Annotated in this window: 99 protein-coding genes, 1 tRNA gene and 2 pseudogenes (2 of these 102 running past the window's edge); 43 read left to right on the forward strand and 59 right to left on the reverse strand. The window is 64.7% G+C overall.

Going from position 1 to position 113,175, the window contains the following annotated elements:
• The 3 genes from CHB99_RS17435 to CHB99_RS17445 all read left to right on the forward strand — a co-directional run.
• Positions 1–548, forward strand: the 3' end of a protein-coding gene (locus CHB99_RS17435; protein ID WP_042124047.1) for a putative bifunctional diguanylate cyclase/phosphodiesterase. 2,143 nt of this gene lie to the left of the window's left edge; only the last 548 of its 2,691 coding nucleotides appear in the window; its start codon lies off the left edge, out of view; its stop codon occupies positions 546–548.
• A 93-nt stretch (positions 549–641) separates the two neighbouring features.
• Positions 642–1,310: a peptide-methionine (S)-S-oxide reductase MsrA gene (gene msrA / locus CHB99_RS17440; RefSeq protein WP_042124045.1), complete on the forward strand. Its 669-nt coding sequence runs from the start codon at positions 642–644 to the stop codon at positions 1,308–1,310.
• A 9-nt stretch (positions 1,311–1,319) separates the two neighbouring features.
• Positions 1,320–1,949 (forward strand): glutathione S-transferase, encoded by a 630-nt coding sequence (locus CHB99_RS17445; protein ID WP_042124043.1) that lies wholly within the window; start codon positions 1,320–1,322, stop codon positions 1,947–1,949.
• 214 nt (positions 1,950–2,163) lie between these two features.
• Here the strand turns inward: CHB99_RS17445 and creD are convergent, their stop codons facing one another.
• The 4 genes from creD to rloA2 form a co-directional block, all read right to left on the reverse strand.
• Positions 2,164–3,495, reverse strand: coding sequence for a cell envelope integrity protein CreD (creD, locus tag CHB99_RS17450; protein ID WP_042124041.1), 1,332 nt, complete (start codon positions 3,493–3,495; stop codon positions 2,164–2,166).
• Between the two features lie 86 nt (positions 3,496–3,581).
• Positions 3,582–5,015: a two-component system sensor histidine kinase CreC gene (creC, locus tag CHB99_RS17455; RefSeq protein WP_042124039.1), complete on the reverse strand. Its 1,434-nt coding sequence runs from the start codon at positions 5,013–5,015 to the stop codon at positions 3,582–3,584.
• On the reverse strand, positions 5,015–5,698 hold the full coding sequence (gene creB, locus CHB99_RS17460; protein ID WP_042124037.1) for a two-component system response regulator CreB: 684 nt from the start codon (positions 5,696–5,698) through the stop codon (positions 5,015–5,017). Before creB ends, creC begins: the two co-directional genes overlap by 1 nt.
• Positions 5,699–5,765: 67 nt before the next feature.
• Entirely contained in the window at positions 5,766–6,263 is a 498-nt protein-coding gene (rloA2, locus tag CHB99_RS17465) for a retropepsin-like aspartic peptidase RloA2 (protein WP_042124035.1), read from the reverse strand.
• Positions 6,264–6,441: 178 nt separating this feature from the next.
• Between rloA2 and yihG the strand changes: the two genes are divergently transcribed.
• Positions 6,442–7,329, forward strand: coding sequence for a 1-acylglycerol-3-phosphate O-acyltransferase, YihG family (gene yihG, locus CHB99_RS17470; RefSeq protein ID WP_042124033.1), 888 nt, complete (start codon positions 6,442–6,444; stop codon positions 7,327–7,329).
• On the opposite strand, the gene CHB99_RS17475 is transcribed toward yihG, so the two are convergent.
• The 8 genes from CHB99_RS17475 to CHB99_RS17505 form a co-directional block, all read right to left on the reverse strand.
• Entirely contained in the window at positions 7,321–7,914 is a 594-nt protein-coding gene (locus tag CHB99_RS17475) for a DUF2780 domain-containing protein (RefSeq protein WP_042124032.1), read from the reverse strand. The genes yihG and CHB99_RS17475 overlap by 9 nt on opposite strands.
• A 272-nt stretch (positions 7,915–8,186) precedes the next feature.
• Positions 8,187–8,342, reverse strand: coding sequence for a hypothetical protein (locus CHB99_RS29810; protein WP_167335852.1), 156 nt, complete (start codon positions 8,340–8,342; stop codon positions 8,187–8,189).
• Complete coding sequence (locus tag CHB99_RS17480) at positions 8,339–9,445, reverse strand: PepSY-associated TM helix domain-containing protein (RefSeq protein WP_042124031.1); 1,107 nt, start codon at positions 9,443–9,445, stop codon at positions 8,339–8,341. The genes CHB99_RS29810 and CHB99_RS17480 overlap by 4 nt, the downstream gene beginning before the upstream one ends.
• Positions 9,446–9,451: 6 nt before the next feature.
• Complete coding sequence (locus CHB99_RS17485) at positions 9,452–11,878, reverse strand: TonB-dependent siderophore receptor (protein ID WP_042124029.1); 2,427 nt, start codon at positions 11,876–11,878, stop codon at positions 9,452–9,454.
• A gap of 230 nt (positions 11,879–12,108) precedes the next feature.
• On the reverse strand, positions 12,109–13,089 hold the full coding sequence (locus CHB99_RS17490) for a FecR domain-containing protein (protein ID WP_042124028.1): 981 nt from the start codon (positions 13,087–13,089) through the stop codon (positions 12,109–12,111).
• Complete coding sequence (locus tag CHB99_RS17495) at positions 13,086–13,604, reverse strand: RNA polymerase sigma factor (protein WP_042124026.1); 519 nt, start codon at positions 13,602–13,604, stop codon at positions 13,086–13,088. Before CHB99_RS17495 ends, CHB99_RS17490 begins: the two co-directional genes overlap by 4 nt.
• Before the next feature lie 118 nt (positions 13,605–13,722).
• Positions 13,723–14,433 (reverse strand): 3'-5' exonuclease, encoded by a 711-nt coding sequence (locus CHB99_RS17500; RefSeq protein WP_042124023.1) that lies wholly within the window; start codon positions 14,431–14,433, stop codon positions 13,723–13,725.
• On the reverse strand, positions 14,430–16,367 hold the full coding sequence (locus CHB99_RS17505; RefSeq protein WP_042124021.1) for a putative nucleotidyltransferase substrate binding domain-containing protein: 1,938 nt from the start codon (positions 16,365–16,367) through the stop codon (positions 14,430–14,432). The genes CHB99_RS17500 and CHB99_RS17505 overlap by 4 nt, the downstream gene beginning before the upstream one ends.
• 211 nt (positions 16,368–16,578) lie before the next feature.
• On the opposite strand from CHB99_RS17505, the gene CHB99_RS17510 reads away from it, so the two are divergent.
• Entirely contained in the window at positions 16,579–17,019 is a 441-nt protein-coding gene (locus CHB99_RS17510) for a response regulator (protein ID WP_042124019.1), read from the forward strand.
• Between the two features lie 133 nt (positions 17,020–17,152).
• Here CHB99_RS17510 and CHB99_RS17515 read toward each other — a convergent pair whose 3' ends face one another.
• A complete protein-coding gene (locus CHB99_RS17515) occupies positions 17,153–19,330 on the reverse strand; it encodes a malate synthase G (protein ID WP_042124017.1) in 2,178 nt (725 codons plus the stop codon).
• 440 nt (positions 19,331–19,770) lie between these two features.
• Here CHB99_RS17515 and CHB99_RS17520 point away from each other — a divergent pair, with 440 nt between their 5' ends.
• Positions 19,771–20,289 carry a glycine cleavage system transcriptional repressor gene (locus CHB99_RS17520; RefSeq protein WP_042124015.1) on the forward strand — a complete coding sequence of 173 codons (519 nt, stop codon included), beginning with the start codon at positions 19,771–19,773 and terminating at the stop codon, positions 20,287–20,289.
• Positions 20,290–20,515: 226 nt separating this feature from the next.
• Here CHB99_RS17520 and rarD read toward each other — a convergent pair whose 3' ends face one another.
• From rarD to CHB99_RS17545, 5 genes are all read right to left on the reverse strand, one after another.
• Positions 20,516–21,403, reverse strand: a complete 888-nt coding sequence (gene rarD / locus CHB99_RS17525) for an EamA family transporter RarD (protein WP_042124013.1) — start codon at positions 21,401–21,403, stop codon at positions 20,516–20,518.
• A 60-nt stretch (positions 21,404–21,463) separates the two neighbouring features.
• Positions 21,464–22,438: a serine/threonine protein kinase gene (locus CHB99_RS17530; RefSeq protein WP_042124011.1), complete on the reverse strand. Its 975-nt coding sequence runs from the start codon at positions 22,436–22,438 to the stop codon at positions 21,464–21,466.
• A 183-nt stretch (positions 22,439–22,621) separates the two neighbouring features.
• Positions 22,622–24,523 (reverse strand): PhoX family protein, encoded by a 1,902-nt coding sequence (locus tag CHB99_RS17535; RefSeq protein WP_042124009.1) that lies wholly within the window; start codon positions 24,521–24,523, stop codon positions 22,622–22,624.
• A gap of 64 nt (positions 24,524–24,587) precedes the next feature.
• Positions 24,588–25,352 carry a TOBE domain-containing protein gene (locus CHB99_RS17540; RefSeq protein ID WP_042124007.1) on the reverse strand — a complete coding sequence of 255 codons (765 nt, stop codon included), beginning with the start codon at positions 25,350–25,352 and terminating at the stop codon, positions 24,588–24,590.
• Between the two features lie 57 nt (positions 25,353–25,409).
• Positions 25,410–26,147 (reverse strand): ComFC family protein, encoded by a 738-nt coding sequence (locus tag CHB99_RS17545; RefSeq protein ID WP_042124005.1) that lies wholly within the window; start codon positions 26,145–26,147, stop codon positions 25,410–25,412.
• 89 nt (positions 26,148–26,236) lie between these two features.
• On the opposite strand from CHB99_RS17545, the gene bioB reads away from it, so the two are divergent.
• From bioB to CHB99_RS17590, 9 genes are all read left to right on the forward strand, one after another.
• Entirely contained in the window at positions 26,237–27,295 is a 1,059-nt protein-coding gene (gene bioB, locus CHB99_RS17550) for a biotin synthase BioB (RefSeq protein ID WP_042124003.1), read from the forward strand.
• Positions 27,292–28,464 carry an 8-amino-7-oxononanoate synthase gene (gene bioF, locus CHB99_RS17555; RefSeq protein WP_042124002.1) on the forward strand — a complete coding sequence of 391 codons (1,173 nt, stop codon included), beginning with the start codon at positions 27,292–27,294 and terminating at the stop codon, positions 28,462–28,464. The genes bioB and bioF overlap by 4 nt, the downstream gene beginning before the upstream one ends.
• Positions 28,457–29,188 carry an alpha/beta fold hydrolase gene (locus CHB99_RS17560; protein ID WP_042124000.1) on the forward strand — a complete coding sequence of 244 codons (732 nt, stop codon included), beginning with the start codon at positions 28,457–28,459 and terminating at the stop codon, positions 29,186–29,188. Before bioF ends, CHB99_RS17560 begins: the two co-directional genes overlap by 8 nt.
• A complete protein-coding gene (gene bioC / locus CHB99_RS17565) occupies positions 29,181–30,005 on the forward strand; it encodes a malonyl-ACP O-methyltransferase BioC (RefSeq protein ID WP_042123998.1) in 825 nt (274 codons plus the stop codon). The genes CHB99_RS17560 and bioC overlap by 8 nt, the downstream gene beginning before the upstream one ends.
• A gap of 2 nt (positions 30,006–30,007) precedes the next feature.
• Positions 30,008–30,688, forward strand: a complete 681-nt coding sequence (bioD, locus tag CHB99_RS17570) for a dethiobiotin synthase (RefSeq protein WP_042123996.1) — start codon at positions 30,008–30,010, stop codon at positions 30,686–30,688.
• A gap of 155 nt (positions 30,689–30,843) precedes the next feature.
• Positions 30,844–31,140, forward strand: a complete 297-nt coding sequence (locus CHB99_RS17575; RefSeq protein ID WP_042123995.1) for a hypothetical protein — start codon at positions 30,844–30,846, stop codon at positions 31,138–31,140.
• A 268-nt stretch (positions 31,141–31,408) separates the two neighbouring features.
• Positions 31,409–33,214: a phenylacyl-CoA dehydrogenase gene (locus tag CHB99_RS17580; protein WP_042123992.1), complete on the forward strand. Its 1,806-nt coding sequence runs from the start codon at positions 31,409–31,411 to the stop codon at positions 33,212–33,214.
• 249 nt (positions 33,215–33,463) lie between these two features.
• Positions 33,464–34,747 (forward strand): GGDEF domain-containing protein, encoded by a 1,284-nt coding sequence (locus CHB99_RS17585; protein WP_042123990.1) that lies wholly within the window; start codon positions 33,464–33,466, stop codon positions 34,745–34,747.
• Positions 34,748–34,870: 123 nt separating this feature from the next.
• Positions 34,871–36,649 carry an acyl-CoA dehydrogenase C-terminal domain-containing protein gene (locus tag CHB99_RS17590; protein ID WP_042123988.1) on the forward strand — a complete coding sequence of 593 codons (1,779 nt, stop codon included), beginning with the start codon at positions 34,871–34,873 and terminating at the stop codon, positions 36,647–36,649.
• A 232-nt stretch (positions 36,650–36,881) separates the two neighbouring features.
• Here the strand turns inward: CHB99_RS17590 and CHB99_RS17595 are convergent, their stop codons facing one another.
• Complete coding sequence (locus CHB99_RS17595; RefSeq protein ID WP_042123986.1) at positions 36,882–37,802, reverse strand: LysR family transcriptional regulator; 921 nt, start codon at positions 37,800–37,802, stop codon at positions 36,882–36,884.
• A 103-nt stretch (positions 37,803–37,905) separates the two neighbouring features.
• Between CHB99_RS17595 and CHB99_RS17600 the strand changes: the two genes are divergently transcribed.
• The 3 genes from CHB99_RS17600 (at position 37,906) to CHB99_RS17610 (ending at position 40,177) form a co-directional block, all read left to right on the forward strand.
• The gene (locus CHB99_RS17600; RefSeq protein WP_042123984.1) at positions 37,906–38,604 is read left to right on the forward strand and encodes an MOSC domain-containing protein; all 699 of its coding nucleotides are present in this window, start codon (positions 37,906–37,908) and stop codon (positions 38,602–38,604) included.
• Positions 38,601–39,869, forward strand: a complete 1,269-nt coding sequence (locus CHB99_RS17605) for an aspartate aminotransferase family protein (RefSeq protein WP_042123982.1) — start codon at positions 38,601–38,603, stop codon at positions 39,867–39,869. Before CHB99_RS17600 ends, CHB99_RS17605 begins: the two co-directional genes overlap by 4 nt.
• Before the next feature lie 149 nt (positions 39,870–40,018).
• Entirely contained in the window at positions 40,019–40,177 is a 159-nt protein-coding gene (locus tag CHB99_RS17610; RefSeq protein ID WP_042123980.1) for a YqaE/Pmp3 family membrane protein, read from the forward strand.
• 49 nt (positions 40,178–40,226) lie between these two features.
• Here CHB99_RS17610 and CHB99_RS17615 read toward each other — a convergent pair whose 3' ends face one another.
• The 11 genes from CHB99_RS17615 to panB all read right to left on the reverse strand — a co-directional run bounded on the left by CHB99_RS17615 (position 40,227) and on the right by panB (position 51,786).
• On the reverse strand, positions 40,227–42,035 hold the full coding sequence (locus CHB99_RS17615; RefSeq protein WP_042123979.1) for a S9 family peptidase: 1,809 nt from the start codon (positions 42,033–42,035) through the stop codon (positions 40,227–40,229).
• Entirely contained in the window at positions 42,001–43,161 is a 1,161-nt protein-coding gene (pqqE, locus tag CHB99_RS17620; protein ID WP_042123977.1) for a pyrroloquinoline quinone biosynthesis protein PqqE, read from the reverse strand. The genes CHB99_RS17615 and pqqE overlap by 35 nt, the downstream gene beginning before the upstream one ends.
• Positions 43,133–43,408, reverse strand: coding sequence for a pyrroloquinoline quinone biosynthesis peptide chaperone PqqD (gene pqqD / locus CHB99_RS17625; RefSeq protein ID WP_042123975.1), 276 nt, complete (start codon positions 43,406–43,408; stop codon positions 43,133–43,135). Before pqqD ends, pqqE begins: the two co-directional genes overlap by 29 nt.
• Positions 43,405–44,160 carry a pyrroloquinoline-quinone synthase PqqC gene (gene pqqC / locus CHB99_RS17630; protein WP_042123973.1) on the reverse strand — a complete coding sequence of 252 codons (756 nt, stop codon included), beginning with the start codon at positions 44,158–44,160 and terminating at the stop codon, positions 43,405–43,407. Before pqqC ends, pqqD begins: the two co-directional genes overlap by 4 nt.
• A gap of 8 nt (positions 44,161–44,168) precedes the next feature.
• Complete coding sequence (gene pqqB / locus CHB99_RS17635; RefSeq protein WP_042123970.1) at positions 44,169–45,080, reverse strand: pyrroloquinoline quinone biosynthesis protein PqqB; 912 nt, start codon at positions 45,078–45,080, stop codon at positions 44,169–44,171.
• A 68-nt stretch (positions 45,081–45,148) separates the two neighbouring features.
• A complete protein-coding gene (gene pqqA / locus CHB99_RS17640) occupies positions 45,149–45,220 on the reverse strand; it encodes a pyrroloquinoline quinone precursor peptide PqqA (RefSeq protein WP_003243383.1) in 72 nt (23 codons plus the stop codon).
• 163 nt (positions 45,221–45,383) lie between these two features.
• Positions 45,384–47,708, reverse strand: coding sequence for a pyrroloquinoline quinone biosynthesis protein PqqF (gene pqqF, locus CHB99_RS17645; RefSeq protein WP_042123968.1), 2,325 nt, complete (start codon positions 47,706–47,708; stop codon positions 45,384–45,386).
• Between the two features lie 41 nt (positions 47,709–47,749).
• Positions 47,750–48,547 carry a carbon-nitrogen hydrolase family protein gene (locus CHB99_RS17650; RefSeq protein ID WP_042123966.1) on the reverse strand — a complete coding sequence of 266 codons (798 nt, stop codon included), beginning with the start codon at positions 48,545–48,547 and terminating at the stop codon, positions 47,750–47,752.
• 13 nt (positions 48,548–48,560) lie between these two features.
• Positions 48,561–50,243, reverse strand: coding sequence for a flavin monoamine oxidase family protein (locus CHB99_RS17655; protein WP_042123964.1), 1,683 nt, complete (start codon positions 50,241–50,243; stop codon positions 48,561–48,563).
• Between the two features lie 217 nt (positions 50,244–50,460).
• Entirely contained in the window at positions 50,461–50,922 is a 462-nt protein-coding gene (locus CHB99_RS17660; protein WP_042123962.1) for an Lrp/AsnC family transcriptional regulator, read from the reverse strand.
• 42 nt (positions 50,923–50,964) lie between these two features.
• Positions 50,965–51,786, reverse strand: coding sequence for a 3-methyl-2-oxobutanoate hydroxymethyltransferase (panB, locus tag CHB99_RS17665; protein WP_042123960.1), 822 nt, complete (start codon positions 51,784–51,786; stop codon positions 50,965–50,967).
• An 81-nt stretch (positions 51,787–51,867) separates the two neighbouring features.
• Between panB and CHB99_RS17670 the strand changes: the two genes are divergently transcribed.
• On the forward strand, positions 51,868–52,653 hold the full coding sequence (locus CHB99_RS17670; RefSeq protein ID WP_042123957.1) for an AraC family transcriptional regulator: 786 nt from the start codon (positions 51,868–51,870) through the stop codon (positions 52,651–52,653).
• Here CHB99_RS17670 and CHB99_RS17675 read toward each other — a convergent pair.
• From CHB99_RS17675 to CHB99_RS30660, 4 genes and pseudogenes are all read right to left on the reverse strand, one after another.
• Positions 52,650–53,627, reverse strand: a complete 978-nt coding sequence (locus CHB99_RS17675) for a cyclase family protein (RefSeq protein WP_042123955.1) — start codon at positions 53,625–53,627, stop codon at positions 52,650–52,652. The two genes, CHB99_RS17670 and CHB99_RS17675, sit on opposite strands and share 4 nt — an antisense overlap.
• A gap of 173 nt (positions 53,628–53,800) precedes the next feature.
• Positions 53,801–54,682 carry a LysR family transcriptional regulator gene (locus tag CHB99_RS17680; RefSeq protein ID WP_042123953.1) on the reverse strand — a complete coding sequence of 294 codons (882 nt, stop codon included), beginning with the start codon at positions 54,680–54,682 and terminating at the stop codon, positions 53,801–53,803.
• A gap of 35 nt (positions 54,683–54,717) precedes the next feature.
• Positions 54,718–55,581: a methyl-accepting chemotaxis protein gene (locus CHB99_RS30655; RefSeq protein ID WP_428977847.1), complete on the reverse strand. Its 864-nt coding sequence runs from the start codon at positions 55,579–55,581 to the stop codon at positions 54,718–54,720.
• A pseudogene (locus CHB99_RS30660) lies at positions 55,576–56,343 on the reverse strand (MCP four helix bundle domain-containing protein); the annotation flags it as partial. The pseudogene CHB99_RS30660 and the gene CHB99_RS30655, both read right to left, overlap by 6 nt.
• A 263-nt stretch (positions 56,344–56,606) precedes the next feature.
• Here CHB99_RS30660 and kdgD point away from each other — a divergent pair.
• From kdgD to CHB99_RS17705, 4 genes are all read left to right on the forward strand, one after another.
• Complete coding sequence (gene kdgD, locus CHB99_RS17690; RefSeq protein WP_042123950.1) at positions 56,607–57,518, forward strand: 5-dehydro-4-deoxyglucarate dehydratase; 912 nt, start codon at positions 56,607–56,609, stop codon at positions 57,516–57,518.
• Between the two features lie 105 nt (positions 57,519–57,623).
• Positions 57,624–58,991: an MFS transporter gene (locus CHB99_RS17695; protein ID WP_042123948.1), complete on the forward strand. Its 1,368-nt coding sequence runs from the start codon at positions 57,624–57,626 to the stop codon at positions 58,989–58,991.
• Between the two features lie 78 nt (positions 58,992–59,069).
• Positions 59,070–60,623: a galactarate dehydratase gene (garD, locus tag CHB99_RS17700; protein WP_042123946.1), complete on the forward strand. Its 1,554-nt coding sequence runs from the start codon at positions 59,070–59,072 to the stop codon at positions 60,621–60,623.
• Positions 60,624–60,728: 105 nt separating this feature from the next.
• A complete protein-coding gene (locus CHB99_RS17705; RefSeq protein ID WP_042123944.1) occupies positions 60,729–62,312 on the forward strand; it encodes an aldehyde dehydrogenase (NADP(+)) in 1,584 nt (527 codons plus the stop codon).
• A 45-nt stretch (positions 62,313–62,357) separates the two neighbouring features.
• Here the strand turns inward: CHB99_RS17705 and CHB99_RS17710 are convergent, their stop codons facing one another.
• From CHB99_RS17710 to rpsU, 6 genes are all read right to left on the reverse strand, one after another.
• Positions 62,358–63,116, reverse strand: coding sequence for a FadR/GntR family transcriptional regulator (locus tag CHB99_RS17710; RefSeq protein WP_042123941.1), 759 nt, complete (start codon positions 63,114–63,116; stop codon positions 62,358–62,360).
• Between the two features lie 125 nt (positions 63,117–63,241).
• Positions 63,242–63,318, reverse strand: a tRNA-Ile gene (locus tag CHB99_RS17715).
• 13 nt (positions 63,319–63,331) lie between these two features.
• Positions 63,332–67,075 carry a bifunctional diguanylate cyclase/phosphodiesterase gene (locus CHB99_RS17720; protein WP_042123939.1) on the reverse strand — a complete coding sequence of 1,248 codons (3,744 nt, stop codon included), beginning with the start codon at positions 67,073–67,075 and terminating at the stop codon, positions 63,332–63,334.
• Positions 67,076–67,199: 124 nt separating this feature from the next.
• On the reverse strand, positions 67,200–69,050 hold the full coding sequence (rpoD, locus tag CHB99_RS17725) for an RNA polymerase sigma factor RpoD (protein WP_042123937.1): 1,851 nt from the start codon (positions 69,048–69,050) through the stop codon (positions 67,200–67,202).
• Positions 69,051–69,117: 67 nt separating this feature from the next.
• On the reverse strand, positions 69,118–71,103 hold the full coding sequence (dnaG, locus tag CHB99_RS17730) for a DNA primase (RefSeq protein WP_042123935.1): 1,986 nt from the start codon (positions 71,101–71,103) through the stop codon (positions 69,118–69,120).
• A 324-nt stretch (positions 71,104–71,427) separates the two neighbouring features.
• Positions 71,428–71,643, reverse strand: coding sequence for a 30S ribosomal protein S21 (gene rpsU / locus CHB99_RS17735; RefSeq protein WP_002551877.1), 216 nt, complete (start codon positions 71,641–71,643; stop codon positions 71,428–71,430).
• A gap of 201 nt (positions 71,644–71,844) precedes the next feature.
• On the opposite strand from rpsU, the gene tsaD reads away from it, so the two are divergent.
• Positions 71,845–72,870, forward strand: a complete 1,026-nt coding sequence (gene tsaD, locus CHB99_RS17740) for a tRNA (adenosine(37)-N6)-threonylcarbamoyltransferase complex transferase subunit TsaD (RefSeq protein ID WP_042123933.1) — start codon at positions 71,845–71,847, stop codon at positions 72,868–72,870.
• A gap of 26 nt (positions 72,871–72,896) precedes the next feature.
• Here tsaD and plsY read toward each other — a convergent pair whose 3' ends face one another.
• Positions 72,897–73,466 carry a glycerol-3-phosphate 1-O-acyltransferase PlsY gene (gene plsY / locus CHB99_RS17745; protein WP_042123930.1) on the reverse strand — a complete coding sequence of 190 codons (570 nt, stop codon included), beginning with the start codon at positions 73,464–73,466 and terminating at the stop codon, positions 72,897–72,899.
• 75 nt (positions 73,467–73,541) lie between these two features.
• Between plsY and folB the strand changes: the two genes are divergently transcribed.
• Entirely contained in the window at positions 73,542–73,898 is a 357-nt protein-coding gene (gene folB / locus CHB99_RS17750; protein WP_042123928.1) for a dihydroneopterin aldolase, read from the forward strand.
• Positions 73,889–74,401 (forward strand): 2-amino-4-hydroxy-6-hydroxymethyldihydropteridine diphosphokinase, encoded by a 513-nt coding sequence (gene folK, locus CHB99_RS17755; protein WP_042123926.1) that lies wholly within the window; start codon positions 73,889–73,891, stop codon positions 74,399–74,401. Before folB ends, folK begins: the two co-directional genes overlap by 10 nt.
• Before the next feature lie 13 nt (positions 74,402–74,414).
• Here folK and CHB99_RS17760 read toward each other — a convergent pair whose 3' ends face one another.
• The 11 genes from CHB99_RS17760 to CHB99_RS17810 all read right to left on the reverse strand — a co-directional run bounded on the left by CHB99_RS17760 (position 74,415) and on the right by CHB99_RS17810 (position 88,515).
• Positions 74,415–75,644: a multifunctional CCA addition/repair protein gene (locus CHB99_RS17760; protein WP_042123924.1), complete on the reverse strand. Its 1,230-nt coding sequence runs from the start codon at positions 75,642–75,644 to the stop codon at positions 74,415–74,417.
• A 59-nt stretch (positions 75,645–75,703) separates the two neighbouring features.
• On the reverse strand, positions 75,704–77,266 hold the full coding sequence (locus CHB99_RS17765; RefSeq protein WP_042123922.1) for a SpoVR family protein: 1,563 nt from the start codon (positions 77,264–77,266) through the stop codon (positions 75,704–75,706).
• The gene (locus tag CHB99_RS17770; RefSeq protein ID WP_042123920.1) at positions 77,263–78,534 is read right to left on the reverse strand and encodes a YeaH/YhbH family protein; all 1,272 of its coding nucleotides are present in this window, start codon (positions 78,532–78,534) and stop codon (positions 77,263–77,265) included. The genes CHB99_RS17765 and CHB99_RS17770 overlap by 4 nt, the downstream gene beginning before the upstream one ends.
• Before the next feature lie 141 nt (positions 78,535–78,675).
• Positions 78,676–80,598: a PrkA family serine protein kinase gene (locus CHB99_RS17775; protein WP_042123918.1), complete on the reverse strand. Its 1,923-nt coding sequence runs from the start codon at positions 80,596–80,598 to the stop codon at positions 78,676–78,678.
• A 282-nt stretch (positions 80,599–80,880) separates the two neighbouring features.
• Complete coding sequence (gene glpE / locus CHB99_RS17780) at positions 80,881–81,210, reverse strand: thiosulfate sulfurtransferase GlpE (RefSeq protein ID WP_042123916.1); 330 nt, start codon at positions 81,208–81,210, stop codon at positions 80,881–80,883.
• Positions 81,211–81,242: 32 nt separating this feature from the next.
• On the reverse strand, positions 81,243–82,088 hold the full coding sequence (locus tag CHB99_RS17785; RefSeq protein ID WP_042123914.1) for a symmetrical bis(5'-nucleosyl)-tetraphosphatase: 846 nt from the start codon (positions 82,086–82,088) through the stop codon (positions 81,243–81,245).
• A complete protein-coding gene (apaG, locus tag CHB99_RS17790; RefSeq protein WP_042123912.1) occupies positions 82,088–82,468 on the reverse strand; it encodes a Co2+/Mg2+ efflux protein ApaG in 381 nt (126 codons plus the stop codon). Before apaG ends, CHB99_RS17785 begins: the two co-directional genes overlap by 1 nt.
• A 105-nt stretch (positions 82,469–82,573) precedes the next feature.
• Entirely contained in the window at positions 82,574–83,380 is an 807-nt protein-coding gene (rsmA, locus tag CHB99_RS17795) for a 16S rRNA (adenine(1518)-N(6)/adenine(1519)-N(6))-dimethyltransferase RsmA (protein WP_042123911.1), read from the reverse strand.
• Positions 83,377–84,366, reverse strand: a complete 990-nt coding sequence (gene pdxA / locus CHB99_RS17800; RefSeq protein WP_042123908.1) for a 4-hydroxythreonine-4-phosphate dehydrogenase PdxA — start codon at positions 84,364–84,366, stop codon at positions 83,377–83,379. The genes rsmA and pdxA overlap by 4 nt, the downstream gene beginning before the upstream one ends.
• Positions 84,363–85,679: a peptidylprolyl isomerase SurA gene (gene surA / locus CHB99_RS17805; RefSeq protein WP_042123907.1), complete on the reverse strand. Its 1,317-nt coding sequence runs from the start codon at positions 85,677–85,679 to the stop codon at positions 84,363–84,365. Before surA ends, pdxA begins: the two co-directional genes overlap by 4 nt.
• Positions 85,660–88,515, reverse strand: coding sequence for an LPS-assembly protein LptD (locus CHB99_RS17810; protein ID WP_042123905.1), 2,856 nt, complete (start codon positions 88,513–88,515; stop codon positions 85,660–85,662). Before CHB99_RS17810 ends, surA begins: the two co-directional genes overlap by 20 nt.
• Positions 88,516–88,787: 272 nt before the next feature.
• On the opposite strand from CHB99_RS17810, the gene CHB99_RS17815 reads away from it, so the two are divergent.
• Genes CHB99_RS17815 through CHB99_RS17825 form a run of 3 tightly spaced genes read left to right on the forward strand, consistent with a single transcriptional unit; the run spans position 88,788 to position 91,244 of the window.
• Positions 88,788–89,813, forward strand: coding sequence for an aminoglycoside phosphotransferase family protein (locus tag CHB99_RS17815; RefSeq protein ID WP_042123903.1), 1,026 nt, complete (start codon positions 88,788–88,790; stop codon positions 89,811–89,813).
• Positions 89,810–90,481, forward strand: a complete 672-nt coding sequence (murU, locus tag CHB99_RS17820) for an N-acetylmuramate alpha-1-phosphate uridylyltransferase MurU (protein ID WP_042123901.1) — start codon at positions 89,810–89,812, stop codon at positions 90,479–90,481. The genes CHB99_RS17815 and murU overlap by 4 nt, the downstream gene beginning before the upstream one ends.
• Position 90,482: 1 nt before the next feature.
• Positions 90,483–91,244: a TerB family tellurite resistance protein gene (locus CHB99_RS17825; RefSeq protein ID WP_042124050.1), complete on the forward strand. Its 762-nt coding sequence runs from the start codon at positions 90,483–90,485 to the stop codon at positions 91,242–91,244.
• Here the strand turns inward: CHB99_RS17825 and CHB99_RS17830 are convergent.
• The gene (locus CHB99_RS17830; protein WP_042123899.1) at positions 91,241–92,233 is read right to left on the reverse strand and encodes an alpha/beta hydrolase family protein; all 993 of its coding nucleotides are present in this window, start codon (positions 92,231–92,233) and stop codon (positions 91,241–91,243) included. The genes CHB99_RS17825 and CHB99_RS17830 overlap by 4 nt on opposite strands.
• Positions 92,234–92,327: 94 nt before the next feature.
• Between CHB99_RS17830 and CHB99_RS17835 the strand changes: the two genes are divergently transcribed.
• From CHB99_RS17835 to trpE, 9 genes and pseudogenes are all read left to right on the forward strand, one after another.
• The gene (locus tag CHB99_RS17835) at positions 92,328–94,718 is read left to right on the forward strand and encodes a PAS domain-containing sensor histidine kinase (RefSeq protein ID WP_042123897.1); all 2,391 of its coding nucleotides are present in this window, start codon (positions 92,328–92,330) and stop codon (positions 94,716–94,718) included.
• Between the two features lie 15 nt (positions 94,719–94,733).
• Positions 94,734–95,363, forward strand: coding sequence for a response regulator (locus tag CHB99_RS17840; protein ID WP_042123895.1), 630 nt, complete (start codon positions 94,734–94,736; stop codon positions 95,361–95,363).
• 308 nt (positions 95,364–95,671) lie between these two features.
• A complete protein-coding gene (locus tag CHB99_RS17845) occupies positions 95,672–96,796 on the forward strand; it encodes an ABC transporter ATP-binding protein (protein ID WP_042123893.1) in 1,125 nt (374 codons plus the stop codon).
• A gap of 40 nt (positions 96,797–96,836) precedes the next feature.
• Entirely contained in the window at positions 96,837–97,871 is a 1,035-nt protein-coding gene (locus CHB99_RS17850) for an ABC transporter substrate-binding protein (RefSeq protein ID WP_042123892.1), read from the forward strand.
• Positions 97,872–97,937: 66 nt separating this feature from the next.
• Positions 97,938–99,185, forward strand: a complete 1,248-nt coding sequence (locus tag CHB99_RS17855; protein WP_042123890.1) for an ABC transporter permease — start codon at positions 97,938–97,940, stop codon at positions 99,183–99,185.
• 11 nt (positions 99,186–99,196) lie between these two features.
• Complete coding sequence (locus CHB99_RS17860) at positions 99,197–100,024, forward strand: ABC transporter permease (protein WP_042123888.1); 828 nt, start codon at positions 99,197–99,199, stop codon at positions 100,022–100,024.
• A gap of 218 nt (positions 100,025–100,242) precedes the next feature.
• Positions 100,243–100,917 carry a ribulose-phosphate 3-epimerase gene (rpe, locus tag CHB99_RS17865; RefSeq protein ID WP_042123887.1) on the forward strand — a complete coding sequence of 225 codons (675 nt, stop codon included), beginning with the start codon at positions 100,243–100,245 and terminating at the stop codon, positions 100,915–100,917.
• Positions 100,914–101,730: pseudogene (locus CHB99_RS17870) on the forward strand (phosphoglycolate phosphatase). Before rpe ends, CHB99_RS17870 begins: the two are co-directional and overlap by 4 nt.
• 72 nt (positions 101,731–101,802) lie before the next feature.
• Positions 101,803–103,281 carry an anthranilate synthase component I gene (trpE, locus tag CHB99_RS17875; protein ID WP_042123883.1) on the forward strand — a complete coding sequence of 493 codons (1,479 nt, stop codon included), beginning with the start codon at positions 101,803–101,805 and terminating at the stop codon, positions 103,279–103,281.
• Between the two features lie 127 nt (positions 103,282–103,408).
• On the opposite strand, the gene estP is transcribed toward trpE, so the two are convergent.
• Positions 103,409–105,316, reverse strand: coding sequence for an esterase EstP (gene estP / locus CHB99_RS17880; protein ID WP_042123881.1), 1,908 nt, complete (start codon positions 105,314–105,316; stop codon positions 103,409–103,411).
• A 366-nt stretch (positions 105,317–105,682) separates the two neighbouring features.
• On the opposite strand from estP, the gene CHB99_RS17885 reads away from it, so the two are divergent.
• The 4 genes from CHB99_RS17885 to CHB99_RS17900 all read left to right on the forward strand — a co-directional run bounded on the left by CHB99_RS17885 (position 105,683) and on the right by CHB99_RS17900 (position 108,980).
• The gene (locus CHB99_RS17885) at positions 105,683–106,276 is read left to right on the forward strand and encodes an aminodeoxychorismate/anthranilate synthase component II (RefSeq protein WP_042123880.1); all 594 of its coding nucleotides are present in this window, start codon (positions 105,683–105,685) and stop codon (positions 106,274–106,276) included.
• 9 nt (positions 106,277–106,285) lie between these two features.
• The gene (gene trpD / locus CHB99_RS17890; protein WP_042123879.1) at positions 106,286–107,335 is read left to right on the forward strand and encodes an anthranilate phosphoribosyltransferase; all 1,050 of its coding nucleotides are present in this window, start codon (positions 106,286–106,288) and stop codon (positions 107,333–107,335) included.
• Positions 107,332–108,165 carry an indole-3-glycerol phosphate synthase TrpC gene (gene trpC / locus CHB99_RS17895; RefSeq protein WP_042123878.1) on the forward strand — a complete coding sequence of 278 codons (834 nt, stop codon included), beginning with the start codon at positions 107,332–107,334 and terminating at the stop codon, positions 108,163–108,165. Before trpD ends, trpC begins: the two co-directional genes overlap by 4 nt.
• Before the next feature lie 110 nt (positions 108,166–108,275).
• Positions 108,276–108,980, forward strand: coding sequence for a lipoate--protein ligase family protein (locus CHB99_RS17900; protein WP_042123876.1), 705 nt, complete (start codon positions 108,276–108,278; stop codon positions 108,978–108,980).
• Here the strand turns inward: CHB99_RS17900 and crp are convergent.
• The gene (gene crp / locus CHB99_RS17905; protein WP_042123871.1) at positions 108,977–109,621 is read right to left on the reverse strand and encodes a cAMP-activated global transcriptional regulator CRP; all 645 of its coding nucleotides are present in this window, start codon (positions 109,619–109,621) and stop codon (positions 108,977–108,979) included. The genes CHB99_RS17900 and crp overlap by 4 nt on opposite strands.
• Before the next feature lie 192 nt (positions 109,622–109,813).
• On the opposite strand from crp, the gene CHB99_RS17910 reads away from it, so the two are divergent.
• Positions 109,814–110,236 carry an OsmC family protein gene (locus CHB99_RS17910; RefSeq protein WP_042123869.1) on the forward strand — a complete coding sequence of 141 codons (423 nt, stop codon included), beginning with the start codon at positions 109,814–109,816 and terminating at the stop codon, positions 110,234–110,236.
• A gap of 4 nt (positions 110,237–110,240) precedes the next feature.
• Here CHB99_RS17910 and CHB99_RS17915 read toward each other — a convergent pair whose 3' ends face one another.
• From CHB99_RS17915 to CHB99_RS17930, 4 genes are all read right to left on the reverse strand, one after another.
• Positions 110,241–111,281 (reverse strand): DUF2157 domain-containing protein, encoded by a 1,041-nt coding sequence (locus tag CHB99_RS17915; RefSeq protein ID WP_042123867.1) that lies wholly within the window; start codon positions 111,279–111,281, stop codon positions 110,241–110,243.
• 6 nt (positions 111,282–111,287) lie between these two features.
• Positions 111,288–111,935, reverse strand: a complete 648-nt coding sequence (gene coq7, locus CHB99_RS17920; RefSeq protein WP_042123866.1) for a 2-polyprenyl-3-methyl-6-methoxy-1,4-benzoquinone monooxygenase — start codon at positions 111,933–111,935, stop codon at positions 111,288–111,290.
• 65 nt (positions 111,936–112,000) lie between these two features.
• Complete coding sequence (locus tag CHB99_RS17925) at positions 112,001–112,339, reverse strand: histidine triad nucleotide-binding protein (RefSeq protein ID WP_042123865.1); 339 nt, start codon at positions 112,337–112,339, stop codon at positions 112,001–112,003.
• Positions 112,340–112,412: 73 nt separating this feature from the next.
• Positions 112,413–113,175: the 3' portion of an SDR family NAD(P)-dependent oxidoreductase gene (locus tag CHB99_RS17930; RefSeq protein ID WP_042123864.1), read on the reverse strand. 11 nt of this gene lie beyond the right edge of the window; 763 of the gene's 774 nt are visible here — the last part of the coding sequence; its start codon lies beyond the right edge, outside the window — the gene reads right to left on this strand; it ends in the stop codon at positions 112,413–112,415.

The following is a 113,175-nucleotide window of genomic DNA, read 5'->3' on the forward strand; positions in this document are numbered from 1 at the left end:
GCCAGCAACTGGCCGCGGAAGGCATGGGCAGCCTGCAGGTGGCGATCAACCTGTCGCCCAAGCAGTTCTCCGATCCGGACCTGGTCGCGTCGATCGCCAACATCCTCCAGGAAGAGGCGCTGCCGCCGCACCTGCTGGAGCTGGAACTGACCGAAGGCCTGCTGCTGGAAGCCACCGAGGACACCCGGCGCCAGCTCGACCAGCTCAAGCAACTGGGCCTGACCCTGGCCATGGACGACTTCGGCACCGGCTATTCGTCGCTGAGCTACCTGAAGAAGTTTCCCATCGACATCATCAAGATCGATCGCAGCTTCATCAACGAGATCCCGGCCAACCAGGACGACATGGAAATCACCTCGGCGGTGGTGGCCATGGCCCACAACCTCAAGCTCAAGGTGGTCGCCGAGGGTATCGAGACCGCCGAGCAGCTGGCGTTCCTGCGTCGGCATCGCTGCGACGTCGGCCAGGGCTACCTGTTCGACAAGCCGATTCCCGGCGACGAACTGGTTGACAAGCTCAAGCGCTACCCGCGTGGCCCCAGCGCCTGACAGCCAGGCAACACTCGGGCACACTACCGGTCTATCCCGTTGACGGTATCGCTCGCGATACTGCCCGCCCTTACTGACAAGAGGAATGGGTTCATGGTCCTGCGTTCGGAAATCCTCGTGAATAAAAACGTCCTGCCTACCGCGGAACAGGCCCTGCCTGGCCGCGAAACCCCGATGGCCCTGCCGGAAAAGCATTTCGTCTTCACTGAAACGCCGCTGCTCGGTCCCTTCTTCGAAAACGCCGTCGACTTCGCCATCTTTGGCCTGGGTTGCTTCTGGGGCGCCGAGCGGCGTTTCTGGCAACGTGAAGGCGTGATCAGCACCGTGGTCGGTTATGCCGGCGGCTTCACCCCGAACCCGACCTACGAAGAAGTCTGCTCGGGCCTGACCGGCCATACCGAAGTGGTACTGGTGGTGTTCGACAAGGACAAGCTCAGCTACCGCGAACTGCTGGCGATGTTCTGGGAACTGCACAACCCGACCCAGGGCATGCGCCAGGGCAACGACATCGGCACCCAGTACCGCTCGGTGATCTACTGCACCTCGCCGCAGCAACTCAAGGAAGCCGAGGCCAGCCGCGAGCAGTACCAGGCCGAGCTGAGCAAGTCCGGTTTCGGCGAGATCACCACCGAGATCGACCAGGCGCCGACCGTGTACTTCGCCGAGGCCTACCACCAGCAGTACCTGGCGAAGAACCCCGATGGCTACTGCGGCATCGGCGGTACCGGCGTGTGTCTGCCACCGAGCCTGCAAGGCAACTGAGGAGCGGCCATGAGCACAGCGAGCATGACCCTGTTTCACTCGCCGATGTCGCCCTTCGTGCGCAAGGTGAGAGTGGTGCTGCACGAGACCGGCCAGACCGACCGGGTCGCGCTGCAGGCGGTCAATGTCAGCCCGGTCAGCCCTGACGCGGACCTCAACCAGGGCAACCCGGCGGGCAAGCTGCCGGCGCTGCGTCTGGAGGATGGCACCGTGTTGCACGACAGCCGGGTGATCGTCGATTTCCTCGATCAGCAGCATGTCGGCAATCCGCTGATTCCCCGCGAGGGCTCGGCGCGCTGGCGGCGCCTGACGCTGGCCTCGCAGGCCGACGCGATCATGGATGCGGCGGTGCTGACCCGCTACGAAACCTTCCTGCGGCCGGCGGAGAAGCGCTGGGATGCGTGGGTCGAGGCGCAGTCGGAGAAGATCCGTCGGGCGCTGGCGGATCTCGAAGACAACCACATGGCCGAGATTGCCTCGGCCTTTGACGTCGCCGCGATCGGCGTGGCCTGTGCCCTGGGCTATATCGACCTGCGCATGCCGGACTTCGGCTGGCGCGAACGGCAGCCGAAGCTGGCGGCGTGGTATGCCGAGGTCAGTCAGCGGGAGTCGATGCGCCTGACCGCGCCTCCGGTGTGATGGTTTTTGGGCCCGCTTGGCGGGCCTTCGCAGGCAAGCCAGCTCCTACAGTTTGGAGCGCGGTGTGTGCCTTGTAGGAGCGTGGCTTGCCCGCGAACGACCGCGGAGCGGTCGCAATCCAGCCGACGCCAGACGATATGACACTCCGCCATCCAGACATCCCCGATCCCTCGTGCCAGAACCCAGCCCAGGGTTCTTTCCTCCCTGAGCCCGCTCATGCCCGCACCTGCCCGGCGCGATACCAGTCCAGCCGCCGTGTCAGCACCATGAACACCCCGAGCAGGGCGAACAGCAGCAAGGCGCCCATCAGCAACGCGTAGTCCTCGGCACTCAGCAGCCCGTACAACAGCGCATACAGCACCGCCAGCCCCATGGCAAAACCGAGCCCGCGCACGGCGCTGTGCAGCACATGGCACAGGTAGAAACCGATCAGCCCGACACAGCCGCTCGCAGACACCAGGTACGCCATGCCGAAGCCGATGTGCTCCGACAACGACAGCAGCAACAGATAGAACAGCGCCAGCGCCGCGCCCACCAGGGCGTACTGGATCGGGTGCACGCTCAGGTCGCGCAGCACCTCGAAGAGGAAGAAGCCGGCGAAGGTCAGGGCGATGAACAGCAGCGCGTACTTGATCGCCCGCTCGCTCTTCAGGTACTGGTCCACCGGGTCGATGAAGCTGACGCCGAAGGCACGGCCCTGGAAGTCCGCACAGTTTTCACTGGCCACGCAGCGGGTGACGGCTTCCTCGAGGTTGGTGGAGAAGAACGAGGTCTGCCAATGGGCCTTGAAGCCCTTGTCGTCGACTTCCCGGCTGTTCGGCAGGTAGTTGCCGATGAAGCTCGGGTGCGGCCAGTTGGCGGCGAGGGTCACCGTGCTGCTGCGCCCCACCGGCAATACGTGCAACTGGCCGGTGCCTTGCAGACTGAGGTCGTAGGCATAGTCCAGACGCAGTTCCGCGCTGCGGTCGAGCTCGCCGAGCATGGCGTGCACGCCGCCGCCGAGCCAGTCCAGCCGGCTGCCGGCGGCGAAGTCCAGGGGGCGGCCGTTGAGCTGCAGTTGCAGGCCGTTCTGGATACCGCGGATGTCGCTGATGCCAACGGCGATGAACGGCGTGTCGAAGCGGTAGTCGTCGAGGTCGCGGGTGACGCCCCAGTTGGCCGGCACCTTGAACTGCCCGCTGACGTGGCTGCGGGCGTGGAACAGCCGGGCCTGGTAGATGCCGCGAGCGCGCAGCTCGGTGTCGACCGTGCCATCGAGCACGAAGGTGTCCGGAAGGAAGGTCAGGTAACCCTTGTTGACCCGGGTTTCCTGGAAGCTCTTGCCATCCTGCACCTTCCACACGCGCTCGTACTTGCTGTAGGGCACCACCAGGATCGGCCCGCTGATCTGCTGGGCATGGCTGGAGCTCTGGGCGATGTCCTCGAGCACGCTGTCGCGCAGGGATTGTCGCTCGTCGATCAGGCCGCCGATCATCAGCAGCGGTATCAGCAAGGCCACCACCAGCAGGGCGATGGTGCCGAGTTTCAGACTCAGGTTCTTGTTCATGGAAAGGGCTCCGCTTGAGAAGGAGCCCAGTCTGCCGACCGCGTGTGGAGCGTCGCGGGAGCCAGTGTGGAGTTTGTGTGGAGAAATCAGCTCAGGCGGCTGGCCGGCAACCACAGGCGCACGCGCACGCCGTCCTCGACATTGGCGATTTCCAGCGTGCCACCGTGCAGTTGCACCACTTCCTCGACGAAATTCAGGCCCAGCCCGGTGCTCTTGCGCCCGGTGCCGGGGCGCGGCAGCGAGTAGAAGCGCTCGCTGAGGCGGCCCAGGGCATAGTCGGGAATCGCTTCGCCCTGGTTGTACAGGCTCAGGGCCACGCGCTGCGCCTCGTGCTCCAGTTCGAAGGCCAGCAGGCCACCAGGTGGGGTGAAGTCCAGGGCGTTTTCCAGCAGGTTGCCGATGGCCTGGCGCATCAGGAATGGCTCGCAGTACAGCCGGATCATCGCTGGAACACGCTGGCGCACCTGCAACCTGGCGCTTTCGATGCGCGCACCGCGGGCCACCAGCAATTCATCGACCATGGCCGCCAGGGCGACCTGCTGCTGGTCCTCCAGGCCCTGGCGCTGCTCGACCTGGGCCAGGCCCAGCAAGCGCTCGATCAACTGCTGCATGCGTGCGCTTTCGCTTTCGATATTGCCGGCGAAGCGCTGGCGCTGTTCTTCGCTCATCGGTCCCTGCAACAGCTCGCCGGCGCCGCGGATCGCCGCCAGCGGGCTCTTCAGTTCGTGGGTCAGGGTGTGCACATAGCGCTCGACGTAATCCTTGCCCTCCAGGCGGCTGCGCATACGCTCCACCGCCGCCGCCAACTGGCCCAGCTCGCCGCCGCGGTAGTGCGGCAGGGCCACCCGCTCGCCGGCGCTGACGGCCTGGGCATAGCGGGTCAGGCGGCGCAGCGAGCGCGCCAGCCACCAGGACAGCGCCGCGCCCACCAGCAGGCCCAGGACGATCAGGCCGATGCCGAGGTTGATCAGGCGCCGTTCCGAGCGATCGACATACGGCTGCAGCGAGCTGTTGGGCTTGGCCACGGTGACCACGCCGATCACCTGGCCGCCCTCGAGAATCGGCGCCGCCACGTGCATCACCGAAGAGTCCGGGTCGTTCGGCTCGCTGCGGGTGGAGCGCGCGCCGTACTGGCCGCGCAGGGTCAGGTAGACGTCGTTCCAGCGCGAGTAGTCCTGGCCCACGGCGGTGCCCGTGGAGTCGAGCAGGACGATGCCCTTGGCATCGGTGACGTAGATGCGGTGGTTCACCTCGGTCTTGGCCAGGCCCCAGATATCCGCGTTGGGTCGGCGCTGGCCATAGGCCTTGAGCAACTGCGGCAGGTCGCTCTGGGCCAGGGTGCCGGCGCGGACCTGGTCGCGGAGGATCTCGGCGAGCAGGTTGGCGGTGTCCACCAGGGTTTCCTCGGTGGACTGGCGCACCGCCGGACGGACCTGCTCGCGCACCGTGTTGAGGACGAAATACGCGGTGAGCCCGACGAACAGGAAGTACACCAGGAAAATGCGGATGCCCAGGCGCATCAGCTGTGCGCCGGGTTGTAGCTGTAGCCCAGGCCGCGGTGGGTCTGGATCGGCTCGGCATCGGCGGCGACCCCGCGCAGTTTGGCGCGCAGGCTCTTGATATGGCTGTCGATGCTGCGTTCGTAGCCGGCGTCGGCGGCCACACCCACGGCGTCCAGCAACTGCTCGCGGCTGAACACCCGCTGCGGTTGCTCCAGCAGGCATTGCAGCAGGCGGAATTCATGGCGGGTGAGGTTGAGCAACTGCTCACGGTAGTGGATCTGCATGCGCAGGGTATCGAGGCTGAACGGCGTGCTGCTGCCGGGTGTTGCGACCGGTGCTGGCGCCATGCGCTTGAGGATCGCGCGCACCCGCGCCGTCACTTCCCGCGGGCTGAACGGCTTGACCACATAGTCGTCGGCACCGATTTCCAGGCCTACCACCCGGTCGATCTCGCCGTCGCGGGCACTGAGGAACATCACCGGCACCTCGCTGAAGCGGCGCAGTTGGCGGCAGGTCTCGAAGCCGCTGATGTCCGGCAGGCCGATATCGAGGATAACCAGGTCCGCCGGCTGCTGGCGCTGGCGCTCCAGCGCGGCCTGGCCGAGGGTCACCCACTCGGTGCTGTGGCCTTCGCCCTGCAGGGCGAAGATCAGGGTGTCGGCGATGGCGGCTTCGTCTTCAACGATGAGGATATGGGGCATGGGAGCTGCGGCAAGCGGCAAGGGGAAAGTTGCAAGTGTAAGCGATCCGCCCCGACTTGCCGCGCTGTCAGCAGCCCGGCTTGCCGGCGGTGAAGCGCCGCGCCGGGTTCACCGCGGCGTCGAACTTGCGCAGGGCCTTGGCGCCGATCAGCAGCGGGTAGTTGAAGTTGCTGCGGTCGGTGAGGTTGACCTCGACGGTGCGCTTGACCTCGCCCAGGCACAGTTCCAGCTCCACCACCGGACGATGGGCCAGTTCGGCGCCTTCCTCGTCCTCCTCGTCGGCGCGGTTCTTGATCTTGCTGATGCGCGCCAGCTTGTGTTCGTAGACCTTGCCATCGGCATCCTTGGTCGCCAGGCGGAAGCGCACCCAGTCCTCGCCGTCGCGGGTGAACTGTTCGATGTCTTTCGCCGACAGCGAGGCGGTGTAGGCGCCGGTGTCCATCTTGGCCTTGAAGGTTTCGCCGATATCGGACACGGCAATGTATTCGTAACGACCGTAAAGGGTGGGTTCGGCGGCCATCACCGGCAGTGACAGCAGGCCGAGCAGGGCGATCAGTGATTTCAAGGGAAGGACTTCCGTGGACAGGACAGGCTTTAGACTGTCGTTGTGCTATTGGTTCGGCAAGAGAGGGTAGTTCACATAATGTGAAACATTTGTCTGTGACAGTCGCCGGGCGGCATTTGGTGTTCCCGACACGGCTGCTTATCATGACCGACTGATTTCCCACGATAAGAGTGGATTTATGCGTCGCCTGCTCACCGGCAGTTTCGTCACCCTTCTGCTGTTGCTCAACACCCTGGTCCTGATCGGGCCGCTGATGGTTTTCGCCCTGCTCAAGCTGGTCCTGCCCGGCCGTTACCGCGACCATGCCTCGCGGGCAGTGATGTGGATCGCCGAGACCTGGGCCGAGGTCGACAAGCTGATCTTCGCCCTGTGCATCCCCACGCGCTGGGATGTGCGCGGCAATGCCAACCTGCGCCTGGATACCTCGTACCTGTGTGTCAGCAACCACCAGACCTGGGTCGATATTCCGGCGCTGATCCAGGTGCTGAACCGCAAGATCCCGTTCTTCAAGTTCTTCCTGAAGAAGGAACTGATCTGGGTGCCGCTGCTGGGCCTGGCCTGGTGGGCACTGGATTACCCGTTCATGAAGCGCTACAGCAAGGCTTTCCTGGAGCGCAACCCGCACCTCAAGGGCCAGGACCTGGCCATCACCAAGGCCGCCTGCGAGCTGTTCAAGCGCCAGCCGGTGACCGTGGTCAACTACCTGGAAGGCACCCGTTTCAGCGAGGCCAAGCGCCAGGCCCAGGCCTCGCCGTTCCGGCATCTGCTCAAGCCCAAGGCCGGTGGCGTGGCCTTCGTCCTCGCCGCGCTGGGCGAACAGCTCGATGCCCTGCTGGATGTGACCATCGTCTATCCGGGCAACAAGGCTCCGGGTTTCTGGGACCTGGTCAGCGGCGCGATTCCACGGGTGATCGTCGATATCGAAGTCCGCGAGCTGGACCCGGCGCTGTGGGCCGGTGACTACGAAAGCGACCCGCTGCTGCGCCAGGCCGTGCAGGCCTGGGTCAACCAGTTGTGGCAGGACAAGGACGCACGCATCGAGCGCCTGCGCGCCGAATTAAACTGACGGAGCCGGCGCCAGCGCCGGGGTGAGCGGCGCGGTCACGCCATTGCCCCAGATGCCGGCGAGGTTCTGCAGCAGCGAACTGGCCACGCCCTGCTGGCCGAGGTACTGCAGGATCAGCGGGGCGAAGCGGGCGATCATGCCGTCCTGCATGCCCAGCGCGCTGAAGGCGTTGTTCAGGTCTTCACCATTCTTCACATTGCCGCCCAGGGCGTTGCTCAGCGCCGATGCCTGGCCGCTCTTGCCGAGCAGTTCGCCCAGCCCCGCCAGCCCGCCCAGGGCGTTCTCGCCGGAGAGCATGTCCAGCCCCGGTACCGCCTTGCTCAGTTGTTCGTAGTCACCGCTGCTCAGCTGGTTGCGCGCCAGGCCGAGCAGGGCGCCGGTACCGCCGATGGCCTGTTCCGGGGTGATGTCCAGATCCTTGCCCAGGGTGTTGAGCAGATTGGCCGATGCCGCCGGCGCCTGCACCGCCGCGCCGTTCTGCGAGCCTTGCATGGCCGAGACCGCGCTGGCCGCGTCGCTGAGGTTGAAGGCGAAGGCCGAGCTGGCGGCGAGGGTCACCAGGGTGACCAGGGCGAAACGTTTCATGGGGAGGGACCTCGTCAACCGTAAAGGCAGGGAAACGAGGTGTTGGAGTTGATTTCGGGGGGAATGTTCCCGGAGGTACGCGCTGGACCTGTAGGAGCGGATTTATCCGCGATGGCGGACCACGCGATCGGCGGCGAAGCCGTCGTAAAACCTGAGTCCCGGGTTTTCCTGACACACCCCGGATACAGGTTTTATGGCCGCTATGCGGCCAATCGCGGATGAATCCGCTCCCACAGGTCCAGCGCTGTTCTTAAGGGTAGTGGCGGGCCGATCTACCTGAAGAAACCGCGGAGTCCATACCACGCCGGCAACCCCAGCCCGACCCAGGACAGCGCATCCCACCAGCCATCTCCCAGCAGCGCGGCGAACAAGCCCGCCGCGCCAAGCACCCCGATCAGCAGCGGCATGCCGAACACTTTCCAGTTCATCGGCTGGCCTCCGTGCGACGGCGCACCCACCACAGGTACAGGCCACTGCCGAGCACGACGATGGTCAGCACATCCAGCGCCGCCCAGAGGATCTGCATCGGTCGTCCGCCGTAGTCGCCGAAATGCAGCGGCTGCGACAGGCCCATGGCATCCATGTACCAGGGCCGTTCGCCGACCGCGGTGACCTGCAGCGTGCTGGCGTCGATCAGCACCGGGGTCAGCAGGTGCGCGGTCAGGTGCGTGCCGCCTTTCATGAACACCGCGTAGTGGTGCTCGCTGGAGAAGCGCGTGCCGGGGAAGGCGATGAAATCCGGGCGCATGCCCGGCGCCGCCTCGGCCGCGATATCCAGCACCCGGCTGACCGGCGCCAGCTGGGTCAATGGCGCTGCATCACGGTACGGCGCGACCATCGCCGCCAGGCTCTCGTTGCGCCAGGCGGCGATGACCAGGTCGGACAGCGCGCTGATCACCCCGGTTACGCCCACCACCAGCGCCCAGGTCAGGGTGACGATGCCGATCAGGTTGTGCAGGTCGAGCCAGCGCAGGCGCCGCGATTTGTCATGGCGCACCGTGGCGAAATCCAGACGGCGCGTGAACGGCGCATACAGCACCACGCCGGAGACGATCGCCGCCACGAACAACACGCCCATGAAGGCCAGCAGCAGCTTGCCCGGAAGGCCGGCGAACATGTCCACGTGCAGGCGCAGCATGGTCATCATGAAGCCGCCGTTGGCCGAGGGCATTTCCACCGGTTCGCCGGTACGGGCGTCGAGCATGAAGGTGTGCGACGAGTTGGGTTCGGTGCCTGCAGTGGCGGCCATGATCGCGACCACGCCGTTGGCGTCGTCCTCGTCCCAGCCGAAGTACTGCATCACCTCGCCCGGGCGGTGGGCCTGGGCCTTCACCACCAGTTGCTGGAGATCCAGCTGTGGCGTGTCGGGGGGCATCACCTTCAGCTCGGGCGCGTCGCCCAGCAGGTGGTCGATCTCGTGATGGAAGATCAGCGGCAACCCTGTCACCGCCAGGAGCAGCAGGAACAGGGTGCAGATGAGGCTGGTCCAGGTGTGTACCCCGGACCAGGCGCGGATGGTCTGGCTCTTCATCCCGGCTTAGAACTTGTAGTTCACGCTGGCAACCACGTTGCGCTCGTCGCCGTAGTAGCAGTAGTAGCCGTCGCAGGTGGACAGGTAGTCCTTGTTGAACAGGTTCTTCGCGTCCACGGCGACGGTCACGCCCTTGAGGCTGCTGTTGACGCGGCCCAGGTCGTAGTGCACCGAGGCATCGTAGATGGTGTACGAGCCGACATGACCCCAATCGGTGTTGGCGGTGTTGCCGTAGGTGTCGCCCACGTAGCGCACGCCGGCACCGATACCGAAGCCGTCCAGCAGGCCGCTGCGCCAGGTGTAGTCAGCCCAGGCGGTGGCCTGGTTGCGCGGCACCTGTTTGAGGCGGTTGCCTTTCTCGCCGTCGTTGCCCTTGATGATTTCGCTGTCGTTGTAGGTGTAGGACGCGACCAGCTTGAGGTTTTCGTTGACGTCGGAGGTGGCTTCCAGCTCCAGGCCGCGGTTGCGCACCTCGCCCACCTGGCGGGTGATGTTGGCTTCGCTCACCGAGAGGTTTTTCTGGGTCAGGTCGAACACCGCCGCGGTCAGCAGGGTGTTGCTGCCCGGAGGCTGGTACTTGATGCCCAGTTCGTACTGCTTGCCCTCGGTCGGCTTGAAGGCGTTGGTGCTGCCGACTTCGGTACCGATGGCCGGCTGGAAGGACTCGGCATAGGAGAGGTACGGGGTGATGCCGTTGTCGAACACGTAGCTCAGCGCGGCGTTGCCGCTGAACTTCTTGTCGCGCTGGGTGGTGGTGGCATCGCCCTGGTTGTGGAAGGTGGTGCCGTTGTGGACCCAGTCCTCGCGACCGCCGAGGGTCAGGCGCCAGTTGTCCAGGGCCATCTGGTCCTGCACGTAGAGGCCGGTCTGCTGGATCTTCTGGTTGTAGTCGTACATGTCGAAGTACTGGACGTTGGAGAAGTCCTGTCCGTAGATCGGCCGGTGGATGTTGCTCGACGGCACGCCGGCCGAGCCCCAGCGCCAGCGCGCGTCGGCGGTGGAACGCTGGTGGTCGAGGCCGAGCAGCAGGGTGTGGCTGATCACGCCGGTCTGGAAGTCGGCCTGGAAGTTGTTGTCCACGGCGAACTGGCTGATGTCTTCCTCGACGATGCCAGCGGTACGGCTGACGGTGCCGTCGGGCTGGACCGCCTGGTCAGGGCCGGCCGGCCAGATCATGCCGCCGGCGGTGATGCCCTTGAAGTCCAGCTCGTTGCGGGTGTAGCGCAGGTTCTGCCGGAACTGCCACATGTCGTTGAGGCGGGTTTCGAAGGCATAGCCGAGGGCGTAGTAGGTGCGGTCGTAGGATTCCCAGTCCGGATCACCGAGGTTCTTGTGGTGGGAAATCTTGCCCGCCGCGCTGTCCAGCTTGGTCCCCTGCAGCGGCAGGAACTGGCCGGTGATGCCGGTATCGTCGCGGGTGAACTGCGAGATGAAGGTCAGCTTGGTGTCGTCGTTGATGTTCCAGGTCACGCTCGGCGCCAGGTTGTAGCGCTTGTCCGGAACGTGGTCGATCGGCGAGCCACTGTCGCGCACGGTGCCGCTCAGGCGATAGAGGAACTGGCCCTGGTCGTCGATCTTGCCGGTGCTGTCGAAGTTGATCTGCTTGTGTTCGTTGCTGCCGACCTGGACTTCGATCTCGTTGCTGTTCTCGGCCTGCGGGCGGCGGGTGACCATGTCCACCAGGCCGCCGGGCGGGGTCTGGCCATACACCGAGGAGGCCGGACCGCGCAGCACGGCGACGCGCTCCAGGTTCCAGGTTTCGATCTTCGGCGTGGCGTAGTTGCCGCGTGGCAGGGGCAGGCCGTCGAGGAACTGGGTCGGCTCGAAGCCGCGCACCAGCAGCCAGTCGCTGCGCGAGTCGGAGCCGTAGCCGCTGCTCTGCACGCCGGCGGCGTAGCGCAGGGCATCGTTGAGGTTCAGCACCGGGCGGTCTTCCATCTGCTGGCGGGTGACCACGGTCAGCGAGCGCGGCAGTTCGGCGATGGCGGTATCGGTCTTGGTTCCGGCGGCGGTGCGGGTGGCAGTGTAGCCATCCACCGCGCCCCAGGCGCTTTCATAGCTGCTGGCAGCGTTGATGTTGGTTTCCGGCAGGGCGAGGCTGCCTTCCGGGGCGACGATCAGGCTGTAGGTCCCGGCACTGCTTTGCTGCAGTTGCAGGCCGGTACCGCGCAGGGCCTGCTGCAGTGCGGTGATTCCGTCGAACTGACCGTTGACCGGCGCCGAGGTGCGACCGTTGGCCAGGGCCGGGTCGAGGGCCAGGGCGATGCCGGCCTGGCTGGCGATCTGGTTCAGGGTGGTGGCCAGCGGCGCGGCGGGCAGGTTGTAGCTGCGCGCTTCGGCGGCGATCAGCGGGGTGCTGGCCAAGGGGGCGGCGATGGCAATGGCCATGGCCAGCAGGCTTGGACGCAGGAAGCTTTCGATTGAGCGGGTCATGCGGGTCCTCGACGGGAATTTTGTACTGACTAGCCTCCATGCCGAGCGAGAATTGAAAAGTGATAGGGCTGAGTGAAAATATTTTTGATTTAGATTTCTGCGGGCCTGCTTTGCAGGCCTTCGCGGGCAAGCCACGCTCCTACAAGAGCAGCGTGCACGCATAATCGGTAGGAGCGTGGCTCGTCGTGTGACGAACCACCGCGAAGGACCGCGGAGCGGTCCCCGATGACTCAAGGTTTCTCGGTACGCGCCACCACGGTCACCCACCACGGCGTGCGCTGCTGCACCTGCACCGGCAGGGTCGGCAGCAGCGACTGCAGGGCCAGGTCGGTGTCGTGCAGCGGGAAGCTCCCGGTGATCCGCAGGTCGGCCACTTCCGGCGCCACCCCCAGATAACCGCTGCGATAGCGGCCCAGCTCATTCACCAGGTCGCCCAGGCGCACGTTGTCCACCACCAGCATGCCGCGGGTCCAGGCATCGGCACCGAGGCCCAGCGTGTCGACACGGCCAAGGCGGTCATGGCTCATCAGCACCTGCTGGCCTTCGTGCAGCACCTGCTCCACGCCGCTGTCCTGCGGCTTGGCCGCGACCGCCGACTGCAGCACGCTCAGGCGCGTGCCTTGATCTTCCAGGCGCACCAGGAAGCGCGTACCCAGCGCGCGCATGCGGCCATCGCCGGTGGTGACGACGAACGGTCGGACATCATTGCCCTTGTGTCCGGTTTCGATGGAGATCTCGCCTTCGTGCAGGACGATCAGGCGTTCCTTGGCGCTGTAGCGGATATCCACGGCGGAATGGGTGTTCAGGCTGATCAGCGTGCCGTCGTCCAGGCGCAGGCTGCGCTGTTCGCCGGTGCCGGTGCGCTGGTCGGCCAGCCAGTAGCCGACGCTCTGGTGCGCGTTGAGCCAGCCGAGCAGGCCCGCGACCAGCGCCAGGCTGGCGAGCCCGCCACCCAGCTTGCGCGCGCGCTGGCGCAGGCCGACGCGCGATTGCTGCAGGGCCTTGCGCGCCGGGCCGGCGGCCGCGGCGAAGCGCTGGTCGAGCATGCCCAGTTGCGACCAGGCACGGGCGTGTTCCTCACTGGCGGCGTGCCAGCGTTCGAAATCGGCGCGCTGCTGGGCGCTGCCGCTGTCGCAATCGAGGCACAGCTGCCAGTTGATCGCGGCATCGAGCACCCGGGCGGAGACGGGTGTGGTGTTGAAATGGCTCATGTCGGCTCGCCATACAGGGCGATGTAGCACTGACGCATGCCCTGGGCCAGGTACTGGCGCACCCTGGGCACGGAGACCGCAAGCTTCTCGGCGATTTCGGCGTGGGTCATGCCGTCCAGGCGGTTGTGCAGGAAGGCCGCGCGGGCCTTGCTCGACAGCTTGCCGAGCAGGCGGTCGATGGCCTTGAGGTCTTCGAGGATCAGGTGCAGGGTTTCCGGCGAAGGGTGCTCGGCCTCCGGGACCAGCAGCAGTTCCTCCAGCCAGGCCTGTTCCAGCGCGGCACGGCGAAAGTGGTCGAACAGCAGGCCCTTGGCCACGGCCATGAGGAACGCCCGCGGCTGGCGCGGCGCCGGCAGCTCGTCGCGACCGAGCAGGCGGACGAAGGTGTCCTGGCTCAGGTCTTCGGCGCGTTCGGTGCTGGCGAGGTTGCGGCGCAACCAGCCGAGCAGCCAGACGCGATGATCGCGATAGAGTGCGCCAACCAGCTCGCTGTGAGGGCTAGGTACCGACGACAAGACGTTCCCCGGAGAAGAGTGTGTTAACTAACGAGAATTATTCGCGATTGTGTCAGAGCACGTGGCACTGTGCAATTAACGCTCATCGGATTGCTCGTCGGTCTTTCCGGGAAAGGTATTACAAGCCGTGGCTGTGTTGGCGCTTGCGCCGCCAGCTCTGCAGACGCTGTTCCAGCCGTTTCGGACTGTCCAGTTGCTGGCGTCGGGCCTGGCTGAAGAGGATCAGGCTCAGTTCGGCGGTGACCTGGGCATCGGCGCTGGCGTTGTGGCGTTCTTCCACCAGCAGGCCGAAATGCGCGACCCAGTCGTCGAGACCGGCATCGCGCATCACCACCTCGGGGTTGAGCAGCGGGGCCAGCTCGGCGACGTCCATGAACGGGTGCTGCAGCTTGTAGCCGAGGCTGTCCTTGAGCGCGCGGCTGAGCATGCGCTGGTCGAAACCGGCGTGGAAGGCCAGCAGCGGGCTGTCGCCGATGAAGTCCATCAGGTCCAGCAGCGCCTGCGCCGGGTCGCAGCCGGCGGCGATGGCGCTCGGCGCCAGGCCATGGATCAGCGTGCTCGGCGCCAGCTTGTGGTCGTGACGGTGCAGGGTGCGTTCGAACTGCTGGCTGAAGTCGATGGCGCCGTCCTCGATCACCACCGCGCCGATGGACAGCACCTGGTCGCGGTTGAGGTTGAGGCCGCTGGTTTCCAGGTCCAGCACCACCCAGCGCTGCTGGCGCAGGGACTGCTCGCTCCAGGTCGGCGCGCTGGCCAGGCTGGCGAGGCGCTGGCGCTGTTCCTCGGCAAGTTCGGGTTGGCTGGGACGCAGCCAGGCAAACAGACTCATAGTTGATACCGCAGGGCCAGGCTGCTTTGCAGGCGCTGGGCCTGACGCAGGGATTCACGCAGGATGCGCCGGTCGAGGTCGTTGAGGTTGTCCGGGTCGACGCGGTTGGAATACGGCAGGTTCTGCCGGGTCTGGATCTGGTGCTGCTGCATGCGGGTCTGCTGGATGAAGTGATAGGCCTCCTCGAAGGCGCCGCCGTCCAGCGGGTCGATGACCTCCTTCTGCACCAGCTGGCGCAGCCGCTCCAAGGTGTTGTTGGCGCTGATGCCGTTGGCCAGGGCCAGCAGTCGCGCGCCGTCGACGAAGGGCGTCAGGCCCTGGACCTTGAGGTCTAGGGTGGCGGCCTTGTCGTTGCCGCTGCGGGTCAGGACGAACTCGCGGAAGCGTCCCACCGGCGGTTTCTGGCGCAGCGCGTTGTCCGCCATCATGCGCTGGAACAGGCGGTTGTCGGCGACCTGGTCGAGAATGCCCTGGCGCAGTTGCTCGCAGCCACGGTCATCGCCCCAGACCACGCGCAGGTCGAAATAGATGCTGGAGGCCAGCAGGTTTTCCGGAGTCGCCTCGCGGATGAAGGCGGCGAAGCGCCGTGCCCATTCCGCGCGGGACAGGCACAGCTCCGGGTTGCCGGCCATGATGTTGCCCTTGCACAGGCTGAAACCGCATTGCGCCAGGTTCTGGTTGATGTACTGCGCCAGCGGCAGCAGGCGGCCGCGGATCTCGGCGGCTTCCACCGCGTCCCTGGCCTCGAAGAGGATGCCGTTGTCCTGGTCGGTGTGCAGGGTCTGTTCGCGGCGGCCTTCGCTGCCGAAGCATAACCAGGTGAAGGGCACGCCGGGGTCGCCTTTTTCCGCGATCGCCAGTTCGATCACCCGGCACACGGTGTGGTCGTTGAGCAGGGTGATGATGTGGGTGATCTGTGTCGACGAGGCGCCGTGGGCGAGCATGCGCTCGACCAACTGGCCGATCTCGCCGCGCAGCGCCACCAGGCTTTCCAGGCGCGGCGCGCTGCGGATGGTGCGGGCCAGATGGACCAGGTCGACCCGTTGCAGGGAAAACAGGTCGCGCTCGGAGACCACGCCGCACAGGCGGCGGTCTTCCACCAGGCAGACGTGGGCGATATGCCGTTCGGTCATGGCGATGGCGGCGTCGAAGGCACTGGCCTGGGGTGTCAGGTAGAACGGCGCGGCCGTCATGTGCGCCGACACCGGCGCGTTGAAGTCGGTGTCGGCGCGGGCCACCACCTGGCGCAGGTCGCGCAGGGTGAAGATACCCACTGGGAAGCGCTCGTCGTCGACGATGACGATGCTGCCGACCTGGCTTTCGTCCATCAGCCGCACCGCTTCGCGCAGGCTGGTATCGGGTGCGCATGCCACCGGATGACGCATCGCCAGCTCACCGAGGCGGGTGTTCAGCGAATACTGGTTGCCGAGGGTCTCCACGGCGCGTCGCTGGACTTGCTGGTTGACCTGGTCGAGCAGGCTGCTGACCCCGCGCAGGGCGAAGTCGCGGAACACCTCGGAAAGGGCGAACAGGCGGATGAACGCGGCCTTGTTCAGTTGCAGGCAGAAGGTGTCCTCGCCCGCCAGGTGCTCGGTGCGGGTGGCGCGTTCGCCGAGCAGGGCGGCCAGCGGGAAGCATTCGCCGCGGGTGATTTCGAAGGTGGTTTCGGTGTCGCCCTTGACCACATGGGTGCGTTCGCCGACCACGCGGCCCTGCTTGACGATGAAGAAGTGCTCCACCGGTCCGTCGGCGGGTTTGATGATGCTGTCGCCCGCGGCGTAGAAGCGCAGCTGGCACTGTTCCACCAGGTACGCCAGGTGGGCGTTCTCCATCTGGTTGAACGGCGGGAAACGCTGCAGGAACTGCATGGTCCCCTGGATGTTCTGCATTACCGCGGTTTTACCGGCCTGGTCGAACGCGTCCATTTTGCTCATCAGCGGCACCGTCTCGGGGTTTCGTCGGGCGAAACCGATTGTTGTTATTGATCCTCATGGTCGGCCGCCAGCGGGGCGGGTGCCCATTGGACGTAAGTCTAAAGCGCGCGCGGCCGACGATGGCCCGACGAAATGCAGGTTGCAAGCGCTTCGAATGCGGTCTGAACTTCAATTTGCCGGACATTCTGCAGGTCACGATGACGAGACGCCCATGCCTGAACAAGATGATTTACTGAGCGACGCCGAGCGCGAGGCGCTGGCGGAGATCACGGCGCCTCCGGCCACGCCGCAGAAAGTGCTGATCGTCGATGACGACGAAGATGCCAGCGAGCTGCTTGCGGAGATCCTGAAAACCTACGGAATAGAGAGCCTGGCGCTGACCAGCGCGAAGCAGGCGCTGCAGCTGATCCTGTGTGACCGGAACATCGGCCTGCTGATCACCGATCTGCGCATGACGCCGTTCGACGGCCTGGAGCTGATCCGCAAGATTCGCGAGTCGGAGAAGGCCGCGTTGCCGATCATCATCATTTCCGGGGATGCGCAGGTGCAGGATGCGATCACGGCGATGCACCTGAGCGTGGTGGATTTCATGCTCAAGCCGATCGATGTGGGGAAATTGATGCCGTTGGTGCGCAGGGAACTGGGCGTTTGAATGATCGGGCCTGCTTTGCAGGCCTTCACGGGCAAGCCACGCTCCTACGGGGCATCGGATTGATGCGAACCCCGTAGGAGCGTGGCTTGCCCGCGAAGGACCGCAAAGCGGTCCCGATTGCAGACGCTGCGGATCAGAGGCCGTTACGCGCCTTGTACTCGCGACGACGACGATGCAGCACCGGCTCGGTGTAGCCGTTCGGCTGCTTGGTGCCCTCGACCACCAGCTCGACCGCCGCCTGGAAGGCGATGTTGCTGTCGAAGTCCGGTGCCAGCGGGCGATACAGCGGGTCGTTGGCGTTCTGCTTGTCCACCACCGGCGCCATGCGCTTGAGGCTTTCCAGCACCTGCTCCTCACTCACCACGCCATGACGCAGCCAGTTGGCCAGCAGCTGGGCGGAGATACGCAGGGTGGCGCGGTCTTCCATCAGGCCGACATCGTTGATGTCCGGCACCTTCGAGCAACCCACGCCCTGGTCGATCCAGCGCACGACATAGCCGAGGATGCCCTGGGCGTTGTTGTCCAGCTCGTTGCGGATCTCTTCCGCCGACCAGTTGGTGTCCGGCGCCAGCGGGATGGTCAGGATGTCGTCGACCGAAGCCGGCGCGCGCTTGGCCAGTTCGGCCTGGCGCTCCTGGACGTTGACCTTGTGGTAGTGCAGCACGTGCAGTGCGGCGGCGGTCGGCGACGGTACCCAGGCGGTGTTGGCACCGGCCTGCGGGTGGGCGATCTTCTGTTCCAGCATCGCGGCCATCAGGTCCGGCATGGCCCACATGCCCTTGCCGATCTGCGCGCGGCCCTGCAGGCCGGTGGCCAGGCCGATGTCGACGTTGGAGTTCTCGTAGGCGCCGATCCATTTCTGCGTCTTCATGGTGCCCTTGCGCACCATGGCGCCGGCTTCCATGGAGGTGTGGATCTCGTCACCGGTACGGTCGAGGAAGCCGGTGTTGATGAACACCACGCGCTCGCTGGCAGCCTTGATGCAGGCCTTGAGGTTGACCGTGGTACGGCGCTCCTCGTCCATGATTCCGACTTTCAGGGTGTTGTGCGGCAGGCCCAGCATGTCTTCGATGCGGCCGAACAGCTCGTTGGTGAACGCGGCTTCTTCCGGGCCGTGCATCTTCGGCTTGACGATGTACACCGAGCCGGTGCGGGTGTTCTTGCGCGAAGTGTTGCCGTTGAGGTTGTGCATCGCCGCCAGGTTGGTGACCAGGCCGTCGAGGATGCCTTCCGGCACTTCGTTGCCGTCCTTGTCGAGGATCGCGTCGATGGTCATCAGGTGACCGACGTTGCGCACGAACAGCAGCGAACGACCATGCAGGGTGACGCTGCCGCCATCGACCGTGGTGTACTCGCGGTCCGGGTTCATGGTGCGGGTGAAGGTCTGGCCGTTCTTGCTCACGCTTTCCGACAGGTCGCCCTTCATCAGGCCCAGCCAGTTGCGGTAGACCACGACCTTGTCGTCGGCGTCGACGGCGGCTACGGAGTCTTCGCAGTCCATGATGGTGGTCAGCGCGGCTTCGACCAGGATGTCCTTCACGCCGGCGGCGTCGGTCTGGCCGACCGGGGTGGTCGGGTCGATCTGGATTTCGAAGTGCAGGCCGTTGTGCTTGAGCAGGATGCCGGTTGGCTCGCTGGCCTGGCCCTGGAAGCCGATCAGTTGCGCATCGTCACGCAGGCCGGTGTTGCTGCCGCCTTTGAGCGCGACGACCAGCTTGCCGCCGTCGAGGCTGTAGCGGGTGGCGTCGACATGGGAGCCGGCGGCCAGTGGCGCGGCTTCGTCGAGGAAGGCGCGGGCGAAGGCGATGACCTTGTCGCCGCGGACCTTGTTGTAGCCCTTGCCCTTTTCCGCGCCGTCGGCTTCGCTGATGGCGTCGGTGCCGTACAGTGCGTCGTACAGCGAGCCCCAGCGGGCGTTCGAGGCGTTCAGGGCGAAACGTGCGTTCATCACCGGAACCACCAGCTGCGGGCCGGCTACACGGGCGATCTCGTCATCGACGTTCTGAGTGGACACCTGGAAATCCGACGCTTCTGGCAGCAGATAACCAATTTCCTGAAGGAATGCCTTGTACGCCACGGCATCGTGTGCCTGGCCTTTGCGCGCCTGGTGCCAGGCATCGATCTGCGCTTGCAGGGTGTCGCGTTTGCTCAGCAGGGCTTTGTTCTTTGGAGCGAGGTCGTTGATGATCTTTTCCGCACCTGCCCAGAACTTCTCGACGCTGACGCCGGTTCCGGGAATGGCTTCGTTGTTCACGAAGTCGAACAGGACTTTGGCGACCTGAAGGCCACCGACTTGAACGTGTTCAGTCATTGCTTGCCTCACTCTGCTCAGCTATTTCGCTTTTCTATTTACGCCTTACACGCTTCTCTAAACACGGCACCAGTGCATGTCCTGACGGACGGCTGGGTACGGCTCGCCAGAGGGTCCGGCGGGCGGTTGCGCATTTTCACAGGCGCTTTGGCAGACATCGGATCGGACGCTTTGTAGTCCGCGCTGCGGCATACTACATGATGCGCTGCGCATGTGAAAATCAGACTAAATACGTCGTTCCGCGACCGTTTGGTCGCAAGGGGTCATGCTGGGAGGCTATATGTTCGCAAAAAACGAGTGGATTGTTCCAGATAAATCTTAAAACAGTACACGATTTGATTTTCGACGCGCCTGCGGCAGGTTGCCGCGCCTTGCCTATACTTTCCCGACGCCCCGCTGCCACGGGGGTTCCACGGGTTTTCCAGCAGAGGGTCGTCCGCGTGAATCATCTTGTCCTCACCGTTATCGCCGCCGACAAGGCTGGCCAGGTCGAGCGTATCGCCCAAACCATCGCCGAGCACAACGGCAACTGGCTGGAGAGCCGCATGTCGCGCATGGCCGGGCAGTTCGCCGGGATCCTGCGCATCGCCGTGCCGGCCGAATCCCACGACGAACTGGTCGATGCCCTGCAGGCGCTGGGCGAACGCGGGATCCGCGTGCTCATCGCCGAGAGCGGGATCGAGCCGTCCTGCACCTGGAAGCCGATCGCCATGAGCCTGGTCGGCAACGACCGCCCGGGGATCGTTCGCGATATCACCCGCCTGCTGGCGGAACAGGGGGTCAACGTCGAGCGGCTGAGCACCGACGTGCGCCCGGCGCCGATGAGCAGCGAGCCGCTGTTCCACGCCGATGCGTTGCTGGCGGTGCCGCTGACCCTGTCGCTGGATAACCTGCAAGCCCGTCTCGAAGACCTCGCCGACGACCTGATGGTGGAGCTGGAACTGCGCCCCGAAGAGTAGTTATCCCCCGTTCACTTATCCCGTTTTAACGGGGATCGCCCTGTGGATAAGCTGGGGAGCCACCGCGCCAGCCCAGGCGCGCCGAGGCTTTCCGGCGATTGAGCAAAAAATCGCCAGAAATCAGCAGCTTGTGCACAAAGCGCGGGGATGAGGGTGTGGATAACCTTGGGAGAGGTCGCTGCAGGCCACGAACGGCGTGGCCTGCAGACGTTTGATCAATTATTGATCAGGTGCGTTTGCGCAGGCTCAGCCAGGCATCGACGCTGTACAGGGCCAGGCCGGCCCAGATGAACATGAAGGCGATCAGCGTGCTGTGCGACAGGTGCTCGTCGAACAGCAGCACCGCCTGCAGCAGCACCAGGGTCGGCGCCAGGTATTGCAGGAAGCCCAGGGTGGTGTAGGGCAAGTGGCGCGCGGCGGCGTTGAAGCTCACCAGCGGGACCAGGGTCACGGGGCCGGCGGCGATCAGCCACAGGGCCTGGCTGGTGCTGAAGAACTCGGGCTGGACGCTGCTCGCGGCGGGGTTGAGCAACAGCCAGCCGAGCGCGATGGGCACCAGCATCCAGGTTTCCACTACAAGACCGGGCAGCGCCGCTACAGGCGCCTGTTTGCGGATCAGGCCATAGAAGCCGAAGCTCAGCGCCAGGGCCAGCGATACCCACGGCAGGCTGCCCACCTGCCACACCTGCTGCGCCACCCCGAGGGCCGCCAGGCCCACCGCGATCCATTGCAGGCGGCGCAGGCGCTCGCCGAGCAGCAGCATGCCCAGCAGCACGTTCACCAGCGGGTTGATGTAGTAGCCGAGGCTGGCTTCGAGCATGCGCCCGTTGTTCACCGCCCAGACGTAGGTCAGCCAGTTGAAGGCGATCAGCGCCCCGCTCAGGGCCAGGATCGCCAGGCGCCGCGGGTTGTCGCGCAGCTCGCGCCACCAGCCCGGATGCTTCCAGACCAGCAGCAGCAACGAACCGAACAGCGCCGACCAGAGTACCCGGTGGACGATGATTTCCACCGCGGGAACGCTTTGCAGCAGCTTGAAGTAGATGGGGAACAAGCCCCAGATGATGTAGGCGGTAAGGCCGAGAATGTACCCGCGGCGCGGGTTGGCGGCAGTCATTTGTAATCCTTGCTTAGCTAGCTAAATGCGCGGCTATTGTAGACAGACTGCCGCTGGCTTCTAGAACAATTTCAGGGGTTCTTCGTCCAGCGCGGCGCACTGTTCGCGCAGAGCGAGAATCTGGTCGCCCCAGTAGCGCTCCTGGCCGAACCACGGGAAGCTGCGCGGGAACGCCGGATCGTCCCAGCGCCGCGCCAGCCAGGCGCTGTAGTGCAACAGGCGCAGGCCACGCAGGGGTTCGATGAGGGCCAGCTCGCGCGGGTCGAAGTCGTGGAATTCGTTGTAGCCGTCCATCAGTTCCGCCAGTTGCCCGAGGCGTTCCTCGCGGCTGCCGGCGAGCATCATCCACAGGTCCTGGACCGCAGGGCCCATGCGGCAGTCGTCCAGATCGACGATATGGAACACCTCGTCGCGGCACATCAGGTTGCCGGGGTGGCAGTCACCGTGCAGGCGGATGGTCTGGTGCGGGGTGCGGGCGTAGATGGCCTCAATGCGCTTGAGCAGGTCGCGCGCCACCGATTCGAAGGCGGGTAGCAGGCTTTTCGGGATGAAGTCGCCGTCGAGCAGGGTGGCCAGCGAGGCGTGGCCGAAGTTGTCCACTGCCAGCTGCTCGCGGTGCTCGAAGGGGCGGCTGGCGCCGACCGCGTGCAGGCGGCCGAGCAACTGGCCGAGACGGTAGAGCTGGTCGAGATTGCCCGGTTCCGGCGCGCGCCCGCCGCGGCGGGGGAACAGGGCAAAGCGGAAGCCGGCATGTTCGAACAGGGTCTTGCCGTTGTGCAGCAGCGGGGCGACCACGGGTACTTCGCATTCGGCCAGTTCGGCGGTGAAGGCATGCTCTTCGAGGATTGCCGCATCGCTCCAGCGGTCGGGGCGGTAGAACTTGGCGATCAGCGGTTCGGCGCCTTCGATGCCGACCTGATAGACACGGTTCTCGTAGCTGTTGAGGGCGAGGACGCGGGCGTCGCTGAGCAGGTCCTGGCTCTCGATGGCATCGAGGACCAGGTCGGGGGTGAGGGTATCGAAGGGGTGGGACATGCGCGGGCTCCTGCTGTTTCAGCCATGGTAACCCAGGCCTGTCCGCGTAGGAGCGTGGCTTGTCGTGTGACGAACCACCGCGAAAGGACCGCGCAGCGGTCCCAGATAACAGTGAAGTCAGGGACCGCTGCGCGGTCCTTCGCAGGCAAGCCAGCTCCTACAGGGTTAGGCGCAACTCAGCGATCAGGCGCCGATGACGCCACCATCCTCCCGGGTGATCGCCATCACCGACGACCTTGGCTTGCCGTTCGGCAGATGCTCGGGGAAGGTCGAGCCGCCGGTCTCGCCCGGATGCTGGATGCCCACGAACAGGGTCTTCTGGTCCGGCGCGAAGGCGATACCAGTCACCTCGCAGGCCACCGGCCCGACCATGAAGCGACGGATCTCGCCGCTCGCCGGATCCGCGCAGAGCATCTGGTTGTTGCCCATGCCGGCGAAGTCCCCGGCGTTGCTGTAGTCGCCGTCGGTGAGGATCCACAGCCGGCCATCCGGGTCGAAACCGAGACCATCGGGGCTGTTGAACATGTTCTGCGCGTTGATGTTGCTCGATCCGCCCTTGGCCGCGCCCGGGTGGACCTGCGGGTTGCCGGCGACCACGAACAGGTCCCAGGCGAATTCCATCGAGGCGGCGTCGTCACCGTTCTCGCGCCAGCGCAGGATCTGTCCGTAGACGTTCTTCTCCCGCGGATTGGGGCCACCCGCCGGCTGCCCTTCCTCGCCGCGCTTGACGTTGTTGGTCAGGGTGCAATAGACCTGGCCATCCTTGGGACTGACCACGATCCACTCCGGACGGTCCATGCGCGTGGCCTGCAGATGGCTCGCGGCGAGGCGCGCGTGGATCAGTACCTGGGCCTGGTTGGCGAAGCCGGCGGCGGCGTTCAGGCCGTTCTTGCCGTGGCTCAGTTCCAGCCACTGGCCCTTGCCCTTCGGATGGTCCGGGTTGCCGTCGCCCTGGTCGAAACGCGCCACGTAGAGGGTGCCGTGGTCGAGCAGATTGCGGTTGGCACTGGGGTTCTTGTGGTCGATGCGTTCGCGGCTGATGAACTTGTAGATGAACTCGCCACGCTCGTCGTCGCCCATGTACACCACGGCGCGACCGTCACGGGTTTCGCCGAGGGCGGCGTTCTCGTGCTTGAAGCGGCCGAGGGCGGTGCGCTTGATCGGGGTGGACTGCGGATCGAACGGGTCGATCTCCACCACCCAGCCATGGCGATTCAGTTCGTTGGGGTTCTTCGCCAGGTCGAAGCGCGGGTCATGCTGGTGCCAGTTGACCTCCTTGCCCGTCACCGAGGCACCGTAGCGTTTCTGCCCGGCGTCGAAGGCCTGCTGCGGATCGCTGCTGCCGAAGCAGTCGGTGAAGTTTTCTTCGCAGGTCAGGTAGGTGCCCCACGGGGTCTTGCCGTTGGCGCAGTTCTGGAAGGTGCCGAGCACCTTGCTCGCGCTGTTGTCGGCGGCGGTGCGCAGCCAGGCATCGCCGGCGGCCGGACCACCGAAGCGCATCGGCGTGTTGCCGTGGATGCGGCGGTTGTACTTCGAGTCCTGGACGAACTGCCACTGGCCAGCCTGGCGCCGTACCTCGATGACCGACACCCCTTCGGCGGCCTGGGCCTTGTGCACGTCCTCGGCATTGGCCGGCTGGCCACCGTGGTCGAACAGGTAGCGGTAGTTGGTGTATTCGTTGTTGATCGCCATCAGCGCCCGGTTTTCATCGCCGGGGAAGGGGAACAGGCTCATGCCGTCGTTGTTGTCGCCGAACTGCCTTTCCTGAGCCGTGGCCGTGCCCTTGCCGGACGGGTCGAAGGCCGGGGCGTCGGCGTGCAGCGGCTGGCCCCAGCTGATCAGCACCGAGGCCTTGTAGCCGGGAGGCAGGCTGATGCCGTCGGCGCTGGAGGCGGGGATCCCGCTGAAGCCGAGCAAGCCGGTACTGGCGGCACGCACGCTGTCCGCCAGGACGCTGCGGCTGAGCAGGTTGCCACCGAGAAACAGCGCGGCACCACACAAGGCACCGGCGCCGATGAAGCGGCGACGGTTGAGGCCGACCATCTGCTCGAGATCGGTCGGCTGGTTTTCTTCTAGGAGGTTCATGACAGGCTTCCTGCGGTTTTGGCAGTCACCTTAATCAGCCTCCATGACAGTTTTGTGGAGGAATTCAGACCGGCGTGCCGAGCAGCACATAGCTGGGCAGGAAACGCACCTGCAGCGTTTTTCCGACACCCAGGCCGTGGGTCTTCAGCCATTCGGCTTCGGCGAAGGCGCAGAGGATCTGCCCGTTGCGCAGGGTCAGGCGCAACTCGCTGGGGCCCTGGGGATCTTCCTGCACTTCTTCGATTTCCGCCTCCAGGCTGTTGCTGCCCGCGGGCACCGGCGCGTCGACGGTGGCCAGCTCAAGCCAGCCGGCCTTGATCAGGGCGACCACCGCGGTGCCCAGTTCCAGCTCCAGGCGCTGGGTACTGTCGTGGGTGATCTGCGCCTCGATGCGCAGGCCGCCGGCCAGGGTCAGTTCGATGGTGTCGTTGCGCCCCTGCGCGTGGATGGCGTTGACCCGTCCATGCAACTGGTTGCGCGCGCTGGTGCGCAGCATCAGGCGGCCGAGCAGGTCGAGGTCGCTGCTGTCCTCGGCTTCTTCGAGGATCTGCGCCTGGAGCACCTGCAGGCGCTGGTACAGGCGCAACACGCGCCGACCTTCGTCCGACAGGCGCGCGCCGCCGCCGCCACGTCCACCTGTGCTGCGCTCGACCAGCGGTCGGGCGGCGAGGTTGTTGAGTTCGTCGATGGCGTCCCAGGCGGCCTTGTAACTCATCCCGGCGGCTTTCGCGGCGCGGGTGATGGAGCCTTGCTCATCAATATGCTGCAACAGCGCGATGCGCTGCGGACGACGGACAATGTGCTGGGTCAGGGGGGCGGGCAAGGGCATGGGGTCGGTACGAAAGCTGACGATGATCGCCGAAAGTGCCCGCCTGCCTGCACCAAGTCAAGCATTGCCGGGCCGTGGCGTGCGTGCCAGGCAGTAGACATCGACCCGTGCCGCACCGCTGTCGCGCAGCAACCGCGCCAGGGCCTGGGCGGTGGCACCGGTGGTCAGCACGTCGTCCACCAGTGCCACATGGCGGCCCTCGATCGCGGTGGGATCGGCGAGGGCGAAGGCGTCCTTCAGGTTGCGCCTGCGCGCGCGGGCGTCCAGCGCTTGCTGCGCCGGGGTGTCCCGCGGACGGCTGAGCAGATGGCTGGCGCAGGGGATCGCCAACTGCGCGGCGAGCCATTCGCCAAGCATCGCTGCCTGGTTGTAGCCGCGCTGACGCAGGCGCCGGGTGGCCATGGGCACCGGTAACAGCAGGGCCGGGCGCGGCAGGCCCTCGTCGAAGCGGTGGCTCAGCCAGTTGCCGAGCATCAAGGCCAGCAAGCGCCCCAGCGGCCACTGGCGCTGATGCTTGAAGCGGGTGATCAGGCTGTCGATCGGGAATCCGTAGTGCCACGGCGCCTCGACCTGACGAAAGGCCGGACGCCGCCGCGCGCACTGGGCGCAGAGCAGACCGTTGATCGGCAAGGGCAGGGCGCAGACGCGACAGTGCTCGTCGAGCCAGGGCAGTTCGCTTTCGCAGGGAACGCAGACGGGATGGGGCTGGCCGGCGGGTTCGTCGCACAGTAAACAGGTATGTTCATTATTTGAGCAGATGTAAACCGGCGTTTTATTGCATGGTTGACAGCGCATTGGGCTTCCTTAACTATGCGGGCTATCCGTGATGCGCTGGCGGGCAATCCGATCCCGGCGCCAGTACAAGCCTAAACAAGGAAACGCCCATGAGCGCCAGCACAACTGCAACGCTTCGTCACGACTGGTCTCTGGCCGAAGTCAAAGCCCTGTTCCAGCAGCCGTTCAATGACCTGCTGTTCCAGGCGCAGATTGTGCACCGCGCGCATTTCGACCCCAACCGCGTGCAGGTCTCGACCCTGCTGTCGATCAAGACCGGCGCCTGTCCGGAAGACTGCAAGTACTGCCCGCAGTCCGGCCACTACAACACCGGCCTGGACAAGCAGAAGCTGATGGAAGTGCAGAAGGTCCTCGAGGAAGCCGCCCGGGCCAAGGCCATCGGCTCCACCCGCTTCTGCATGGGCGCGGCGTGGAAACACCCGTCGGCCAAGGACATGCCCTACGTGCTGGAGATGGTCAAAGGGGTCAAGGCCATGGGCCTGGAAACCTGCATGACCCTCGGCCGCCTCGACCAGGAACAGACCCTGGCCCTGGCCGACGCCGGCCTGGACTACTACAACCACAACCTCGACACCTCGCCGGAGTTCTACGGCAGCATCATCACCACCCGCACCTACAGCGAGCGTCTGCAGACCCTGGCCTATGTGCGCGATGCCGGGATGAAGATCTGCTCCGGTGGCATCCTCGGCATGGGCGAGTCGCTGGACGACCGCGCCGGCCTGCTGATCCAGCTGGCCAACCTGCCGGAGCACCCGGAGTCGGTGCCGATCAACATGCTGGTCAAGGTTGCCGGCACGCCGCTGGAAAATGCCGAGGACGTCGACCCGTTCGATTTCATCCGCATGCTCGCGGTAGCGCGGATCCTCATGCCGAAATCCCATGTGCGCCTGTCCGCCGGCCGCGAGCAGATGAACGAGCAGATGCAGGCGCTGGCCTTCATGGCCGGGGCCAACTCGATCTTCTACGGCGAGAAACTGCTGACCACCGCCAACCCGCAGGCCGACAAGGACATGCAGCTGTTCGCTCGTCTCGGCATCAAGCCCGAGGCGCGTGAAGAGCACGCCGACGAAGTGCACCAGGCCGCCATCGAGCAGGCGCTGATCGAGCAGAAGAGCACCGAGCTGTTCTACGACGCCGCGTCGGCATGACCTTCGATCTTCGCGCGCGCCTCGAACAGCGGCGCGCCGCCGACCTGTATCGCCAGCGCCCGCTGTTGCAGAGCCCGCAGGGGCCGGAAGTGGTGGTGGACGGGCAGGCGCTGCTGGCGTTCTGCAGCAACGACTACCTGGGTCTGGCCAATCACCCCGAGGTGATCGCCGCCTGGCGTGCCGGTGCCGAACGCTGGGGTGTGGGCGGTGGCGCATCGCACCTGGTGGTCGGCCACAGCACGCCGCACCACGAACTGGAAGAAGCCCTCGCCGCATTCACCGGTCGCCCGCGGGCCCTGCTGTTCACCACCGGCTACATGGCCAACCTCGGTGCGGTCACCGCACTGGTGGGGCAGGGCGACACGGTGTTGCAGGACCGTCTCAACCACGCCTCGCTGCTGGACGCCGGCCTGCTCAGCGGGGCGCGCTTCAGCCGCTACCTGCACAACGACGCCGACAGCCTCGACAAGCGCCTGGGCAAGGCCGAGGGCAATACCCTGGTGGTCACCGACGGCGTGTTCAGCATGGACGGCGATATTGCCGACCTGCCGGAGCTGGTCACGCGGGCGCGGAGCAAGGGCGCCTGGCTGATGGTCGACGACGCCCACGGCTTCGGTACCCTCGGCCGTCACGGCGGCGGCGTGGCCGAGCATTTCGGCCTGGGGCTGGAGGACCTGCCGGTGCTGGTCGGCACCCTGGGCAAAGCCTTCGGTACCGCCGGCGCCTTCGTTGCCGGCAGCGAGGACCTGATCGAGAGCCTGGTGCAGTTCGCCCGTCCTTATATCTACACCACCAGCCAGCCCCCGGCGCTGGCCTGCGCCACCCTGAAAAGCCTGAGCCTGCTGCGCGACGAGCACTGGCGTCGCGAGCACCTGGCGGCACTGATCGCGCAGTTCCGCCGCGGCGCCGAGGCCATCGGCCTGCAACTGATGGACAGCTTCACGCCGATCCAGCCGATCCTGATCGGCGATGCCGGGCGCGCCATGCAGTTGTCGCGGATGCTGCGCGAGCGTGGCCTGCTGGTCACCGCGATCCGCCCGCCGACCGTACCCGCCGGCAGCGCCCGCCTGCGTGTGACCCTGACCGCCGCGCACAGCCCGGCGCAGGTGCAGCTATTGTTGAATGCATTGGCCGAGTGCTATCCGCTGCTGGAGCCTGTCGATGCGTAACCATCTGATTCTTCTGCCGGGCTGGGGCCTGGGCAGCGCCGCGCTGGAACCGCTGGCGGCCAGTCTGCGAGCCCAGGATGCCGGGCTGCGGGTCGAGCTGGCGGCCTTGCCGGCGCTGGTCAGCGATGACCCACAGGCCTGGCTCGACGAGCTGGACCGGCGCCTGCCCCAGGACACCTGGCTCGGTGGCTGGTCGCTGGGCGGCATGCTCGCCGCCGAGCTGGCGGCGCGGCGTGGTGATCGTTGCTGCGGCCTGCTGACCCTGGGCAGCAACCTGAGCTTCGTTGCCCGTGCCGATTGGCCGGACGGCATGCCCGTGGACACCTTCGAAACCTTCGTCGACGGCTGCCGCAGCCATACCGCGGTGACCCTCAAGCGTTTCAAGTCGCTGTGCAGCGAAGGTGCGCAGGAGCCGCGGAGTCTAATCCGGCAACTGGGCGTCGGCGTGCCGGATACCGATCCGGTGCTGCTGGTGAAAGGCCTGGAAGTGCTGGGTCGCCTCGATACCCGCGCGGCACTGCAAGCCTATGGCGGACCGCAACTGCACCTGTTCGCCGGCGCCGACCAACTGGTCCCGGCCGAGGCGGCCCGGGCCCTGAGCGACTGGTTGCCGGATGTCGAAGTGGGCCTGGTCGAGGAGGCGTCGCACGCCTTCATCCTCGAGTACCCGCAAGAGCTGGCCGCCAGTATCAAGACCTTCCTGCACGAGAGTGGCGATGACTGATCTTTCCCAGCCGGGCCTGCCCGGTGCCTTGCCTGACAAGCGTCAGGTCGCTGCGTCGTTCTCCCGTGCCGCCGCCAGCTACGACAGCGTCGCCGAACTGCAGCGGGCGGTGGGCGGTCAGCTGCTGGCCCAGTTGCCGCAGGACCTGCAGCCGCGCTGCTGGGTCGACCTGGGCAGCGGTACCGGCTATTTCAGCCGCCAGTTGCAGGCGCGTTACGCAGCGGGGCTCGGCGTCGCCGTGGATATCGCCGAAGGCATGCTGCGTCATGCCCGCGAGGCCGGCGGTGCGCGCTATCACGTGGCCGGCGACGCCGAACGCCTGCCGCTGCGCGACGCCTGCGCCGATCTGATGTTCTCCAGCCTGGCGGTGCAGTGGTGCGCGGACTTCCGCGCGGTGCTGGGCGAGGCGCGAAGAGTCCTGCAGCCCGGCGGTGTGCTGGCCTTCTCCAGCCTGTGCGTGGGGACCCTGTACGAACTGCGGGCGAGCTGGGAGGCGGTGGATGGCCTGGTGCATGTGAACCGCTTCCGTCGCTTCGAGGATTACCAGCGCCTCTGCGACGAGAGCGGCCTGGAGATGCTCGGCCTGCATGCACAACCCCATGTGTTGCACTACCCTGATGTGCGCAATCTGACCCATGAATTGAAAGCACTGGGCGCGCACAATCTCAATCCCGGCCGCCCCGCCGGGCTCACCGGACGGGCGCGGATGCAAGGATTGCTGCAGGCTTACGAGCAGTTTCGCCAGCCGCGGGGGTTGCCGGCCACCTACCAGGTGGTCTACGGGGTCCTGCGCAAGCCGCTGACAGAAGGGGAGTAACCATGGCCGCGGCCTACTTCATCGCCGGAACCGATACCGACGTGGGCAAGACCACCATCGCCGCCGGCCTGCTGCAGGCGGCCCGCCAGGCCGGGCTCAGTACGCTCGGCGCCAAGCCGGTGGCCTCCGGATGCGAGGTCACGCCCAAGGGGCTGCGCAATAGCGATGCTCTGGCGCTGATGGCGCAGAGCTCGGTGCAGTTGCCTTATGAACGAATCAATCCATATGCCTTCGAACCGGCCATCGCCCCGCACCTGGCGGCGCGCGAGGCGGGGGTCGAGCTCAGTGTGCAGAGCCTGCTCGGGCCGATGCGCGCGGTGCTGGAGCAGGGGGCCGACTTCACCCTGATCGAAGGCGCGGGGGGCTGGCGCGTGCCGTTGTCTCATCACGCCAATCTGTCGGACCTGGCGGTCGCTCTGCGCTTGCCGGTGATCCTGGTGGTGGGGGTGCGTCTGGGCTGCATCAACCATGCCTTGCTCAGTGCCGAAGCGATCGCCCGGGATGGTCTGCAACTGGCGGGTTGGGTCGCCAACATCGTCGATCCGCGAACCTCGCGGCTGGAGGAAAACCTGGCCAGCCTGGCCGAGCGTCTGCCAGCGCCGTGCCTGGGGCGGGTGCCGAAGCTGAAGATGGTCTCGGCGGAGGCGGTGGCGGAGCACCTGCAGCTGGATCTGCTGGATTGACGGCGGGTGCGGATCGCCTCGTAATCCGCGCCTTTGTTGTTCTCTATTGAGAAGCCCGTCGCCATTAGCGTTTTTCAACGGCATTTCCCGCCCGGCTCTGTTTCAATAGGCCACTGTATTGCCATCTACGTGTTCAGCTTTTCTGGAGTAATGAAATGGAAATCTCGGGCAGTTCCGCATTCTATGCCGGCCTGGGCGCCATTCAGGCCGGGCAGCAGCGGGTCGACCAGGCCGCCGGCCAGATCGCCAACACGACCGTGGAGCGCGCCTCCACCAGCCAGTCCAGCGACTTCCAGGCCGAGCGCCTGCGCTCCGTCGATCGCAGCCAGCAGATGGACCTGGCCACCGCCACCGTCGAACAGGCCATGGGCAAGCACCAGGTCGAACTCGGTGTCAAAGTGGCCAAAGCGTCGGACGAAATGCTCGGTACGCTGATCGACACCTACGCCTGAGACGCGCCGTCTCAGGCGTCATCTTTTACCAATAGCCTTTATTCATCAGCGCCTTGGCCGTTGCGGCAGGCGTTCGCCTGCGCATCTTTCAGACGTGTCGCCACTTTCTAACGCGTATGGACGATGGCAAAAGCGCCATCGGCAGGGTGCTTGACAAGCATCAGGCGTAAACGTATGTTTCAAACAACTGTTTGACCGAAAGCCGCCTAGAGCTGGTCGGTGTGGTCTCTCTACCCTAACCAGGATTCATCAGCAGAGGTTCATCGCTATGCCTGATTACAAAGCCCCCTTGCGTGATATTCGTTTCGTCCGTGATGAACTGCTCGGCTACGAAGCGCACTATCAGAGCCTGCCGGGTTGCCAGGACGCCACGCCGGACATGGTCGACGCCATCCTCGAAGAGGGCGCGAAGTTCTGTGAACAGGTACTGGCCCCGCTGAACCGCGTCGGTGACCTGGAAGGCTGCACCTGGAGCGAGTCGGGCGTGAAGACCCCGACCGGCTTCAAGGAAGCCTACAAGCAGTTCGTCGAAGGCGGCTGGCCGAGCCTGGCCCATGACCTCGACCACGGCGGCCAGGGCCTGCCGGAGTCGCTGGGTCTGGCGATCAGCGAGATGGTCGGCGAGTCCAACTGGTCCTGGGGCATGTACCCTGGCCTGTCCCACGGCGCGATGAACACCCTGTCCGCCCACGGCACCGCCGAACAGCAGCACACCTACCTGACCAAGCTGGTTTCCGGCGAGTGGACCGGCACCATGTGCCTGACCGAGCCGCACTGCGGTACCGACCTGGGCATGCTGCGCACCAAGGCCGAACCCCAGGCCGACGGTTCCTACAAAGTCACCGGCACCAAGATCTTCATCTCCGCCGGTGAACACGACATGGCCGACAACATCGTCCATATCGTCCTGGCCCGCCTGCCCGACGCACCGGCCGGCACCAAGGGTATTTCCCTGTTCATCGTGCCGAAGTTCCACGTCAACGCCGAAGGCGGCGTGGGCGAGCGCAACGCGGTGACCTGTGGTTCCCTCGAACACAAGATGGGCATCCACGGCAACGCCACCTGCGTGATGAACTTCGATGCCGCCACCGGCTACCTGATCGGCCCGGCCAACAAAGGCCTGAACTGCATGTTCACCTTCATGAACACCGCTCGCCTGGGTACCGCGCTGCAAGGCCTGGCCCACGCCGAAGTGGCGTTCCAGGGTGGCCTGAAATACGCTCGCGACCGTCTGCAGATGCGCTCGCTGACCGGCCCGAAAGCACCGGACAAGGCTGCTGACCCGATCATCGTCCACCCGGACGTGCGCCGCATGCTGCTGACCATGAAGGCCTTCGCCGAAGGCAACCGCGCCATGGTCTACTTCACCGCCAAGCAGGTGGACATCGTCAAGTACAGCCAGGACGAGGAAGAGAAGAAGAAGGCCGACGCACTGCTGGCCTTCATGACCCCGATCGCCAAGGCGTTCATGACCGAAGTCGGCTTCGAATCCGCCAACCACGGCGTGCAGATCTACGGCGGCCACGGCTTCATCGCCGAGTGGGGCATGGAGCAGAACGTGCGCGACAGCCGTATCTCCATGCTGTACGAAGGCACCACCGGCATCCAGGCCCTCGACCTGCTGGGTCGCAAGGTGCTGATGACCCAGGGCGAAGCGCTGAAGAGCTTCACCAAGATCGTGCACAAGTTCTGCCAGGCCCAGGAAGGCAACGAAGCCGTCAAGGAATTCGTCGAGCCGCTGGCCGCGCTGAACAAGGAGTGGGGCGAACTGACCATGAAGGTCGGCATGGCTGCCATGAAGGATCGCGAGGAAGTCGGTGCTGCTTCGGTGGACTACCTGATGTACTCCGGCTACGCCTGCCTGGCCTACTTCTGGGCCGACATCGCCCGCCTGGCCGCCGAGAAACTGGCCGCCGGCACCAGCGAGGAAGCCTTCTACACCGCCAAGCTGCAGACCGCGCGCTTCTACTTCCAGCGCATCCTGCCGCGTACCCGCACCCATGTGGCGACCATGCTGTCCGGTGCCAACAACCTGATGGCGATGGACGAAGAGCATTTCGGCCTGTCGTACTGAGTCACCTGCTGCACTGAAAAACGCCTGCCCTCACCGGCAGGCGTTTTTTTTTGTGTCGCAAATGTGGTTGTAGGAGCTGGCTTGTCGTGTGACGAACCACTGCGAAGGACCGCGCAGTGGTTCGTCACACGACAAGCCAGCTCCTACTGCCGTTAAATAAATTGGCGCCAGAAATTTATCTATTCATGTGCATTGTCGATACAGTGAAGGCACAATGACATTATCGATCTGCTGGGTCGGAGAGTTCTCTTGTTTCGTTTTTCCGCTGTACGACTGAGTCACTTCCTGCCGGGCCTGTTCCTCCTGATCTCGGGGCTGGCGGCCGCCTACGTGCGCGACCTGTCGGTGTTCTTCACCTCGCTGTTCAACGTCCTGCCGACCCTGGTGCTGCTGCTCGGCGGCGCCTACTGCGCGGTGTATCGGCGTCAGCGCGAGCTGTTCCTGATGATCACCGTTTACATCGCCTATTACCTGCTCGACACCCAGACCGACTTCTACCGCGATCACGGCCGGGTGCGCGAGGACGCCGCGGTGGTGTTCCACCTGGTCTGCCTGCTGCTGCCGATGCTGTTCGCCCTGTTCAGCGCCTGGCAGGAACGCACCCACCTGTTCCAGGACATGGTGGCGCGCTTCGCCGTGCTGCTGGCGGTGGGCAGCGTCGCCCTGGGTCTGGAGCAGAGCTACCCGCAGATACTGCTGACCTGGCTGGCGGAGATCCGCTGGCCGGCGCTGCATGGGCAGTGGATGAGCCTGATCCAGATGTCCTACCCGATGTTCTTCCTCGCCTTCGTCGTCCTCGTCGCCCAGTACCTGCGCGAGCCGCGGCCGTTGCATGCGGCGCAGATCATCGGCCTGATCGGCATCTTCTGGATGCTGCCGCAGACCTTCATCCTGCCCTTCACCCTGAACATCATGTGCAGCCAGGTGATGCTGATGATCGCCGCGGCGGTCTCCCACGAGGCCTACCAGATGGCCTTCCGCGACGAACTCACCGGCCTGCCTGGCCGCCGCGCGCTGAACGAGCGCATGCAGCGCCTCGGGCGCAACTATGTGCTGGCGATGACCGACGTCGATCACTTCAAGAAATTCAACGACACCCACGGCCACGACGTCGGCGACCAGGTGCTGCGTCTGGTGGCGAGCAAGCTGTCCAAGGTCACCGGTGGCGGACGCGCCTATCGCTACGGCGGCGAGGAATTCGCCCTGGTGTTCGCCGGCAAGACCATCGAGGAGTGCATTCCCCATCTGGAAGCGGTGCGCGAAATGATCGCCAACTATGCGATCCAGCTGCGCAATCAGGAGAGCCGCCCGCAGGACGACCAGCAGGGACGGCAACGCCGCGGGTCGACGGGGGCCAACAGCGTGTCGGTGACCGTCAGTATCGGCGCCTGCGAACGCCAGCCCGAACACCGCTCTCCCGACGAAGTGCTGAAATCCGCCGACCAGGCGCTCTACAGCGCCAAGGGCGCGGGGCGCAACTGCGTGATGACCCCTGGGCAGAAGGAGCGACGTGGGGCCATGCGCGTAGCGTGACCGAAATTGACTTACCGGTCGCCAGATGACCCTATGTCTCTAAAAAGTTGTTCGGTTACACTCCAGACCTTAACGTAACGGTCCCGCAGGGACTACCCACGATCCAAGGTGTGAGAGGTTGCCATGGCTGACTATAAAGCGCCGCTGCGCGATATGCGCTTCGTCCTCAATGAAGTCTTCGAAGTCTCCAAACTGTGGGCAGTCCTGCCCGGGCTGGCCGAAGCGGTGGACGAAGACACCGCTCTGGCGGTGCTGGAGGAGGCCGGCAAGGTTGCCAGCAAGACCATCGCGCCGCTGAGCCGCGCCGCCGACGAGGAAGGCTGCCACTGGGACAACGGCGTGGTGCGTACCCCGGCCGGTTTCGTCGAGGCCTACCAGACCTACGCCGAAGGCGGCTGGGGCGGTGTTGGCGGTGACCCGGTGTATGGCGGCATGGGCATGCCCAAGGTGATCTCGGCCCAGGTCGAGGAAATGGTCAACTCGTCGAGCCTGGCCTTCGGCCTGTACCCGATGCTGACCGCAGGCGCCTGCCTGTCGATCAACGCTCACGCCAGCGAAGAGCTCAAGGAAAAATACCTGCCGAACATGTACGCCGGTGTCTGGGCCGGCTCCATGTGCCTCACCGAGCCCCATGCCGGTACCGACCTGGGCATCATCCGTACCCGCGCCGAGCCGCAGGCTGACGGCAGCTACAAGGTCAGCGGAACAAAGATCTTCATCACCGGCGGCGAGCACGACCTCACCGAGAACATCATCCACCTGGTGCTGGCCAAGCTGCCGGACGCCCCGGCCGGGCCGAAGGGTATCTCGCTGTTCCTGGTGCCGAAGTTCCTGGTCAACGCCGACGGCAGCCTGGGCGCGCGCAACCCGGCCAACTGCGGTTCGATCGAACACAAGATGGGCATCCTGGCCTCCTCGACCTGCGTGATGAACTTCGACGAAGCCACCGGCTACCTGGTCGGCGAGCCGAACAAGGGCCTGGCGGCGATGTTCACCATGATGAACTACGAGCGTCTGGGCGTCGGTATCCAGGGCCTGGCCTCGGCCGAGCGCTCCTACCAGAACGCCGTGGAATACGCCCGCGATCGTCTGCAGAGCCGCGCGCCGACCGGCCCGCAGGCCAAGGACAAGGCTGCCGACCCGATCATCGTCCACCCGGACGTGCGCCGCATGCTGCTGACCATGAAGGCCCTGAACGAAGGTGGCCGGGCGTTCTCCACCTACGTGGCGATGCAACTGGACACCGCCAAGTACAGCGAAGACGCCACCACCCGCAAGCGCGCGGAAGACCTGGTGGCACTGCTGACGCCGGTGGCCAAGGCCTTCCTGACCGATGTCGGCTTCGAAACCACGGTGCATGGCCAGCAGATCTTCGGCGGCCATGGCTATATCCGCGAGTGGGGTCAGGAGCAACTGGTGCGCGATGTGCGCATCACCCAGATCTACGAAGGGACCAACGGTATCCAGGCCCTGGACCTGATGGGACGCAAGATCGTCGGCAGCGGCGGCGCCTTCTACAAGTTGTTCACCGACGAGATTCGCCAGTTCACCGCCAGCGCCGGCAGCGAGCTCGGCGAGTTCGTCAAACCGCTGAATGCCGCGCTGGACGATCTCGACAGCCTGACCGCCTGGGTGCTCGACCGGGCCAAGGGCAACCCCAACGAGATCGGCGCCGCGTCGGTCGAGTACCTGCACGCTTTCGGCTACACCGCCTATGCCTACATGTGGGCACTGATGGCGCGCACGGCGCTGGACAAGCAGGGCGAGGACAGCTTCTACGCCAGCAAGCTGGGCACCGCGCGCTTCTACTTCGCCCGTCTGCTGCCGCGTCTGCAGTCGCTGAGCGCCTCGGTGAAAGCCGGCAGTGAATCCCTGTATCTGCTGGACGCGGAGCAGTTCTGAGGTGAGGGCGTCATGTAAGCATTTGCTTACATGACGCGGTGACTTTTAGCCTCTTCCCGAAAATTGGATCCACAGTTAATCTTTCTCACATGGACGAAGCGCAGGACGCGCAAAGTACATCACAAGGACGGAACGAAGGAGACCTGCCCAGGATGGCGGGGCGAAAGGGAAGTCAAAGGGAAACAGTCTGTAAAACCCCGCTTCGGCGGGGTTTTCTTTATGCGCGCGTTTTCTATCCGAGCACATCCAGCGGCGAGACACCCATCTGCCGCGGGTCGATCTCTTCTTCCAGCAGGGTCCGCAGCAGCTCCACCGAGGCCTGCTGGCGCTGCGCATCGCGAAACACCAGGCCTACCTTCAGCGGCACGCGGGGTTCGCTCAGCGGTTTCCACAGCAATTCCGCATCTTCCGAGGCTTCCTGCGCCCGGCCCGGCAGCACCGTGGCCAGTGAGGTGTGCGGCAGGCTGTCGAGTATCCCGCCCATGTTGTTCATCTCCGCCTGCACCTGCGGGCGCCGCCCCAGGTTGGCCAGTTGGCCCTGCCAGATCTGGCGTACCTGGAATTCCTCGCCCAGCAGGATCATCGGCAGTTCGGCGGCCTGTTTCAGTGAGACCTTCTTGAACTCGCGCAACGGGTGGGTGCGGGGAATCACCACCTGCAACTCGTCTTCGTACAGCAGCAGGCCGTGCAGCCCCGGCTGGCGCGGCGGCAGGTAGCTGATGCCGATATCCAGGCTGCCGTTGAGCAGGCGCCGTTCGATCTCCAGTCCCGAAAGCTCGTAGATCTGCACCACAAGATGCGGCTGCGCCTTGCGCACGCGGTCGAGCAGTTGCGGCACCAGGCTCGGCCGCACCGTCTGCAGCACGCCGATGGCCAGGGTACGCAGGGCCTGGCCCTTGAAGTTGCGCAGGGCATCGCGGGCGCGCTGCATGCCGTCGAGCAGGGGCAGGGCGTGGTTGTACAGGGTGTGCGCGGCCAGGGTCGGCAACAGGCGTTTGTTGCCGCGTTCGAACAGGCTGACGTCGAGGCTGTGTTCGAGCTGGCGGATCTGCTGCGACAGCGCCGGCTGGGACAGGGACAGGCGTTCGGCGGCGCGGCCGACATGGCCTTCTTCATACACCGCGACGAAATAACGCAGTTGGCGAAAATCCATAAGACTTACTTATCGAAAAAGCTCGAAAAACGAAATGGCCGCAAGGGCCCGGCGCGCCTACTCTACGCCCGTATTCACAAGGTTTACAGGCCCAGAGGGCGCGATGAACAGCGTACATGTGGATGGCGTTTACATAGGCAAGGCTAAAAATCTCGGTTATGGCTTGATGACCGATATCGATAAGGAAGAGGTTGCGCGGCGGCTGTGGTTATGGCCGCAGGGGCTGGGAAGCGACGAACACGGCGACCCACGTTTCCATACCGGCCCGGAACGGGCCCTGCACCACTATCCGGCCGAGCACTACGCCTGGTGGCGGAAACGTTATCCACAGATCGCCTGGCAGGCCCCGGCCTTCGGCGAAAACCTGTCGACCCACGGCATCGACGAGCATGACGTGTGCCTGGGCGACCTGTTCCGCTGGGGTGGCGCGTTGCTGCAGATCAGCCAGCCGCGCTCGCCGTGCTATCGCCTCAGCCACCGCTGGGGCCTGCAGGAACTGCCGCAACTGGCCCAGGACAGCGGGCGTTGTGGCTGGTTCTACCGGGTCCTGAAACCGGGCTTCGTCAGCGCCGACGAGCCTTTCGAACTGATACAGCGCAGCTATCCGGGCCTGACCGCGGCCTGGGCGCTGCACGCTTTTTACCGTGAACCTCTGGAGCATGCGGGTTTGAAGAAACTGGTGGATTGTCCGGCCCTGTCGTCACGCTGGCGCGATATCGCGATCAAGCGCTTGCGCACCGGTCAGATCGAGGACTGGAGCGCCCGTCTGCTCGGCCTGCCGCTGGAAGGACTGCGCGCATGAACCTGTTCAACCTGAGACGCCAGGCGGCGCCGATCGTCGAGGCGACGCCGGAGCCGACCGACCCCGTCGATCCGCTTTCGCGGAATTGCCTGATGCCCGCGATCCAGCGTGCCGAACAGCTGTTCGTGCGTGGCCAGGGCTCCTGGCTGTGGGACAGCGAAGGCCGTGCCTTCCTCGATTTCACCCAGGGTAATGCGGTCAACAGCCTCGGTCACAGTCCCAAGGTGCTGGTCCAGGCCTTGAGCGGGCAGGCCCAGGCACTGATCAACTCGGGGGCGGGCTTTCACAACCGCGGCCACCTGAAGCTGGTCAACCTGCTGTGCCAGAGCACCGGCAGCGACCAGGCCCATCTGCTCAACAGCGGCGCCGAGGCCTGCGAGGGCGCGATCAAGCTGGCGCGCAAATGGGGCCAGCTGCATCGCAACGGCGCCTATCACATCATCACCGCCAGCCAGGGCAGCCACGGGCGCAGCCTCGGTGCCCTGTCGGCCTCCGACCCGCTGCCGTGCAATCGCTGCGAGCCGGGCCTGCCGGGCTTCAGCAAGGTGCCGTTCAACGACCTGGCGGCGCTGCACGCGGCGGTGGATTCGCGCACCGTGGCGATCATGCTCGAACCGATCCAGGGCGAAGCCGGGGTGATCCCGGCGACCCGGCATTACCTCAAGGGTGTCGAGCGTCTGTGTCGCGAACTGGGCATCCTGCTGATCCTCGACGAGGTGCAGACCGGCATGGGCCGCTGCGGCGCCTTGCTGGCCGAGGAAACCTACGGGGTGCGCGCCGATATCCTCACCCTCGGCAAGGGCCTGGGCGGTGGCGTGCCGATCGCCGCGTTGCTGTCCCGCGGCAGTGCCTGCTGCGCCGAAGCCGGTGAGCTGGAGGGCAGTCATCACGGCAATGCGCTGATGAGCGCTGCTGGCCTGGCCGTGCTGGAGACCGTGCTGGAAAACGGTTTCTTCGAGCAGGTCCGGGATGCCGGGTGGCACCTGCGCGATGGCCTCAGCCGTCTGGCCGGCCGCTATGGCCTGGGTGAGGTGCGCGGTCAGGGCCTGCTCTGGGGCCTGGAACTGCCCGAGCCGCTGGCGGCGCAGGTGGTCAGGGCGGCGCTGCAGGAAGGCCTGCTGCTCAATGCGCCGCAGTCCCATGTGCTGCGCTTTTCGCCGGCGCTGACCGTCAGCCACGGCAATATCGACGAAATGCTGCTGCGCCTGGCCCGGGCCTTCGCCCGTGTGCAGACCGCGCAACTGAGCCGCCAGCGCCGCTCGTAACGAATACTGTGAACCGTCTCGCGTGTCTGCGCGTCGCCCCGGGCCTGTTGTTTTTGGCCTGGGGCGTTTTTTTTGTGGGCGGGAAACGGGCGGAACCGTCGGGGGTGGGCCAGAGTCAGAACAGGAACATCATCTCAAGGAGCGTTTCCATGGACCTGATTCGCATCATCTTCGCCATTCTGCTGCCGCCGCTGGGGGTGTTTCTGCAGGTCGGCTTTGGAGGGGCGTTCTGGCTGAATATCCTGCTGACCCTGCTGGGGTATATCCCGGGGATCGTGCATGCGGTGTACATCATCGCCAAGCGGTGAGGGGTATTGGGACCGCTTTGCGGTCCTTCGCGGGCAAGCCACGCTCCTACTACTCGCAATCCAGCACTTTGCGATAGAACTTCCATTCCTCTTCCAGCGCATGCGCCAGGTTCTCGGCCATCCTGAAGCCATGCCGTTCCGTCGGATAGAAATGCCCTTCGGCCTCGATGCCATTGGCCTTCAACGCCCTCAGCATCGAGCGGGTCTGCTGCGGCACCACCACCGCATCCAGCTCGCCCTGGAAGAAGATCACCGGCACGCGGATGTTCCCCGCATGCAGTAACGGCGTGCGCTCGCGGTAGCGCTCGGCGTCCCGCTCGGGATCGCCGATCAGCCAGTCCAGGTAATCCCCCTCGAACTTGTGCGTGTCCCGGGCCAGCGCCAGCGGATCGCTGACGCCATACAGGCTGGCGCCGCCACGGAACACATCCTGGAACGCCAGGGCGCAGAGCGTCGTGTAGCCACCGGCACTGCCGCCACGAATGAACGCCTGATACGGGTCGATCAGCCCTTCACCCGCCAGATGCAGTACCGCCGCGCAGGCGTCCTCCACATCGATCTCGCCCCAGCGCAGGTGCAGCGCCTGGCGGTACGCACGGCCATAGCCGCTGCTGCCGCGATAGTTGAGATCGGCCACCGCGAAACCGCGCTGGGCCCAGTACTGGATACGCGGATCGAGCACCGGGTAGCAGGCCGAAGTCGGCCCGCCATGGACGAAGACGATCAGCGGCGCCGGCTTGCGCCCGCTCATCGCCGGATAGAAGAAACCATGGGCCTCGCCATCGCCGCTGGGATAACTGAAACCGCGCGGTCGGCTGATACGCTCGGCGGGCAGCGGCGCAACGCCACCCGCCAGCACCTGCACGGCATGATCGCGGCGGTCGATGGCGATCACCGCCGCCGGCAGGACGGGCGAAGCGGCGATGGCGTAGATGAAATCGTGGTCCAGGTCCAGGCAGCGGAAGCGGCTGTAGTCGCTGACGAAGTCGTCAAGCTCGCCATCGGCCTTGCGCAGGCCGAGGCGCGAGAAACCGTTGTCGAACCAGGTGGCGAGATAGCCCTGATCCACGGGCCGCCAGGTGCTGGCCCCCAGTTGCCAGGGCGCGGCGGCGTGGTCGGCGGGCGCGGCCGGCAGCGGCTGCCAGCCTTGCGCGGTTTCACCCCAGGGTTGCCAGAAACCGTTCAGGTCGGACAGGCAATGCAGCCTGCCTTCGGCATCGAAACGCGGCTGCTGCAGGGACTGCGCCGGGCCGCTGTCGCCGGCGATGCAGCGGGTGTCGCCATTGGCTTCGCGCACGTACAGGCGGGTCGCGGTCCAGGGCTGCTCGGGGCGGCTCCACTCGATCCAGGCCAGGCGCCGGCCGTCGTCGCTCAGGGTCGGCGAGGCGTAGAAATCCGCACCTTCGGCGAGTACTTCACGCACCCGCTCGGCGATGGCCACCAGACGGTGCGTGGTGCCGCTTTCCTCCACCGCCAGCACACGCCCGTCGGCCCACAGCAGATCGCCGTAGCGGCACTCGCCGGCGGTCAGCGCCTGCGGCTGGCCACCCTCCAGCGTCTGTCGATACAACTGCTGGTCCGCCTCGTTGACGAACACCAGGCCGTCATCGCTCAGGCAGAAGGAGCGCCCGCCATATTCGTAGACCCGGCTGCGCACGCTGAAGCCGTCCGGGGTCAGGCAGCGGGCCTGGCCGTCGCGCCAGTGCCAGATCCGGCAGGCGCCGTCGCGGGGACGGAATTCGTTCCAGAACAGGCCGTGGCGGCCCACCTGCAGGTCGGCGAAGTCGGTGCCGGCCGCGACGGCCTGTTCTGCGCTGAAGCGCTCAGCCGCGGGCGATGAGTCGTGAGTTGCGGTCATTGCGGAAGGTCATCTCCTTGATGGTCAGGGCGGCGGTTTCGGCCTCCTCCCTTGCCGCGAGGATGATGCCATGGTCCGCCGATTTGCCGCATACCGGGTCGGCCTTGCTGGCGTCGCCGGTCAACATGAAGGCCTGGCAGCGGCAGCCGCCGAAATCCCGTTCCTTCTCGTCGCAGGAGCGGCACGGTTCCGGCATCCAGTCGTAACCACGATAGCGGTTGAAACCGAAGGAGTCGTACCAGATGTGCTGCATGCTGTGCTCGCGCACGTTGGGAAACTGCACCGGCAACTGACGGGCGCCGTGGCAGGGCAGGGCGGTGCCGTCCGGGGTGACCGTGAGGAACACGCTGCCCCAGCCGTTCATGCAGGCCTTGGGCCGTTCTTCATAGTAGTCCGGGGTGACGAAGATCAGCTTGCACGGATTGCCTTCGGCCTTGAGCCGCTCGCGGTACTCGTTGGTGATGCGTTCGGCCCGTTCCAGCTGTGCGCGGGTCGGCAGCAGGCCGACGCGATTGAGGTGAGCCCAGCCGTAGAACTGGCAGGTGGCGAGTTCGACGAAGTCGGCTTCGAGGGCGATGCACAGCTCGATGATGCGGTCGATGCGGTCGATGTTGTGCCGATGGGTGACGAAGTTGAGCACCATCGGATAGCCCTGGGCCTTCACCGCGCGAGCCATTTCCAGCTTCTGCGCGAAGGCCTTCTTCGAGCCGGCCAGCAGGTTGTTCACCTGCTCGTCGCTGGCCTGGAAGCTGATCTGGATATGGTCCAGGCCCGCCTTGCGGAAGGTGGCGATCTTTTCCTCGGTGAGGCCGATGCCGGAGGTGATCAGGTTGGTGTAGTAGCCCAGGCGGCGGCCTTCGCCGATCAGTTCGGCGAGGTCCTGGCGCACCAGCGGTTCGCCGCCGGAGAAGCCCAGTTGCGCCGCGCCCATCTCGCGCGCCTCGGCCATCACCTTGAACCACTGCTCGGTCGTCAGTTCCTTGCCCTGTTCGGCGAAGTCCAGCGGGTTGGAGCAGTACGGGCATTGCAGCGGGCAGCGGTAGGTCAGTTCGGCCAGCAGCCACAGGGGCAGGCCGACCTCGGGCTTGCCGGGTTGCTCACTCAAGGGTGATCCAGTGTTCGGCACGGGCCACCTCCATGAATTGCTCGATATCGTCAGGCAGTTCCGGAACGCCGGGGAATTTCTCGTCGAGCCGGGCGATGATTGCCGTCACGTCGCGCTCGCCGTCGATCAGTTCGCCGATCAGCGCCGCGCTCTCGTTGAGCTTGATCATGCCCTCGGGGTAAAGCAGGACATGGGCCTTCTGCGCCGGCTCGTACTGGAAGCGGTAGCCGGGACGCCAGCGCGGCGTCAGGTGGCGGTCGAAGCTCATAGCGCGATCCCCTTGTGCCAGACCCGTTCGCTGGTGACGCTGTGATAGGGCGGGCGGTTGAGTTCGTAGGCCATGCTCATGGCATCGAGCATGCTCCACAGGATGTCCAGCTTGAACTGGAGAATCTCCAGCATACGCTGCTGGCCTTCCACGGTCGTGTAGTGCTGGAGGGTGATGCTCAGGCCGTGCTCGACATCGCGCCGCGCCTGGCTCAGGCGGGTACGGAAGTAGGTGTAGCCGGCCGGGTCGATCCAGGGGTAATGCTGTGGCCAGGTGTCGAGGCGCGACTGGTGGATCTGCGGGGCGAACAGTTCGGTCAGCGAGCTGCTGGCCGCTTCCTGCCAGCAGGCGCGGCGGGCGAAGTTGACGTAGGCGTCGACGGCGAAACGCACGCCGGGCAGCACCAGCTCCTGGCTGCGCAACTGGTCCGGATCCAGGCCCACCGCCTGGCCGAGGCGCAACCAGGCCTCGATGCCACCGTCCTCGCCGGGGGCGCCATCGTGGTCGAGCAGGCGCTGGATCCATTCGCGGCGTACTTCCCGGTCCGGGCAGTTGGCGAGGATCGCCGCGTCCTTCATCGGGATGTTCACCTGGTAATAGAAGCGGTTGGCGACCCAGCCCTGGATCTGCTCGCGGGTCGCGCGGCCTTCGTACATCGCCACATGGTAAGGGTGGTGGATGTGGTAGTAGGCGCCCTTGGCCCGCAGGGCCTGTTCGAATTCGGCGGGGGACAGCGGTTTCGCGTCGCTCATGACCACTCCTAGAGTTCGATGCTCATGCCGTCGAAGGCGACTTCCACGCCACGGCGGTCCAGCTCGGCGCGCTCGGCCGAGTCCTCGTCGAGAATCGGGTTGGTGTTGTTGATATGGATAAGCACCTTGCGCTGGGTCGGGAAGTCTTCGAGCACCTCCAGCATGCCGCCAGGGCCGTTCTGTGGCAGGTGACCCATTTCGCTGCCGGTGCGGGTTCCGACGCCGCGGCGCTGCATTTCGTCATCGTCCCACAGGGTGCCGTCCACCAGCAGCACGTCGGCGTCGTGCATGCGTTGCAGCAGGCTGGCGTCGACCTTGCCGAGGCCCGGGGCGTAGAACAGTTTGCCGCCCGTGCGCAGGTCTTCGACCATCAGGCCGAGGTTGTCGCCGGGGTGTGGATCGAAGCGGTGCGGCGAGTAGGGCGGTGCCGCGCTGCGCAGCGGGAAGGGGCTGAAACGCAGGTTCGGGCAGGCTTCGATGACGAAGCTGCCATCCAGTTCGATGCGCTTCCAGGCCAGGCCGCCGTTCCAGTGTTCGAGCATGTTGAACAGGGGGAAGCCGGTGGTCAGGTCCTGGTGGACCATCTCCGTGCACCAGACCTCATGCGGGCAGCCTTCGCGCAGGCTGAGCAGGCCGGTGGTGTGGTCGATCTGGCTGTCGAGCAGGATGATCGCGTCGATACCGCTGTCGCGCAGGGCGCGGGCCGGTTGCATCGGGGCGAAGCCCTGCAGTTGCGCGCGGATGTCCGGCGAGGCGTTGCACAGGATCCAGTGCTCGCCATCGTCGGACAGGGCGATGGACGATTGCGTCCGTGCCGAGGCGCGCAGGCTGCCGTCGCGAAAGCCCTTGCAGTTGGGGCAGTTGCAGTTCCACTGCGGGAATCCACCACCGGCGGCGGAACCTAGAATCTGGATGTACATGGCTGGCTCCCGCCTCGTCCGAAAATGAAAACGCCCCGGATGATCGGGGCGTCGTACCGCGAAAAGACTCAGCGATTCGCGAAGTACATGGTCACTTCAAAACCGATACGCAGGTCAGTGTATGCAGGTTTGGTCCACATGGAATTACTCCTTCCGGATAGGTGGGGCGAGGGACAGCTACTCATTTAGTCGCCCCCTGCCGGGGTGACGTTTCGGGCAGCCAGGATAGCGCTATCTTACAAGATATTTTTGAACTGAATGGTTAAACCTGTAGGAAAGGTCTTTTGCGGTTGTCGTAAAAGTTCAGCGACAGTCGGCGCCGTTGGCGAGGATCAGCCAGTGCTGTTCGCTGGCCAGTTGCGCCCAGGCCCGGTCGATAGCCGCCTGGTCGACGTTCAGCAGGGCCGCGGCCAGGGCTTCCAGGCGTGCATCGGCATTTCCCGCCAGATGCGCCTGCCACAGCCATTCGGCGACTTGCGCATTGCCCATGACCGGCTCGCTGAATTGCGCGGCGAGGGCTGCGCCGGCACTGGCCAGCACGGGGGCGGGGCGGGCGAAGAATGCGCGCAGATGGCCGAGGATTTCCCCGTGGTCGGCGCTGGGCGATTGCACGCCGAACATCAGGCCGTTGTGGCCCTGAATCTGTCGGTAGCTGCTGAACACCGCATAGCCCAGTTGCAGTTCGCTGCGCAGACGCTGGTAGAACGGGCCCTGGATCAACTGGGCGAGCAGGCGCCAGGTGGCTTCTTCATGGGCGGGGACCGGGTTGAACAGCAGCAGCGCATGCTCGCCAGCGGCTTCGCCATGGCAGTGCCATTGGCCAGGCGCGAGGGCGGGCGTACGCAACTGAGCCGGTGTGGCGGAAATGGACTTCAGCAGATGGCCGAGGACATTCTGCGCTGCCGTGTCGAAGCCCGTGGCCAGCGCGGTCCAGCCAAGGCTGGTGGGGCCGGGCAGGTGATGAACGAGCTGTTCCATCAGTTGCCGAATCGGGATCAGCGCGGGCGTATCGCCGGGGCCCGCGGCCTGCGGCTGTCGCAGCATCGACAGCGCCTGCTCGACCACCGCCAGCACCGGCGCGGGAGCACCGGCGCAATACAGTTGCCAACTGTCGGCGCCGCGGCTCCATTGCAGCTCCACGGCGGCACGGCGGGCGCGTTCGATCAGGGGTTTCAGGGCATCGCGCAGGTGCACGGCGGGCGCGTCGTACTGCCAGCGGATATACAGCGCGGCGTATTGGCGCGAAGCCGGCAACACCGCGCTGATGTTCAGCCCGGCCGGTGCTGGAACGGCTGCGATCGATGGCAGGACCGCAGCCAGCAAAGGTTCCGGCTCGGGCAGTCGCCACGGCTGGCGGGACACGCCCGGATGCTCGATGACCTGCGCGCTCGGCTGCATCGCCGTGCTGTCCCGCCGCGCCAGTTCGAGGGCGCCGGCACTCATTTCGCGTGCCGCTTGCAGGCGCTGATATTCCAGGCGCAGAGCGCGGTGATCGGCATCGCGGAAGAACGCCAGCCAGTCGCGCAGCAACGCTTCGACCTCGCCCGCGTCCGCCGCGGGAGTCAGCTTCACCTTCGCATGCAGCAAGGCCTGCCCGGCAAATTCGTAGAGCGAGGCAAAGCTGAAGTCCTCAAGCCAGCCGCGCTCGCGCAGTTCGGCGAGCAGGCCGCCAGGCCGGCTGTCGGCAATCCAGGTGGCGAGGTATTCGATGGCTGCCGCGGCACCTTCCGGCAAATGCTCATGGGCCAGCAGCAGGTCGAGTTGTCCATCGATCCGCGGCGGTTGCAGCGGGCCGTCGAGCAACGGTGGCGGCGCCTCCTGAGCGACGTGCATTCCCGCCGCGAAGATGTCGCCAAACTGCCGCGCCAGTTGCTCTAGCTGTTCCAGCGGCTGCGGTCCGCTCAGGCTCAGCAGCATCTGCCCGGCCTGGTAGAAGCGCCGATGAAAATCCGCGAGCGCTTGCTGAAATGCCGGCTCTTCCACCGGCAGGGTGTCGCGGTTGCCGGCATGAAAGCCGCTCAGCGGATGCGCTGCAGAAACGCTGCGCAAGAGTGCGTACTGCCGCTGCGCCTCGGCATTGCCCGACCAGGCGACCCACTCGGCATGGATCACCTCGCGTTCGGCGCGCTGCCGCTCCAGGGTCAGCAGCGGATGGGCGAGCATGTCGCACAGCCGCTCCAGCGCGCCGGCCAGCGCCGTCACGGGCACCTCGAAAAAGAAGTCGGTGCTGCGCTCGCGGGTGCTGGCGTTGAGCTGTCCGCCCTGGCGCTGGACGTAGCCCATCAGCGCCTCCCCGCAACGGTGCGCTGACGTCGTAGGAGCTGGCTTGCCTGCGAAAGGAGCGCGCAGCGGTCCCCGAGTGCGGTGAGGTTCGGGACCGCTGCGCGGTCCTTTCGCAGGCAAGCCAGCTCCTACGGGGGCGGCTTGCGTCTCGTCTACCGGGAAGCGCGTGGTGCCGAGGAAGAACAGGTGTTCGAGAAAGTGCGCCAGGCCGGGATAGGCGACAGGCGCATCATGGCTGCCGGCATGCACCCGCAAGGCGGCCGCGCAGCGTTTCAGATGCGGCGCATGGCGCAGCGTGACCCGCAGGCCATTGCTCAGGGTGAGGTGCTGCAGAAGGCTGGACATGACGGCTCCGATACGCGCGAACCGCCATGCTAGCGGATAACTTACCCCTGTGGCGCGTCGTGCAGCCCGGCGCGCAGGTCCTGCAGGTAGGGGGTGCTGGCGCGGCCTTCGTGGACCCGTTGCAGGTCGATATCCGCCGAGAGCATCGCGCTGTCGCGTCCGGCCATGGCGAGAATGCTGCCGTCCGGGCCGACGATGCTGCTCTGCCCGCAATAGCGGATCTCGCCCTCGGCCCCGCAGTAGTTGGCGTAGACCAGGTAGCACTGGTTCTCGTGGGCACGGCTGCGCACGGTGACCTGGCAGATGAAGTCGTAGGGCTCCATGTTCGCCGTCGGCACCAGGATCAGCTCGGCGCCGTCCCTGGCCAGGCGCCGGGCGTTCTCCGGGAACTCGATGTCGTAGCAGATCAGCATGCCGACCTTCCAGCCGTTCAGCTCGACCACCGGGAAGTGGTTGCCGCCGGGGCTGAACATGGCGCGGTCGAGCCCGCCGAACAGGTGGGTCTTGCGGTAGTTGGCGAGGCTGCGGCCGTGGCCGTCGATCAACTGCACGCTGTTGTACACGCGGCCATCGTCGGCCAGTTCGGGATAGCCGTAGACGATGGCGATGCGGTTGGCCTGGGCGATTTCCACCACGCGCATGGCCGAGGGGCCGTCCTCGGCTTCGGCCAGGCGCGCGGCGGCTTCGCTGCCGATGTTGTAGCCACTGAGGAACATCTCCGGGCAGACCAGCAGCTCGGCGCCACGGGCGGCGGCGAGCTGGGCCTGATGCTGCAGGCGCTCCAGGTTGCCGGGAACGTCCAGCGGCTGCGGCGAGCCCTGGTAGAGGGCGATACGCATGGCGAATCTCCTGTCAGTCGGCCAGGGCGATCGGCCCGATCTCGTCGAACACATCGCCCGGGCCCGGGTTGTCGGGGTGGGTGTGGCCACCGAAGTGCTTCATGATGCCCCAAACCGCGTTCAGCGAGGTCTGCACCGCGCCTTCGACCCAGGCCGGTGTCCAGGATACGTCGTCGCCGGCGATGAAGATGCCGCGCTGCTCGGCGGGCATGTCCTGCTGCATGAAGTGGGCGTACATGCGCTGGTTGTAGCGATAGTGGCCGGGCAGGGCGCCCTTGAAGGCACCGAGGAAATACGGGTCGGCCTCCCACGATACGGTGATCGGGTCGCCGATGATATGCCCGGCGATGTCCACTTTCGGGTAGATCTTCTTCAGTGCGTCGAGGGCCAGTTTGACGCGCTTCTCCACCGGGTGTGGGAGCATCTTCAGGGCATCGCTCATCCACGAGTAGGACAGGCAGATCACCCCCGGCTTGTCGTCGCCGTTGTCGAACAGGTAGGTGCCGCGGGTCAGGCGGTCGGTGAGGGTCATGCTCATCAGGTCGCGGCCGGTTTCCGGGTCCTTGTCCTTCCAGAACGGGCGGTCGACCATGACGAAGGTCTTCGACGACTGCATGTAGCGGGTGCGGTCCAGGGCCATCCACATCTTCTGCGAGAACAGCGATTCCTCGCATTCGATCTGGGTGGTCAGCAGCCAGCTCTGGCAGGTGGTCAGCACCGCCGCGTAGTTGCGTGTGTCGCCCCAGTTGTCGGTCACCGCCAGGCTACCGTCGGCGTTGCGCGCGATGCGCTTGACCCCCGGGCGCGGCGCGCCACGGTGCAGCGAGGCCAGGCTGGTACCTTGCGGCCAATGGGCGCAGCGCTGCGGCACATGCTTCCAGATGCCCAGCGGCACCTGCTCGACACCGCCGACCACCAAGTGCTGGTGGTCGTCGCAGTTGGTCATCACCACGCGGAAGATTTCCAGCATCGAGTTGGGGAAGTCCGAGTCCCAGCCGCCGGTGCCGAAGCCGACCTGGCCGAACACTTCGCGGTGCAGGAAGCTCAGTTTGGCGAAGGATTTCGAGGTGGCGACGAAGTCGTAGAAGGTGCGGTCATCCCACAGCGGCACCAGGGTGTTCCACAGTTCCTTCAGGCGCGGGACGTCGCGGTCGCGGATGGCCTGCTGGATATCACCGAAGCGCGCGCCGTCCTCCAGGGCATCGGCCCAGGCGTCGGCGACTTCCTGGAACAGTTTCGGCAGGTCGGCGATCTTCTCCGCGTAGTAGGTGGTGCCTTCCAGATCGATCACCGTGCTGCCCGACGCCGGGGTCAGCGGGTTGGGAAACGGCCGGGTCTCCAGGCCCAGTTTGTCGACGTAGTGGTAGAACGCCGTGGACGACACCGGAAAACGCATCCCGCCCAGTTCCGCGACGATGCCGTCGGTGCCGGCGAAGGCCTGCGAGCGCAGGCGCCCGCCCATCTTCGAAGCCTCGTAGACCACCGGCTTGAGGCCCAGCTTCATCAGCTCGTAGGCCGCCACCAGCCCGGCGATCCCGGCACCGACGATCGCCACTTCCTCGCCATGCCGCGCGGCGGGAATGCTGCCCAGGCCGGCGGGGTGCTCGATCCAGTCGTCGAAGGCGAAGGGGAAGTCGGGACCGAAGATGGTGACGGGTTTCTTGCCGTCGGCGGGGTGGCGGTTGTTCTTGTTCATGATTGACCTTGCCAGGGGGCTGCGCGGGAGGCGGAGCCTGAGTATAGGAAATGCCTGGGGCCAATTTTAGAGAGGGGTGTGTTCGTAATTAAGATGCAGAGTGTCGTCGTTTTGTGGTGTTTTTGGTCATTGTGACAAGAGTGAGATGCATAGTGACATTTATGGCCTCATCGCTGGCAACGCCAGCCCCCACAAGGTTCAGCGGTGAGGCATCAAGTCATACCGGCTGCCCGCGATCCACCTTGCTGCTGAGGATGATCGAGGTCGTGGTCTTCTCCACCCCTTCCAGGCTGCCGATCTGGTCGAGCAACTGGTCCAGTTGCTCCGGCGACTCGCTGCGCAGCCACGCCACATAGTCGAACTCGCCACTCACCGCGCACAGCTGCTGCACCTGCCCCATGGCGCTGAGGCGGCGCACCACCTCGCGCCCGGAGCGCGGTTGCACGGTGATGCCCACGTAGGCCTGCAGGCCACCATCGATCACCCGCTGGCCCAGGCGCACGCCATAGCCGCTGATGACCTTGGTCTTCTCCAGCCGGGCGATCCGCGACGTCACCGTGGTCCGGGCGATGCCCAGTTGCCGGGCGAGGGTGGCGACGCTTTCCCGGGCGTTGATCTGCAGGGCGGCGATCAACTGGCGGTCTATTTCGTCGAGGGCATGGGTGCGGCTGTCGGACATGGCTTTCTCGGGGGCAAGGCGGCTAAGCGGCCCAGTGTACCTTCAAGCCAGTGCCTTGAAGCAGTGCTCCAGCCCCGGAAACACCCCTGTCCGCACGTCGCGCGCGTACTCGCCGAGCGCCTGTTCGATCGGCCCCTGCAACTCGGCATAGCGCTTGACGAAGCGCGGCTGGTACTCGCCGAACAGCCCCAGCAGGTCTTCGGTCACCAGCACCTGGCCATCGCAGGCCGGCGAGGCGCCGATGCCGATGGTGGGAATCGCCAGTTCCTCGCTCAACGCCCGCGCCAGGGGCTCGGCGATGCCTTCGAGCACCACCGAGAAGGCCCCCGCCGCCTGCATCGCCAGGGCGTCGCGGCGCACCTTCGCCGCGCTTTCGGCATCCCGCCCCTGGGCTCTGAATCCGCCTTGAACGTTGACCTGCTGCGGCATCAGGCCGATATGCGCCATCACCGGAATACCGCGCTGGCACAGGTACGCCACGGTCTCGGCCATTTCCTCGCCGCCTTCGAGCTTGAGGGCCTGGGCGCCGGTATCGCGCAGGACTTTCGCGGCGTTCATGAAGGCTTGCTCCAGCGAGGCCTGATAGCTGCCAAATGGCATGTCGACCACCACGCAGGCACGCTGCGCGCCGCGCATCACCGCCTGGCCGTGGGCGATCATCATGTCCAGGGTCACGCCGAGGGTACTGGGCATGCCGTACAGGACCATGCCCAGCGAATCGCCGACGATGATCAGGTCGGCGTGGGCATCCACCCAGCGCGCCATCGGCAGGCTGTAGGCGGTCAGCGCAACCAGGCTGCCGGCGCCCTTGCGCTGGCGGATGGCCGGAATGCTCAGGCGGCTTTGGCGAATCTGCGTGCTCATGACAAGACTCCTGTTGTTCAACGAGACGCGAGGCAGGCTAACATCGCTGTTCATGGCTCACTTGAGCAAAGGGGACGAGTAATGCCGCACAAGAGCCAAGACGATGTACCACCGGTACCCGACCACCTGGCGCGCCCGGTGCAGGGCCGCATGTTCGACATTCCGCCGGGCTACCAGGTGGAGATGCACACCCATGAATGGGTGCAGTTCACCTACGCCAGCGCGGGCATCATGCAGGTGCTCACCGACGACCACAGCTACCTGTTGCCGCCGCAATGCGGAATGTGGATTCCCGCGGGGGTGCGCCACACCGTGTACAGCGAGCAGGTCCTGGCGTTTCGCAGCCTGTATCTCGGTGACGCGGTGCTCCAGGGCTACCACCGTGACTGCGCGGTGGTGCAGGTGACGCCGCTGGTGCGCGAGCTGATCGACAAGGCCAGCGGCTTCTCCAACGACTATCCCGAGGACGGCCCGCAGGCGCGGCTGTTGCAGGTGCTGGTGGATGAACTGCGCGAGCTGCCGGAGGCGCCTTTCAGCCTGCCGCTGCCCAGCGACCCGCGCTTGCGGCGGATCACCGATGCCCTGCAGGCGGCACCGGAAGACGGCCGCACCATCGAGGAATGGGCGCAGCAGGTCGGCGCTTCACGACGCACCCTGGCCCGGCTGTTCCAGGCCCAGACGCAGTTGTCGTTCCAGACCTGGCGCCAGCGTCTGCGCCTGCTCGCGGCCTTGCCGCTGCTGGCCCAGGGCGGCAGCGTCACGGCGGTGGCCAACGAGCTGGGCTATGACTCGGTGTCGGCCTTCATCGCGCTGTTCCAGCGCCATTACGGCACCACCCCGGGCGCCTGGGCGGCACGCCTGGCTTAACGCAGCGGCATGGCCACCGGGCGCAACGGCGCCGAATCGCCACCACGGATCTTCAGCGGGCCGCCGATGAAGGCGAACTCGTAGACCTTGTCCCGGGCCAGCTCGTCCAGCGCCACCAGTTCCATGATCGGCACGCCTTTCTGCGCCAGCAGGTAACTGTGCAGCGGCACATAGTCGTCGGCGACCTCGGACGGGAAGGCTTCGAAGCTCAGGTTGTCGGCGCCGAGGATCATCGCCTTGCCGTCCTCGACGAGAAAGCGCGCCGCGTCCAGGCCCATGCCCGGCGACTGGCGCATATAGGCCTGGGGCTGTTCGTAGAGCTTCATGCGACCGGTGCGGATCAGCACGATGTCACCCCGCTGCAGGCTGGTGTTCTGGCGCTTGAGGGCGCTCTCCAGGTCTTCGCGGGTGATGCGGTAGTCGTCCGGGAGCATGTCCACGCCCTTGGCCGCCGCCACGTCGATCAGCACGCCACGCGCCACCAGCGGCGGGAACTTCTCCACACCGGTCTTCTTCCAGCCGCGATCGCCGAGGTGCTCGTCGGCGCTGAAGCCGTTCCAGATCTTGCCGTCGATACCGAAGTGGTTGAGTGCGTCGATATGGGTGCCGGTGTGGCCATACATGGAGAAGGCGCTGCCGGTGTAGCTGCGCAGCGCGTTCATCTCGTGGCCGACGCCGAGCGGGTCGTCGACCACCGTGCCGCGTGGCGTGTGGGTCATCCAGAACTGGTAGTGCGGATCGCCGGCGGCCTGCCAGCTCGGCATGCCGATGTAGTACTCGGTGGCGAGGTCGTAGACCTTGCGCGCATCGACCCGTGACATCACCGCGGCACGGGAGGTGTCGGTGATCAGGTTGAGGCGGCCGATCTCGTCGTCCGGGCCCCAGGGGCTCACGCCGACCTTGGCGGGTTCGCCTGCGTGGGCGGCGGCGCTCAGGGCCAGGGCCAGCAGGGTGGTGATCAGCGGGGTTTTCATCGGCAACGCTCCTGTTTCGCGAGTGCCCGGGCGCAGGCGCCGCTGGCGCGCGAGGCGGCCACGGCGGTGGGCGAGGGCGGGAAAGTGAGGCTGCGTCGGGCCCGACGGAGTGCGCCCAGTCTAGGCGTGAGGCCCAGCCTGATTAAGGCCTCGGCGGTGCAGGGATATTTCGCTCAGGGTTGATAATCCCGGGCCATGGCCAGGGGCAGGTGGTCGGCCAGGTAGTCCACGAAGGCGCGCACCCGTGGCAGCAGGTGGCGGCTGGTGGGGTAGACGGCATAGACCTGGCGCGGGGCATCCGGGTGATCCGGGAGCACCTGGGCCAGGCGCCCGGAGGCCAGCGCGGGGTCCGCGAGAAACGATGGCAGCCAGCCAATTCCTGAACCGGCGATCAACAGTTCGCGCAGCATCAGGCTGTTGTTCACCGTGACCCGGGCACCCTGGGGCGCACCGGCGGGGGCTTGCTGGCTCAGGCTGTACTGCAGTTGCGCGTGGCCCTCCAGCTCGGCGAGCGAGGCGGGATGCCCGTGCTTTTCCAGGTAGGTGGGGGCGGCGCACAGCACCTGGCGCAGCGTGGCCAATTGGCGCGCGATCAGCGAAGAATCCGGCAGCGCCGGGGCCAGGCGGATCGACACGTCGAAGCCCTGGCTCACCGCTTCGACCAGGCGATCCTCCATCACCAGGTCCAGTTCCACCCCGGGGTGCTCGCGCAGGAAACCGGCGAACAGCGGCGCGAGGGTGCTCAGGGCGAACGACAGCGGCGCGTTGACCCGCAGCTTGCCACTGACCTGCCGCGACTCCTCGTGGACCGACCGCTCCAGTTGCTCCAGTTCATCGAGCAACTGGCAGCAACGCTCGTAGTAGGCCTGGCCGGTCGCGGTCAGGCTCATGCGTCGAGTCGTGCGCTGCAGCAGCACCGTGCCGAGATGGGCTTCCAGGGTGCGCAACTGCTTGCTCAGCCCGGCGGCGGAAAGGTTGAGGTCGTCGGCGGCCTTGCCCAGCCCGCCGAGTTCGACGATGCGCCGGAACGAGCGCATCAGGGTAAAGGTGTCCATGCCCGCCATCCCTGTTGATGAGGCGGGCTATTTGATCAGATCCGGAAGCGCGCGACGACCTGGCTGAGGTCTTCGGCCAGGCGCGACAGTTCGTTGCTCGACGCACTGATCTGGTTGGCGCCCTGGGTCGACTCCCCGGACAGGTCGCGGATGTTGACGATATTGCGGTCCACCTCCCGGGCCACCTGGGCCTGTTCCTCGGCGGCGCTGGCGATCACCAGGTTGCGTTCGGAAATCTCGCTGACCGAGTCGCTGATCCGCACCAGCGACTCGCCGGCGCCACGGGCCATGTCCAGGGTGGAGGCGGCGCGCTGGCAACTGCCGAGCATGGCCTCCAGCGCCTGCGCCGAGCCGCTGCGGATGGCGTTGACCATGCCGTCGATTTCCAGGGTCGATTGCTGGGTCCGGTGGGCGAGGGCACGGACCTCGTCGGCGACCACCGCGAAACCGCGCCCGGACTCGCCGGCGCGGGCCGCCTCGATGGCGGCGTTGAGGGCGAGCAGGTTGGTCTGTTCGGCGATGGCACGAATCACGTCGAGCACCTTGCCGATGTCCTGCGACTGCTCGACCAGCGCGCGCACCAGGCCGGCGGTGCCCTGCACGTCATCGCTGAGGCTGCGGATCGATTCCACGGTTTCCAGGACCCGGGTCTGTCCGGCGCGGGCGGCGCTGCTGGTCTGTCCGGAGGCCTCGCAGGTCGAGGCGGCATTGCGCGCCACTTCCTCCACCGCCGAGGTCATCTCGTTGACGGCGGTGGCGGCCTGCTCGATCTCGGCGTTCTGCTGGTGCAGGCCGCGGTAGCTGTCTTCGGTGACCGTGTTCAGTTCGGTCGCGGCGCAGGCGAGGCGGGTGGCGGAGTCGCTGATATGGCGCATGGCCGAGCTCAGGTTGTGCTGCATCTGTTGCAGCGCGCGCTGCAGGCGGGTCACCTCGTCATTGCCTTCGACGTCGAGCCGCTGGCTCAGGTCGCCGGCGGCCACGTGCTCGGCGGCACGCACGGCCTGCTGCAGCGGGCGCACGATGCCGCGGGTCAGCCACAGGGCCAGGGCGATGGTCGCGAGGGCGGCGCCCGCGATGAAGACCAGGATGATCCGCAGCGAGCGCTGGTACTGCTGTTCGGCGGCCTTGCCCTCGGCGTCGATCTGCCGGCTGTAGAGCTCGCCGAAGTCGGCCAGTTGCCGGCCCGAGGCATCGACGACCGCCTTCATGTCCACCAGCAGCAGCTGGTTCAGGCCGGCGCTGTCGTTGCGGCGGGCCAGTTCGAAGGAGCGTTCCAGGCCATTGCGGTACTCCGCGAGGCTGGCGCGAAAGTCTTTCGCCAGGGTGCTTTCCTCCGCGGTATCGATGAAGCCGTCGAGCAGCGCCAGCTTGCTGTCCAGGTCTTTCAGGCGCGTGTCCATCTGGCCCTGGTAGGTCGAGGTGTTGGCTGGATTCGGGTCGAGGGCCATGCGCAGGGAAATGGTGCGCACCCGCAGCATCACTTCGCGGATATCACCGATGACCCGCAGGCTGGGCACCCAGTTGGTTTCGACGGCGACTTCGCTCTGCCGAATGGCCTGCATCTGCACCACGGCAAACCCGCCGAGCAGGGCGACCAGCAGGGCAATCAGGGTGAAGCCGAGGCCGGCACGGCGGGCGATGGAGAGGTGGCGCAGGTTCATGGCGGCAGTCCGTGTGAGATCGGGTTCTTGTAGTTGTATGATAACTAAACACTTTTCTTGGCCCTTCAGGGTGTCCCCGAGAGGAATCAGGGTAAAAAGTAGCCATTTTATAGCGCAGAAAGAGGACGAACGGTAGAAAGAAGTCTGATGACTGGTGGTGAATCCTGGTTTTCGGGACTAGTCATCGTACAACTTGTACGATAACCTACCTCTCACTTGCCCACCCCACCCTGCTTCTCAAGCGCCACAGGATGCCTACAACAATGAATCCACAAGAACTGCGCTCCATCCTCTCCCATGGCCTGCTGTCGTTCCCTGTCACCGACTTCAACGCCCAGGGCGACTTCAACCCCGCCGGCTACATCAAGCGCCTGGAATGGCTCGCGCCCTACGGCGCCAGCGCCCTGTTCGCCGCCGGCGGCACCGGTGAGTTCTTCTCCCTGGCCGCCAGCGAATACAGCCAGGTGATCAAGACCGCGGTGGACACCTGCGCCGGTTCCGTGCCGATCCTCGCCGGTGTCGGCGGCGCCACTCGCCAGGCCATCGAATACGCGCAAGAGGCCGAGCGCCTGGGTGCCAAGGGCCTGCTGCTGCTGCCGCACTACCTGACCGAAGCCAGCCAGGACGGCGTCGCCGCCCATGTCGAGGCGGTGTGCAAGTCGGTGAACATCGGTGTGGTCGTCTACAACCGCAACGTCTGCCGTCTCAATGCCAGCCAGCTGGAACAACTGGCCGAGCGCTGCCCGAACCTGATCGGCTACAAGGACGGCCTGGGCGATATCGAGTTGATGGTGTCCATCCGTCGCCGCCTGGGCGATCGCTTCAGCTACCTGGGTGGCCTGCCGACCGCCGAGGTATATGCTGCGGCCTACAAGGCACTGGGCGTGCCGGTCTACTCCTCGGCGGTGTTCAACTTCGTGCCGAAGACCGCGATGGACTTCTACAACGCCATCGCCCGCGACGACCACGCCACCGTCGGCAAGCTGATCGATGACTTCTTCCTGCCGTACCTGGATCTGCGCAACCGCAAGGCCGGCTACGCCGTGAGCATCGTCAAGGCGGGCGCGAAGATCGCCGGCTACGACGCGGGTCCGGTTCGCACCCCGCTGACCGACCTGACCGCCGCCGAGTACGAGATGCTCGCCGCCCTGATGGACAAGATGGGTCCGCAATAAGCGCCAGACCCCGCGGCCTGCCAGATGCCGCACCCCGGAGCGGGAACCCCGCTCCGGCTATCACTCATGACCCCGCACAAAAATAATTAGTGGGAGTACTTTCAGATGCACGCGACTAAAAAGACGCATGTCCGCTATCTGATCCTGTTCATGCTGTTCCTTGTGACCACGATCAACTACGCCGATCGCGCCACGATCTCCATCGCCGGCTCCAGCCTGCAGAAAGACCTCGGCATCGATGCCGTCACCCTCGGCTATATCTTCTCCGCCTTCGGCTGGGCCTATGTGCTCGGGCAGATTCCCGGCGGCTGGTTGCTGGACCGCTTCGGCTCGAAGAAGGTCTACGCCTTCAGCATCTTCACCTGGTCGCTGTTCACCGTGCTGCAGGGCTTCGTCGGCTACATGCCGGTGGCCAACGCGATCATCGCCCTGTTCATGCTGCGCTTCCTCGTCGGCTTCGCCGAAGCGCCGTCGTTCCCCGGCAATGCGCGCATCGTCGCGGCCTGGTTCCCCACCGCCGAACGCGGCACCGCCTCGGCGATCTTCAACTCCGCGCAATATTTCGCCACCGTGCTGTTCGCGCCGCTGATGGGCTGGATCGTCCATGCCTGGGGTTGGGAGCATGTGTTCATCGTCATGGGCGTGCTCGGTATCGGCTTCTCCCTGGTCTGGCTGAAACTGGTCTACAACCCCAAGGAACACCCGATGATCGGCGCCGAGGAACTGGCCCACATCGAGCAGAACGGCGGTCTGGTGGATATGGACAAGCCGCGCGCCGGCGGCAACGGCGGACCGAAGTGGGGCTACATCAAGCAGCTGCTGTCCAGCCGCATGATGCTCGGCGTCTACCTCGGCCAGTACTGCATCAACGCCATTACCTACTTCTTCCTCACCTGGTTCCCGGTGTACCTGGTGCAGGAGCGCGGCATGTCGATCCTCAAGGCCGGCTTCATCGCCTCGCTGCCGGCGATCTGCGGCTTCATCGGCGGTGTGCTCGGCGGCATCATTTCCGATCACCTGCTGCGTCGCGGCAACTCGCTGACCTTCGCGCGCAAGGCACCGATCGTCATCGGCCTGCTGCTGTCCACCTCGATGGTGATCTGCAACTACGTCGACGCCGAATGGATGGTGGTCGGCATCATGGCCCTGGCGTTCTTCGGCAAAGGCCTCGGCGCGCTGGGCTGGGCGGTGGTCTCGGACACCTCGCCGAAGCAGATCGCCGGCCTGTCGGGCGGCATGTTCAACACCTTCGGCAACATCGCTTCGATCACCACGCCGATCATCATCGGCTACATCATCAGCGCCACCGGCTCGTTCAAGTGGGCCCTGGTGTATGTCGGCGCCAACGCCCTGGTGGCGGTGTTCAGCTACCTGGTGATCGTCGGTCCGATCAAGCGCATCGAGCTGCGTGATGCACCGCGGGACGACGCCACCCCCGCGCAGTCCGCCAAGCTGGCCGACTCGCGCAACTGAAACAAGCACGCGGCGCCCGGCCATGGCCGGGCGCTGGCGGATGAACAAAGCCTGGGAACCCACAAGAAGGTCACCACCATGCAGTTGATCGAAACTTCCGACTCGCCCCGCTATGTCCGCCTGCATGACGACGACAATGTCGTGGTGGTGGTCAATGACGGCGGCCTGGGCGAGGGTGCCCGCTTCGCCGATGGCCTGACCCTGGTCGAAGGCGTGCCGCAGAGTCACAAGGTCGCCGTGACCGACATCCGCGAGGGTGAGCCGGTGCGCCGTTATGGCCAGATCATCGGCTATGCCCTGGAAGACCTGCGCCGTGGCAGCTGGGTCAAGGAGAGCCAACTGGCCATGCCGGCGGCGCCGGAGCTGGACAGCCTGCCGCGCTGCGATGCGGTGCCCGCCGCGCTGCCGCCGCTGGAGGGCTTCACCTTCGAGGGCTACCGCAACGCCGACGGTACCGTCGGTACGCGCAATATCCTCGGCATCACCACCACCGTGCAGTGCGTCACCGGTGTGCTCGATCACGCGGTCAAGCGCATCCGCGAAGAGCTGCTGCCGAAGTACCCCAACGTCGACGACGTGGTCGCCCTGACCCACAGCTACGGCTGTGGCGTGGCGATCAATGCGCGCGACGCCTATATCCCGATTCGCACCGTGCGCAACCTGGCGCGCAACCCCAACCTGGGCGGCGAGGCGCTGGTGATCAGCCTGGGCTGCGAGAAACTGCAGGCCGGCCAGGTGATGCACGACAACGATCCGTCCGTCGACCTCAGCGAACCCTGGCTGTATCGCCTGCAGGACGCCAGCCTCGGCTTCGTCGAGATGATCGAGCAGATCATGGCCCTGGCCGAAGCGCGTCTGATCAAGCTTGATCAGCGTCGCCGCGAGACCGTGCCGGCCAGCGAGCTGATTCTCGGCATGCAGTGCGGCGGCAGCGATGCCTTTTCCGGCATCACCGCCAACCCGGCGCTGGGCTATGCCGCCGACCTGCTGGTGCGGGCCGGTGCCACCGTGCTGTTCTCCGAGGTGACCGAAGTCCGCGATGCCATCTACATGCTCACCTCCCGCGCCGAAACGCCGGAAGTCGCCGAGGCCCTGGTGCGCGAGATGGACTGGTACGACCGCTACCTGGAGCGTGGCGAAGCCGACCGCAGCGCCAACACCACGCCTGGCAACAAGAAGGGTGGCTTGTCGAACATCGTCGAGAAATCCCTCGGCTCCATCGTCAAGTCCGGCAGCGGCGCCATTCAGGGTGTGGTCGGTCCGGGCGAGCGGGTCGCGCGCAAGGGCCTGATCTTCTGCGCCACGCCGGCCAGCGACTTCGTCTGCGGCACCTTGCAACTGGCGGCCGGGATGAACCTGCACGTCTTCACCACCGGTCGCGGCACGCCCTACGGGCTGGCCATGGCGCCGGTGGTCAAGGTCTGCACCCGCAGCGAGCTGGCCCAGCGCTGGCCCGACCTGATCGATATCGACGCCGGCCGCATCGCTACCGGCCGCGCCACCATCGAGGAGCTGGGCTGGGAGCTGTTCCACTACTACCTGGACGTCGCCAGCGGCCGCAAACAGACCTGGGCCGAGCAGCACAAGCTGCACAACGACATCACCCTGTTCAACCCGGCGCCCATCACCTGATCCAACGAACATCACGGTCCCCTGTAGGAGCGAGCGTGCTCGCGAAGGCCTGCGTAGCAGGCCCCGATGGCTACTCAAATCCCACTTCTCCCCGGAGCCCCTCCAATGCCTGAGATCCTCGGCCACAACTTCATCGCCGGCCAGCGCAGCGCCGCTGGTTCGCAACGCCTGCACAGCCTCGACGCCAGCACCGGCGAAGCGCTGCCCTACAGCTTCGCCCAGGCCACCGAAAGCGAAGTCGACCAGGCCGCTCGCGCCGCCGCCGCCGCTTTCGGCGAGTACCGCCAGCTGGCTCCGGCCCGTCGCGCCGAATTCCTCAACACCATCGCCGCCGAACTGGATGAGCTGGACGACAGCTTCATCGCCACCGTCTGCCGCGAAACCGCGCTGCCCGCGGCGCGCATCCAGGGCGAGCGCGCGCGTACCAGCGGGCAGCTTCGCCTGTTCGCCCAGGTCCTGCGCCGCGGTGATTTCCTCGGTGCGCGCATCGACCTCGCGCTGCCTGACCGTCAGCCGCTGCCACGGGTGGATATTCGCCAGATGCGCATCGGCGTCGGCCCGGTCGCGGTGTTCGGCGCGAGCAACTTCCCGCTGGCATTCTCCACCGCCGGTGGCGATACCGCCGCGGCCCTGGCGGCTGGTTGCCCGGTCGTGTTCAAGGCCCACAGCGGCCACATGGCCACCGCCGATCTGGTGGCTGGTGCGATCCAGCGCGCCGCCGAGCGTACCGGCATGCCCAAGGGCGTCTTCAACATGGTCTTCGGTGGTGGCGTGGGCGAGTGGCTGGTCAAGCACCCGGCGATCCAGGCGGTAGGCTTCACCGGTTCGTTGAAGGGCGGCGATGCCCTGTGTCGCATGGCGGCCGAGCGTCCGCAGCCGATTCCGGTGTTCGCCGAGATGTCCAGCATCAACCCGGTGATCGTGCTGCCGGGCGCGCTGGCCAAGCGTGGTGAGGCGATCGCGCGCGAGCTGGCCGGTTCGGTGACCATGGGCTGCGGCCAGTTCTGCACCAACCCGGGCCTGGTGATCGGCCTGCAGTCGTCGGCGTTCAGTGAATTGCTCGGCAACCTCGGCCAGCACCTCGACCAGCAGGCGGGGCAGACCATGCTCAACGCTGGCGGTCTGCGCAGTTATGTGGCGGGGCTGGAGCATCTCCAGGCTCATGCCGGCATTCAGCACCTGGCGGGCCAGGCGCAGGAAGGTGCTCAGGCGCGGGCACAGCTGTTCAAGGCCGATGCGCGGCTGCTGGTGGAGTCCGATGCGCTGCTGCAGGAAGAGGTCTTCGGGCCGACCACGGTGGCGGTCGAAGTGCGTGACGACGAGGAACTGCGCGCTGCGCTGCTGGGCCTGCGTGGACAACTGACCGCCACCCTGATCGGCGAGCCGGAAGACCTGGAATCCTTCGCCTGGCTGGTGCCGTTGCTGGAAGAGAAGGTGGGACGGATTCTGATCAATGGCTATCCGACCGGGGTCGAGGTGTGTGATGCCATGGTTCATGGCGGCCCCTATCCGGCGACCTCCGATGCTCGCGGGACGTCGGTCGGCACCCTGGCCATCGATCGCTTCCTGCGCCCGGTGTGCTACCAGAACTACCCGCAGTCGCTGCTGCCCGAGGCACTGCGTGACGACAACCCGCTGAACCTGCGGCGCCTGGTGAACGGGCAGTGGAGCAAAGGTGTGATCGGCTGATCAGCCAAACAGAAAGCCCCGCATCGCGGGGCTTTTTTCTGGGGCTCAGGGGCGCAGGGTTTCCTGCTTTTCCGCATCTTCATGGGCCTGGCGCAGGCGCTCCCGGCTGTTGCTCAGGTGCATGCGCATCGCCATCTTCGCCCCTTCGCTGTCGCGTCGGGCGATGGCTTCGTAGATCGCTTCATGTTCGTGGTGCAGACGCCCCAGGTAATGGGGCTGGTCGTCGTGGGCCAGGCGTGCCGAATTCAGCCGGGTCCGCGGAATGATGCTGGTGCCCAGGTGATTGATGATATCGGCGAAATAGTGATTGCCGCTGGCCTGGGCGATCTGCAGGTGGAACTGGAAATCCGCCGACACCGCATCCGAGGCATGGGCCGCGCTCTCGTTCAGCTCGTCCAGTGCCGCGCGCATCCCCGCCAGCGCCTCGTCGCTGCGCCGTTGGGCCGCGAGTCCGGCGGACTCCACTTCCAGGGCAATGCGCAACTCCAGGACCGCCAGCACCTCGCGCAGGGTGACGATGGTCGCCGGATCGATGCGGAAACCGCCGCTGTTCGGCAGATCGAGAACGAAGGTGCCGATACCGTGACGGGTCTCCACCTGCCCGGCCGCTTGCAGGCGCGAAATTGCCTCGCGCACCACCGTGCGGCTCACGCCTTCCTCGGCCATGATCTGCGATTCGGTGGGAAGCTTGTCGCCGCGCTTGAGCTGGCCGCTGCGGATTCGTTCGGTCAGCACCGCGACCAGTTCCTGAGCCAGGCTACGCGGCTTGCGCCGGGGCTGGACCTGTACCTGCTGCTCTGTCATGCCCTGTACATTCACATGGAGAAAACAGCGCTCATCATAGCTGATGCAGTTGTACGATCACATGGCTGGCGTAGGGTTTTGTGGAAAAGAAAAAGCCGCGCATTCGCGCGGCTTTCTTGAGTATCTGGTGGGCCCACACGGACTCGAACCGTGGACCAAAGGATTATGAGTCCTCTGCTCTAACCGACTGAGCTATAGGCCCCAGTGGTCGCGGATTATATCGAGGGATTCCAGGCAGTGCCATCCGAAAGATCGGAAAGTACTATGCGCAGAAACGACTCGGCGAAGGCATCCGCCGGCAGCGGCAGGCTGACGATGTAGCCCTGGATCTGTTCGCAGCCCTCGCTGGCGAGGAATTGCTGCTGTGCGTCGGTCTCCACGCCCTCGGCGATGATGGTCAGTTGCATGCTGCGGCCCAGGGCGATGATGGCGCGGGCGATGGCCGCGTCGTTGGCGTCGTCGGGCAGGCCGCGGATGAACGACTGGTCGATCTTGAGGATGTCCAGCGGCAGGCGCTTGAGGTAACTGAGGGACGAGTAACCGGTGCCGAAGTCGTCGATCGCCAGTTGCACGCCCAGGCGCTTGAGCTGGTGCAGGATGGCCAGGCTTTCCTCGGCCTGGCTCATGATGAAGTTCTCGGTGATTTCCAGTTGCAGGTCACCGGCCCTGAGCTGGCAGGTCTTGAGCAGCTGTTCGATGCGTCGCACCAGTCCCGGCTGGCGCAACTGGGCGCCGGCCAGGTTGACCGACAGCGGGCCGAACGCCTGGTACTGGCGCTTCCACGCCTGCATCTGCTGGCAGGCGTGCTCCAGCACCCAGTCGCCCAGTTGCAGGATCATGCCGTTCTCTTCCGCCAGCGGGATGAAATGCTCCGGCGGAACCTCGCCAAAGGTCGGGTTTCTCCAGCGAATCAGCGCTTCGGCACCCACCAGTTGGTGGGTTTTCAGGCTCAGCTTGGGCTGGAAGTACAGGCTCAGTTCATTGCGTTCGATGGCGCGGCGCAGTTCGTGTTCGAGGGCGATGCGTTCGCTGGCCTGGGCCGTGAGGTCGCGGGTGTAGGCCTCGACCCGGTTGCGGCCCTTGGCCTTGGAGCGGTACATGGCCGCGTCGGCGTTGCGGATCAGCGAGGGCACGTCGCTGCCGTCCTGCGGATACAGGCTGATGCCGATGCTGGCGCTGGAGAAGAACTCATGGTCGCCGGCCTGGAAGGGCGCGTTGAAGCAGGTCAGGACTTTGTGCGCGATATGCTCGGCATCGCTGGCCTGGTGCAGGCCCGGCAGGAGGATGATGAATTCGTCGCCACCCAGGCGGGCGACGGTGTCGATGTCGCGCACCTGCTCCTTGAGCCGATGGGCGATCGCCTTGAGCAGCAGGTCGCCGACCGGGTGGCCGAGGCTGTCGTTGATGTGCTTGAAACGATCGAGGTCGAGAAACAGTACCGCACCCTGGCGGCTGGCCCCTTGTGGGCAGCTCAGCGCGGCCTGCAGGCGGTTTTCGAACAGTGTGCGATTGGGCAGGCCGGTGAGGGGGTCGTGATGGGCCTGGTAGTCGAGCTTGGCCTGGGCATGCTTGAGGCTGGAAATGTCGGCGAAGACAGCGACGAAGTGCGTGGTCCCGAGCTCCGGATTGCGCACCGCGCTGATGGTCAGCCAACTGGGGTAGAGCTCGCCATTCTTGCGTCGGTTGAAGATCTCGCCCTGCCAATGGCCCTCGGCGTTCAACTGATGCCACATGGCAGCGTAGAAGGCGCTGTCGTGCTGGCCGGAGGCGAGCAGGCGCGGGGTCTGGCCGAGGGTTTCGGCCTCGCTGTAGCCGGTGATTTCGCTGAAGGCCCGATTGACCGCACTGATGCGCTGGTCGGTATCGGTGATGAGCACGCCTTCGGCGGTGTTTTCGAACACGGTGGCAGCCAGTTGCAGTTTTTCCTGCATCTGGTGGCGGTCGGTGATATCGCGGGCGATGGTCAGCATGCAGTCGGTCCCGCCAATCGGCAGGGGGCGCGCCGACAGCTCGCAGAGACGAATCTGACCGTCGGCACGGCGCAGGTTGCAACTGAAGTCGCTGACGAAGCCGTCTTTCTTCAGCAGTTCGAGCATCTGCCGCCGTTCGTTGAGGTCGACCCAGATACCCAGGTCGATGGCGGTATGGTCCAGGGACGACTGGGTGTCGAAACCGGTCAGGCGGCAGAAACCTTCGTTGACCTCCAGCAGCAGGCCGTCGCTCTGGCGTGACAGCAGCATGCCGTCGGGGGAGGCGTGGAAGGCCTTGGCGAACTTCTCCTCGGAAATCTGCAGTTGCCGCTGGGTTTCCTTGAGCTGGCTGATATCGCGTACCGCCACGACCAGGGCCGGGGTGCTTTCCAGGTCGAAGGATTCCGCCGAGACCAGGCCGGTGAAGAGTTGCCCGTTGCTGCGCCGGAAGGTCATTTCCAGGTTGCGTACGCTGCCCCGTTGCAGGCGCTCCAGCAGGCTCGGGCCGATGCCTTCGACGCCCCAGATATTCAGCTCGGTGGCGGTGCGCCCCACCACCTGGGAGGGGCCCATGCCGATCTGCTCCTCGAAGGTCTCGTTGACCTCCAGCAGGCAGCCGTCGCTCAGGCGGGCAATCACCAGGATGTCCGGGCACTGGTGAAAGACCGAGGCGAATTTTTCTTCCGACAGGCGCAGCGCCTGTTCGGTGTGCTTGGCCTCGCTGATATCGATCATCAGACCGCGCATCACTGGTTTGTGGCCATGCTCGATGAGGCTGACGATATCGCGGATCCACAGGGTCCTGCCGTCGGCGCGGATGACCCGGTAATCGAGGCTGTGATCGCGGCCGGCGGCACTCTCGGCATCGCAGTAGGCCTGGGCCCAGAGGGCGTCATCGGGGTGCAGGATCGAGCGCCAGAAGCCGGGTTTCAGCCAGTCGCTCAAGGGATAGCCGAGCAGGTCCTCGGCATGGGGGGAGACGTAGTTGTAGGTGAAATCGTTGGCATCGGCTTCCCAGGCGATGGCCGACAGGCTCTCCACCAGCCCGCGATAGTGGTATTCGCTGCTGCGCAGTTCCTGCTCCAGGGCGATGCGTCGGGAGATTTCCGAGCTGAGGCGGCGGTTGGCGCGGATCACGATGGCCAGCACCGCGACCAGGACCAGCAGGCCAGGCAGGCCGTACATCAGCAGGTTGCTCCACAGGGGGCGCTGGTCGAGGACCTTGCCGACCCAGCGCTCCTGGATGCCGCTGATTTCCTCGGGACTCATGTCGGCGAGCACCTTGTCGAGGATGCCGATCAGCATCTGCTGTTCCCGTGGAGCTCCCATGGCGAGTTGATAGCGATAGGGCGTCTCGCCGCTGACGTGCAAGCCTTCCAGCTTGAGCTGGCGCAGGCTCCAGACGCTGGACGCCAGGTCACCGACGACCGCGTCGACTTCATTGGTGGCCAGGGCCTGCAGGGCCGCGCTGACATTGGGCAGGGCAACCAGGTTGAGGTCCGGGTGCTGGGCGCGCAGCAGTTCATGGGGGGCGTAGTTTTCCACCACGGCGATCTTCAGTCCGTAGAGGTCCTTGATCGACCCAGGTTGCGGACCGCCATCATGGGCGAGGATGACGATCGGAAAGTCCAGGTAAGGTCGGGTGAACGACAGGTAGGCCTGACGTTCCGGCGTGGACATGATCCCCGGCATCAGGTCGAGCTGGTTGTGCCGCGCTTTTTCCAGCACAGCGGTCCAGCTGACCGGCTCGATCGGCTCGAACTCGATCCCCAGGCGTTTCTCGATCACAGCGATGTAGTCGGCAGCCAGTCCCTGGTAATGGCCTTCCTGGTCTCGGTATTCGAAAGGTGGCCATGAAGCATCAACGCCGAGGCGCAGCCTGGGATGGGCATCGAGCCAGGTCTGTTCTTCGTCGGTCAGGGTCAGGGCGCCGGCCACTGCGCTCCAGAGGAACAAGAGCGGCAGCAGAAAGGCCGGCAATCTCGGCATAGCGCCCTCGTCGATCTGATGAATAGATTCGAGTGTAGACGGGCATTTCGCCGTCAGGGAGCAGGTGGGCGGGTGTTTGTCGGCGCATAAAGAAAAACCCCGGCGGGTGCCGGGGTTTCTCGTGTTACTCGTCGAGGAAGGAGCGCAGATGCTCGCTTCGGGTCGGGTGGCGCAGCTTGCGCAGCGCCTTGGCTTCGATCTGACGGATCCGCTCGCGGGTCACGTCGAACTGCTTGCCGACTTCTTCGAGGGTGTGATCGGTGTTCATGTCGATACCGAAACGCATGCGCAGCACCTTGGCTTCGCGTGCGGTCAGGCCCGAGAGCACGTCACGGGTCGCTTCCTTGAGGCTTTCGACGGTGGCGACATCGATTGGCGACTGCATGGTCGAGTCCTCGATGAAGTCACCCAGATGCGAATCTTCGTCGTCACCGATCGGGGTTTCCATGGAGATCGGCTCTTTGGCGATCTTCAATACCTTGCGGATCTTGTCCTCGGGCATTTCCATGCGCTCGCCCAGCTCTTCCGGCGTCGGTTCGCGACCCATTTCCTGGAGCATCTGCCGGGAAATACGGTTGAGCTTGTTGATCGTCTCGATCATGTGCACCGGAATACGGATGGTGCGCGCCTGGTCGGCGATCGAACGGGTGATCGCCTGGCGGATCCACCAGGTGGCGTAGGTCGAGAACTTGTAGCCGCGACGGTATTCGAACTTGTCCACCGCCTTCATCAGGCCGATGTTGCCTTCCTGGATCAGATCGAGGAACTGCAGGCCGCGGTTGGTGTACTTCTTGGCGATCGAGATCACCAGACGCAGGTTGGCCTCGACCATTTCCTTCTTGGCGCGACGAGCCTTGGCTTCACCGATCGACATGCGACGGTTGATGTCCTTGATCTCGGCGATGGTCAGGCCGGTTTCGGCTTCGAGGTCGACCAGCTTCTGCTGGCAACGCACGATGTCAGCATCCAGGCGACCCAAGGCCTCGGCCCATTTGGTGCTGCGCTTGGAGAGGTCGCCGCTCCAGGTCAGGTCGACTTCGTTGCTCGGGAACAGACGCAGGAAGTCGGCACGCGGCATGCGCGCGTCACGGACGCACAGTTGCATGATGGCGCGTTCCTGGGCGCGCAGGCGATCCAGGGAGCCGCGGACGCGCTCGACCAGGCCTTCGAACTGCTTCGGCACCAGTTTGATCGGCATGAACAGTTCAGCCAGGGCCAGCAGTTCGGCAACGCCCTGCTTGCTAGCGCGGCCGTGCTTCTTCAGGACCTTGACGGTGGCTTCGAGCTGCTCGGCGACAGCGCCGAAACGCTGGCGAGCGACTTCCGGATCGGGACCGCTTTCGGTCTCTTCCTCGTCGTCGCCGCTCTCGTCCTTTTCTTCCTCGTCGTCGTCGCTTTCTTCGGCCGCAGCGGCCTTGGTGTCGACGGGCGGTGGCATCTCGGTCGGGGCCGCGATGCTGTCATCCGGGTCGATGTAGCCGCTCAGGACGTCGGACAGGCGACCGCCTTCCGCGGTGACGCGATCGTATTCGCCGAGGATGTATTCGACGGTCCCGGGGAAGTGGGCGATAGCGCCCATCACTTCACGGATACCTTCCTCGATCCGCTTGGCGATTTCGATTTCGCCTTCACGGGTCAGGAGTTCGACGGTACCCATTTCGCGCATGTACATGCGCACCGGGTCGGTGGTGCGACCAATGTCGGTTTCCACAGCCGCCAGCGCAGCAGCGGCTTCTTCGGCCGCGGCTTCGTCGGTGTCGGCTTCGGCCAACAAAAGGGCATCCGCATCCGGAGCACTCTCGAATACGTTGATCCCCATGTCGTTGATCATGCGGATGATGTCTTCCACCTGTTCCGGATCTGAAATATCCTCCGGCAGGTGGTCGTTGACCTCCGCGTAAGTCAGGTAGCCCTGCTCACGACCGCGGGTGATCAACTCTTTGATGCGAGACTGCTGTTGCGCTTTTCCGGACATAACACCCTATCCACTGAAGGTCTTGGCGGGCAAAAAACAAGCCGAGGATTATACCCGAGCATGGACCTCACGCGCCAGTTGAGGTCGGGGTTTGTGCGGGAACATTGCGACTGAGCAGGTCGCGCAGCTGATTTTTTTCCTCTGCGCTCAATTCGCTTTGACGTGCTTTTCGGAGCAGATGTTCCAGGCTGCGCTCGCGTTGGCGAGCGGACAAGCTAGTTATAGTGTCGAAAAACTGTTGTTCAAGGTTGTCGGCATCGATCAGCCATTCCTTTTCCGCCAGTGCCCGCAGCAGACGTCCCTGTTCGGTGCCGTGCCAGCGCGCGATCAGCTGTAGTGAGCGTAGCTCAGGATTCTTTTGCAGCGCTTCGAGCAATGCCACCAGAAGCTGTGCGTAGAGGTGTTCTTCGTCGGCGAAATGACTGGCGTCCTCGACCTTGCGGGCAAGCGCGGGGTGGTGCAGCAAGGTACGCAGCGCGCTGAGCGTCGGTGGCTCGACCGAGGTCGGCACCCGCGGCGGGTGATTCTGTTGCTTGCCGTTGCGATCCCAGGGCTTGCCGCCTTTCTTGTCCCACGGCTTGCCGTCCCATTTCTTTTTCTGTCCGCCACCCTGGTTTGGCGTCCACTGCTGTTGTGGCTGCGCCTGAAAATGCTCGGCGTGGTGGAAATCGCTGTAGTCCGGGGCGTAGTCGGGGACAGCATCGTAGTCGATGCCCGGGTCGTAGGCCGGCGGCATCTCCCGTGGTGCGCTCTGGGCCAGCTGTTCGACCTGCTGGTTATCCAGTCCGGTGATTTCCTTCAGGCGATTGCGCATCAGCGCACGCAGGTTGGCACCTGGCACCTTGTCGATCAGCGGCGCGGCGAGGGTGGCCATGTGCGCCTTGCCCTCCAGTGAGCGCGGGTCGGCTTCTTCGGTCAGTTGCTGGAAGAAGTAGTCGGCCAGCGGCTGAGCGTGCTGGTTGATCCGCGCCCGGAAGGCGTCGGTGCCTTCCGCGCGGACCAGGCTGTCCGGGTCTTCGCCTTCGGGCAGGAACAGGAAGCGCGCCTTGCGTCCGTCCTGCAGGCTCGACAGCGCGGCCTCCAGGGCGCGCCAGGCGGCGTTGCGGCCAGCCTGGTCGCCGTCGAAGCAGAACAGCACGCTGGGCACCACGCGGAACAGGCGCTTGAGGTGCTCTTCGCTGGTCGCCGTGCCCAGGGTCGCCACTGCGTTGCGCAAGCCTTGCTGGGCCAGGGCGATGACGTCCATGTAGCCCTCGACGACGATGATCTCGTCGAGGTTGCGATTGAACTTGCGCGCCTCGTACAGCCCGTACAGCTCCTGCCCCTTGTGAAACACCGGGGTTTCCGGGGAGTTGAGGTACTTGGGCTTGTCGTCGCCAAGGACCCGGCCGCCGAAGGCGATGACCCGGCCGCGGCTGTCGCGGATCGGGAACATCACCCGGTCACGGAAGCGGTCGTAGCGTTTGCCGGTCTCGGCGTTCTCGATCAGCAGCCCGGCATCGATCATGGCCTTCTGCTGCAGGGTATCGCTGCTCAGGTGCTTGAACAGGTTGTCCCAGCCTGGCGGGGCGAAGCCCAGGCCGAAGTCCCGGGCGATTTCTCCGGACAGCCCGCGGCCCTTGAGGTATTCCACCGCTGCCTTGCGGGTCGGGTGGCTCTTCAGGGCTTGGCGGTAGAACTCGGCGGCGGCGCTGAGCAGCGGATACAGCGGCGAGTCGGTAGGCTGGCGTGGTTTGTGACCGCGGCCACCGTCTTCGCGGGGGACTTCCATGCCGGCCGCTTTCGCCAGTTCCTCGACGGCCTGGGGAAAGTCCAGGTTGTCGTGGTCCATGATGAAGCCGAGGGCATTGCCGCCGGCGCCGCAACCGAAGCAGTAGTAGAACTGCTTGTCCGGGCTGACGCTGAAGGACGGTGTCTTTTCCTTGTGGAATGGACAGCACGCGGTGAGGTTCTTGCCGGCCTTTTTCAGTTGGACGCGAGAACTCACCACATCGACGATGTCGGTGCGGTTGAGAAGGTCGTCAATGAAACTCTGGGGTATCAGCCCGGCCATGGCTCTCTCGTCATCAGGCGATCATCGAAAGTCTATCGCTAATGCTGCGGGAACGACGGTGCATTCGAAGCGAGGTCGAATGGCAAACGCAAGAAGCGGAAGAAGATGTGCTCGTCGGTAACCCGTTAGGGCTCGTCAGGAGTGACGTGCACGGCTGGCGTTGAAGCCAGTTCTGACGATCAGGGCAGACTTGCCCGCGCTGGGAACCAGTCTGGGCGTCTCCGGCGATACGACAGGTGTCGTGGCTGGAGTGAACAGCTGAATCGACTGCCGGCAGCCCGGCTTTGGGCCGGGCGAGGCAGAAGCTTGCGACGAACGTCTGTATCAGTACAGACGAACGGCGCGGCGCTGTTCGCGCTGAACTTTCTTGGCGTGACGCTTAACAGCAGCAGCTGCTTTGCGCTTACGCTCGGAAGTCGGCTTCTCGTAAAATTCGCGGCTACGAACTTCAGCCAGTACACCGGCTTTTTCGCAGGAGCGCTTGAAACGACGCAGAGCTACGTCGAAGGGTTCGTTCTCTTTAACTTTGACGGCTGGCATCCAGAGCTACCTTCATTCATTACCGGGGTCAACGAACTCGTGGCAGAAATGTGCACTGGAGTACGTCGGTTTTTAAGGGTTGCGGATGTTAACCCTTAGCCGGGCGGAATGCAAAGCCTCTGATCGAAAACCGCTGGTCGGCATCGGGAGCGGGGACTATCATGCGCGCCTTCGAATTCAGCCTCGAGAAGGCAAGGACCCATGCTAGTACTGGGATTGGAAACATCCTGCGATGAAACCGGCGTCGCCCTCTACGACAGCGAGCGCGGTCTGCTGGCCGACGCGCTGTTCAGCCAGATCGACCTGCACCGCGTCTACGGCGGCGTGGTGCCGGAGCTCGCCTCCCGCGACCATGTGAAGCGCATGCTGCCGCTGATCCGTCAGGTGCTGGACGAGGCGAACTGCGTCGCCACCGACATCGATGCCATCGCCTATACCGCCGGCCCTGGCCTGGTCGGTGCGCTGCTGGTCGGCGCGTCCTGTGCCCAGGCGCTGGCGTTCGCCTGGGGTATCCCGGCGCTGGGTGTGCATCATATGGAAGGTCATCTGCTGGCGCCAATGCTCGAAGAGCAACCGCCGGAGTTTCCGTTCGTCGCCTTGCTGGTGTCCGGTGGCCACACCCAACTGGTGCGGGTCGATGGCATCGGCCGTTACGAACTGCTCGGCGAGTCGCTGGACGACGCCGCCGGCGAAGCCTTCGACAAGACCGCCAAGCTGATCGGCCTGCCCTATCCTGGTGGTCCGGAAATCGCCCGTCTGGCGACTCAGGGCGTGCCGGGGCGCTTCGTCTTCCCGCGGCCGATGACCGATCGTCCGGGACTGGATTTCAGTTTCAGCGGGCTGAAGACCTTCGCCCTGAACACCTGGCAGCAATGTCGCAATGCCGGCGACGACAGCGAGCAAACCCGCTGCGACATCTCGCTGGCCTTCCAGCAGGCGGTGGTGGAGACTCTGACCATCAAATGCCGCCGCGCCCTCAAACAGACGGGGCTCAAGCGCCTGGTGATCGCCGGTGGCGTCAGCGCCAACAAGGCCTTGCGCGAGTCGCTGGAGGAAATGACCGCCGGGCTCAAGGGCAACGTGTTCTACGCCCGTCCGAAATTCTGCACCGACAATGGCGCGATGATCGCCTACGCCGGTTGCCAGCGCCTTGCCGCGGGCCAGCAGGAAACGCTGGCGATCAGCGTGCAGGCGCGTTGGCCGATGGAGCAGTTGCAGGCGATCTGAGCCCGAACCGGACTCATGCCCGACGCTTAGAAGTGTCGTTCGCGTCCGGCGAACAGGTCGCGTAGATTGCCGCGGTGGCGCCAGACGATGAGCAGGGTCAGGACCGTCATCGGCAGCAGCGCCTCCGGTTCGCGCCAGGCCAGCAACGGCAGGGTCAGGGGCGTGGCGATCAGCGCGGCTAGCGAGCTGGTGCGAGTGAGGTAGAACGTCAGCAGCCAACTGCAAATGGCCAGCAGGGCGGCCGGTGGATACAGGCCGAGAAGCATGCCGGCGGCGGTGGCGACACCCTTGCCGCCGCGGAAGCGGAAATACAGCGGAAACAGGTGGCCGATCACCGCGCAGAGGCCGATCCAGGCTTGTTGCTGCTGGTCCAGACCAGCCGTCTGGGCGAGCAGGATCGGCACCAGGCCCTTGCACAGGTCGCCAAGCAGGGTCAGGATCGCCAGTTTGCGCCCCGCCAGCCGCAACATGTTGGTGGCGCCGGCATTGCCTGAACCGCTCATGCGCGGATCGGGACTGCCGCTCAGGCGGCTGAGGACGATGGCGAAGGACAGAGAGCCGAGCAGGTAGGCGAACACCGCCAGTAACCAAAACATGCTAACTATTCCGGGCAAGGACGCCCCAGATTCTAACGGCGCAAGGCGCCCTTGTCGTGCTGTGGAGAGAAGTGCTTGGACAGAGTGTTCATCGAGGGGCTGGAAGTCGATACGGTGATCGGTGCCTACGACTGGGAGCGCGGCATTCGCCAGTGTCTGCGACTGGACCTGCGGTTTGCCTGGGATAACCGCCCGGCGGCGGCGGGAGACGACCTCACCCTTGCCCTGGACTATGCCAGCGTTTCGGCACGTATCCAGGCGTTCGCCGAGCAGGCGCAGTTCCAGTTGGTGGAAACCTTCGCCGAGCGTTTGGCCCAGGTATTGATGGATGAATTCAACATTCCCTGGTTGCAGTTGAAGCTGACCAAACCTGGTGCGGTCCCCGCGGCCACTGGTGGGGTTGGCGTGGAGATCGAGCGCGGATGCCTCTGATACGGGTCTACCTGGGTCTCGGCAGCAATGTCGAGCGCGAGCGGCACCTCGGTGCAGGTCTCGACGCGTTGGCCGGCTTTCTCCAGCAGATGCACTGCTCGCCGGTATTCGAAAGCCAGGCGGTGGGAATCAAGAGTGGGCCGTTCTTCAATCTGGTGGTGACCGGTCTGACCGATCTACCCCTGATCGAACTGGATCGCCGGCTCAAGTTCATCGAGGCCGACAATGGCCGTTACGCCCCGGATCGCAAGGGCTTGCCGCTGGATATCGATGTACTGATGTACGGTGACCTGCACGGCAACTTCGATGGTCTGGTCCTGCCTCGCGCCGAGATACTGAAGAATGCCTTCGTGCTCTGGCCGTTTTCGCTCATCGCGCCAGAGCTGATCCATCCGGGCGCGGGCAAGAGCATGGCGCAGTTGTGGGGTGAGGCGCAGATCGATCAGGTCTTGGCCCCCGTCTCGTTCTTCTGGCAAGACCAGCAACTGACGCCGGGTGTTTGAGGGAAAAGCCGGCTCAGTTGCCGGCATTTTCCTTGTAGGCCTTCAGTGCGTTCAGGCGCGCCTTTTTCAGTGCTTCACCCAAAGCCTGACCGGTGTAGCCCTGTTCCACCAGCGGCTTCACCGCGACCTTTCGCGCCGTTTCGGCGGCACCGCGCAGAAAATCGGCCTGTGGATAATCACGATCCTCCAGGCCGAGTCGGCCGCGGGCATCCATCTCGCAGGCAACGATGAATTCTTCGAACCGCTGTGGACGACGGTAGACGTCGAAGCGCTGCAGCAACTCCAGCAGGGTGGCGGGACGTAACTCTAGCGCGCGATGACCATGGGTGTGGTACTCGCCCACGAGCATCGCCAGTTCCTGGCAGTCGCGAGGCGCCTTGAAGCGCTGGTTGACTGCTTCGATCAGCTTCAATCCCCGATGTTCGTGGGCGATATGGCGTGGCCATTCGGCTTCCGGCGTGCTGCCCTTGCCCAGGTCGTGCAGCAGGCAGGCCCAGCGCACGGTCAGCGGTTGGCCATGACGGGCAGCCTGCTCCAGAACCGAGAGGGTATGGACGCCGGTATCGACTTCCGGGTGATGGGCGGGCGGTTGTGGCACGCCGAACAACGTGTCCACTTCCGGCATCAGTTGCTTCAGCGCGCCGCAGTCGCGCAGCACCTGGATGAACACCTGTGGGTGATCTTCCATCAATGCCCGGGAAATCTCCTTCCAGCTACGTTCCGGGGTCAGGGCTTGAAGCTCGCCGGAGTCGCTCAACTGACGCATCAGTTCGAGGGTTTCCGGGGCCACGCAGAAGCCGAGGCCGGCAAAGCGCGCGGCAAAGCGTGCGACCCGCAGGACGCGCAGGGGATCTTCGGCGAACGCGGGGGAAACATGGCGTAAAAGCCGGTTGTCGAGGTCCTGCTTGCCCTTGTAGGGATCGGTCAGGTTGCCGTGCTCATCCTCGGCCATGGCGTTGATCGTCAGGTCGCGTCGAATCAGATCCTGTTCGAGGGTGACATCCGGGCTGGCGTGGAACGTGAAGCCGCCATAGCCCACTCCGCTCTTGCGCTCGGTACGGGCAAGCGCGTACTCCTCGCCGCTCTTCGGGTGCAGGAACACCGGGAAATCGCTGCCCACCGGGCGATAGCCCAAGGCTTGCATCTGTTCGGCGGTAGCGCCGACCACCACCCAGTCGTTGTCGGTGATCGACCGGCCGAGCAGGCGGTCGCGCACGGCGCCGCCGACTTTGTAGATCTGCATGAAAAACCTCCGTGATGTCCCACAGGATAACCTGTGTGACATCACGGAGGCGGCTGGCGTTACAGGTGCACGACGGCCAGATCGAGACGACCGTGGTCGCCCCCTTCGCCGTGTTCACCCCTTGGTGGTATGTGGTGGGTCTTCATCACCTGATCGCCCTGCAGGGTTTCCAGGTGGATGTCGAAGCCCCACAAGCGGTGCAGGTGCTTGAGCACTTCCTCGGTGGAGTCGCCCAGCGGTTTGCGGTCGTGTTGCTGGTGGCGGAGCGTGAGGGACCGGTCGCCGCGGCGGTCGATACTCCAGATCTGTACGTTGGGCTCGCGGTTGCCGAGGTTGTATTGCGCCGCGAGGGTTTCCCGGATGATGCGGTATCCGCCTTCGTCGTGGATGGCCGGGACCAGAAGATCGTCGCGCTGGTCATCATCGAGGATGCTGAACAGCTTCAGATCGCGGATCACCTTGGGTGAGAGGTACTGCAGGATGAAGCTCTCGTCCTTGAAGCTGCTCATGGCGAACTTGATCGCCGACAACCAGTCGCTGCCGGCGATGTCCGGGAACCAGCGGCGGTCTTCCTCCGTGGGGTTCTCGCACATGCGGCGGATGTCGGTATACATGGCGAACCCCAGTGCATAGGGGTTGATGCCGCTGTAGTACGGGCTGTCGAAGCCTGGCTGGAACACCACGCTGGTGTGGGACTGGAGAAACTCCAGCATGAAGCCGTCGGTGACCAGGCCTTCGTCGTACAGGTCGTTCATCAGGGTGTAGTGCCAGAACGTGGCCCAGCCTTCGTTCATCACCTGGGTCTGGCGCTGTGGATAGAAATACTGGGCGATCTTGCGCACGATGCGCACCACCTCGCGCTGCCAGGGCTCCAGTAATGGCGCGTGCTTCTCGATGAAATAGAGGATGTTTTCCTGTGGTTCGGCGGGGAAGCGCGCGGTGTCCTTTTCGCTGATCTTGTCAGCGCTTTTCGGAATGGTTCGCCACAGATCGTTGATCTGTTTCTGCATGTGTTCTTCACGGTCCTTCTGCCGCCGGCGCTCTTCCTCGGCGGAGATGGGGTAGGGGCGCTTGTAGCGATCGACACCGTAGTTCATCAGGGCGTGACAGGAGTCGAGCAGGTCTTCCACGGCGTCGATGCCATGGCGTTCTTCGCACTGGGTGATGTACTGCTTGGCGAAAACCAGGTAGTCGATTATCGAGCTGGCGTCGGTCCAGGTACGGAACAGGTAGTTGCCCTTGAAGAAGCTGTTGTGCCCGTAGCACGCGTGAGCCACCACCAGGGCCTGCATGCAGATGGTGTTTTCTTCCATCAGGTAGGCGATGCACGGATCGGAGTTGATCACGATCTCGTAGGCCAGTCCCATCTGGCCGCGGCTATAGGATTTTTCGGTACTGAGGAAATGCTTGCCGTAGGACCAGTGGTGATAGCCCAAGGGCATGCCCACCGAGGCGTAGGCGTCCATCATCTGCTCGGCGGTGATCACTTCGATCTGGTTGGGATAGGTATCCAGGGCGTAGCGCTCGGCCAGGCGGCTGATCTCGCGATCGTAGGCCTGGATGAGCTCGAACGTCCACTCGGATCCGGTGGATAGAGGTTGGCGCTTCTCTCTGGCGGTCATGTCACTAACCTGCGCTGGAAGAGTTCACGGAAGACCGGGTAGATATCGCCGGCCGACACCAGCTGTTGCTGTGCGAATGTCTCGGGAAAGGCTTCGCCGATACGTTCGTACTCGAACCACAGTGCCTGATGTTCGCGGGGAGTGATCTCGACGTAAGTGTAGTACTGCACGAACGGCATGATCTGCTTGCTGAGGATCTCCCGACAGATTGGCGAATCGTCGTTCCAGTTGTCGCCGTCCGAAGCCTGGGCGGCATAGATGTTCCATTCATTGGCCGGGTAGCGTTCGGCCATGATCTCCTGCATCAGCTTCAGGGCGCTGGAGACGATGGTGCCGCCGGTTTCCCGTGAGTAGAAGAACTCCTCTTCGTCTACCTCGCGCGCGCTGGTGTGATGGCGGATGAACACTACCTCGATGCGGTCGTAGTTGCGCTTGAGGAAAAGGTACAGAAGGATGAAGAAGCGCTTGGCAATGTCCTTGGTGGCCTGGGTCATGGAGCCGGACACGTCCATCAGGCAGAACATCACCGCCTTGGAGCTGGGGTTGGGGTGCTTGACCAGCAGGTTGTACTTGAGGTCGAAGGTGTCGAGGAAAGGAATGCGGTGAATACGTGCGCTCAGGCGCTCGATTTCTGCCTCGACTTCCTGGATATCGCCGAAATTGTCTGGCTCTTCCCGCTTCAGGCGTGCCAACTCTTCCTTGGCTTCGCGCAGCTTGGCGCGACTGCTGCCGGACAGGGCGATGCGTCGGGCATGAGCGGAGCGCAGGGTACGGATGATGTTGATCCGCGACGGGTTGCCTTCGTTGCTGATGCCCGCGCGCACGGTCTTGAAGGTGTCGGTGCCGGTCAGGTGACGCTTGACCAGGTTGGGCAGTTCGAGGTCCTCGAACATGAATTCGAGAAATTCTTCCTGGGTGATCTGGAAGACGAACTCATCCATGCCTTCGCCGGAGTTGCCCGCCTTGCCGCGGCCACCGCCACCGCCGCCGCCCTGTGGTCGAGGAATGTGTTCACCGGCGGTGAATTCCTTGTTGCCCGGGTGGACGACGGTCTGCTTGCCGCCACGGCCATGGTGCAGCACGGGTTCGTCGATATCGCGGCCGGGGATGCTGATCTGTTCGCCATGCTCCATATCGGTGATGGAGCGGCGACTTACGGCTTCCTCGACGGCTTTCTTGATGTGGTCACGGTAACGCCGCAGGAAGCGCTGGCGGTTGACCGTGCTCTTGTTCTTGCCGTTCAGGCGTCGGTCGATGACGTAGCTCATGGGCCCTCCGGTAGCTGGGATACAGCTGCAAGCTTCAAGCTACAAGCTGCAAGTAAAAGCATCCGCCACAGTCATTCGCCGTACGGTGTGCAAGGGCACACCGCGGACGGCTGATGACGTGTGGCTTGTAGCTTGCCGCTTTTACTGGGACTTTCTGACCCGCAGGTACCATTCCGAGAGCAGGCGAACCTGTTTGTCGGTATAGCCGCGTTCCACCATGCGCGTGACGAAGTCGTTGTGTTTCTGCTGATCCTCTTTGCTCGCCTTGGCATTGAAGCTGATGACCGGCAGGAGGTCCTCGGTGTTGGAGAACATTTTCTTCTCGATGACCACCCGCAGCTTCTCGTAACTGAGCCAGGTCGGGTTCTTGCCGTTGTTGTTGGCCCGGGCACGCAGGACGAAGTTGACGATCTCGTTGCGGAAATCCTTCGGATTGCTGATGCCGGCCGGCTTCTCGATTTTTTCCAGTTCTTCGTTGAGGGCGATGCGATTGAGGATCTCGCCGGTTTCCGGATCGCGGTATTCCTGGTCCTGAATCCAGAAGTCCGCGTACAGCACGTAGCGGTCGAAGATGTTCTGGCCGTACTCGCTGTAGGACTCCAGGTAGGCAGTCTGGATTTCCTTGCCGATGAACTCGATGTAGCGCGGTGCCAGGTATTCCTTCAGGTAGCGCAGATAACGTTCGCGAACCTCGGCCGGGAACTGTTCCTGCTCGATCTGCTGTTCGAGGACGTAGAGCAGGTGTACCGGGTTGGCGGCGACTTCATGCGGGTCGAAGTTGAACACCTTGGACAGGATCTTGAAGGCGAAGCGGGTCGACAGGCCGTTCATGCCTTCGTCGACACCCGCGGCGTCGCGGTACTCCTGGATCGACTTGGCCTTCGGATCGGTATCCTTGAGGTTCTCGCCGTCGTACACACGCATCTTCGAGTAGATGTTGGAGTTCTCCGGCTCCTTCAGGCGCGACAGCACCGTGAACTGGGCCAGCATCTTCAGGGTGTCGGGTGCGCAATGGGCCTTGGCCAGGGAGCTGTTGAACAGCAACTTGTCGTAGATCTTGATCTCGTCGCTGACGCGCAGGCAGTACGGCACCTTGACGATGTAGATCCGGTCGATGAAGGCCTCGTTGTTCTTGTTGTTGCGGAAGCTGTGCCATTCCGATTCGTTGGAGTGGGCCAGCAGGATGCCGGAGTAGGGGATCGCGCCCAGGCCTTCGGTACTGTTGTAGTTGCCTTCCTGGGTAGCGGTGAGCAACGGGTGCAGGACCTTGATCGGCGCCTTGAACATCTCGACGAATTCCATCAGGCCCTGGTTGGCCCGGCACAGCGCGCCCGAGTAGCTGTAGGCATCGGCGTCGTTCTGCGGGAACTCTTCCAGCTTGCGAATATCCACCTTGCCCACGAGAGCCGAGATGTCCTGGTTGTTCTCGTCGCCCGGCTCGGTCTTGGCCACGGCGATCTGGTTGAGGATCGACGGGTAGAGCTTGACCACCTTGAACTGGCTGATGTCACCGCCGAACTCGGCCAGGCGCTTGGTCGCCCAGGGTGACATGATGGTGTTCAGGTAGCGCCGCGGGATGCCGAAGTCTTCTTCCAGGATGGCCCCGTCCTCGGCAGCGTTGAACAGCCCCAGGGGCGATTCGAACACTGGCGAGCCCTTGATCGCGTAGAAGGGCACCTTCTCCATCAGCTGCTTCAGTTTTTCCGCCAGGGACGATTTACCGCCACCCACCGGGCCGAGCAGATAGAGGATCTGTTTCTTCTCTTCCAGTCCCTGCGCGGCGTGGCGGAAGTAGGACACGATCTGGTCGATGCACTCCTCCATGCCGTGGAAGTCCTCGAAGGCCGGATAGCGCCGGATCACCTTGTTGGAGAAGATCCGCGACAGCCTGGAGTTGTTCGAGGTGTCGACCAGTTCCGGCTCGCCGATGGCCATGAGCAGACGCTCGGAGGCCGAAGCGTAGGCGCTGCGGTCGTTCTTGCAGAGCTCCAGGTACTCCTGTAGCGAGAGCTCCTCCTGGCGGGTGGACTCGAAGCGTTGTTGGAAGTGGCTAAAAATACTCATGACGTCACCTCGCTCGATACGTGGAGCCGACGCCGGATCATTCAGCTGATGCTGGCATGCAATCGGGATGGACGATTGCTGTATACCCCCCAGAACACCTTGAAATCGCTACCGATGACCCGCACGCCGGTGTACCGGCTCTCCCCTTTTTTGGATGGCCTGGGCTTAAGGATAGTTGGTAATCCGGGAGGTCAAGGGCGGATGGCGGATTAGTTCGCCATGACCGTTCGTCTGGTCAGGCGCGAGCCCGCGTGGGACGCGGGCTGCAGGGGAGGGAAAAAATTATTCCGCGGTTCCCTGGCTGGTTTCCGCCAGGAAGGTGCTGCGCCACAGCTCGAAGCCGCCGTCGAGGCTGTAGACGTTCGAAAAACCCTGGCTGACCAGGTAGGCCGCGGCGCTCTGGCTGGAGTTGCCGTGATAGCAGACCACCACGGTCGGGGCATCGAGGTCGGCGTTGCGGATGAAGTCGGCCACCGAGTGGTTGTCCAGGTGGCTCGAGCCGGTGATATGGCTGCTGGCATAGGCTTGCGGGTCGCGAATGTCGACCACGACCGCACCTTGCTCGCGCAGCGCTTGGGCCTGTTCGGGAGGGATGCGTTTGAATTCGCTCATGGGGGCGGTTCCTTCAACAATGACGGGCCATTCTAGCCGCTTGTGGCGGCCGCTGGGGCGTCCTTGTCCTTGCATTCGCAGCGGTGCATCTCGCCGCTGTCGACATTCATCAGGGTCATGGCGCCGCCCCAGACGCAGCCGGTGTCGAGGGCAAACACGCCGGGTGCGTTGCAACGACCTTCGAGGGCGGCCCAGTGGCCGAAGATGATCTTCACATGCCGTGAGCGCCGTTCCTTGTGCGCGAACCAGGGCTTGTAGCCGGGCAGGGCGGTGTCGGCACCTTCCTTGCCCTTGAGGTCGAGCTTGCCATCGGCGGTACAGAAACGCATGCGCGTGAAATAGTTGGTGATGACCCGCAGGCGGTCCACGCCGGTCAGGTCTTTGTGCCACTTGACGGGATCGTTGCCATACATGCCGTCGAGGTACTGCTTGATGCGCAAGTCGTCACGCAGGACTTCCTCGACCTCGGCGGCCAGTCCCAGGGCCTTGCCCAGGGTCCACTGCGGTGGAATGCCGGCGTGAACCAGCACGGTGCCGCGTGACTCGTCGAAATGCAGAAGCTTTTGCCGGCGCAGCCAGTCGAGTAGCAGGGGGGCGTCCGGCGCCTCGGTGATTTCACGCAGGGTGTCGCTTTTCTTCAGGCGTTCGATGTTATGCCAGACCGCCAGCAGGTGCAGGTCATGGTTGCCCAGCACGCACACCAGCGAATCGCGCATGGCGTAGAGGTAGCGCAAGGTTTCCAGGGATTGCGGACCACGATTGACCAGGTCGCCGACCAACCACAGGCGGTCCACCGCCGGATCGAAGGCGACCCGCTCGAGCAGGCACTTGAGCGGCTCGAGACAGCCCTGCAGGTCGCCGACGGCATAGGTCGCCATCAGTGCAGGGCTCCAGGCACGGCGAGGCGAAACGGTGCGATATCGGCCTCGAAGCGTGTACCGTCCTGGGCGAACATCTGGTAGCTGCCTTCCATGGTGCCAACCTTGCACGAGATGACCGCGCCGCTGCTGTAGGTGTGGCTTTGGCCTGGTGCGATCAGCGGTTGTTCGCCGACCACGCCATCGCCGCGTACTTCTTCCACCTTGCCGTTGCCGTGGGTGATGACCCAATGGCGGGACAGCAGTTTGGCGGGGAGAGTGCCGTTGTTGCTCACGGTGATGGTGTAGGCAAAGGCGTAGCGGTCATTTTCGGGTTGCGACTGCTCTGGAAGGAAGCGGGTGACGACGCTGACGTCGACCTGATACAGGGAATCGGACATGCGGGGAGCCTTCAAGACGAACGGATCTTTCGATTTTTGGGGTCAGTCTAGGCCATCGGCGGGGCAGCGGGCCAGCCTCGTGGAGAGGCTGGCCCGGCTGAGGGTTCACTTGGCGGGAGACTGTTCGGCCAGTTTGTCCGCCAGGCGGACGAAGGCAGCCAGATCGAGTTGCTCGGGGCGCAGGCTGCCGTCGACGCCGGCGGCTTCGATGGCGTCGCTGCCGAGCAGGGCCTTCAGGGTGTTGCGCAGGGTCTTGCGACGCTGGTTGAACGCCTCGCGGACGATGCGTTCGAGCAGGCGGTGGTCCTTGGCGGGGAACGGCAGGACCTCATGAGGCACCAGGCGCACGATCGCCGAGTCCACCTTCGGCGGCGGATTGAACGCCCCGGGGCCGACGTTGAACAGATGCTCCACCCGGCAGTGGTACTGCACCATGATCGACAGACGCCCCCAGTCACCACCGCCGGGGCCCGCCGCCAGGCGCTCGACCACTTCCTTCTGCAACATGAAGTGCATGTCGCGGATCAGTTCGGCGTTGTCCAGCAGGTGGAAAATCAGCGGGGTGGAGATGTTGTACGGCAGGTTGCCAACCACCCGTAGCGAGCGTGGTGCGGCGCCGAGGGTGGTGAAGTCGAATTTCAGCGCGTCGCCCTGATGCAGGCGGAAATTGTCGCGGCTGGCGAATTGCCGATTGAGGATCGGCACCAGGTCCTTGTCGAGCTCGACCACGTCGAGTTGCGCGCCGCTGCCCAGTACGCCTTCGGTGAGGGCGCCCTGGCCCGGGCCGATTTCGAGGATGTGCTCGCCGGCCTTGGCATTGATCGCGCGCAGGATGCGGTCGATCACGCCAGCGTCGTGCAGGAAATTCTGACCGAAGCGCTTGCGCGCCCGGTGTTGGTATTGCTCGGTCATAGTCGGGTCTCGGCCATCTGGTAGGCGGTTTCCAGGGCGACCTGCAGGCTGCCGGTGTCGATCCTGCCGGTGCCGGCAAGATCCAGGGCGGTGCCGTGATCCACCGAGGTGCGGATGATCGGCAGGCCGAGGGTGACATTCAGTGCAGCGCCGAAGCCCTTGAACTTGAGCACGGGCAGGCCCTGGTCGTGGTACATCGCCAGCACCGCGTCGCAGTGCTCCAGATATTTGGGGGTAAACAGGGTATCGGCCGGCAACGGGCCGCGCAGGTCCATGCCTTCGGCACGCAGGCGTTCCAGTGTGGGCTCGATGATGTCGATTTCCTCGCGTCCCAGATGACCGCCTTCGCCGGCATGCGGGTTGAGCCCGCAGACCAGTATGCGCGGTCGGGCGATGCCGAACTTCTGTTGCAGGTCGGCATGCAGGATCCGCGTGACCCGCTCCAGGCGTTCGACGGTGATGGCATCGGCGACGTCGCGCAGGGGCAGGTGGGTGGTGACCAGGGCGACGCGCAGGCCGCGAGTGGCGAGCATCATTACCACCTGGGCGGTGTTGGTCAGCTCGGCGAGGAATTCGGTGTGTCCGGAGAAAGCGATGCCGCTTTCGTTGATCACGCCTTTGTGTACGGGGGCGGTGATCATGCCGGCGAAATGCCCGTCCAGACAGCCTTGTCCGGCGCGGGTGAGGGTTTCCAGGACGAAGGCGGCGTTGGCCTTGTCCAGCTTGCCAGCGACTGCCTGGTGCGCCAGCGGCGTATCCCAGACATACAGGCTGCCGGGCTCGGCGGGCTTGTCGGGGAAGGCGTCGGGACTGACCGGCAGCAGCTTGACGGCCACACCCAGCTGGGTGGCCCGCTCGGCGAGCAGGTCACGGCTGGTGATGGCGATCAAGGGGTAAGGCTGGGCTTGCGAGGCGAGCAGCAGGCACAGGTCGGGACCTATGCCTGCGGGTTCGCCGGGAGTGAGGGCGAAGCGCTGCGGTTTCACTGGGCGGCCTGGTCGGCGCCAGGAAGCTTGATTTCCACATAGGCTTCGTCGCGGATCTGACGCAGCCAGCTTTGCAGCTCTTCGTCGTACTTGCGGTTACGCAGTACGTTCATGGCCTGTTGCTCACGGGCCTGGGCGGTGCTGTCGGTGGCGCGACGGCCGAGGACTTCCAGTACGTGCCAGCCGTACTGGGTCTGGAACGGCTTGGATACCTGGCCCTGAGGTGCATTGGCCATGACTTCGCGGAACTCCGGTACCAGTGCGTTCGGATCGATCCAGTTCAGATCGCCGCCGTTGAGCGCGGAGCCCGGGTCTTCGGAGAAGCTTTTTGCCAGCTCGGCGAAGTCTGCGCCAGCCTGGATGCGATCGTACAGACGCTGGGCGAGCACCTTGGTTTCGGCTTCGCTGCGGATCTCGCTCGGCTTGATCAGGATGTGACGAACATGCACCTCGTCACGCAACTGGGTCTGGCCGCCGCGTTTTTCCTGGAGCTTGAGGATGATGAAGCCGCCTGGTGTACGAACCGGCTCGGTGACATCGCCGACAGCCATGGAGCTGAGCATGCGATCGAACGGAGGTGGCAGTTGAGCGGCTTTGCGCCAGCCCATTTCGCCGCCCTCCAGCGCGGTTTCGCTACCCGAACGGGCGATGGCCAGTTGCGCGAAGTCGGCACCCTGCTTGAGCTGCTGGTAGATCTCACCGGCCTGGCGTGCTGCTGCCTGGATCGTGGTGGAGTTGGCGCTTTCTGGCGTAGGGACCAGGATGTTGGCCAGGCGGTATTCTTCCGACAGCTGCATCTTGCCCAGGTCGGAGGCGAGGAAGTTCTTCACTTCCTGCTCGGAGACCTGGATGCGCTCGGCGACACGGCGCTGGCGCACGCGGCTGATGATCATCTCGCGACGTACCTGCTCGCGGGCGTCATTGAACGACAGGCCGTCATGGGCCAGGGCGGCACGGAACTGCTCCAGGCTCATGTTGTTGCGCTGGGCGATGGTGCCGATGGCCTGGTTGAGCTCTTCATCGGTGATGCGGATGCCGGAACGCTCGCCGATCTGCAGTTGCAGGTTCTCGACGATCAGGCGCTCCAGCACTTGCTGGTCGAGCACGCTGGTGGGCGGTACCGCGCCACCGCGCTTGGCGATGGTCTGCTGCACTTCGTGGACGCGCTGGTCCAGTTGGCTCTGCATGACCACGTCGTTGTCGACGATGGCGACGATCTTGTCCAGGGTCTGCACCGCGGCGTGCGCGGTGCTGCTCAACATCACGGCGCCCAGCATCAGCGGGCGCAGACAATCAATAAGCTTGGTCTTCACGTGTACGGTAACCTTGAATGCCTTTGTCGAGGAAACTCTCGACCTTGTTGCCCACTACACCACCGAGGCCTTTCAGCACGATCTGCAGGAAGACGCCGTGGTCGCCTTTTTCATTTTGCGGGGTTGCCTGGCTGAAGTCGTCATAGTCAATCCAGTAGCGGTTGATCAGGCGGAGCTTCCAGCAGCAGTTGTCATATTCGAAACCACCGAAGGCTTCCAGTGTGCGGTTGCGGTTGTAGTCGTGCTGCCAGCGAGCGATTGCGGTCCACTGCGGAACGATCGGCCACATGACCGAGAAGTCATGCTGCTGGATCTTGTAGTAGTCCTTGATGTAGTTGGCATCGCCCGGGCTGCCATAGTCCCCACCGCCGACCTGCCATTGGCCGGTCAGGCTGTTGTAGGAAATGGTGTCATTGCGATAGCGATAACCCAGGTTGACGACCTTGTTCACGTTGTCTTCAGGCTGGTAGTGGAACATCGCGCTGCCCGAGCGGGTGCTGCGGCTGTCCGGGTCCCAGTTGAAGTCGGAGTTGAAGCGCCAGTCGCGGTTGAAGCGGTACTCGTATTCCAGAGCGTACGGCGAAACGTCGGACTTGGCGTCGGCGCGTGTGCGGTAGTCGATGCCTGGCAGTTGAACCTTGCGATCCTTGAAGTACACGGCCTGGCCGATGCTGAAGCGCTGGCGCTCGAAACCGTTCTCTTCGATCCAGCGATTGGTCACGCCCAGGGACAGCTTGTTCTCGTCACCGATGCGATCAGTGCCGCTGAAGCGGTTGTCGCGGAACAGCGATGAGTAATTGAACAAGGTTTCGCCAGAGTCGAAGAGCGGGATGTCGCTCTGGTTCTCATACGGCACATACAAGTAGTAGAGCCGCGGCTCGAGAGTCTGGGTGTAGTTCTTGTTGAACCATTGGGTCTGGCGATCGAAGTACAGGCCGCTGTCGACACTGAAGATCGGCACGTTGCGGGTCTGGGTACCGCTGAAGTCACCCTGGAGCCGAAGAGCTTCAGGGTTTGCAGCAGCGAGTTTGCGGATGTCGTCTTTCCCTTTAGCGTCCAGGTCGAGATTGTAGTAGGTACTAACGTACTTGATCGACGGGGTCAGGAAGCCATAGCTGGCTCTCATCGGCAAGCTGATCATCGGGGCGGCATTGAGGCGAGTACCGTTCGAGCGCGCCACGCCGAAGATGTTTTCGTCGAGGCGCTTGCCGCCAATGATATTGTTCGCGGAGTCATAAACCGCACCGACAGACAAATCCGGCTGGCCATCTTTGTCGAAGACCAGATCGTCTTTCAGATTGCGATCGAAGCGCACGGCCTCGGTCTGGTAGCTGAACTCGAATCCGCCCGGATGATAGGGCAGCATTCCATTGAAGGTGATCTGCGGCAGACGGTCATACGGGGTAATCTGCGAAATGGTCGCCAGCTCGAAAGCGTGGACGTTCAGTGCTGCGGTGTAGCTGTCACCGCGATAGGTCAGCTTGCCCCGCTGGTTGATGAAGTCGCGACTTTCAACACCGATCTGATCGGACTCCAGATCCTGGAAATAGAACGGGTCACTGATATCGGTATAGTCGACTTCGGCCATCAGGCGCTCATCGAGGCCGCCCTTGTGCTGCCAGTTGACCATCCAGCGCTGGTCTTTGTAGTCGGTCTGCAGCTTGCGCTCGTCTTCCCGGTCATTCAGCCAGGCACCACCGAACTGACCTTCGCTGCTTGGCGTCAGGTAGCGGAACTCACCTTCCATCAACAGGCCACGCTTGGCCATGTAGCGTGGATAGAGGGTGGCGTCGTAGTTCGGCGCAAGGTTGAAGTAGTACGGCGTGACCAGCATGAAGCCGGTGTCGCCGCTGGTACTGAACGACGGCGGCAGGAAGCCGGACTGGCGACGGTCGTCGATCGGGAAGTAGATATACGGGGTGTAGAGCACCGGAATATCTTTGACCCGCAGGGTGACGTTGGTCGCGGTACCGAAGCCGGTAGCCGGGTTCAGGGTGATGTTGTTGCCCTTGAGCTGCCAGGCGTTGCTGTTCGGCTCACAGGTGGTGTACGTACCGTCCTTCAGACGGATGATGGCGTTCTCGGCACGCTTGGCGTACAGGGCGCTACCGCGCACGCGTGACTTGTGCATCACGTACTCGGCGTTGTCGACCTTGGCCTCGCCGGTGTCGAGCTGGATGTCGGCGTGGTCACCGACGACCAGCGAGCCGTTGTCGCGAATCTTCACGTTGCCGCTCAGCTCGCCGCGGTTCTCGGCCTGGTAGAGGTTGGCCTCGTCGGCCTCGACCTGCATGCTGCCCTGGCGCATGACCACGTCGCCGGCGAGGGTGGCGATCTGCTGTTCCTGCTGGTAGCGGGAGACCTTGGCACCGATGAAGGTTGGCGCTTCGTCCTTCGGTGTGTCGTCGTTCATGCCCGGACGGATCGGTTCGATGTAGGCACCGGCGCAGTACGGACCAGCTTCGGCGAGCTGGGCTGCGGTCAGCTTCTCGCGAGGCACCCAGTCCAGGTGGCTGTAGTCGGCACTGCGGGATTTCAGACCACGGCCCTTGGCCTCGGTGACCAGGACCGGCTTGGGACCGTTGTCCTCGACGCTGCCGGCCTGTTCCGGCGTGGCATTGGCCGAACTCACCGCCGCGCCATCATGGATCGGGCGGGGTGGCAGGGCGGCGGCGTTGGTCTTGGGTTTGCAGTCCCATCCACCGGATGCGGAAACCTGGCAGTCGAACTGCTCGGCGGCCACCACATACGACGTGGCCAGAGGTTGCAGGGCCAGCAGACCGCCGGTGACCAGCAACGGGAATTTTTTACGAAACGCGGGGGATTTCAATGCCATCTTATTAGTCCGGGCTTCCTGCGTGCCATCTGCCCGCGTGTGGGGCCGCACGCCTCTCGATGGTCTGAAAAAGATGCTGGATGATAAAGCATGCCCCGCTTGGCGGCTAGGCTCTCTAAGAAATGCATCCCACTCGCCGATACAGCAGTGAAAACAGGCTCGGAATGCGCATTTACAACCAGTAAACTCCGCTTCCTCGTCTGTATTCGCCTTGCCCGGCCTGCGTCCGAATACATTCCATGCCCAGTCCGGGGCCGTCGGAGACCCTTGCAATGCCCGATCACGATGTACGCCTGCAGCACCTCACCGCCTGGCTCGACGAGCAACTGGCAAACCTGTTTCGCGCGCAGGGCTGGGGGCCGGTTCCCGCGGCCAGCCTGACCGCCGCCAGCAGCGACGCGAGCTTTCGCCGTTATTTCCGCTGGCAGGCCGATGGTCGCAGCTTCATCATCATGGATGCGCCTCCTCCCCAGGAAAACTGCCGTCCCTTCGTCGACATCGCGCGCCTGCTGGCCAGCGCCGGGGTCAATGTGCCGGTGATCCATGGTGAAGATCTGGACCGCGGTTTCCTGCTGTTGAGCGACCTGGGCAACCAGACCTACCTCGACGTGATCGACGCCGACAATGCCGATGCCTTGTTCCACGATGCCATCGATGCGTTGCTGGCTTTCCAGCGCCTGCCACTGGAGGCGCCGTTGCCCAGCTATGACACGGCCCTGCTGCGCCGCGAGCTGGAGCTGTTCCCCGAGTGGTACGTCGGCCGCGAGTTGGCGCAGCGCTTCGACGAACGGCAGGCCGCCGTCTGGCAACGGGTCAGCGCGCTCCTGATCGACAGTGCCCTGGCCCAGCCGAAGGTACTGGTGCACCGCGACTACATGCCGCGCAACCTGATGCGCAGCGTGCCGAACCCGGGCGTGCTGGATTTCCAGGACGCGGTCTATGGCCCCGTCACCTACGACATTACCTGCCTGTTCAAGGATGCCTTCCTCAGTTGGCCGCAGACGCGGGTCGCCGGCTGGCTGCGTGACTACTGGCAACGTGCCCGAGAGGCGGGCATCCCGGTCCAGGCCGACTTCGAGGATTTCCACCGCGCCAGCGACCTGATGGGCGTGCAGCGTCATCTGAAGGTGATCGGCATCTTCGCCCGCATCTGCCATCGTGATGGCAAGCCGCGCTACCTGGGCGATGTGCCGCGCTTCTTTGCCTATATAGATGAAGTGATTTCCCGACGGCCGGAACTGGTCGAGCTGGGTGAGCTGCTTGCCAGCCTGCGCCCGGCGGCGGAGGCGCGCCCATGAAGGCAATGATCCTCGCGGCGGGCAAGGGTGAGCGGATGCGTCCGCTGACCCTGCATACCCCCAAGCCGCTGGTGCCGGTGGCGGGCGTGCCGCTGATCGAATATCACCTGCGGGCCCTGGCCGCGGCGGGCTTTACCGAGGTGGTGATCAACCATGCCTGGCTGGGCCGGCAGATCGAGGACCACCTCGGTGACGGCTCGCGCTGGGGCCTGAGTATCCGCTTTTCGCCGGAAGGCGAACCGCTGGAAACCGGTGGTGGGATCTTCAAGGCACTGCCGTTGCTGGGGGACGCGCCGTTCCTGCTGGTCAACGGCGATATCTGGACCGATTACGACTTCGCCCGCTTGCGTCAGCCGTTGCAAGGTCTGGCGCACCTGGTGCTGGTGGACAACCCGGGCCATCACGGTGCTGGAGACTTCCGCCTCGAACTCGATCAGGTCGAGGATGGCGCCGGTGCTCCGGACACCCTGACCTTCAGCGGGATCTCGGTGCTCGACCCGGCGCTGTTCGCTGGCTGCCAGGCCGGCGCGTTCAAGCTCGCCCCACTGCTGCGCCAGGCCATGGCCGCTGGTCGGGTCAGCGGTGAGCATTTCCGTGGGCACTGGGTGGATGTCGGCACCCTGGAGCGTCTTGCCGAAGTCGAGCGCCTGCTCGCCGAGCGCCGCTGACATGCTGTGGCCGAGCACAGTGATCGGAGCCGGTGCCGGCTTCGCTATCGCCAGCATTCCTGGCGCGCTGTTGGGAGCCCTGCTCGGGCAGGCGATGGACCGCCGTTTGCAGTTGCACAGTTGGGCGCATCTGCGGGAAAGGCTTGGCGGTCGTCCGGTTCTGCGCGACGACGAGGTGTTGTTCGTGCTGCTGGGGCGCCTGGCGAAAAGCGATGGTCGTATCGTCGAGGCGCACATCCAGCAGGCGCGCCAGGAAATGCAGCGCCTGGAAATGAAAGACCTCGCACGGCAGAGAGCCATTGCCGCGTTCAACCTCGGCAAGGCCGGGCGCGAGAAGGTCGACGGGCATCTGCAGCGCCTCAAGCTGCAACCGCATGCCGCCGAAGGGGTATTGCGCGCCTGTTGCCGGATGGCCTGGGCCGACGGTCGTGCCGGGCGTGACGAGCGGGAGTTGCTGTTGCACTGGGGCCGGCAACTGGGCTGGTCGGCGGCCAAGGTGCAGGCCCTGGCCGGTGACTACGAGCCACGCAAGGCGGCGCTGGAAGGGCCGGGCACGTATGCCGAGGCCCTGCGCCTGCTGGGCGTGAGCACGGACACCGGTTCCGGCGAGGTCAAGCAGGCCTACCGGCGCCTGATCAGCCGCAACCACCCGGACAAGCTGCAGGGCAGCGGCGCCAGCCCGGCCAGGGTCCGCGAGGCGACCGAACGCACCCGCGAACTGCACCAGGCCTACGCCATCATCCGCAAGCACCGCGATCTCTAGTCGATCTCGCTCGGGCTCAGCCAACCGCGAATCCGCCTGAACAACTGCTCCTGCTCCGCGGAGCGGTTGCCAGGCATGGCGGTCAGGGCGACCTGCCTGTAGCCGCTGTCTTTCATTCGCTTGCTGGCCTGCAGACGCTGCTTCGCCGCCTGACGGGCCGATCCCTGATCGCTGTAGTAGAAGTCGGCGGTCGGCACTTTCAGGGTTGCGGTCAGGCTGTCCAGGCTGTGCTCGGCCTTGAGTGGCGTCTGCACCGAAACCATCACCAGCTTTTGTACCTGCGCCGGTTGGCGTTCGCTCATGTAGCGGGTCGCCCAGTAGGCACCGGTGCCGTTGCCGAGGACGACAACGCTGCGCGCGTTCTGTTGCTGGGCGTAGGCCACGGCGGCGTCGAGGCGGGCGAAGACGCGTTCGGCGTCGCTGTTGTCGCCGCTGTTCCCGGCGCTGGCGTTGTCGCTGGTTTCGGCATCGCTCTCCACGGCGGTGGCCTGGGCGATATTGGCGTTGGCGTCGGCTGGGGTGTCCTTGGCCGGTGCCGCTTTGCTGGTGTCTTCGGTCTTTGCTGCGGGAGCCGGACTTTCGCTGCGTGCCATCGGGCTGTCAGTGAGCAGGTCGGGCAGTGCCAGGCTCAGGGTGCCCCAGTCGGCATCGGGAAATTTGCGCCGCAGCGGGCCGACGGTCTTCGGCCAGTCGGCGCTTTCACCGGCACCGGCGAGGATCACCAGGACACCTTGCGGTGCCGGGCTGTTGGCCGGCTTCCACAAGGCCAGGAAGGTGTCACTGCCGGCTTGCAGGGTCTGCTGTTCTTCCTTGGGCACCTGGCGTTCCAGGGCAAGGGCGTCTTCCTGGTTGCGCTCGACCAGGGCGGGGCGCTGAGTGGAGGCGTCCGGCGCGGCTTCTGGCTTTTTGCCATCCTCGGCATGGACACTACAAGGTAGTATCAAGGTCAGGCATAACGCAGGAAGCGTCGTGCGATAAAGTGAGAACATTGATCGATCCAGGCCAGAATGATACCGGCAGCCTAATGGTATTTGTCCGGGACGGCCACGTTTGGCGGCCGTCCTTCTATTGACGAGATTCAAGATGATTCGTTTGCGCCGTCTGTGGGTTATCGGCTGTCTGTGCTTGCCCTTGATCGTCCTGGCCGGCCCCGCGCCGTCGACGGTGCAGTTGGACCCGGCGCAGCAGCAATGGCTGGAGCAGCACCGCAGCCTGCGTGTCGGGATGATCCTGCAGGCGCCGTTCGCCCAGTTCGATCGGCGCCTGCAGCAGTTGTCCGGGGTCAACGTCGAGGTGATGAACATGCTCGCGCGCAACCTCGGCCTGGACCTGACCTGGCGCAATTTCTCCGATCAGGCCGAGCTGGAGCATGCGCTCGCCGCCGGCGAGATCGACCTGGCTCCCGGCCTGACCCAGACCCCCGCCGGCCTGCGCCTGTGGTTGTTCAGTGACCCGTACATGCGTGTGCCGCAGTTGATCGTCGGCCAGCGCAGCGGCGCGGTGATGGTGGATGTGGAGAAGATCGGCGACATCGAGCGGGTGGCCGTGCGCATGCCCAGTGCGGTGGCCGACTACCTGCGTGTCACTTACGCGAATCTCAACCTGCAGGGCGTTCCCGGCGAGCGCCAGGCCTTGCAGTTGGTGGTCGGCGATCAGGCGCGCTATGCGGTGGTGGATGAGGCGCAGCTGAGCCGGTTGTCCCGGGAAAGCGAATTCAGTGAGCTGGCGGTGGTCGGCGACATCGGCTTTCCCCAACTGTTGCGGGTGGCTTCGCGGCGCGACTGGCCGTTGCTGGCGGACATCCTCGAACGGGGTCTGCAGGCGATATCGGCGCGGGACCTGGAGGAGTTGCACACGCGCTGGCTGCAACCCAGGTACCCGCGCCTGAGCGAGTCGCCGGGTTTCTGGCAGAACCTTGCGCTGCTGTTTGCCGCCCTGTTTTTCAGCGCGGTGGCGATCATTGTCTGGCAGCGCCGTCAGCAGCACTTTCTCGAGCACAGCCTGCTCGCCGCGCGGGAGGATATCGCCCGCCGCCTGGACCGCGAGCAGGCCCTGCGGCTGAGCCAGTTCTCCCTCGACCAGAGCACCGTGGGCATTCTCTGGGTGCACTGGGACAGCCATGTGCGCTACGCCAACCGCGCCGCGGAAAGCATGCTCGGCTATGCGCCCGGCGGGGTGCTGGAGCGGCCGCTGATCGACTTCGAGCCGCAGTTGCACATGGACCGCTGGCTGGACCTGTGGAAGCGTTCGCGGGCCAGTGTCGAGACGGCGCAACGCTTCGAAACCCAGTGGCTGCGTGCCGACGGCAGCCTGCTGCCAGTGGATGTGTCGTTGAGTTTCCTGCGCTTTCGCGATGCCGAATACCTGGTGGTCTACCTCACCGACGTCAGCGAGCGCCGTCGGGCCCAGGCGGCCCAGCGCGAGAGCGAGGCCCGGCTCAAGGGCATCGCCGCCAACGTGCCGGGGCTGGTGTTTCGCCTGGAGCGCGATCCGGGTATCGACGAGCTGGAGTTTCCCTACATCAGCGAGGGTAGTGAGGCGCTGGTCGGCTACGCGCCGGCGGAGATCCAGGACCCGGAAATGGGCTTGCGCAACCTCGTGCACAGCGCCGACCGTGCCGACTATCACCGGGTCCAGGACCAGGCCCTGGCCAGCGACAGCGACTGGTCGTGGCAAGGCCGGATCCTCACCCGCCAGGGCGAACAGCGCTGGGCCGACATCAAGGCCAGTGCGCGTACCCTGAGCAATGGCCGGGTGGTCTGGGACGGTATTGTCTGGGACATCACCCAGAGCAAGCAGGTCGAACTCGAACTGGCCAGTTCCCGGGAACAGCTGCGCGAGCTGGCCGCGCACCTGGAGAGCGTGCGCGAGGAGGAAAAGGCGCGAATCGCCCGCGAGGTGCATGACGAACTGGGGCAGATGCTCACCGTGCTCAAGCTGGAAACGTCCATGTGCGAGCTGGCCTACGCCGACCTTGACCCGGGGCTCACCGAGCGCCTGGGCAGCATGAAGAAGCTGATCGCACAGCTGTTCCAGCTGGTGCGTGACGTCGCTACCGCCCTGCGCCCGCCGATTCTCGACGCGGGCATCGCTTCGGCGATCGAATGGCAGGCCCGTCGCTTCGAAGCGCGTACGCAGATTCCGTGCCTGGTGCAGGTTCCGGAACACCTGCCGCCCCTGAGCGACGCCAAGGCCACCGGGCTGTTCCGCGTGCTGCAGGAGGTGCTGACCAATGTCATGCGCCATGCCCGTGCGCATACTGTGGAGATCAGCCTGACCCTGGAAGGCGCGATGCTGTGCCTGCGCGTCAGCGATGACGGCGTCGGCTTCCGGGTGGACGACAGCGATGCCCGGCGCAGTTCGTTCGGCCTAGTCGGCATGCGTGAGCGGGTGTTGATGCTGGGCGGTGACATGCACCTGGAAAGTGAACCGGGCGAGGGCACCAGCCTGAGCGTACGAATTCCTCTGGATTGAAACGGGAGCGAGGCAGTGATTCGAGTATTGGTGGCAGAAGACCACACCATCGTGCGCGAGGGCATCAAGCAACTGATCGGCCTGGCCAAGGACATGCAGGTAGTGGGCGAGGCGGGCAATGGCGAGCAGTTGCTGGAGGCGCTGCGGCATACGCCGTGCGAGGTGGTGTTGCTGGACATCTCCATGCCCGGGGTCAACGGCCTCGAGGCGATCCCGCGGATTCGCGCGCTGAACGCGCCGCCGGCGATCCTCGTGCTGTCGATGCACGACGAGGCGCAGATGGCGGCCCGCGCATTGAAGGTCGGCGCCGCCGGCTATGCCACCAAGGACAGCGACCCGGCGCTGTTGCTGACCGCCATTCGCCGGGTCGCCGGGGGCGGTCGCTACATCGATCCGGACCTGGCCGACCGCATGGTCTTCGAAGTGGGCCTGACCGATAGCCGGCCGCTGCACTCGCTCTTGTCGGAGCGTGAATTCTCGGTGTTCGAGCGTCTGGCCCAGGGGGCCAACGTCAACGATATCGCCCAGCAACTGGCGCTGAGCAACAAGACCATCAGTACGCACAAGGCGCGGCTGATGCAGAAGCTGAACGTGACGTCGCTGGCGGAGCTGGTGAAGTATGCGATGGAGCACAAGCTGCTCTGAGTGTTCTGGATGCGACCTTTGGGACTGCTTTGCAGTCCTTCGCGGGCAAGCCACGCTCCTACGCAAAAGTGACGCGCGCATGCCCCGTAGGAGCGAGGCTTGTCGTGTGACGAACCACCGCGAAGGCCCGCGCCGCGGGCCCAACCCGCCGTTCCAACGACATATCTGAAACCGTCATCTTTGTAGGGCAATCCCTACAAGCACCTTTCCAGCCGGCTGATAGGAATCTCTCAGCCCCCCCGATTTTCGCCACCCCGACCCTTCTCTACGCTTGGATCACAGCAGTCATCCAACAAAAAGGTGCGGGTATGAGTGAGGTCAATTCGAACGCTGCGACCAGCGAGACGCTGGTCAGCTTCCGTGGTGTGCAGAAGAGCTACGACGGCGAGTCGCTGATCGTCAAAGACCTCAACCTGGATATCCGCAAGGGCGAGTTTCTCACCCTGCTCGGCCCTTCCGGTTCGGGCAAGACCACCAGCCTGATGATGCTGGCCGGCTTCGAGACGCCGACCGCTGGCGAGATCAAACTGGCCGGTCGCTCGATCAACAACGTGCCGCCGCACAAGCGCGACATCGGCATGGTGTTCCAGAACTACGCGCTGTTCCCGCACATGACCGTGGCCGAGAACCTGGCCTTCCCCCTCAGCGTGCGCAACCTGAGCAAGACCGACATCAGCGAGCGGGTCAAACGCGTGCTCAACATGGTCCAGCTGGATGCCTTCGCCCAGCGCTACCCCGGCCAGCTCTCCGGCGGCCAGCAGCAGCGCGTGGCCCTGGCCCGGGCACTGGTGTTCGAGCCGCAACTGGTCTTGATGGACGAACCCCTCGGCGCCCTCGACAAGCAACTGCGCGAACACATGCAGATGGAGATCAAGCACCTGCACCAGCGCCTGGGCGTGACCGTGGTCTACGTGACCCACGACCAGGGCGAGGCGCTGACCATGTCCGACCGCGTCGCGGTGTTCCACCAGGGCGAGATCCAGCAGATCGCCGACCCGCGCACCCTCTACGAAGAGCCGAAGAACACCTTCGTCGCCAACTTCATCGGCGAGAACAACCGCATCAATGGCCGCCTGCTCAGCCGCGACGGCGATCGCTGCCAGGTGGCCCTGGCCCGTGGCGAGAAGGTCGAGGCGCTGGCGATCAACGTCGGCGAGGCCGGCGAGCCGGTGACCCTGTCGGTGCGTCCGGAGCGCGTGCGCCTCAACGGCCACAGCGAAAGCTGCGTCAACCGCTTCTCCGGCCGCGTGGCCGAATTCATCTATCTGGGCGACCACGTGCGGGTCCGTCTGGAAGTCTGCGGCAAGGCCGACTTCTTCGTGAAGCAGCCGATCGCCGAACTCGACCCGGCGCTGGCCGTGGGCGACGTGGTACCGCTGGGCTGGGAGGTCGAGCACGCTCGCGCGCTCGATCCGATCCTGGAAGCCCACTGAGGTTTGCTAACCAACACCCTGCACTGTGGAGAGAATAAGAATGCTCAAACACTTGAAGTTGACCGCTCTGGCACTGGGTCTGTGCACTGCGACCCACGCACTGGCGGCAAGTGATCTCACCGTGATTTCCTTCGGCGGCGCCAACAAGGCGGCGCAGGTCAAGGCGTTCTACGAGCCATGGGAAAAGGCGGGCAAGGGCAAGATCGTCGCGGGTGAGTACAACGGCGAGATGGCCAAGGTCAAAGCCATGGTCGACACCAACAGCGTGTCCTGGAACCTGGTCGAGGTGGAGTCGCCAGAGCTGGCTCGCGGTTGCGACGAAGGCATGTTCGAAGAGCTGGATCCGGCCCAGTTCGGCAACGAGTCCGACTACGTTCCGGGCGCCATCCAGCCGTGCGGCGTGGGCTTCTTCGTCTGGTCCACGGTCATGGCCTACAACGCCGACAAGCTGAAGACCGCACCGACCAGCTGGAAAGACTTCTGGGACACCAAGACCTTCCCGGGCAAGCGCGGTCTGCGCAAGGGTGCCAAGTACACCCTGGAGTTCGCCCTGATGGCTGACGGCGTGGCGCCGAAGGACGTGTACAAGATTCTCGCCACCAAGGAAGGCCAGGATCGCGCGTTCAAGAAGCTCGACGAGCTGAAGCCGAGCATCCAGTGGTGGGAAGCCGGCGCCCAGCCGCCGCAGTACCTCGCCTCCGGTGACGTGGTGATGAGCTCGGCCTACAACGGCCGGATTGCCGCGGTACAGAAGGAAAGCAACCTGAAGGTGGTGTGGAACGGCGGCATCTACGACTTCGACGCCTGGGCCATTCCGAAGGGCGCGAAGAACGCGGAGGAAGCGAAGAAGTTCATCGCTTACTCGGTGCAGCCTGAGCAGCAGAAGATCTACTCGGAAAACATCGCCTACGGTCCGGCCAACTCCAAGGCGGTCGCGCTGCTGTCCGACGAGATCAAGAAGGACATGCCGACTACCCCGGAAAACATCGCCAACCAGGTGCAGATCGACGTGGCGTTCTGGGCCGACAACAGCGAACAGCTGGAACAACGCTTCAACGCCTGGGCGGCCAAGTAAGTCGTCCCTCCGGAGCGTCGGCGTGATGCCGGCGCTCCCCGTTTTCCAAGATTTCCGGAGTTCGCTATGGCCATCGCAGTGCCCATCAAAGAAGGCGCAGGTCCCACCCTCAAGCAGCGCCTGGCGCGTGCCGAGCGGGTCAACCGCTTCAAGGCGCAGGCGTTGATCGCGCCGTTGGCGCTGTTCCTGTTGCTGGTGTTTCTCGTGCCGATCGCCGCGCTGCTGTACAAGAGCGTCGGCAACCCCGAAGTGGTGGGCGGCCTGCCGCGCACCGTGGTCGCCGTGGCCGAGTGGGATGGCAAGAGCCTGCCGGGCGAGCCGGTGTACAAGGCCCTGAGCGAAGACCTCGCCGAATCGCGCAAGAACCAGACCCTGGGCGACCTGTCCAAGCGCCTGAACATGGAACTGGCCGGCTACCGCAGCCTGCTGGCGAAAACCGCCCGGGCGCTGCCGTTCAAGAGCGAGCCGGCTTCCTATAAAGATGCTCTGCAGGAACTGGATGAGCGCTGGGGCGATCCCGCCTACTGGCAGGCGATCCGTCGCAACACCAGCGGCGTGACCCCGTTCTACCTGCTGGCGGCCCTGGACCACCGCATCGACGACCTCGGTGAACTGGCTCCGGCCACCCCGGACCAGGCCATCTACCTGGACATCTTCACCCGTACCCTGTGGATGGGCTTCGTCATCACCGCCATCTGTCTGGTCCTGGCCTACTCATTGGCCTACCTGCTGGCCAACCTGCCGACCCGGCAGAGCAACCTGTTGATGATTCTCGTGCTGCTGCCGTTCTGGACCTCGATCCTGGTGCGGGTGGCGGCGTGGATCGTGCTCCTGCAGTCCGGCGGTCTGATCAACAGCGCACTGATGGCCGTGGGCATCATCGACAAACCACTGGAGCTGGTGTTCAACCGCACCGGTGTGTACATCTCCATGGTCCACATTCTCCTGCCGTTCATGATCCTGCCGATCTACAGCGTCATGAAGGGCATCTCGCCGACCTACATGCGTGCGGCGATCTCCCTCGGCTGCCATCCGTTCACCAGCTTCTGGCGCGTGTATTTCCCGCAGACCTACGCCGGTGTCGGTGCCGGGTGCTTGCTGGTGTTCATTATGGCGATCGGCTACTACATCACGCCGGCACTGCTGGGCAGCCCGAACGACCAGATGGTCAGCTACTTCGTGGCCTTCTACACCAACACCAGCATCAACTGGGGCATGGCGACCGCACTGGGCGGCCTGCTGCTGCTGGCCACCGTGCTGCTGTACCTGATCTATAGCTGGCTGGTCGGCTCCAGCCGCCTGCGCCTGAGCTGAGGAGCGAAATCATGCTGAGCCCCTACATGTCGCCCGTCGAGCGGGTCTGGTTCTACAGCTTGCGCATTCTCTGCGGGCTGATCCTGCTGTTCCTGGTGTTGCCGGTGCTGGTGATCATCCCGCTGTCGTTCAACAGCGGCAGCTTCCTGGTCTACCCGCTGCAGGGCTTCTCGCTGCAGTGGTACCACAACTTCTTCGCCTCCGATGAGTGGATGCGCGCCCTGAAGAACAGCATCATCGTCGCTCCGGCGGCGACGGTGCTGGCCATGGTCTTCGGCACCCTGGCTTCGATCGGCCTGACCCGCGGGGACTTCCCCGGCAAGTCGCTGATCATGGCCCTGGTGATTTCGCCGATGGTGGTGCCGGTGGTGATCATCGGTGTCGCCAGCTACCTGTTCTTTGCCCCGCTGGGGCTGGGCAACAGCTTCCTCTCGCTGATCCTGGTGCATGCGGTGCTCGGCGTGCCGTTCGTCATCATCACCGTGTCGGCGACCCTGCAGGGCTTCAACCACAACCTGGTGCGCGCCGCGGCCAGCCTCGGCGCCTCGCCGGTCACGGCTTTCCGCCGGGTGACACTGCCGCTGATTGCGCCGGGGGTGATCTCGGGGGCGTTGTTCGCCTTCGCCACCTCGTTCGACGAAGTGGTGGTGACCCTGTTCCTCGCCGGTCCCGAGCAGGCGACCTTGCCACGGCAGATGTTCAGCGGTATCCGCGAGAACCTCAGCCCGACGATTGCCGCCGCCGCGACGCTGCTGATCGCCTTCTCGGTGATCCTGCTGCTGACCCTGGAGTGGCTGCGCGGGCGCAGCGAGAAGCTGCGGACCCAGCAACCTACCTGAGACTGGCACTTTCCCCGTAGGAGCTGGCTTGCCTGCGAAAGGACCGCGCCAGCGGTCCCCGATAGCGGTGACGTCGGGGACCGCGGATGCGGTCCTTTCGCGGGCAAGCCAGCTCCTACAAAGGTTGCAACTGAGTCAATGCTGGGCGTCCGAGCACCGCATCGGCCTTTTCCCTGATGTACAATGCGCGCCACCGTGAATCTGCCCAAAGGTGCGCCATGCAGCCCTTCGCTATTGCCCCCTCGATCCTTGCCGCCGACTTCGCCCGCCTGGGCCAGGAGGTCGACGATGTGCTGGCCGCCGGTGCCGACATCGTCCACTTCGATGTCATGGACAACCACTACGTGCCCAATCTGACCATCGGTCCGATGGTCTGCTCGGCCCTGCGCAAGTACGGCGTGACCGCGCCGATCGACGTGCACCTGATGGTCAGCCCGGTCGATCGCATCATCGGCGACTTCATCGAGGCTGGCGCCACCTACATCACCTTCCACCCGGAAGCCACGCAGCACATCGACCGCTCCCTGCAACTGATCCGCGACGGCGGCTGCAAGGCCGGCCTGGTGTTCAACCCGGCCACCGGCCTGGATGCGCTGAAGTACGTGATGGACAAGGTCGACATGGTCCTGCTGATGAGCGTCAACCCCGGGTTCGGCGGGCAGAAGTTCATTCCCGGCACCCTCGACAAGCTGCGCGAGGCCCGCGCCCTGATCGACGCCAGCGGCCGTGACATCCGCCTGGAAATCGACGGTGGGGTCAACGTCAACAACATCCGCGAAATCGCCGCGGCGGGCGCCGACACCTTCGTCGCCGGCTCGGCGATCTTCAACACGCCGGACTACAAGGCCGTGATCGACAAGATGCGCGCCGAAATGGCCCTGGCACGCTCATGAGCGGCTTCGAGCAGCTGTTTGCGCAACGCCTGCCGAAACTGGTGATGTTCGACCTCGACGGCACGCTGATCGACTCGGTCCCGGATCTGGCGGCGGCGGTGGACCGCATGCTGCTCGAAATGGGACGCCCCGCCGCGGGCATCGCCGCGGTACGCCAGTGGGTCGGCAACGGTGCTCCGGTGCTGGTGCGCCGGGCCCTGGTCGGCGACATCGAGCATTCGTCGGTGAACGAGCAGGAGGCCGAGCACGGCCTGCAGATCTTCATGCGGGCGTATGGTGAAAGCCATGAGCGCACCGTGGTCTATCCGGGCGTGCGCGATACCCTGCGCTGGCTGCAGGAGCAGGGCGTGGAAATGGCCCTGATCACCAACAAGCCGGAACGTTTCGTCGGTCCGTTGCTGGACCAGATGCAGATCGGTCTTTATTTCCGCTGGGTCATCGGTGGCGACACCCTGCCGCAGAAGAAGCCCGATCCGGCCGCGCTGCTGCATGTGATGCGCCTGGCCGGCGTCGAGCCGGACGATGCCCTGTTCGTCGGCGACTCGCGCAGCGATGTGCAGGCGGCGAAGGCCGCCGGGGTGAAGTGCGTGGGGCTGACCTACGGCTACAACCATGGTCGTCCGATCAGCGAGGAATTGCCGGCACTGGTGATCGACGACCTGCGCGCCCTGCTCCCGGTTGCTTCGCTGCAGCCACTGAGCTAACGTTGAGCCCTTCGACCCCCTACCTGGTAGAGATTCCATCGTGGTAGCACCTGGCAAACTCTGGATGAAAGTCATCAAGGCCCTGGCCCGTTGGCGTTGGCGCGCCTGACTTCCCTCCAGCCGGCTGCGATCCGGCACGTTTGCCATTTGATCTTTCTTGCCCTACCGCCACGAGGCAATCATGACCCGCGAAGAATTCCTGCGCCTGGCCGCTGAAGGCTACAACCGCATTCCCTTGGCCTGCGAAACCCTGGCCGACTTCGACACGCCGCTGTCGATCTACCTGAAACTGGCCGACCAGCCCAACTCCTACCTGCTCGAATCGGTGCAGGGCGGCGAGAAGTGGGGGCGCTACTCGATCATCGGCCTGCCGTGCCGCACCGTGCTGCGGGTCCATGACCACCAGGTGCGCATCACCATCGACGGTGTCGAGACCGAGTGTCATGACGTGGAAGATCCGCTGGCCTTCGTCGAGACCTTCAAGGACCGCTACAAGGTGCCGACCATCGCCGGTCTGCCGCGCTTCAACGGTGGTCTGGTCGGCTACTTCGGCTATGACTGCGTGCGCTACGTCGAGAAGCGCCTGGGCAAATGCCCGAACCCGGATCCGCTGGGCGTGCCGGACATCCTGCTGATGGTCTCGGACGCCGTGGTGGTGTTCGACAACCTGGCCGGCAAGATGCACGCCATCGTGCTTGCCGATCCTTCCCAGGAAAACGCCTACGAACAAGGCCAGGCGCGCCTGCAGGAATTGCTCGAACAGCTGCGCCAGCCGATCACCCCGCGCCGTGGCCTGGACTTCAGCGGCCCGCAGGCTGCCGAGCCGGCGTTCCGCTCCAGTTTCACCCAGGCGGACTACGAGCGCGCGGTGGACACCATCAAGGAATACATCCTCGCCGGCGACTGCATGCAGGTGGTGCCGTCGCAGCGCATGTCCATCGACTTCGGTGCCGCGCCGATCGACCTGTACCGGGCGCTGCGCTGCTTCAACCCGACGCCGTACATGTACTTCTTCAACTTCGGCGACTTCCACGTAGTGGGCAGCTCGCCGGAAGTGCTGGTGCGGGTCGAGGACAATCTGGTCACCGTGCGTCCGATCGCCGGCACCCGTCCGCGTGGCGCCACCGAGGAAGCCGACCGGGCCCTGGAAGAAGACCTGCTGTCCGACGAGAAAGAGATCGCCGAGCACCTGATGCTCATCGACCTGGGCCGCAACGACACCGGGCGGGTATCGGAAGTCGGTTCGGTGAAGCTCACCGAGAAGATGGTCATCGAGCGTTATTCCAACGTGATGCACATCGTTTCCAACGTCACCGGCCAACTGAAGAGCGGCCTGACCGCGATGGACGCGCTTCGGGCGATCCTGCCGGCGGGCACCCTGTCCGGTGCGCCGAAGATTCGGGCAATGGAGATCATCGACGAGTTGGAGCCGGTCAAGCGTGGCGTCTACGGTGGTGCGGTGGGGTATTTCGCCTGGAACGGCAACATGGATACCGCGATCGCGATTCGTACCGCGGTGATCAAGGACGGCGAGCTGCATGTGCAGGCGGGGGGCGGCATCGTCGCCGATTCGGTGCCGGCGCTGGAGTGGGAAGAGACGATCAACAAGCGCCGGGCGATGTTCCGGGCAGTTGCACTGGCTGAGCAGAAACCTCGCTGACAAGGTCGCTGGCCGCGCACTGTAGGAGCGTGGCTTGCCCGCGAAGGACCGCGCAGCGGGCCCATAGCGGTGAAATCGAGGACCGCGTTGCGGTCCTTCGCAGGCAAGCCAGCTCCTACAAGAGCAGTCAGAAGTCCAGGCTCAACGCCAGATTGACCCCCTGCTGGGTCAACTCATCACTGGTGACCCGGTTGTAGCTCCCACGCAATGCCAGCCCCGGCGCCAGGGTCTGGCTCACACCAAGACTCACCCGCGTCAGGCTGCTGTGCGGCGCATACCCGGTCAGGGTGAAGTCGTTCGCCGGGAGGCTGCTGAGGTGCATGGTCAGGTCCTGGCGGTCATCCTCGAACTCGTGCTCCTTGGCCACTTCGCCGAACGCCAGCGTCGCCGGGGTCACCTGGAACTTGCCCTGCAACCCCACACCCAGCCGTCGGGAATCACGCTTCTGGTCATCGAAGGTCAGTGCTGTGGAACGTGAGCCTTCCTCGCTGTAGCCATCCACCTTGATCCGTGCGTAATCGGCGCTGACGAAGGGCGACAGATGCCACGGGCTGCCCGGTTCCGCCAGGTCGAAGCCGAGGCGGGCGGACACTGCGAGCAGGTCGCCATCGGTGTCGCCCTTCTCGCTGCGATCGTTCGGCCCGAGGGCGAAGGTGCGCTTCAGGTCGTCATAGTCCAGGCGCCCGCCGGTAAGCGCGGCGTCGGCCCACCAGCGGTCGTGGTTGAACTGGGCGAAGAGCGTTGCGAGGTAGCTGTTCAGGCGGTAGTCGGAATCCTGCGCGCCGGCTTCCAGCTTCTGCCGGTAGAAGCCGCCGGCGATGCCGACACGCCAGTTCTCGTCGAGACGATAGCTGCCGCCCACGGTGAGGCTGTAGCCGTGCCCGTCGGCGCTGGCCGAGCTGCTCTGGCTATCGAGGTCCAGCTGCTGGCCGCTGGCCGCGACGATCGCCTGCCATTGCCCGACGGCCTGCCAGTCGGCCTGCCACTGGTTGCGCAGTTCGCTTTGATGGGCGTTCAGGGTGCCGTAGGCCATTTCCGGCAGCAGGGTCAGTTCCCAGGGGGCGGAGAGAATCGAGTAGCCGTAGTCGGCGATCATCTTCTGACCGGCGATGGTCGGGTGCACCGAGTCGTTGAACAGCAGCTTGCTTGGGTCGGGGGTGGTGCCGTTGGCGCCATAGACCGGGTTCTGCGTGCAGCCGTTGCCGCTGTAGCAGGTGCGCAGCAGGTTCTGGTCGGCAGCCAGGCCGAACTGCGTCGGCGCGGCGAGTGCCTCGTTGAACAGCAGGGGGATGTTCAGCGGGATGATCTCGGCATCGATCCGCGCCAGCTGGCTGACCAGCGTCTGGTTGAACACCGCACTGAGTTGCGAGCTCGGGCCCTGCAGTGGCGTGCCGTTGAGCGCCGGGGTCAGGCCAAGGTCGGGTAGCAGCCAGACCATGATGTAGCGCGCGCCGGCTTGTTGCAGCGCCTGGGCGCTGGCGGCCAGCTGGCTGGCCGAGGTGGCCGCGGCGACGGGAGAGGTGATCAGGCCCTGGAGAAAGTCGTTACCGCCACCGGTGAGGTAATACAGTGCATTCGGATCGGCCAGGCGCCCGCCGGCCAGGTAGCCGGGACGCTGGCGCAGCACCGTGCCGGCACCGGGGTTGCCGGGTGGGATGACCACCAGGGATTCGCCGGTGATGGACTGGTAGATCTGGTCGGTGCGATAGCCTCCGGTCGCCCAGTTGTTGCCGTCGGGGATCCCCAGCGCGGCGTTCACCGGCGAAGTGGACGCGTTCAGGTCTGCCGCGGCGACCCCGAGATAGCTGCCGAGGATCATCGACGACACGGGTGCGAAGGTGCCGTCCGGATTGCGGTTGGTGTAGCGCTGGCTGCTGCCGGGCGCGCTCGCGGGGTCGGGGAACTGGCCGGCATCGGCGAGGCTGTCGCCGAAGACGATCATGGTGGAGTAGGGAGATGGAGCGGCCATGGCACTGGAGCAGGCGGCGGCCAGCAGGCACGCGGCCGATTGACGCAGATAGCGGCGTTTTCTCATCGCAAGAGTCCTTCTTGTCGTTGTTTTTGGGCATTGCGCGGGTTGAAGGTAGCAAATCCGTCGCTTCCTGGCCTGCCGATATTGCACGCATTGTTTCCGTAAGCTACTGTGCCGAAACGTATGAACGAGACCTACCCCGTGTTGATCGTCAGCAAACTCTTGATGCGCGTTATCAAGGCCCACGCCCGTTGGCGTTGGCGCGCCTGACTTTATCTCCTGCCGGTTTCCCGGCCCGTTACGTTTTGCCTTTCTGAAATGATTTCACACACCTCTGCAACAGTTGGTAATGACTGGGGCGGGTGGCACTGCATGTCGGCAGTCGGGAAGGCAGTCATTCAAAGTCAGTATTCAAGAGGTTGAACCCAGATGTTACTGATGATCGACAACTACGATTCCTTTACCTACAACGTCGTTCAGTACTTCGGTGAGCTGGGGGCGGAGGTCAAGGTCATTCGCAACGACGAACTGACCATCGAGCAGATCGAAGCCCTGCAACCCGAGCGCATCGTCGTTTCTCCCGGTCCGTGCACCCCGACCGAGGCCGGTGTCTCCATCGCCGCCATCCATCATTTCGCCGGCAAGCTGCCGATCCTGGGCGTGTGCCTGGGCCACCAGTCCGTCGGCCAGGCCTTCGGTGGCGACGTGGTGCGCGCGCGCCAGGTCATGCATGGCAAGACCAGCCCGGTCGTCCACGAGAACAAGGGCGTGTTCGCCGGTCTCAACAATCCGCTGACCGTGACTCGCTACCACTCGCTGGTGGTCAAGCGCGAAACCCTGCCGGACTGCCTGGAAATGACCGCCTGGACCGCCTTCGAAGATGGCGCCGTCGACGAGATCATGGGCCTGCGCCACAAGACCCTGAACATCGAGGGCGTGCAGTTCCACCCCGAATCGATCCTCACCGAGCAGGGCCATGCGCTGTTCGCCAACTTCCTCAAGCAGACCGGCGGCCACCGCTAAGGATTGAGTATGGATATCAAGAATGCGTTGAGCCGGATCGTCGGCCACCTGGACCTGTCCACCGAGGAAATGCGCGATGTGATGCGCCAGATCATGACCGGTCAGTGCAGCGAAGCGCAGATCGGTGCCTTCCTGATGGGCATGCGCATGAAGAGCGAAAGCATCGACGAGATCGTCGGCGCTGTCTCGGTCATGCGTGAGCTGGCGGACAAGGTCGAGCTCAACAGCCTCGATGGCGTGGTCGATATCGTCGGTACTGGCGGCGATGGCGCGAATATCTTCAACGTTTCCACCGCCTCGGCCCTGGTCGTCGCCGCCGCCGGCTGCACCGTGGCCAAGCACGGCAATCGCGCGGTCTCCGGCAAGAGCGGCAGCGCCGACCTGCTGGAAGCCGCCGGCATCTACCTGAACCTCACGCCGGTCCAGGTAGCCCGCTGCATCGACAGCGTGGGCATTGGCTTCATGTTCGCCCAGACCCACCACAGCGCCATGAAACATGCCGCCGGCCCACGTCGCGACCTGGGTCTGCGGACCCTGTTCAACATGCTCGGCCCGCTTACGAATCCGGCTGGTGTGAAGCACCAGGTCGTCGGCGTGTTCACCCAGGCCCTGTGCCGCCCGCTGGCGGAAGTATTGCATCGCCTGGGCAGCAAGCATGTGCTGGTGGTGCACTCGAAGGATGGCCTGGACGAATTCAGTCTCGCCGCGCCGACCTTCGTCGCCGAACTGAAGAACGGTGAAATCAGCGAATACTGGGTCGAACCGGAAGACCTCGGGATGAAGAGCCAGAGCCTGCATGGCCTGGCGGTCAGTGGTCCGGAAGAGTCGCTGGCGCTGATTCGCGATGCCATCGGCAAGCGCAAGACCGAGAACGGCCAGAAAGCCGCGGAAATGATCGTGCTCAACGCCGGTGCCGCCCTGTACGCCGCCGACCTGGCGATGAGCCTCAAGCAGGGCGTCGAGCTGGCTCACGATGCGCTGCACACTGGCCTGGCCCGGGAAAAACTCGAGGAACTGGGCGCCTTTACCGCGGTATTCAAGCAGGAGAATGAAGGATGAGTGTGCCGACGGTTCTGGAAAAGATCCTCGCCCGCAAGGTCGAGGAAGTCGCCGAGCGCAGCGCCCGGGTCAGCCTTGCCGAGCTGGAGCGTCTGGCCGCGGCGGCCGATGCGCCACGCGGTTTCGCCAACGCGCTGATCGAGCAGGCCAAGCGCAAGCAGCCAGCGGTGATCGCCGAGATCAAGAAAGCTTCGCCAAGCAAGGGCGTGATCCGCGAGAACTTCGTTCCCGCCGAGATCGCGGTCAGCTACGAGAAGGGCGGGGCGACCTGCCTGTCGGTGCTGACCGATGTCGATTACTTCCAGGGGGCCGACGTCTACCTGCAGCAGGCCCGCGCGGCGGTGCAACTGCCGGTGATCCGCAAGGACTTCATGATCGATCCGTACCAGATCGTCGAAGCCCGTGCCCTGGGCGCCGACTGCGTGCTGCTGATCGTCTCCGCCCTGGACGACGTGAAGATGGCCGAGCTGGCCGCCACTGCCAAGAGCGTCGGTCTCGACGTATTGGTGGAGGTGCATGACGGCGACGAACTGGAGCGCGCGCTGAAGACCCTCGATACGCCGTTGGTCGGGGTCAACAACCGCAACCTGCACACTTTCGACGTCAGCCTGGAAACCACCCTCGACCTGCTGCCGCGCATCCCTCGCGATCGCCTGGCCATCACCGAGAGCGGCATTCTCAATCGGGCCGATGTCGAGCTGATGGAAATCAACGAGGTCTATTCCTTCCTGGTCGGTGAGGCGTTCATGCGGGCCGAGCAGCCGGGCGTGGAACTGCAGCGTCTGTTCTTCCCCGGACGTGTGGTGCCAGGCCAGAACGGACTGGATTGATCGATTCGAAGCCGGCGGATGCCGGCTTTTTCATTTCTGTAGGAGCTGGCTTGCCTGCGATGGACCGCAACGCGGTCCCGATTGCGCTGCTTTGGAGAGGGGAAAAGGACATGAGCGAACAACCTGTAGCCGTCACCGTCGAAGCCGGGCTGCATGCCGAGCAGGATCTGCTGGCGGCCGTGTGCAAGGGCGAGCGCGATCACGGCCTGCTGTTCTGGCGCCCTACCGACCGGGCGCTGGTGATGCCGCGACGCATGAGCCGGCTGGAAGGCTTCGAGGCGGCCTGTGGTGAACTGGCGATCACCGGCTGGCCCGTGCTGCTGCGCGAAACCGGCGGCGAGCCGGTGCCGCAATCGTCGGCGGTGATCAATATCGCGCTGGTCTACGTGGCGCCACGCAGCGAAGGCGATCAGAACCGTATCGAAAGCGCCTACGAGCGCCTGTGCCTGCCGTTGTGCGAGGTGCTGAGGGAGTGGGGCGGGGTGGCCTCGGTCGGCGAGATCGAAGGTGCCTTCTGCGACGGGCGCTACAACGTCAATCTCAATGGCCGCAAGCTGGTCGGCACCGCCCAGCGCTGGCGCCAGGGCCTCGACGGCAAGCGTCCGGTGGTACTGGTGCATGGGGCATTGCTGCTGGATAACGAGCGCGAGTCGATGGTTGCGGCGGTCAACCGCTTCAATGAATGTTGCGAGCTTGAGCAGCGCTGCCTGGCCGACAGCCATATCGCGCTGCACGAGGTGGTGCCCGAGGCGCCGTTGCTGGAGCGTCTGGCCCAGGCCTACGCCCGGACCCTCAGCGCCATCCCGCGGGATTAGCGGGTGCCGAAGACCACCATGGTCTTGCCTTTCACATGCACCAGGTTGCGTTCTTCGAGATCCTTGAGAACGCGACCGACCATCTCCCGCGAACAGCCGACGATCCGACCGATTTCCTGACGGGTGATCTTGATCTGCATGCCGTCGGGGTGAGTCATGGCGTCTGGCTGCGTGCACAGTTCCAGCAGGCAGCGGGCGACCCGGCCGGTCACGTCGAAGAACGCCAGGTCGCCGACCTTGCGTGTGGTGTTGCGCAGGCGCTGGGCCATCTGGCTGCCCAGGGCGTAGAGAATGTCCTGATCCTGGCGCGCCAGTTCACGGAATTTCTCGTAGCTGATTTCCGCGACTTCGCACTCTGTCTTGGCCCGCACCCAGGCACTGCGCTGCTGTTCCTTGCCCGCTGGTTCGAAGAGGCCGAGTTCGCCGAAGAAGTCGCCGCTGTTGAGATAGGCGATGATCATTTCCCGACCATCGTCGCCTTCGATCAGGATGGTGACCGAGCCCTTGATGATGAACGACAGGGTTTCAGCGGTATCGCCGGCACTGAGGATGTTGCTTTTGGCCGGGAAGCGGCGGCGCTGGCAATGCGCGAGCAGCTTGTCGACGTTCTTGATCTTGGCTGAAAGTGGTGCGGCAACCATGGTTAAGCCCCGAAATACGCGGTCCGTGAGTATTTGTAGTTTTGGGATGGGTGCAAAACGCCATCAATTTGGCGTCAGTTTATCAGACGCGGCCTCTGTATCGGCATATTTACTCAAGCGCTTAAGCCTTTTCGCTTCTGCCTGTAGGGACTAAGCTGGCAGCCATTTTTTCAAGCATGCGGAGATCGGGTTATGAAGGCGCGTATCCAGTGGGCCGGCGAGGCCATGTTCCTGGGCGAATCGGGTAGCGGGCACGTCGTGGTGATGGACGGTCCGCCCGATGCCGGCGGGCGTAACCTGGGCGTTCGCCCGATGGAAATGCTGTTGCTGGGCCTGGGTGGTTGCAGCAACTTCGATGTGGTCAGCATCTTGAAGAAGTCCCGCCAGGCCGTGGAAAGCTGCGAAGCCTTCCTCGAAGCCGAGCGAGCCAGCGAGGATCCGAAGGTGTTCACCAAGATTCACCTGCGCTTCGTGGTCAAGGGCTGTGGTCTGAAGGAAGCCCAGGTCAAGCGCGCGGTGGAACTGTCGGCGGAGAAATACTGCTCGGCTTCGATCATGCTGGGCCGCGCGGGTGTGGAGATCACCCACAGCTACGAGATCGTCGAACTCGGCTGAGTGCTCAGCGCCGCAGTGCCGGCAGCCAGTTCATCAGGCTGGCCGGCAACGCGGCGCGCCATTTCTCGCTGAGGCGCTCGCGGTGCCTCTGATAAAGCAGGCCGAGGCCGATGACCGCCAGGCCGATCAGGGTCAGTACCAGCGGGAACAGCAACGATTCGGCGAACACCTCGTACGACAGATAACCGAGGTACGCCGCCACCCCCAGTGCGCCGAAGACCATGAACATGGGGCGACGCAGCAGTACCGCGACCAGCATCAGGATGACGTTGATCAGGCAGTACAGGGCCTTGCCCAGTTCACTGTCGCTGTTCATCGATGTCAGTCCACCCCAGAACGCCAGCAAACCGGCCAGATAACCCCAGAACGCATAGTCCCTGCGTGTGCGGCCGTCGATCAGCAGGAACGCCAGCAGCAGGCCGAGGCCGAACCATAGCGAGACTTCCTGGCGTTGCTCCCAGGTGAAGGTGTCGCCATGGAACCATTCGCTCAGGTCCATGGACATGAACCACAGCGCCACGGCGATCGGCATGACGATGAACGGGAAGGGGATCAGTCGCAGCATCAGCAGGCCCGCCGCTATCGTCGCCACTTCCATCAGCAGCCAGCCGCCCTGCACGTAGCGGTAATAGTCGTGGTAGTCGGCCTGGGTGTCATCCAGCGGCCACAGCCCGGTGAGGCGCTCGATGGCGAACACCGCCAGCGGCACGATGCTCACCGCCACCGCCGCGAGTACGCCGGCGGGAATCGGCTGGCCACGGCGTTGCATGGCCAGGCCGGCGAAGGTCAACGCGACGATGTACAGCAGCGCGACGGCGAGCAGTGCGTGGTCGCCGATGCGCATCCAGGCTTCGCTGAGCAGCCAGCCCATGGCGCCCATGATCAGCAAGGCGCCGAGATAGAACGCCACATGGGCCAGCTGGAAGCTGGGTTGCTCCAGCGGCTGCTGGCGCAGAAAGCGCAGCAGCGCCTGCTCCTGCTCGGCGTTCAGCACGCCGGCGTCAACGGCGCGGGCCAGATCCCGGGCTGCGAAGCGCTCGTTCATCAGCGATCAGATGCGGTAGGTGCTTTTGGTCATGACCTTGGCCATCAGGCTCATGCCGAACTTGACCGGAGGCGGGAAGCGGAAGCCACCGGCATCGAGTGCCGCTTCCGCGTGATGCTCCTCGTCGACGCGCATCTGTTCGAGGATCGCCCGGGACTTTTCGTCTTCTGCGGGGATCTGCTCAAGGTGTTCATCCAGATGCTTGCACACCTGATGCTCGGTGGCGGCGACGAAGCCCAGGCTGACCTTGTCGCTGATCAGCCCGGCGAGAGCGCCGATACCGAAGGACATGCCATAGAACAGGGGGTTGAGCACGCTCGGGGAACTGCCCAGCTGGCGAATGCGCTGTTCGCACCAGGCCAGGTGGTCGATTTCCTCGTCGGCGGCCTGCTCCATCGCTTTGCGCACTTCCGGCAGCTTGGCGGTCAGGGCCTGCCCCTGGTAAAGCGCCTGGGCGCAGACTTCACCGGTGTGGTTGATGCGCATCAGGCCGGCGACGTGGCGGGCCTGCTTGTCGTCGAGCTCGGATTCGGGCTGGACGATCGCAGGAGACGGGCGGGTAGGTTGGCCGCTGAAGGGCAGCAAGGTGCGCATGGCGGTGTCGGCCTGCAGCAACAAGCGGTCGAGCGGCGAGTATTGACGTTCGGTAGCCATCGGGCACCTCCGCAAGAATGTGCCCGACAGTTTAACCCAATCCCTGTTACAGGGCTTGCGCTGGATCAGCCCGGTGGCCAGTGCATCTGGCGCTGGCCGAGCACATGCATATGGATGTGGTAGACGGTCTGGCCGCCCAGCTCGTTGCAGTTCATCACGACGCGGAAGCCGTCTTCGCAACCCAGTTCCCGGGCCAGGCGCTGGGCGGTGAACAGGATGTGTCCGGCCAGGCCCTTGTCTTCCTCGGTGAGGTCGTTGAGGGTGCGGATCGGCTTTTTCGGGATTACCAGGAAATGTACCGGTGCCTGCGGGGCGATATCGTGGAACGCCAGGACCTGGTCGTCCTCGTAGATGATCTTCGCCGGGATTTCCCGGTTGATGATCTTGGTGAAGATAGTATCCACAGCGCTTGCTCCATGGTGGTGGTCGGGCCTGAGTGTACTCAGCCGCCGCGCCGCCGCCCAGTGGCGATTCGCTTCAGCGTGGGCAGTAGGCGCGATTGATCGCACCGGCCAGCTTGCGGCTGATCCAGCGGCCCAGCAGGCGTGGCGCGCGGGCCAGCCAGCGATTGCGTCGGCCGGGGAGGATGATGGCCTGGTTGCGGTCGAGCGCGCGTACCGTGTACAGCGCCACCTCTTCCGCGCTCAGGCAGCGCTTGCTGTTGTCCAGGCGCGGGATGCGCCGGTTCGCCGAGTGCACCGGGCCAGGGCAGAGCACCGAGACCTTGATTCCGGTCTGTTTCAGTTCTTCACGCAGGCTTTCGGAGAAATGCAGTACATAGGCCTTGCTCGCGGCGTAACTGCTCATCCACGGGCCCGGGGCGAAAGCGGCCAGCGAGGCGACATTGAGGATCTGCCCGCCGCCCTGCACGGCCATGGCATTGCCCAGCGCATGGCAGAGCCGGGTGAGTGCGAGGATGTTGACCTCGATCAGATCCTGTTCGTCGGCCCATTCCTGGGCAAGGAAATGCCCGTATGAGCGAATCCCGGCGCAGTTCACCAGCAGATCGATCCGCCGCTCGCCTTCTTCCAGTTCCAGCAGAAAACCCGACAAGCGCAGTGGCTCGCCGAGGTCGCAGGCGCGAAACAGCACTTCCACGCCGAAGCGCTGGGTGAGCTCGATGGCGACCGGCTCCAGCCGTTCGCGCTGGCGCGCTACCAGGATCAGGTTGCGACCGCGCCGTGCCAATGCTTCGGCCAGTGCCAGGCCCAGACCGCTGGAGGCACCGGTGATCATGGCG

The sequence above is a fragment of the Pseudomonas japonica genome (assembly GCF_900188455.1).
GTDB lineage: Bacteria > Pseudomonadota > Gammaproteobacteria > Pseudomonadales > Pseudomonadaceae > Aquipseudomonas > Aquipseudomonas japonica.

What these genes read in the sequence shown, in the direction of transcription:
- msrA (WP_042124045.1), top strand. Translation starts at nt 642, where the DNA reads ATGGTCCTGCGTTCGGAAATCCTCGTGAATAAAAACGTCCTGCCTACC.
- CHB99_RS17445 (WP_042124043.1), top strand. Translation starts at nt 1,320, where the DNA reads ATGAGCACAGCGAGCATGACCCTGTTTCACTCGCCGATGTCGCCCTTC.
- creD (WP_042124041.1), bottom strand. Translation starts at nt 3,495, where the DNA reads ATGAACAAGAACCTGAGTCTGAAACTCGGCACCATCGCCCTGCTGGTG.
- creC (WP_042124039.1), bottom strand. Translation starts at nt 5,015, where the DNA reads ATGCGCCTGGGCATCCGCATTTTCCTGGTGTACTTCCTGTTCGTCGGG.
- creB (WP_042124037.1), bottom strand. Translation starts at nt 5,698, where the DNA reads ATGCCCCATATCCTCATCGTTGAAGACGAAGCCGCCATCGCCGACACC.
- yihG (WP_042124033.1), top strand. Translation starts at nt 6,442, where the DNA reads ATGCGTCGCCTGCTCACCGGCAGTTTCGTCACCCTTCTGCTGTTGCTC.
- CHB99_RS17475 (WP_042124032.1), bottom strand. Translation starts at nt 7,914, where the DNA reads ATGAAACGTTTCGCCCTGGTCACCCTGGTGACCCTCGCCGCCAGCTCG.
- CHB99_RS29810 (WP_167335852.1), bottom strand. Translation starts at nt 8,342, where the DNA reads ATGAACTGGAAAGTGTTCGGCATGCCGCTGCTGATCGGGGTGCTTGGC.
- CHB99_RS17480 (WP_042124031.1), bottom strand. Translation starts at nt 9,445, where the DNA reads ATGAAGAGCCAGACCATCCGCGCCTGGTCCGGGGTACACACCTGGACC.
- CHB99_RS17485 (WP_042124029.1), bottom strand. Translation starts at nt 11,878, where the DNA reads ATGACCCGCTCAATCGAAAGCTTCCTGCGTCCAAGCCTGCTGGCCATG.
- CHB99_RS17490 (WP_042124028.1), bottom strand. Translation starts at nt 13,089, where the DNA reads ATGAGCCATTTCAACACCACACCCGTCTCCGCCCGGGTGCTCGATGCC.
- CHB99_RS17500 (WP_042124023.1), bottom strand. Translation starts at nt 14,433, where the DNA reads ATGAGTCTGTTTGCCTGGCTGCGTCCCAGCCAACCCGAACTTGCCGAG.
- CHB99_RS17505 (WP_042124021.1), bottom strand. Translation starts at nt 16,367, where the DNA reads ATGAGCAAAATGGACGCGTTCGACCAGGCCGGTAAAACCGCGGTAATG.
- CHB99_RS17510 (WP_042124019.1), top strand. Translation starts at nt 16,579, where the DNA reads ATGCCTGAACAAGATGATTTACTGAGCGACGCCGAGCGCGAGGCGCTG.
- CHB99_RS17515 (WP_042124017.1), bottom strand. Translation starts at nt 19,330, where the DNA reads ATGACTGAACACGTTCAAGTCGGTGGCCTTCAGGTCGCCAAAGTCCTG.
- rarD (WP_042124013.1), bottom strand. Translation starts at nt 21,403, where the DNA reads ATGACTGCCGCCAACCCGCGCCGCGGGTACATTCTCGGCCTTACCGCC.
- CHB99_RS17530 (WP_042124011.1), bottom strand. Translation starts at nt 22,438, where the DNA reads ATGTCCCACCCCTTCGATACCCTCACCCCCGACCTGGTCCTCGATGCC.
- CHB99_RS17535 (WP_042124009.1), bottom strand. Translation starts at nt 24,523, where the DNA reads ATGAACCTCCTAGAAGAAAACCAGCCGACCGATCTCGAGCAGATGGTC.
- CHB99_RS17540 (WP_042124007.1), bottom strand. Translation starts at nt 25,352, where the DNA reads ATGCCCTTGCCCGCCCCCCTGACCCAGCACATTGTCCGTCGTCCGCAG.
- CHB99_RS17545 (WP_042124005.1), bottom strand. Translation starts at nt 26,147, where the DNA reads ATGCGCTGTCAACCATGCAATAAAACGCCGGTTTACATCTGCTCAAAT.
- bioB (WP_042124003.1), top strand. Translation starts at nt 26,237, where the DNA reads ATGAGCGCCAGCACAACTGCAACGCTTCGTCACGACTGGTCTCTGGCC.
- bioF (WP_042124002.1), top strand. Translation starts at nt 27,292, where the DNA reads ATGACCTTCGATCTTCGCGCGCGCCTCGAACAGCGGCGCGCCGCCGAC.
- CHB99_RS17560 (WP_042124000.1), top strand. Translation starts at nt 28,457, where the DNA reads ATGCGTAACCATCTGATTCTTCTGCCGGGCTGGGGCCTGGGCAGCGCC.
- bioC (WP_042123998.1), top strand. Translation starts at nt 29,181, where the DNA reads ATGACTGATCTTTCCCAGCCGGGCCTGCCCGGTGCCTTGCCTGACAAG.
- bioD (WP_042123996.1), top strand. Translation starts at nt 30,008, where the DNA reads ATGGCCGCGGCCTACTTCATCGCCGGAACCGATACCGACGTGGGCAAG.
- CHB99_RS17575 (WP_042123995.1), top strand. Translation starts at nt 30,844, where the DNA reads ATGGAAATCTCGGGCAGTTCCGCATTCTATGCCGGCCTGGGCGCCATT.
- CHB99_RS17580 (WP_042123992.1), top strand. Translation starts at nt 31,409, where the DNA reads ATGCCTGATTACAAAGCCCCCTTGCGTGATATTCGTTTCGTCCGTGAT.
- CHB99_RS17590 (WP_042123988.1), top strand. Translation starts at nt 34,871, where the DNA reads ATGGCTGACTATAAAGCGCCGCTGCGCGATATGCGCTTCGTCCTCAAT.
- CHB99_RS17595 (WP_042123986.1), bottom strand. Translation starts at nt 37,802, where the DNA reads ATGGATTTTCGCCAACTGCGTTATTTCGTCGCGGTGTATGAAGAAGGC.
- CHB99_RS17600 (WP_042123984.1), top strand. Translation starts at nt 37,906, where the DNA reads ATGAACAGCGTACATGTGGATGGCGTTTACATAGGCAAGGCTAAAAAT.
- CHB99_RS17605 (WP_042123982.1), top strand. Translation starts at nt 38,601, where the DNA reads ATGAACCTGTTCAACCTGAGACGCCAGGCGGCGCCGATCGTCGAGGCG.
- CHB99_RS17610 (WP_042123980.1), top strand. Translation starts at nt 40,019, where the DNA reads ATGGACCTGATTCGCATCATCTTCGCCATTCTGCTGCCGCCGCTGGGG.
- CHB99_RS17615 (WP_042123979.1), bottom strand. Translation starts at nt 42,035, where the DNA reads ATGACCGCAACTCACGACTCATCGCCCGCGGCTGAGCGCTTCAGCGCA.
- pqqD (WP_042123975.1), bottom strand. Translation starts at nt 43,408, where the DNA reads ATGAGCTTCGACCGCCACCTGACGCCGCGCTGGCGTCCCGGCTACCGC.
- pqqC (WP_042123973.1), bottom strand. Translation starts at nt 44,160, where the DNA reads ATGAGCGACGCGAAACCGCTGTCCCCCGCCGAATTCGAACAGGCCCTG.
- pqqB (WP_042123970.1), bottom strand. Translation starts at nt 45,080, where the DNA reads ATGTACATCCAGATTCTAGGTTCCGCCGCCGGTGGTGGATTCCCGCAG.
- pqqF (WP_042123968.1), bottom strand. Translation starts at nt 47,708, where the DNA reads ATGTCCAGCCTTCTGCAGCACCTCACCCTGAGCAATGGCCTGCGGGTC.
- CHB99_RS17650 (WP_042123966.1), bottom strand. Translation starts at nt 48,547, where the DNA reads ATGCGTATCGCCCTCTACCAGGGCTCGCCGCAGCCGCTGGACGTTCCC.
- CHB99_RS17655 (WP_042123964.1), bottom strand. Translation starts at nt 50,243, where the DNA reads ATGAACAAGAACAACCGCCACCCCGCCGACGGCAAGAAACCCGTCACC.
- CHB99_RS17660 (WP_042123962.1), bottom strand. Translation starts at nt 50,922, where the DNA reads ATGTCCGACAGCCGCACCCATGCCCTCGACGAAATAGACCGCCAGTTG.
- panB (WP_042123960.1), bottom strand. Translation starts at nt 51,786, where the DNA reads ATGAGCACGCAGATTCGCCAAAGCCGCCTGAGCATTCCGGCCATCCGC.
- CHB99_RS17670 (WP_042123957.1), top strand. Translation starts at nt 51,868, where the DNA reads ATGCCGCACAAGAGCCAAGACGATGTACCACCGGTACCCGACCACCTG.
- CHB99_RS17675 (WP_042123955.1), bottom strand. Translation starts at nt 53,627, where the DNA reads ATGAAAACCCCGCTGATCACCACCCTGCTGGCCCTGGCCCTGAGCGCC.
- CHB99_RS17680 (WP_042123953.1), bottom strand. Translation starts at nt 54,682, where the DNA reads ATGGACACCTTTACCCTGATGCGCTCGTTCCGGCGCATCGTCGAACTC.
- CHB99_RS30655 (WP_428977847.1), bottom strand. Translation starts at nt 55,581, where the DNA reads ATGCAGCACAACCTGAGCTCGGCCATGCGCCATATCAGCGACTCCGCC.
- kdgD (WP_042123950.1), top strand. Translation starts at nt 56,607, where the DNA reads ATGAATCCACAAGAACTGCGCTCCATCCTCTCCCATGGCCTGCTGTCG.
- CHB99_RS17695 (WP_042123948.1), top strand. Translation starts at nt 57,624, where the DNA reads ATGCACGCGACTAAAAAGACGCATGTCCGCTATCTGATCCTGTTCATG.
- garD (WP_042123946.1), top strand. Translation starts at nt 59,070, where the DNA reads ATGCAGTTGATCGAAACTTCCGACTCGCCCCGCTATGTCCGCCTGCAT.
- CHB99_RS17705 (WP_042123944.1), top strand. Translation starts at nt 60,729, where the DNA reads ATGCCTGAGATCCTCGGCCACAACTTCATCGCCGGCCAGCGCAGCGCC.
- CHB99_RS17710 (WP_042123941.1), bottom strand. Translation starts at nt 63,116, where the DNA reads ATGACAGAGCAGCAGGTACAGGTCCAGCCCCGGCGCAAGCCGCGTAGC.
- CHB99_RS17720 (WP_042123939.1), bottom strand. Translation starts at nt 67,075, where the DNA reads ATGCCGAGATTGCCGGCCTTTCTGCTGCCGCTCTTGTTCCTCTGGAGC.
- rpoD (WP_042123937.1), bottom strand. Translation starts at nt 69,050, where the DNA reads ATGTCCGGAAAAGCGCAACAGCAGTCTCGCATCAAAGAGTTGATCACC.
- dnaG (WP_042123935.1), bottom strand. Translation starts at nt 71,103, where the DNA reads ATGGCCGGGCTGATACCCCAGAGTTTCATTGACGACCTTCTCAACCGC.
- rpsU (WP_002551877.1), bottom strand. Translation starts at nt 71,643, where the DNA reads ATGCCAGCCGTCAAAGTTAAAGAGAACGAACCCTTCGACGTAGCTCTG.
- tsaD (WP_042123933.1), top strand. Translation starts at nt 71,845, where the DNA reads ATGCTAGTACTGGGATTGGAAACATCCTGCGATGAAACCGGCGTCGCC.
- plsY (WP_042123930.1), bottom strand. Translation starts at nt 73,466, where the DNA reads ATGTTTTGGTTACTGGCGGTGTTCGCCTACCTGCTCGGCTCTCTGTCC.
- folK (WP_042123926.1), top strand. Translation starts at nt 73,889, where the DNA reads ATGCCTCTGATACGGGTCTACCTGGGTCTCGGCAGCAATGTCGAGCGC.
- CHB99_RS17760 (WP_042123924.1), bottom strand. Translation starts at nt 75,644, where the DNA reads ATGCAGATCTACAAAGTCGGCGGCGCCGTGCGCGACCGCCTGCTCGGC.
- CHB99_RS17765 (WP_042123922.1), bottom strand. Translation starts at nt 77,266, where the DNA reads ATGACCGCCAGAGAGAAGCGCCAACCTCTATCCACCGGATCCGAGTGG.
- CHB99_RS17770 (WP_042123920.1), bottom strand. Translation starts at nt 78,534, where the DNA reads ATGAGCTACGTCATCGACCGACGCCTGAACGGCAAGAACAAGAGCACG.
- CHB99_RS17775 (WP_042123918.1), bottom strand. Translation starts at nt 80,598, where the DNA reads ATGAGTATTTTTAGCCACTTCCAACAACGCTTCGAGTCCACCCGCCAG.
- glpE (WP_042123916.1), bottom strand. Translation starts at nt 81,210, where the DNA reads ATGAGCGAATTCAAACGCATCCCTCCCGAACAGGCCCAAGCGCTGCGC.
- CHB99_RS17785 (WP_042123914.1), bottom strand. Translation starts at nt 82,088, where the DNA reads ATGGCGACCTATGCCGTCGGCGACCTGCAGGGCTGTCTCGAGCCGCTC.
- apaG (WP_042123912.1), bottom strand. Translation starts at nt 82,468, where the DNA reads ATGTCCGATTCCCTGTATCAGGTCGACGTCAGCGTCGTCACCCGCTTC.
- rsmA (WP_042123911.1), bottom strand. Translation starts at nt 83,380, where the DNA reads ATGACCGAGCAATACCAACACCGGGCGCGCAAGCGCTTCGGTCAGAAT.
- CHB99_RS17810 (WP_042123905.1), bottom strand. Translation starts at nt 88,515, where the DNA reads ATGGCATTGAAATCCCCCGCGTTTCGTAAAAAATTCCCGTTGCTGGTC.
- CHB99_RS17815 (WP_042123903.1), top strand. Translation starts at nt 88,788, where the DNA reads ATGCCCGATCACGATGTACGCCTGCAGCACCTCACCGCCTGGCTCGAC.
- murU (WP_042123901.1), top strand. Translation starts at nt 89,810, where the DNA reads ATGAAGGCAATGATCCTCGCGGCGGGCAAGGGTGAGCGGATGCGTCCG.
- CHB99_RS17825 (WP_042124050.1), top strand. Translation starts at nt 90,483, where the DNA reads ATGCTGTGGCCGAGCACAGTGATCGGAGCCGGTGCCGGCTTCGCTATC.
- CHB99_RS17830 (WP_042123899.1), bottom strand. Translation starts at nt 92,233, where the DNA reads ATGTTCTCACTTTATCGCACGACGCTTCCTGCGTTATGCCTGACCTTG.
- CHB99_RS17835 (WP_042123897.1), top strand. Translation starts at nt 92,328, where the DNA reads ATGATTCGTTTGCGCCGTCTGTGGGTTATCGGCTGTCTGTGCTTGCCC.
- CHB99_RS17845 (WP_042123893.1), top strand. Translation starts at nt 95,672, where the DNA reads ATGAGTGAGGTCAATTCGAACGCTGCGACCAGCGAGACGCTGGTCAGC.
- CHB99_RS17850 (WP_042123892.1), top strand. Translation starts at nt 96,837, where the DNA reads ATGCTCAAACACTTGAAGTTGACCGCTCTGGCACTGGGTCTGTGCACT.
- CHB99_RS17855 (WP_042123890.1), top strand. Translation starts at nt 97,938, where the DNA reads ATGGCCATCGCAGTGCCCATCAAAGAAGGCGCAGGTCCCACCCTCAAG.
- CHB99_RS17860 (WP_042123888.1), top strand. Translation starts at nt 99,197, where the DNA reads ATGCTGAGCCCCTACATGTCGCCCGTCGAGCGGGTCTGGTTCTACAGC.
- rpe (WP_042123887.1), top strand. Translation starts at nt 100,243, where the DNA reads ATGCAGCCCTTCGCTATTGCCCCCTCGATCCTTGCCGCCGACTTCGCC.
- trpE (WP_042123883.1), top strand. Translation starts at nt 101,803, where the DNA reads ATGACCCGCGAAGAATTCCTGCGCCTGGCCGCTGAAGGCTACAACCGC.
- estP (WP_042123881.1), bottom strand. Translation starts at nt 105,316, where the DNA reads ATGAGAAAACGCCGCTATCTGCGTCAATCGGCCGCGTGCCTGCTGGCC.
- CHB99_RS17885 (WP_042123880.1), top strand. Translation starts at nt 105,683, where the DNA reads ATGTTACTGATGATCGACAACTACGATTCCTTTACCTACAACGTCGTT.
- trpD (WP_042123879.1), top strand. Translation starts at nt 106,286, where the DNA reads ATGGATATCAAGAATGCGTTGAGCCGGATCGTCGGCCACCTGGACCTG.
- trpC (WP_042123878.1), top strand. Translation starts at nt 107,332, where the DNA reads ATGAGTGTGCCGACGGTTCTGGAAAAGATCCTCGCCCGCAAGGTCGAG.
- CHB99_RS17900 (WP_042123876.1), top strand. Translation starts at nt 108,276, where the DNA reads ATGAGCGAACAACCTGTAGCCGTCACCGTCGAAGCCGGGCTGCATGCC.
- crp (WP_042123871.1), bottom strand. Translation starts at nt 109,621, where the DNA reads ATGGTTGCCGCACCACTTTCAGCCAAGATCAAGAACGTCGACAAGCTG.
- CHB99_RS17910 (WP_042123869.1), top strand. Translation starts at nt 109,814, where the DNA reads ATGAAGGCGCGTATCCAGTGGGCCGGCGAGGCCATGTTCCTGGGCGAA.
- CHB99_RS17915 (WP_042123867.1), bottom strand. Translation starts at nt 111,281, where the DNA reads ATGAACGAGCGCTTCGCAGCCCGGGATCTGGCCCGCGCCGTTGACGCC.
- coq7 (WP_042123866.1), bottom strand. Translation starts at nt 111,935, where the DNA reads ATGGCTACCGAACGTCAATACTCGCCGCTCGACCGCTTGTTGCTGCAG.